The sequence below is a fragment of the Marinicella rhabdoformis genome (assembly GCF_009671245.1).
GTDB lineage: Bacteria > Pseudomonadota > Gammaproteobacteria > Xanthomonadales > Marinicellaceae > Marinicella > Marinicella rhabdoformis.
Window position 1 is genome coordinate 173,015 of sequence record NZ_VTFS01000002.1, and the last position, 115,343, is coordinate 288,357.

108 protein-coding genes and 1 pseudogene (2 of these 109 running past the window's edge) are annotated in these 115,343 nt (G+C 41.4%); 87 read left to right on the forward strand and 22 right to left on the reverse strand.

Going from position 1 to position 115,343, the window contains the following annotated elements; all coding sequences use genetic code 11:
* The 5 genes in view from FET73_RS07105 to tldD are tightly spaced (each overlapping or abutting the next) and all read left to right on the forward strand, a layout consistent with a single transcriptional unit that may run on beyond the window.
* On the forward strand, positions 1–129 hold the 3' end of the coding sequence (locus FET73_RS07105; RefSeq protein ID WP_179952158.1) for a Maf family nucleotide pyrophosphatase. The gene continues 492 nt to the left of window position 1, outside the view; 129 of the gene's 621 nt are visible here — the last part of the coding sequence; its start codon lies off the left edge, out of view; the stop codon is at positions 127–129.
* On the forward strand, positions 122–1,582 hold the full coding sequence (locus tag FET73_RS07110; protein WP_154223255.1) for an Rne/Rng family ribonuclease: 1,461 nt from the start codon (positions 122–124) through the stop codon (positions 1,580–1,582). Before FET73_RS07105 ends, FET73_RS07110 begins: the two co-directional genes overlap by 8 nt.
* Entirely contained in the window at positions 1,583–5,275 is a 3,693-nt protein-coding gene (locus tag FET73_RS07115) for a YhdP family phospholipid transporter (RefSeq protein WP_154223256.1), read from the forward strand. It begins immediately after the preceding gene.
* Positions 5,268–6,104, forward strand: coding sequence for a paraquat-inducible protein A (locus FET73_RS07120; protein ID WP_154223257.1), 837 nt, complete (start codon positions 5,268–5,270; stop codon positions 6,102–6,104). Before FET73_RS07115 ends, FET73_RS07120 begins: the two co-directional genes overlap by 8 nt.
* On the forward strand, positions 6,082–7,521 hold the full coding sequence (tldD, locus tag FET73_RS07125) for a metalloprotease TldD (protein WP_179952159.1): 1,440 nt from the start codon (positions 6,082–6,084) through the stop codon (positions 7,519–7,521). The genes FET73_RS07120 and tldD overlap by 23 nt, the downstream gene beginning before the upstream one ends.
* A 15-nt stretch (positions 7,522–7,536) precedes the next feature.
* Here tldD and FET73_RS07130 read toward each other — a convergent pair whose 3' ends face one another.
* The 4 genes from FET73_RS07130 to FET73_RS07145 form a co-directional block, all read right to left on the reverse strand.
* On the reverse strand, positions 7,537–9,075 hold the full coding sequence (locus FET73_RS07130; RefSeq protein ID WP_154223259.1) for a sensor domain-containing diguanylate cyclase: 1,539 nt from the start codon (positions 9,073–9,075) through the stop codon (positions 7,537–7,539).
* A gap of 113 nt (positions 9,076–9,188) precedes the next feature.
* Positions 9,189–10,697 (reverse strand): sensor domain-containing diguanylate cyclase, encoded by a 1,509-nt coding sequence (locus FET73_RS07135; protein WP_154223260.1) that lies wholly within the window; start codon positions 10,695–10,697, stop codon positions 9,189–9,191.
* 88 nt (positions 10,698–10,785) lie between these two features.
* Positions 10,786–12,609 (reverse strand): excinuclease ABC subunit UvrC, encoded by a 1,824-nt coding sequence (gene uvrC, locus FET73_RS07140; RefSeq protein ID WP_154223261.1) that lies wholly within the window; start codon positions 12,607–12,609, stop codon positions 10,786–10,788.
* A complete protein-coding gene (locus FET73_RS07145; protein ID WP_179952160.1) occupies positions 12,606–13,316 on the reverse strand; it encodes a 3-deoxy-D-manno-octulosonic acid kinase in 711 nt (236 codons plus the stop codon). Before FET73_RS07145 ends, uvrC begins: the two co-directional genes overlap by 4 nt.
* Before the next feature lie 52 nt (positions 13,317–13,368).
* On the opposite strand from FET73_RS07145, the gene FET73_RS07150 reads away from it, so the two are divergent.
* Positions 13,369–14,541 carry a glycosyltransferase family 9 protein gene (locus FET73_RS07150; RefSeq protein WP_154223263.1) on the forward strand — a complete coding sequence of 391 codons (1,173 nt, stop codon included), beginning with the start codon at positions 13,369–13,371 and terminating at the stop codon, positions 14,539–14,541.
* A gap of 17 nt (positions 14,542–14,558) precedes the next feature.
* On the opposite strand, the gene FET73_RS07155 is transcribed toward FET73_RS07150, so the two are convergent.
* Positions 14,559–14,828 carry a hypothetical protein gene (locus FET73_RS07155; RefSeq protein ID WP_154223264.1) on the reverse strand — a complete coding sequence of 90 codons (270 nt, stop codon included), beginning with the start codon at positions 14,826–14,828 and terminating at the stop codon, positions 14,559–14,561.
* Positions 14,829–14,889: 61 nt separating this feature from the next.
* Here FET73_RS07155 and recQ point away from each other — a divergent pair, with 61 nt between their 5' ends.
* The 6 genes from recQ (at position 14,890) to FET73_RS07185 (ending at position 22,706) form a co-directional block, all read left to right on the forward strand.
* Positions 14,890–17,088, forward strand: a complete 2,199-nt coding sequence (recQ, locus tag FET73_RS07160; protein WP_246172693.1) for a DNA helicase RecQ — start codon at positions 14,890–14,892, stop codon at positions 17,086–17,088.
* Positions 17,081–18,028: a DUF1835 domain-containing protein gene (locus tag FET73_RS07165; RefSeq protein WP_154223265.1), complete on the forward strand. Its 948-nt coding sequence runs from the start codon at positions 17,081–17,083 to the stop codon at positions 18,026–18,028. Before recQ ends, FET73_RS07165 begins: the two co-directional genes overlap by 8 nt.
* A gap of 1 nt (position 18,029) precedes the next feature.
* The gene (locus FET73_RS07170) at positions 18,030–18,476 is read left to right on the forward strand and encodes an SRPBCC family protein (protein WP_179952161.1); all 447 of its coding nucleotides are present in this window, start codon (positions 18,030–18,032) and stop codon (positions 18,474–18,476) included.
* Positions 18,469–19,884, forward strand: coding sequence for a Na+/H+ antiporter NhaC family protein (locus FET73_RS07175; protein WP_218944289.1), 1,416 nt, complete (start codon positions 18,469–18,471; stop codon positions 19,882–19,884). Before FET73_RS07170 ends, FET73_RS07175 begins: the two co-directional genes overlap by 8 nt.
* 73 nt (positions 19,885–19,957) lie before the next feature.
* Positions 19,958–21,109, forward strand: coding sequence for a peptidoglycan DD-metalloendopeptidase family protein (locus FET73_RS07180; RefSeq protein WP_154223266.1), 1,152 nt, complete (start codon positions 19,958–19,960; stop codon positions 21,107–21,109).
* Between the two features lie 16 nt (positions 21,110–21,125).
* Entirely contained in the window at positions 21,126–22,706 is a 1,581-nt protein-coding gene (locus FET73_RS07185) for a tetratricopeptide repeat-containing sulfotransferase family protein (protein WP_154223267.1), read from the forward strand.
* Here FET73_RS07185 and FET73_RS07190 read toward each other — a convergent pair.
* From FET73_RS07190 to FET73_RS07200, 3 genes are read right to left on the reverse strand one after another with little or no spacing between them, the layout of a single operon-like run.
* Entirely contained in the window at positions 22,703–23,575 is an 873-nt protein-coding gene (locus FET73_RS07190) for a YitT family protein (RefSeq protein ID WP_154223268.1), read from the reverse strand. The two genes, FET73_RS07185 and FET73_RS07190, sit on opposite strands and share 4 nt — an antisense overlap.
* The gene (locus FET73_RS07195) at positions 23,572–24,438 is read right to left on the reverse strand and encodes an acyl-CoA thioesterase (RefSeq protein WP_154223269.1); all 867 of its coding nucleotides are present in this window, start codon (positions 24,436–24,438) and stop codon (positions 23,572–23,574) included. Before FET73_RS07195 ends, FET73_RS07190 begins: the two co-directional genes overlap by 4 nt.
* The gene (locus FET73_RS07200; protein ID WP_154223270.1) at positions 24,435–25,022 is read right to left on the reverse strand and encodes an N-acetylmuramoyl-L-alanine amidase; all 588 of its coding nucleotides are present in this window, start codon (positions 25,020–25,022) and stop codon (positions 24,435–24,437) included. Before FET73_RS07200 ends, FET73_RS07195 begins: the two co-directional genes overlap by 4 nt.
* 120 nt (positions 25,023–25,142) lie before the next feature.
* On the opposite strand from FET73_RS07200, the gene FET73_RS07205 reads away from it, so the two are divergent.
* From FET73_RS07205 to recO, 26 genes are all read left to right on the forward strand, one after another.
* Complete coding sequence (locus FET73_RS07205; protein WP_154223271.1) at positions 25,143–25,652, forward strand: YceD family protein; 510 nt, start codon at positions 25,143–25,145, stop codon at positions 25,650–25,652.
* A gap of 15 nt (positions 25,653–25,667) precedes the next feature.
* Positions 25,668–25,865 carry a 50S ribosomal protein L32 gene (gene rpmF, locus FET73_RS07210; protein ID WP_154223272.1) on the forward strand — a complete coding sequence of 66 codons (198 nt, stop codon included), beginning with the start codon at positions 25,668–25,670 and terminating at the stop codon, positions 25,863–25,865.
* A 109-nt stretch (positions 25,866–25,974) separates the two neighbouring features.
* Positions 25,975–26,931 carry a phosphate acyltransferase PlsX gene (plsX, locus tag FET73_RS07215; RefSeq protein ID WP_179952162.1) on the forward strand — a complete coding sequence of 319 codons (957 nt, stop codon included), beginning with the start codon at positions 25,975–25,977 and terminating at the stop codon, positions 26,929–26,931.
* Positions 26,932–26,975: 44 nt separating this feature from the next.
* Positions 26,976–27,950: a beta-ketoacyl-ACP synthase III gene (locus tag FET73_RS07220; protein WP_154223274.1), complete on the forward strand. Its 975-nt coding sequence runs from the start codon at positions 26,976–26,978 to the stop codon at positions 27,948–27,950.
* Between the two features lie 19 nt (positions 27,951–27,969).
* Positions 27,970–28,911: an ACP S-malonyltransferase gene (gene fabD, locus FET73_RS07225; protein WP_154223275.1), complete on the forward strand. Its 942-nt coding sequence runs from the start codon at positions 27,970–27,972 to the stop codon at positions 28,909–28,911.
* The gene (fabG, locus tag FET73_RS07230; protein ID WP_154223276.1) at positions 28,908–29,645 is read left to right on the forward strand and encodes a 3-oxoacyl-ACP reductase FabG; all 738 of its coding nucleotides are present in this window, start codon (positions 28,908–28,910) and stop codon (positions 29,643–29,645) included. The genes fabD and fabG overlap by 4 nt, the downstream gene beginning before the upstream one ends.
* A 109-nt stretch (positions 29,646–29,754) precedes the next feature.
* The gene (gene acpP, locus FET73_RS07235; protein ID WP_154223277.1) at positions 29,755–29,991 is read left to right on the forward strand and encodes an acyl carrier protein; all 237 of its coding nucleotides are present in this window, start codon (positions 29,755–29,757) and stop codon (positions 29,989–29,991) included.
* A gap of 86 nt (positions 29,992–30,077) precedes the next feature.
* Entirely contained in the window at positions 30,078–31,325 is a 1,248-nt protein-coding gene (fabF, locus tag FET73_RS07240; RefSeq protein ID WP_154223278.1) for a beta-ketoacyl-ACP synthase II, read from the forward strand.
* 15 nt (positions 31,326–31,340) lie between these two features.
* Entirely contained in the window at positions 31,341–32,642 is a 1,302-nt protein-coding gene (locus tag FET73_RS07245) for a chorismate-binding protein (protein ID WP_154223279.1), read from the forward strand.
* Positions 32,643–33,449, forward strand: a complete 807-nt coding sequence (gene pabC / locus FET73_RS07250; RefSeq protein ID WP_154223280.1) for an aminodeoxychorismate lyase — start codon at positions 32,643–32,645, stop codon at positions 33,447–33,449.
* Positions 33,446–34,459: an endolytic transglycosylase MltG gene (mltG, locus tag FET73_RS07255; RefSeq protein ID WP_154223281.1), complete on the forward strand. Its 1,014-nt coding sequence runs from the start codon at positions 33,446–33,448 to the stop codon at positions 34,457–34,459. The genes pabC and mltG overlap by 4 nt, the downstream gene beginning before the upstream one ends.
* Positions 34,456–35,103 carry a dTMP kinase gene (gene tmk / locus FET73_RS07260; RefSeq protein WP_154223282.1) on the forward strand — a complete coding sequence of 216 codons (648 nt, stop codon included), beginning with the start codon at positions 34,456–34,458 and terminating at the stop codon, positions 35,101–35,103. Before mltG ends, tmk begins: the two co-directional genes overlap by 4 nt.
* 5 nt (positions 35,104–35,108) lie before the next feature.
* Positions 35,109–36,068 (forward strand): hypothetical protein, encoded by a 960-nt coding sequence (locus tag FET73_RS07265; RefSeq protein ID WP_246172706.1) that lies wholly within the window; start codon positions 35,109–35,111, stop codon positions 36,066–36,068.
* Positions 36,069–36,077: 9 nt separating this feature from the next.
* Entirely contained in the window at positions 36,078–36,434 is a 357-nt protein-coding gene (locus tag FET73_RS07270) for a PilZ domain-containing protein (protein WP_154223284.1), read from the forward strand.
* 2 nt (positions 36,435–36,436) lie between these two features.
* Positions 36,437–36,931 carry a hypothetical protein gene (locus FET73_RS07275; protein ID WP_154223285.1) on the forward strand — a complete coding sequence of 165 codons (495 nt, stop codon included), beginning with the start codon at positions 36,437–36,439 and terminating at the stop codon, positions 36,929–36,931.
* Positions 36,918–39,488 carry an EAL domain-containing protein gene (locus FET73_RS07280; protein WP_179952163.1) on the forward strand — a complete coding sequence of 857 codons (2,571 nt, stop codon included), beginning with the start codon at positions 36,918–36,920 and terminating at the stop codon, positions 39,486–39,488. The genes FET73_RS07275 and FET73_RS07280 overlap by 14 nt, the downstream gene beginning before the upstream one ends.
* A gap of 44 nt (positions 39,489–39,532) precedes the next feature.
* Positions 39,533–40,174, forward strand: a complete 642-nt coding sequence (gene rpoE, locus FET73_RS07285) for an RNA polymerase sigma factor RpoE (protein WP_425481528.1) — start codon at positions 39,533–39,535, stop codon at positions 40,172–40,174.
* Positions 40,164–40,766 carry a sigma-E factor negative regulatory protein gene (locus tag FET73_RS07290; protein ID WP_154223288.1) on the forward strand — a complete coding sequence of 201 codons (603 nt, stop codon included), beginning with the start codon at positions 40,164–40,166 and terminating at the stop codon, positions 40,764–40,766. The genes rpoE and FET73_RS07290 overlap by 11 nt, the downstream gene beginning before the upstream one ends.
* On the forward strand, positions 40,763–41,218 hold the full coding sequence (locus FET73_RS07295; RefSeq protein WP_154223289.1) for a SoxR reducing system RseC family protein: 456 nt from the start codon (positions 40,763–40,765) through the stop codon (positions 41,216–41,218). Before FET73_RS07290 ends, FET73_RS07295 begins: the two co-directional genes overlap by 4 nt.
* A 66-nt stretch (positions 41,219–41,284) precedes the next feature.
* On the forward strand, positions 41,285–42,646 hold the full coding sequence (locus FET73_RS07300) for a Do family serine endopeptidase (RefSeq protein WP_154223290.1): 1,362 nt from the start codon (positions 41,285–41,287) through the stop codon (positions 42,644–42,646).
* 83 nt (positions 42,647–42,729) lie between these two features.
* Positions 42,730–44,511, forward strand: a complete 1,782-nt coding sequence (lepA, locus tag FET73_RS07305; RefSeq protein WP_154223291.1) for a translation elongation factor 4 — start codon at positions 42,730–42,732, stop codon at positions 44,509–44,511.
* 10 nt (positions 44,512–44,521) lie between these two features.
* The gene (gene lepB / locus FET73_RS07310; RefSeq protein WP_154223292.1) at positions 44,522–45,322 is read left to right on the forward strand and encodes a signal peptidase I; all 801 of its coding nucleotides are present in this window, start codon (positions 44,522–44,524) and stop codon (positions 45,320–45,322) included.
* A 93-nt stretch (positions 45,323–45,415) separates the two neighbouring features.
* On the forward strand, positions 45,416–45,775 hold the full coding sequence (locus FET73_RS07315) for a DUF4845 domain-containing protein (RefSeq protein ID WP_179952164.1): 360 nt from the start codon (positions 45,416–45,418) through the stop codon (positions 45,773–45,775).
* 6 nt (positions 45,776–45,781) lie between these two features.
* On the forward strand, positions 45,782–46,438 hold the full coding sequence (gene rnc / locus FET73_RS07320; RefSeq protein ID WP_154223294.1) for a ribonuclease III: 657 nt from the start codon (positions 45,782–45,784) through the stop codon (positions 46,436–46,438).
* Positions 46,431–47,336, forward strand: coding sequence for a GTPase Era (gene era / locus FET73_RS07325; protein WP_154223295.1), 906 nt, complete (start codon positions 46,431–46,433; stop codon positions 47,334–47,336). The genes rnc and era overlap by 8 nt, the downstream gene beginning before the upstream one ends.
* Positions 47,336–47,983 carry a DNA repair protein RecO gene (gene recO / locus FET73_RS07330; RefSeq protein WP_154223296.1) on the forward strand — a complete coding sequence of 216 codons (648 nt, stop codon included), beginning with the start codon at positions 47,336–47,338 and terminating at the stop codon, positions 47,981–47,983. The genes era and recO overlap by 1 nt, the downstream gene beginning before the upstream one ends.
* 2 nt (positions 47,984–47,985) lie before the next feature.
* Here the strand turns inward: recO and yjgA are convergent, their stop codons facing one another.
* Complete coding sequence (gene yjgA, locus FET73_RS07335; protein WP_154223297.1) at positions 47,986–48,531, reverse strand: ribosome biogenesis factor YjgA; 546 nt, start codon at positions 48,529–48,531, stop codon at positions 47,986–47,988.
* A 14-nt stretch (positions 48,532–48,545) separates the two neighbouring features.
* Here yjgA and FET73_RS07340 point away from each other — a divergent pair, with 14 nt between their 5' ends.
* The 6 genes from FET73_RS07340 to FET73_RS07365 are packed head-to-tail and all read left to right on the forward strand — an operon-like array spanning position 48,546 to position 54,089.
* Entirely contained in the window at positions 48,546–49,865 is a 1,320-nt protein-coding gene (locus FET73_RS07340; protein WP_154223298.1) for a metallopeptidase TldD-related protein, read from the forward strand.
* Positions 49,866–49,870: 5 nt separating this feature from the next.
* A complete protein-coding gene (locus FET73_RS07345; RefSeq protein WP_154223299.1) occupies positions 49,871–51,235 on the forward strand; it encodes a MurL-like N-terminal domain-containing in 1,365 nt (454 codons plus the stop codon).
* Positions 51,232–52,557 carry a UDP-N-acetylmuramoyl-L-alanine--D-glutamate ligase gene (gene murD, locus FET73_RS07350; RefSeq protein ID WP_154223300.1) on the forward strand — a complete coding sequence of 442 codons (1,326 nt, stop codon included), beginning with the start codon at positions 51,232–51,234 and terminating at the stop codon, positions 52,555–52,557. Before FET73_RS07345 ends, murD begins: the two co-directional genes overlap by 4 nt.
* The gene (locus FET73_RS07355; protein ID WP_154223301.1) at positions 52,530–53,378 is read left to right on the forward strand and encodes a tetratricopeptide repeat protein; all 849 of its coding nucleotides are present in this window, start codon (positions 52,530–52,532) and stop codon (positions 53,376–53,378) included. The genes murD and FET73_RS07355 overlap by 28 nt, the downstream gene beginning before the upstream one ends.
* 4 nt (positions 53,379–53,382) lie before the next feature.
* A complete protein-coding gene (locus FET73_RS07360; protein ID WP_154223302.1) occupies positions 53,383–53,721 on the forward strand; it encodes a DUF2288 family protein in 339 nt (112 codons plus the stop codon).
* The gene (locus FET73_RS07365) at positions 53,718–54,089 is read left to right on the forward strand and encodes a Z-ring associated ZapG family protein (protein ID WP_154223303.1); all 372 of its coding nucleotides are present in this window, start codon (positions 53,718–53,720) and stop codon (positions 54,087–54,089) included. Before FET73_RS07360 ends, FET73_RS07365 begins: the two co-directional genes overlap by 4 nt.
* Positions 54,090–54,135: 46 nt before the next feature.
* On the opposite strand, the gene FET73_RS07370 is transcribed toward FET73_RS07365, so the two are convergent.
* Positions 54,136–54,390: a helix-hairpin-helix domain-containing protein gene (locus tag FET73_RS07370; protein ID WP_154223304.1), complete on the reverse strand. Its 255-nt coding sequence runs from the start codon at positions 54,388–54,390 to the stop codon at positions 54,136–54,138.
* A gap of 214 nt (positions 54,391–54,604) precedes the next feature.
* Between FET73_RS07370 and FET73_RS07375 the strand changes: the two genes are divergently transcribed.
* The 6 genes from FET73_RS07375 (at position 54,605) to FET73_RS07400 (ending at position 65,650) form a co-directional block, all read left to right on the forward strand.
* Complete coding sequence (locus FET73_RS07375) at positions 54,605–56,455, forward strand: hypothetical protein (protein WP_218944291.1); 1,851 nt, start codon at positions 54,605–54,607, stop codon at positions 56,453–56,455.
* Complete coding sequence (locus tag FET73_RS07380) at positions 56,452–57,027, forward strand: hypothetical protein (protein ID WP_154223306.1); 576 nt, start codon at positions 56,452–56,454, stop codon at positions 57,025–57,027. Before FET73_RS07375 ends, FET73_RS07380 begins: the two co-directional genes overlap by 4 nt.
* A 23-nt stretch (positions 57,028–57,050) precedes the next feature.
* A complete protein-coding gene (locus FET73_RS07385; protein ID WP_154223307.1) occupies positions 57,051–58,262 on the forward strand; it encodes a hypothetical protein in 1,212 nt (403 codons plus the stop codon).
* A 140-nt stretch (positions 58,263–58,402) separates the two neighbouring features.
* A complete protein-coding gene (locus FET73_RS07390; protein WP_154223308.1) occupies positions 58,403–61,285 on the forward strand; it encodes a M16 family metallopeptidase in 2,883 nt (960 codons plus the stop codon).
* 184 nt (positions 61,286–61,469) lie between these two features.
* Positions 61,470–64,586 (forward strand): efflux RND transporter permease subunit, encoded by a 3,117-nt coding sequence (locus FET73_RS07395; protein WP_154223309.1) that lies wholly within the window; start codon positions 61,470–61,472, stop codon positions 64,584–64,586.
* Positions 64,583–65,650: an efflux RND transporter periplasmic adaptor subunit gene (locus FET73_RS07400; RefSeq protein ID WP_154223310.1), complete on the forward strand. Its 1,068-nt coding sequence runs from the start codon at positions 64,583–64,585 to the stop codon at positions 65,648–65,650. Before FET73_RS07395 ends, FET73_RS07400 begins: the two co-directional genes overlap by 4 nt.
* Before the next feature lie 73 nt (positions 65,651–65,723).
* On the opposite strand, the gene FET73_RS07405 is transcribed toward FET73_RS07400, so the two are convergent.
* Positions 65,724–66,995 (reverse strand): metal-dependent hydrolase family protein, encoded by a 1,272-nt coding sequence (locus FET73_RS07405; protein WP_154223311.1) that lies wholly within the window; start codon positions 66,993–66,995, stop codon positions 65,724–65,726.
* 500 nt (positions 66,996–67,495) lie between these two features.
* Positions 67,496–68,272: a ferredoxin--NADP reductase gene (locus tag FET73_RS07410; protein ID WP_154223312.1), complete on the reverse strand. Its 777-nt coding sequence runs from the start codon at positions 68,270–68,272 to the stop codon at positions 67,496–67,498.
* A gap of 401 nt (positions 68,273–68,673) precedes the next feature.
* On the opposite strand from FET73_RS07410, the gene FET73_RS07415 reads away from it, so the two are divergent.
* A complete protein-coding gene (locus FET73_RS07415; protein WP_154223313.1) occupies positions 68,674–69,048 on the forward strand; it encodes a hypothetical protein in 375 nt (124 codons plus the stop codon).
* Between the two features lie 410 nt (positions 69,049–69,458).
* Here the strand turns inward: FET73_RS07415 and hemN are convergent, their stop codons facing one another.
* Positions 69,459–70,841 (reverse strand): oxygen-independent coproporphyrinogen III oxidase, encoded by a 1,383-nt coding sequence (gene hemN / locus FET73_RS07420; RefSeq protein ID WP_154223314.1) that lies wholly within the window; start codon positions 70,839–70,841, stop codon positions 69,459–69,461.
* A gap of 216 nt (positions 70,842–71,057) precedes the next feature.
* Here hemN and hisC point away from each other — a divergent pair, with 216 nt between their 5' ends.
* The 5 genes and pseudogenes from hisC to FET73_RS07440 all read left to right on the forward strand — a co-directional run bounded on the left by hisC (position 71,058) and on the right by FET73_RS07440 (position 76,442).
* Complete coding sequence (gene hisC, locus FET73_RS07425; RefSeq protein WP_343032278.1) at positions 71,058–72,173, forward strand: histidinol-phosphate transaminase; 1,116 nt, start codon at positions 71,058–71,060, stop codon at positions 72,171–72,173.
* Positions 72,174–72,255: 82 nt separating this feature from the next.
* A pseudogene (gene aroA / locus FET73_RS15620) lies at positions 72,256–73,557 on the forward strand (3-phosphoshikimate 1-carboxyvinyltransferase); the annotation flags it as partial.
* A complete protein-coding gene (gene cmk, locus FET73_RS15625) occupies positions 73,558–74,265 on the forward strand; it encodes a (d)CMP kinase (RefSeq protein WP_246172707.1) in 708 nt (235 codons plus the stop codon). It begins immediately after the preceding pseudogene.
* A 93-nt stretch (positions 74,266–74,358) separates the two neighbouring features.
* Positions 74,359–76,020 carry a 30S ribosomal protein S1 gene (gene rpsA, locus FET73_RS07435; protein WP_154223316.1) on the forward strand — a complete coding sequence of 554 codons (1,662 nt, stop codon included), beginning with the start codon at positions 74,359–74,361 and terminating at the stop codon, positions 76,018–76,020.
* Positions 76,021–76,133: 113 nt separating this feature from the next.
* Positions 76,134–76,442 (forward strand): integration host factor subunit beta, encoded by a 309-nt coding sequence (locus FET73_RS07440; protein ID WP_154223317.1) that lies wholly within the window; start codon positions 76,134–76,136, stop codon positions 76,440–76,442.
* A gap of 43 nt (positions 76,443–76,485) precedes the next feature.
* On the opposite strand, the gene FET73_RS07445 is transcribed toward FET73_RS07440, so the two are convergent.
* On the reverse strand, positions 76,486–76,842 hold the full coding sequence (locus tag FET73_RS07445; protein ID WP_154223318.1) for an Hpt domain-containing protein: 357 nt from the start codon (positions 76,840–76,842) through the stop codon (positions 76,486–76,488).
* Between the two features lie 64 nt (positions 76,843–76,906).
* Here FET73_RS07445 and FET73_RS07450 point away from each other — a divergent pair, with 64 nt between their 5' ends.
* Both FET73_RS07450 and FET73_RS07455 read left to right on the forward strand, forming a co-directional pair.
* Positions 76,907–78,820, forward strand: coding sequence for a hypothetical protein (locus FET73_RS07450; protein ID WP_218944292.1), 1,914 nt, complete (start codon positions 76,907–76,909; stop codon positions 78,818–78,820).
* 5 nt (positions 78,821–78,825) lie between these two features.
* Positions 78,826–79,026, forward strand: coding sequence for a hypothetical protein (locus FET73_RS07455; protein WP_154223320.1), 201 nt, complete (start codon positions 78,826–78,828; stop codon positions 79,024–79,026).
* 317 nt (positions 79,027–79,343) lie between these two features.
* Here FET73_RS07455 and FET73_RS07460 read toward each other — a convergent pair whose 3' ends face one another.
* Together FET73_RS07460 and FET73_RS07465 are read right to left on the reverse strand one after the other, a co-directional pair.
* Entirely contained in the window at positions 79,344–80,498 is a 1,155-nt protein-coding gene (locus FET73_RS07460; RefSeq protein ID WP_218944293.1) for a DUF819 family protein, read from the reverse strand.
* The gene (locus FET73_RS07465; RefSeq protein WP_154223321.1) at positions 80,495–82,138 is read right to left on the reverse strand and encodes a hypothetical protein; all 1,644 of its coding nucleotides are present in this window, start codon (positions 82,136–82,138) and stop codon (positions 80,495–80,497) included. The genes FET73_RS07460 and FET73_RS07465 overlap by 4 nt, the downstream gene beginning before the upstream one ends.
* A gap of 223 nt (positions 82,139–82,361) precedes the next feature.
* Here FET73_RS07465 and FET73_RS07470 point away from each other — a divergent pair, with 223 nt between their 5' ends.
* The 12 genes from FET73_RS07470 to FET73_RS07525 all read left to right on the forward strand — a co-directional run bounded on the left by FET73_RS07470 (position 82,362) and on the right by FET73_RS07525 (position 95,364).
* Positions 82,362–82,859, forward strand: coding sequence for a tryptophan-rich sensory protein (locus FET73_RS07470; protein WP_179952166.1), 498 nt, complete (start codon positions 82,362–82,364; stop codon positions 82,857–82,859).
* A gap of 147 nt (positions 82,860–83,006) precedes the next feature.
* The gene (locus tag FET73_RS07475) at positions 83,007–83,954 is read left to right on the forward strand and encodes a TraB/GumN family protein (RefSeq protein ID WP_218944294.1); all 948 of its coding nucleotides are present in this window, start codon (positions 83,007–83,009) and stop codon (positions 83,952–83,954) included.
* A 170-nt stretch (positions 83,955–84,124) separates the two neighbouring features.
* Positions 84,125–85,174: a DUF4034 domain-containing protein gene (locus FET73_RS07480; protein WP_154223323.1), complete on the forward strand. Its 1,050-nt coding sequence runs from the start codon at positions 84,125–84,127 to the stop codon at positions 85,172–85,174.
* 103 nt (positions 85,175–85,277) lie between these two features.
* Positions 85,278–85,883, forward strand: coding sequence for a YdbL family probable chaperone protein (locus FET73_RS07485; RefSeq protein ID WP_154223324.1), 606 nt, complete (start codon positions 85,278–85,280; stop codon positions 85,881–85,883).
* A gap of 33 nt (positions 85,884–85,916) precedes the next feature.
* A complete protein-coding gene (rlmD, locus tag FET73_RS07490) occupies positions 85,917–87,248 on the forward strand; it encodes a 23S rRNA (uracil(1939)-C(5))-methyltransferase RlmD (protein WP_154223325.1) in 1,332 nt (443 codons plus the stop codon).
* Between the two features lie 46 nt (positions 87,249–87,294).
* Positions 87,295–88,143 (forward strand): hypothetical protein, encoded by an 849-nt coding sequence (locus tag FET73_RS07495; RefSeq protein ID WP_154223326.1) that lies wholly within the window; start codon positions 87,295–87,297, stop codon positions 88,141–88,143.
* Positions 88,144–88,146: 3 nt separating this feature from the next.
* Complete coding sequence (locus FET73_RS07500; protein ID WP_154223327.1) at positions 88,147–88,791, forward strand: DUF4124 domain-containing protein; 645 nt, start codon at positions 88,147–88,149, stop codon at positions 88,789–88,791.
* Between the two features lie 129 nt (positions 88,792–88,920).
* Positions 88,921–90,087, forward strand: a complete 1,167-nt coding sequence (locus tag FET73_RS07505) for an acyl-CoA dehydrogenase family protein (protein WP_154223328.1) — start codon at positions 88,921–88,923, stop codon at positions 90,085–90,087.
* A 10-nt stretch (positions 90,088–90,097) separates the two neighbouring features.
* A complete protein-coding gene (locus FET73_RS07510) occupies positions 90,098–92,344 on the forward strand; it encodes a thiamine pyrophosphate-dependent enzyme (RefSeq protein ID WP_154223329.1) in 2,247 nt (748 codons plus the stop codon).
* Positions 92,337–93,224, forward strand: a complete 888-nt coding sequence (locus FET73_RS07515) for an adenylate/guanylate cyclase domain-containing protein (RefSeq protein WP_154223330.1) — start codon at positions 92,337–92,339, stop codon at positions 93,222–93,224. The genes FET73_RS07510 and FET73_RS07515 overlap by 8 nt, the downstream gene beginning before the upstream one ends.
* 123 nt (positions 93,225–93,347) lie before the next feature.
* Positions 93,348–94,181 (forward strand): 5-bromo-4-chloroindolyl phosphate hydrolysis family protein, encoded by an 834-nt coding sequence (locus tag FET73_RS07520; RefSeq protein WP_154223331.1) that lies wholly within the window; start codon positions 93,348–93,350, stop codon positions 94,179–94,181.
* Between the two features lie 10 nt (positions 94,182–94,191).
* Entirely contained in the window at positions 94,192–95,364 is a 1,173-nt protein-coding gene (locus FET73_RS07525; RefSeq protein WP_154223332.1) for a toxic anion resistance protein, read from the forward strand.
* Positions 95,365–95,444: 80 nt separating this feature from the next.
* Here the strand turns inward: FET73_RS07525 and murA are convergent, their stop codons facing one another.
* Both murA and FET73_RS07535 read right to left on the reverse strand, forming a co-directional pair.
* Positions 95,445–96,710, reverse strand: a complete 1,266-nt coding sequence (gene murA / locus FET73_RS07530; protein ID WP_154223333.1) for a UDP-N-acetylglucosamine 1-carboxyvinyltransferase — start codon at positions 96,708–96,710, stop codon at positions 95,445–95,447.
* Between the two features lie 18 nt (positions 96,711–96,728).
* Positions 96,729–96,965, reverse strand: a complete 237-nt coding sequence (locus FET73_RS07535) for a BolA family protein (protein WP_154223334.1) — start codon at positions 96,963–96,965, stop codon at positions 96,729–96,731.
* A gap of 101 nt (positions 96,966–97,066) precedes the next feature.
* Between FET73_RS07535 and FET73_RS07540 the strand changes: the two genes are divergently transcribed.
* The 9 genes from FET73_RS07540 to rapZ all read left to right on the forward strand — a co-directional run bounded on the left by FET73_RS07540 (position 97,067) and on the right by rapZ (position 103,343).
* Positions 97,067–98,032: a calcium/sodium antiporter gene (locus FET73_RS07540; RefSeq protein ID WP_154223335.1), complete on the forward strand. Its 966-nt coding sequence runs from the start codon at positions 97,067–97,069 to the stop codon at positions 98,030–98,032.
* A 1-nt stretch (position 98,033) separates the two neighbouring features.
* The gene (locus FET73_RS07545) at positions 98,034–99,008 is read left to right on the forward strand and encodes a KpsF/GutQ family sugar-phosphate isomerase (protein ID WP_154223336.1); all 975 of its coding nucleotides are present in this window, start codon (positions 98,034–98,036) and stop codon (positions 99,006–99,008) included.
* On the forward strand, positions 99,008–99,538 hold the full coding sequence (locus FET73_RS07550; protein ID WP_154223337.1) for a KdsC family phosphatase: 531 nt from the start codon (positions 99,008–99,010) through the stop codon (positions 99,536–99,538). Before FET73_RS07545 ends, FET73_RS07550 begins: the two co-directional genes overlap by 1 nt.
* Complete coding sequence (gene lptC / locus FET73_RS07555) at positions 99,538–100,089, forward strand: LPS export ABC transporter periplasmic protein LptC (RefSeq protein ID WP_154223338.1); 552 nt, start codon at positions 99,538–99,540, stop codon at positions 100,087–100,089. Before FET73_RS07550 ends, lptC begins: the two co-directional genes overlap by 1 nt.
* A complete protein-coding gene (locus FET73_RS07560; protein WP_154223339.1) occupies positions 100,061–100,549 on the forward strand; it encodes an LptA/OstA family protein in 489 nt (162 codons plus the stop codon). The genes lptC and FET73_RS07560 overlap by 29 nt, the downstream gene beginning before the upstream one ends.
* On the forward strand, positions 100,542–101,261 hold the full coding sequence (gene lptB, locus FET73_RS07565; protein WP_154223340.1) for an LPS export ABC transporter ATP-binding protein: 720 nt from the start codon (positions 100,542–100,544) through the stop codon (positions 101,259–101,261). The genes FET73_RS07560 and lptB overlap by 8 nt, the downstream gene beginning before the upstream one ends.
* Positions 101,262–101,560: 299 nt before the next feature.
* Positions 101,561–101,887, forward strand: coding sequence for a ribosome hibernation-promoting factor, HPF/YfiA family (gene hpf, locus FET73_RS07570; protein ID WP_154223341.1), 327 nt, complete (start codon positions 101,561–101,563; stop codon positions 101,885–101,887).
* A 143-nt stretch (positions 101,888–102,030) separates the two neighbouring features.
* A complete protein-coding gene (locus tag FET73_RS07575; RefSeq protein ID WP_154223342.1) occupies positions 102,031–102,504 on the forward strand; it encodes a PTS sugar transporter subunit IIA in 474 nt (157 codons plus the stop codon).
* Positions 102,483–103,343, forward strand: coding sequence for an RNase adapter RapZ (gene rapZ, locus FET73_RS07580; RefSeq protein WP_154223343.1), 861 nt, complete (start codon positions 102,483–102,485; stop codon positions 103,341–103,343). The genes FET73_RS07575 and rapZ overlap by 22 nt, the downstream gene beginning before the upstream one ends.
* On the opposite strand, the gene FET73_RS07585 is transcribed toward rapZ, so the two are convergent.
* The 4 genes from FET73_RS07585 to rpsT all read right to left on the reverse strand — a co-directional run bounded on the left by FET73_RS07585 (position 103,340) and on the right by rpsT (position 106,481).
* Complete coding sequence (locus FET73_RS07585; protein WP_154223344.1) at positions 103,340–103,816, reverse strand: dihydrofolate reductase; 477 nt, start codon at positions 103,814–103,816, stop codon at positions 103,340–103,342. The two genes, rapZ and FET73_RS07585, sit on opposite strands and share 4 nt — an antisense overlap.
* Positions 103,813–104,607, reverse strand: a complete 795-nt coding sequence (locus tag FET73_RS07590; protein WP_154223345.1) for a thymidylate synthase — start codon at positions 104,605–104,607, stop codon at positions 103,813–103,815. The genes FET73_RS07585 and FET73_RS07590 overlap by 4 nt, the downstream gene beginning before the upstream one ends.
* An 89-nt stretch (positions 104,608–104,696) precedes the next feature.
* Positions 104,697–105,998 carry a cyclic di-GMP phosphodiesterase gene (locus FET73_RS07595; RefSeq protein WP_154223346.1) on the reverse strand — a complete coding sequence of 434 codons (1,302 nt, stop codon included), beginning with the start codon at positions 105,996–105,998 and terminating at the stop codon, positions 104,697–104,699.
* Positions 105,999–106,217: 219 nt separating this feature from the next.
* On the reverse strand, positions 106,218–106,481 hold the full coding sequence (gene rpsT, locus FET73_RS07600; protein WP_154223347.1) for a 30S ribosomal protein S20: 264 nt from the start codon (positions 106,479–106,481) through the stop codon (positions 106,218–106,220).
* A 115-nt stretch (positions 106,482–106,596) separates the two neighbouring features.
* Between rpsT and murJ the strand changes: the two genes are divergently transcribed.
* The 8 genes from murJ to FET73_RS07640 all read left to right on the forward strand — a co-directional run.
* The gene (gene murJ, locus FET73_RS07605; RefSeq protein ID WP_154223348.1) at positions 106,597–108,153 is read left to right on the forward strand and encodes a murein biosynthesis integral membrane protein MurJ; all 1,557 of its coding nucleotides are present in this window, start codon (positions 106,597–106,599) and stop codon (positions 108,151–108,153) included.
* Positions 108,141–109,082: a bifunctional riboflavin kinase/FAD synthetase gene (locus tag FET73_RS07610; protein WP_179952168.1), complete on the forward strand. Its 942-nt coding sequence runs from the start codon at positions 108,141–108,143 to the stop codon at positions 109,080–109,082. Before murJ ends, FET73_RS07610 begins: the two co-directional genes overlap by 13 nt.
* Positions 109,079–111,886 (forward strand): isoleucine--tRNA ligase, encoded by a 2,808-nt coding sequence (ileS, locus tag FET73_RS07615; protein WP_484502567.1) that lies wholly within the window; start codon positions 109,079–109,081, stop codon positions 111,884–111,886. Before FET73_RS07610 ends, ileS begins: the two co-directional genes overlap by 4 nt.
* The gene (gene lspA, locus FET73_RS07620) at positions 111,886–112,407 is read left to right on the forward strand and encodes a signal peptidase II (protein WP_154223350.1); all 522 of its coding nucleotides are present in this window, start codon (positions 111,886–111,888) and stop codon (positions 112,405–112,407) included. The genes ileS and lspA overlap by 1 nt, the downstream gene beginning before the upstream one ends.
* 3 nt (positions 112,408–112,410) lie before the next feature.
* Positions 112,411–113,364, forward strand: a complete 954-nt coding sequence (gene ispH / locus FET73_RS07625) for a 4-hydroxy-3-methylbut-2-enyl diphosphate reductase (protein ID WP_154223351.1) — start codon at positions 112,411–112,413, stop codon at positions 113,362–113,364.
* A gap of 131 nt (positions 113,365–113,495) precedes the next feature.
* Positions 113,496–113,993 carry a GspH/FimT family pseudopilin gene (locus tag FET73_RS07630; protein WP_154223352.1) on the forward strand — a complete coding sequence of 166 codons (498 nt, stop codon included), beginning with the start codon at positions 113,496–113,498 and terminating at the stop codon, positions 113,991–113,993.
* Complete coding sequence (gene pilV / locus FET73_RS07635) at positions 113,990–114,514, forward strand: type IV pilus modification protein PilV (protein ID WP_154223353.1); 525 nt, start codon at positions 113,990–113,992, stop codon at positions 114,512–114,514. The genes FET73_RS07630 and pilV overlap by 4 nt, the downstream gene beginning before the upstream one ends.
* Positions 114,515–114,534: 20 nt before the next feature.
* A protein-coding gene (locus FET73_RS07640; protein ID WP_179952169.1) for a prepilin-type N-terminal cleavage/methylation domain-containing protein crosses the window boundary here: on the forward strand, positions 114,535–115,343 show its 5' portion. It continues 517 nt past the right edge of the window; the window shows 809 of its 1,326 coding nt (coding positions 1–809); its start codon is at positions 114,535–114,537; its stop codon lies beyond the right edge, outside the window.

Here is a 115,343-nt window from a genome sequence, read left to right on the forward strand (position 1 = left end):
AAAAAAATCACTGGCAGCTATTCATCGGTCATGGGTTTGCCCTTGTATGAAACGGGTCAAATATTGAGTAAACTCGATATAATCACTGTCTATAACCCACAAACAGATAAGTCGGATCAAAATGTCTAAAGAAATTTTAATCAATAACAATGGATTTGAAACCCGCGTCGCTTTGATTGATGGTGGGCTGACCACAGAGTTTTGGTTGGAACGGAAAAAGCAGTCTTCAATTGTGGGCAACATTTATAAAGGGCGAGTACAAAAAGTACTGCCTGGATTACAGGCAGCATTTATTGATGTGGGTTTAGAAAAATCCGCCTTTATTCATGTTTCTGATTTTGCTGAAATTGAACGGGATGTTGATAAAAGTCAGGATGTGATTTCATCGTTGCTCCATGAGGGTCAAATGCTGGTGGTTCAGGTCTATAAAGACCAAATTGGAACCAAAGGTGCGCGGGTGACGACACAAGTGAGTATTCCCAGTCGTTACTTGGTGATGATGCCCAATGCGCCTGAATTGCTGGCCATTTCGAGTAGAATTGATGATGAAGAAGAGCGGGCTCGATTACAAGAAGATATGAAATCGATCAATGAGTCCAATGATGAGTTTGGCCTGATCGCTCGGACCAATGCCGAATTAATTCCACAAGATTTGTTAGAACATGATTGGAAGTTTTTAAAAAGACTTTGGAAAAAAGTGGCTGAAAGAATAGCAAATCAAAAAACACCGTCACTTATTTACAGTGAATTTTCATTGGCTAAGCGTGTGGTTCGCGATCACATCAATGAAAATTTGACTCAAATTACCGTTGATTCACATGACATACACTTGAAAGTGAAGAAGTTTGTTGATGATTTTGCTTTTGAATGGCAAGGACAGGTGAATTGGTATCAAGGTTCTCGTCCTTTGTTTGATCAATTCAATGCAGAAGATGAAATTGAGCGAATTTTAAGCAAAAAAGTGCCGTTGAAATCTGGTGGAAACTTGGTTTTTGATCAAAATGAAGCGATGACCACAGTGGATGTCAATACGGGACAGTTTGTGGGTTATAAGTCATTGGAAGACACCGCATTTAAAACCAATTTAGAGGCCGCACAAGTGATAGCCAGACAACTGCGCTTGAGAAATATTGGTGGCATCATTGTGATTGATTTTATTGATATGGCTGATGATTTACACAAAGAGCAAGTGCATAAGACCTTAGAAGAGTACCTGTCTCAAGATACGGCACGAACGAATGTTCTGGGGTTTACTGCGCTGAATTTAATGGAGATCACACGCAAAAGAACCACTGAGAATATTCGTGACGTGGTTTGTGAGCCTTGTAATAAATGTCATGGCTCAGGATATATTCAGACCATAGAGTCAAACACATTCAAATTATTCAGAGAAATTTCACGTTCTGTGAAGCAGTTTAAAGCCAGTAAGATCATGGTCATTGCGGCCCCAAATTTAGTTGAATACATCATAGATGAGCATTCAGAAACTTTGGCTGATATGGAGGAAAGCTTGAACAAAAGGATCAGTTTGCAGGCTGAAGACAGTTATGGGCGTGATCAATATGATGTGGTGTTGTTGTAAATGACACGAACCGGCAAATACCATTGGGGTTTTAAACTGTGGGTCAAAGCCCGTGGTTTGATAGCCATTGCCGTTGTGTTTGTGGGTGTCCTGGTCGGATTAGCAACTCTGTTGTTGCCGTTTGAAGGCTTATATAAAAGCCGTCTCGAAAATTTTTTATCTGAACAATGGGATCTTGATGTTTCTGTGTCAGAAATTTATGGGTCTTGGAAAGGCTTTGGCCCCAGTTTTCAGCTCAAAGGGTTGGTGCTAAAGGGTAAGCAAACGGTTGAGGTGGCAGATACCAACCTGTCGTTGAATGTTTATGAGTGGTTATATCCTGGTGGAAAAACAGGCATTAATTTAAGCATCAGTCAAGCTGATTTGGCCATGGTTCAATCAGAGAAGGGTCATAATTTAACCATCAATAATGACAAAGATGAAGCCAAATTCACATCAATGGTCGATAATATTTTAACTACTGGTGTACTCAGTGTGAGCGAGCTTAAGTTGAATATTACTGATGACCAAGGAAATGCTTTACTGACGGGTTTAAAGGCGGCTTTTGTATTAGAACAAGACGATCAAAATCGCGCCATGTCATTGACAGTTGGCCTTGAGGAAAAACCTGAACTTGTGGTTAAGAGTATTGGCCCCAAAAACAAACAATTAAGTAAAGATGCACAGTGGCATGTGCAATTGAGTGACCTCGATTTATCTCAGTTTAACGAATTGCAAGGTGGTGGATTTTTGCCTGCTGTTGTCTTAAATGGTGAAGCATGGTTAAAAACAAGTGGTGGTGTTATTGAGTCTGCTACCGCAGTTATCAACTGGCAGTTGCTGTCCATGTCAGGATCATTAACTTGGGTGCATGAAGGCGGTAATCAACAATGGATCAGTCGTTTTAAATTAACAGAATTGAAAGCGGCCAATCAATCATTCACTGATATTAATGGACAATTGAACAGAGATGGTGCTTACATCACAGCAAAATCTGATAACTTCGACCTGAATTGGTTGAATCAATTGATGTCGGCTCAGTTTTCACAATGGCCTGACTTTGAAGTGAAAGGCACTGTAGTTGAGCCGAAAGTGGTTTATGGTTTGTCAGATGCCAGTTGGCAGCAAGGTGATATGTTGTTTGAAATTGATGCTTTGACTCATGATGATTTTGCATTCTCTCAAATAGGCGGCGAAGCGAAATGGGACAAGCAAACATTAGACATGGTGATTGAAGGCCGTGAAGGTTTTTTTGAAATGCCAGCCTTTATTCGTGATCAGTTGAAGTGGTCCACGCTGTTGTCACAAGTCAGTATTTCGCTCAACAAGCCTCAACAGACGGTGTCAATCAATCAGTTTTGGTGTAATTGCGGTGACTTTCTTGCTGATGCACAAGGACAGTATTGGGCTGAATCACAAACAGGTGCTGATGACGCTAAAATGTTGCAGCTTCAAGCCAAAGTGGAAGCTGTTGAAGTGAGTGCTTTACACAAATATTGGCCACATCAAGTATGGAAGCCAAAAACCATTGAATGGTTAGACCAAGGATTAAAGTCAGGACAAGTAACCACTGGCTATTTGTTTCAATTTGGACAATTGGTGCCGAAAGCTTTTGAAAGTGGATTGGCGCATTTTATTTCCCGTGCATACCTCGATGATGTTGGTGTCAAATTCAACCCCGAATGGCCGGAAGCAACAAACTTAAGTGGTGCGGCTGTTTTTACTGGTTTGGGGTTTGATGTTGATGTCACGGGTGCAAAAAGTCAAGGCATCAACATGACTTCGGCTGATGTCACCATGGCATCGTATAAGCAGGCGTATATTGATTTGAATTTAGCGGCTGAAGCACAAGGTAATGCCTTGTTTGAGTATTTAAATCAGACACCCATCACCCAGAATGTTGGTTTGAATGAAAACATGACACTTTCAGGTAATCAACAGGTGTCATTAAAATTTGATGTCCCGCTACAAAAAGATGTGAAAGTGGTTCCTAAAGGTCGGGCAACGTTTAAAAATGCAGGGTTCAGTACTGAGCATTTGTCATTATCTCAATTAAATGGTGAGGTTAAAATTGATGGCTTTGATTTAATAATCGATGACATGAAGGCTGAGTTGTTAAAAAATGACGTTGAAATTTCAGGTGTTATACAAACACAAACATCAGAAGGAGTGAACATAAATGTGGATTTGGTTGGCGGGTTATCTGCTGCTGAATTGCTGGCTCAACAACAAATTGACTTACCTATTCACGGCTTGTCTGAATGGATCATAAATATCACCAATCCAGAGGCGCAGCTGCACATGGATCTTCAGTCTGATTTGGTGGGTACGGTGGTTGATCTGCCGGCGCCATTGAATAAAAAGGCAGAAAGCAGCAAGTTTTTCAAATTGAGTTGTGACCTGCCATGTAGCCAATCAGTGGTGGCTTTGAATTACGGTAATGAAATTGTCAGTCAATTATCAGCCGATGTTGGCGGATTAAATATTGAACGACTGCTATTTAAAAAGCCACTGGAAACAAGCAGCCAAGAGGAGCTTTTAGGTGGTTACATTCGTTATTTAGACATTGACAGTTGGTTGGCTCAAGTTAAACAGTGGAGCCAACTTAGTGATGAACCAGACGCAAATACAGCTGCGAAAAACCTTTGGCCTTTACCTGATAAATCATTCAGCTTGGTCGTTGAAGACATGTTGTTCATGGCCAGAAGATTTGAAGATGTGAAGCTTGATATTTTGAGGCTGTCAGATGGTTACCAGATAGACATTGACAATCAATCTATGAAAGGTCGATTGGTTGTGGCAGATGACTTAAGCACCAAGGGAGTGGTTGCTGATTTTGAGTACTTGAATTGGAAAGAAGCTCTGGTAGAAGATTTGGCTTTGTCAGCAAAGCGTGCTGAAAAATTCCCAGATTTACATATTTATTCAGAGAATTTTAGTTATCTGGGTATACCTTTTGGTGAGTTGCGTTTAGAAATGAGGAATGTCATTGATGGCATGCGGGTAGAAACCATGTCCATGGTTTCAGATGTCAGTAACATTCAAATATCAGGGGACTGGGTGGCTTCGGGAGCAGGTGGCCTCGGAACATCTGATTTTTCAATTGTCATGACTTCTGAAAAGATTGCTTCTTTTTTACAAAAAATGGAATTTGATGCACCGATCAGTAATGCACAAACATTGATTCAGTTATATGCATCTTGGCCCGGTACGCCATCGATGTTTGATTTGAAAAACATCAATGGTACATTGAACCTGAAAATGGGTGAAGGCGAAGTGTTAGATACCAAACCTGGGTTTGGACGTGTACTCGGATTATTCAGTTTGACCAATTTGCCCAGGCGTTTGTTGTTAGATTTTAAAGATGTGATGGCAGAAGGCTTGCACTTTGATAGCATGGAGGGCCGTTTTGTTTTGAATAATGGTTATGCAGAAACCGATGACTTTTTAATTAAAGCCTCAGCGGCTAATATAAAAGTCAGGGGGTTGACAGGGTTTGCGGACAAAAGCTACCTTCAAACCATCATTGTTGAACCACAAGTTGGAAAGACTTTTCCTACCTTGGGTGCCATTGCAGGAGGTGCCGTAGGTGCTGCTGCCGGCTTTTTTGTTCAAGGTTTATTAAATAAAAAATTAAAATCCAGTAATCGGATCAGTTATCAAGTAACTGGGACTTGGGATGCGCCCATCATTGAGGTCATAGAAGATGAATAAGAAAACTATAGCCAATGGCTTTTATTTTATTTTTACCGTATTATTTTGTGCCTATTTGGCCTATCAGGCTTATGGTTATTCTGTGGCCTATGAAAACCAGATTGATTCGTTGTCACAGCAGCTTGATGCGAGTACGAATGCCAAAAGTAAAGGTAAGAAATTCTTAGAAACCATCACTTTTAATTGGTATTCAGGCTATTCAGAAGAGGTTGAAGCACTCGAAGCGAGCAAGGAAGTCAGTGAACGCATGGATTGGCAAGCTCAAAAACACACCAAGTTATTTGTGGCTGTTTTGGTTTTGATGCTGATATTACATATTTTTATTAAAAGTTTATGGTCATTATGGGCTTTATTACTGGTAACATCCCTGGCTTTGGTGACAGGTTGGTTTGCACCTATTTTGGCCATTGTTGCCTACCAAGATTTGCCTGTGTTAGGACAAACAGTGTTCCAGTTTGAGTCTAAAAGCATCGTTTCGGCTTTACATAAATTGTATGAATCTGGTCAAAATGGTGTGGCTTTGGTCATCTTTTTGTTTACCATGGTTGTACCGGTGTTGAAAACGATACTTAAAGCGGTGTTGCTATTCAGCCAAAACTTACATTTTTCGAAGAAAAGCATAAGCATACTGAAGGCCATAGGAAAATGGTCCATGTTAGATGTGTTTGTGATAGCCATTTTGGTTACATATTTTTCTACCAAGTCTGGAGGGGCGACAGATGCTACTTTACAGATTGGTGTTTACTTTTTTGTGGCTTATGTAATAGCCTCAATGATTTTAACTTCTCTTATTAATGGACATACGAATGACAAATTCTCAAGTCAGTGATTATTTTTTAAACGACAACGGTTTGGCCGTTTCTGATTTAGAAACTTTATTGGCTCAGGCCATGCAAACGGGCGGCGATTTTGCCGACTTGTATTTTCAGTCTTCCAGGTTGGAATCTTGGGTTTTAGAAAATCAACAAGTTAAATCAGGCAGCCACAGCATTGATAGGGGTGTTGGTGTGCGAGTTAATGAAGGCGAAAAGACTGGCTTTGCTTATACCGATGCTTTGAACTTAAAAGACATTTCATCTGCTGTGACCACGGCTCGCAGTATTGCCAGGGCGCAGGCAGATGTTGCAGGTGTTAATTTAAAGTTCAATGACAAGAGCGGTTTATACACCCCAGAAGATGTATTAACGGGTACAGAAAATCAGGCCATTATAACGTTGTTGAATGAGATGGATGTTTTGGCTCGGAAGCAAGATGTGAGGGTCAAAAAAGTGATATGTTCACTGGTGACTTCTCAAGAACAAGTGCTTGTTGCTGCCAGTGATGGCACGTTGGCGACTGATATCAGACCGATGGTTAAGTTGAGCATCCAAGTGATCGTCTCTGATGACAAAGGTCGTATGGAAGTTGGTTTTGCCGGTGGTGGTGGGCGTGTTTTGTTGTCTAAAGTTTTTGAGGCGGGTTTTGCTGAAACATTTGTTGTCCAAGCGGTTAAATCTGCTTTGATAAATTTAGAAGCAGTGGCAGCACCTGCTGGTGAGATGCCTGTGGTGTTGGCTTCTGGTTGGCCTGGTGTTTTATTACATGAGGCTGTTGGTCACGGTTTAGAAGGAGACTTTAACCGCAAAGGTTCATCTGCTTTTTCAGGGCGGGTGGGGGAGCAAGTGACTTCATCTGCTTGTACCATTGTAGACAGCGGCATCTTGCCTGATCGACGCGGGTCCTTGTCTGTTGATGACGAAGGAACGCTTTCACAAGAAAATGTATTGATTGAAAATGGTGTTCTGAAAGGCTATATGCAAGATAAATTGAATGCCCGCTTGATGGGTGTTAAACCAACGGGTAATGGCAGGCGTGAATCATTTGCTCATTTGCCCATGCCTCGAATGACTAACACATATATGCTGGCAGGTGAATATGAACCTGATGAAATCATATCTTCAGTTGAAAAAGGGCTGTACGCGGTTAATTTTTCTGGTGGTCAGGTAGACATCACCAATGGTAAATTTGTTTTTTCTGCATCAGAAGCTTATTTAATAGAAAATGGTAAAGTTACCAGACCAGTCAAAGGCGCTACGCTGATTGGAGATGGTCCTGCAGCCATGCAACAAGTCAGTATGGTCGGTAATGATTTGGCATTTGATCAAGGTCTGGGCGTGTGTGGTAAAGATGGCCAGAGTGTTCCTGTGGGCATTGGTCAACCCAGCTTAAAGATAGATAAATTGACGGTAGGTGGAACTCAAGTTTAAAGGATTTCATCTGTATTATGCAGAGTGCCGCTGTCGTAAGCTTTCATGAACAATGACTTTGTTAGATGATTTAGAATGGTAACAAGCTTGATCTGCATGGTTGATTAATTCATTGATTGATGTGTCATTGTGTGACAAGCCTGAAATACCAATGCTTACACCCACATTAAAAATATTGTCTTGGTGAGTGAATGGTTTACTGCCAACACTGTCCTTGATGTTCTTGGCAATGACAATGGCCCTTTGTAATGTTGTATTTTCTAAAAATACAGCAAACTCATCGCCGCCCATGCGAGCTAAAGGGTCGTCTTTTCTAAGCTGTCTTTTAATTCTTGAGGAAACATTTTCTAAAATTCGGTCACCAATTTGGTGGCCGGCCTGGTCATTGACAGCTTTAAAATTGTTTAAATCCATGTACAGTAAATAGCCGTTGGTCTGATTTTGAAGTGCTATGGTTAAGTGCTTTTCAAATGCAAATTTATTCAGTAATCCAGTTAAGTAATCTTTGTGTGCTAACTTTTTAAGCGCAGAGTTTTGGGCTTTTTCCTTTGAAATGTCGTTGATGGCGGCAACAAAATACAGCGGTGTTCCTGAATAATTATGAATCAAAGTGGTGTGTGCTTTATAAAAACTGTCTTGGTTTTTAGATTCACTGAATTTAAATTCAAAATCTTGGTGTTTTCTGTTGTTTTTTATAGAAATTAAGCGACCATGGTTGCCCTGGTTTCTAAGAATTTCAAAAAAATTTAAACCTTTAATGGCATTGTGGTTACCGTTAATAAGTCGTAAAAACTGTGGGTTGGCATGAATCAGGTCTCCATTCAATTTAAATTGAACATAAGCAAGTTGGCTTTTATTGAAAGTGGCTTGATATAACTCATCATTTTCCGTGATTTTGTTCATTGTTTTTTTAAAAAAAACAAAAATAACAGTTCCTAATAAGCAAAAGATTATAGCAGTGATGGCTGATAAGGCCGTGTCAGTTTGTTTGGCTAAATTGATGAAGGCCTGTTCAAAATCCTTTTCAGCTTTTAGCATATTTTGTTGGGTGCTGTTGATGTTATTGAGTATCGAGGTTTTAATCGCGGGGTTTGATTCTGATGAATAATCATGGACGAGCTGTTCTAGTTTAACGACCAAGATGTTGGCATTGTCCCAAATGGCAAATGCTTTTTGGCTTTGATTTAGCCATGAAAAATAACGGGATAGGTAGACGATTTTGTCTGTGTTGTAACTGTCTGCACCAATGGCAGTTAAGGTGGACTTGGCTTGATCAAAGGCTTTGTTATCTAAATGTTTTTTCGCTGTGATCATGCCTTTATTAAATGACAAATGGCGATTGAATTCTTCTAAATGAATATCGTCTTTTGTGTGCTGAAAGCTGATGAAAGACTGGAATGCACTTCTTTGTGCTTTGGCCCAATTGCCTTCTTCGTCCACGAACGCCCTCATGGCTGACTGAATACTTGAAACCTGAATGTTGACAGCAATGGCGGCCAGTACCAAAAGCAATACAGCAAAAAAAACACCTTTAACTTGCTTCGAATGGTTCATGAATCGTCTCTTTATTGGCTTACAATCCCTTATAAGTCATTTTATAAAGGCAAGGATTTTAATCTAAATGTTGAATTTTGATTGTGATTTAAATCACATTATTGATTGTATTACTAGGCTTTTCTTTGGGATTTAGATTCGTAGGCTGCAGTATCTGCTTGTAACATCAATTGTTTGCTGCTCAGTGTGCTGTTATCCGTAGCTGCCAAGCCAATGCTGATCCCGATATGAAAAGATTGGTCTTGGTAGGTGATTAAATGCTGTTCAATCGATTTGGTGATACCTGTTTTTATTTTCTCTGCAACTTGTAAATTGATGTTGCTTACAAAGGCAGCAAATTCATCGCCACCGATTCTGGCAACCATGTCGTCTTTCTTGAAACTCAAACGCAAAACTTGAGCCACTTCTGTCAATGCCTGATCGCCTGCTGCATGGCCCGCTGTGTCATTAATGACTTTAAATTTATCTAAGTCCATATAAAACAGCACGCCAGTTTGTCCTTCTTTTACTGCATTTGACAAGTGGTTTTCGAATGCAAATTTATTAGATAACCCCGTTAAATAATCATGGTGTGCCATTTGTTTTAACTGTTCATTCATGGCATGGAGTTCACTGATGTCTTCAATCATGGCTATGTGATATAACGCCAAGTTTTGTTGGTTGAATATTTTAGTGATGGTGGCTTTCAACCACAAAAGCATTCCTTTCCTGCTTTTGATTTTAAAATGATAGCTGAATGTTGGTTCATCTGGGCTGAGTGTGTTAAGAATGTCAATATTTTGAGGTTGGTGGTTATCGTGATTCTCAAGTATGTCTTTGACATTTCGGTTTTTCATGTCTTTTGTGGTTACCGAAAACATGTCACAAAATGTTTGATTCATTCTCTGAATTTTTCCGTTTAAACTTAATTGAATGATACCCACATTGGCATGGTGGAACGTGGCATGATAAAGGGCGTCACGTTCATGAAAAGCATTGAGTGCTCTTTTAATGCCTAAATACAACATCAGCCCCAATAGGATGTAAATGATGGCAGTAAGCCTGAATGTCATTTGACCTATCCATGTAGTGACCTGCCTTACTGCATTTTCTAATGAACTTTCTATTGGGCGTGCTTGGTTATAGGACTTTTCAACTTTAGACTTATGAATCTCTATGATATGTTTGGGAGCTTTATTGGTGATGGCCTGTTGCGTTAATTGGGCTACAGAATGAAATTCATAAATCTTTTGATTGGCCAGTTTCCAGTTATAAAGCAGCTGTTTTACTTGGGGTATGTTGTAAAAAAAGCGGTACAAAAACGACATGTCTGACATGTTGTTAGGGTGGATGCTGGTGTGCTGTAAACTTGATATGCCTTTTTTATACTCACCTTGCTCGAATGCGATCAAGCTCTGTCTGATGTCTAAGCAAATTTTGATGTGATCCTCAAATTTTTTGAAATCAGATTTATTATGAGAGTCAAAATAGTCGTCAAGGGCATATTTTGCTTTGGTGTGTGCCAATGTCCAATGGCTATTGGAACTGACAAATGCCTCAACGCCAGCATGGGTTTTTATGATCATAAAAGTGATGAAGCTGATACAAAACACTGCAAACATAATCCACAGCATGATTTGCATTAAACTTTTATATATTGAGGCTCTGGGTTCCAATTTTTATTGTTCTGATTTTTTAATTAGTATAGTGATTTTGCACACAAATTGAAACTTATTGTTTGGCTGGGTGTAGGAACTCATATATTTTTAATGCAACATTTTCACTGATGCCATTGATTTTTGTTATGTCTTCTAAGCTGGATTTTTTTAACCCTTGCATACCGCCAAAATGTTTTAATATCGTGTCCCTTCTTTTTTGTCCAATGCCAGGGATGTTTTCCAAAGCCGATGTTTGACGTGACTTTTTAAACGCTTTTCTGTGGTTGGTTATGGCAAAGCGGTGTGCTTCATCTCTGATGTATTGAATCATGAGTGACAACAGTCCATGTTTCTCAGGTTTGATGAATTGACTGCTTTCAGGTAAATACAGGCGTTCTTCTCCAGCCGTGCGGTTGTCATCTTTAGTGACGCCCAATACTGAAATGGCAGTGATGTTTTGTTCAGCTAATATGGTTAAAGCTTGGTTAACTTGCCCTTTGCCGCCATCGATTAAAAAAATGTCTGGAAAACCTAATTGGTGTTTATCAATTGAAGCGAGTCTTTTTTCAATCACTTGTCTCATGGCTGCATAATCATCACCACCTGTGATGTTCTCAATGATGTATTGGCGATATGCCTTTTTATCTGCACCTTCATCATTAAACACGACACATGACGCTCGGGTGTGTTCACCCATTTGATGGCTGATATCGAAACACTCTACCCTTTTGGGAGCTTGTGATAGTCCCACTTCATTTACCCAGGTTTGCCATTTGTTTTGCCATGTGGCAAATTTATTGGCTTTGATAGCCAATGCATTGCGGCAGTTTTCCTCGGCCAATTGTAACAGTTGGCGCTTGGCGCCTCGTGGTCTGGTGATGATGGAAACCTTTTGGTCCAACAATTCACTTAACGTCTGTTGAAGTTCGCTTTGGTTTTCCGGCTCTAGATTACAAATCAGTTGTGACGCCATGTTTTTGTTTTCCACATACAAACTGATAAAAGCAGCCAGAAAACTGTTCAGTGGTGTCTCCTTGGGTGTGCTGGGTATATGATTTCGATAGCCTAACAGCTGCCCGTTGCGAACAGTAGCTACGGTAACCATGTACACACCCGCTTGTTGTGCTGCGACCATCACGTCTACATTCAGTTGCAGGTCATTTTCTACAAACTGTTTTGATTGAATTAATCGAATGGCTTGAATTTGATCACGAAACTCACCGGCTTGTTCGTAACGCTGTGCCTCTGCCGCCTGTTCCATTCTTGATATCAATTCTTTCACGACTTGATTAGAATGACCTTGGATAAAATCAAAACTGTACTTTAATTGTTTTTTATAGTCTTCTTTGCTGACCAGGCCAACACATGGTGCAGTACAGCGGTTAATTTGGTGTTGTAAACAGGGGCGTGAACGGTTTTCAAAAGTGCTGTTGTTGCATTGCCTGACTTTAAAGGTTTTTTGGAGAAAGTGTAGGGTTTGACGAACGGATTGGGCGCTGGGGTAAGGGCCAAAGTACCTGCCTTTGGCTTTTTTACTGCCACGCCTGAATTCTATTCTGGGAAAACTATCTTCACCTATTGATGCATAGATGTAAGGGTAACTTTTACCGTCTTTAAGTAATACATTGTATTTTGGTGTATGTTTTTTAATCAGTTGATTTTCTAAAATCAGGGCTTCAGATTCAGATCGTGTCAAATGGTGCCGCATGTTGGCAATAGATTGCACCAGTTTCATTGTTTTGTTATCTTTGGCTTTACCATTAAAGTAACTGGCCACTCGACTTTTCAACGACCTAGCTTTACCCACATAAATAATTTCACCGTTAATATCTAACATTTGATAAATGCCAGGTGCTTGGGGTAGGTCCTTGATATATGACTTGGCGTCAAACGTCATTTTAAACGCAGTTCCCAAGCAGCATACAATGCATCCCAAAATGGTTTGAGTTCATTTTGACAAGATTTCTGGGTAATTTTCTCTATCGACCGTTTAAGTCTATTGATGTTGTTGAGCTGCCAACTTCTTTTGGGATTTCTGGTGTCACTTTTATCAAAGTCAATCAGGTAAATTTGCTCATCATTGATTAAAATATTGTTGGCATTGAGGTCAGAGTGAAAAACGCCGTGGTTATGAAACTTGGCTATAATTGAACCTACATGTTGCCACATTTTTAAACTAAAATCTGTCTCGGAGAGTGATTGAGCAAACGTGTTTTGGTGCTGTAGTTGTTCCATGATCAGGTCATTGCGATAAAAACATCCATGCTTTATCACCCGTGCTGCAACCGCTACAGGTGCGGGCAATTTCCATGATTGTAATTGTAGTAATAATTTAAATTCTTTAATGGCGCGACAGTTTTCAATACCCGTCCATAGGTATTTATCTTTGCTAATTTTGGCATACATGCCGCCACGGAAGTAATGTCTCAGAACCCATTTCCCATGTTCAGACTTGACCACCCAAGCAGAACCCCTGCCTGAATTGGCGCCTAATAAACGGCCTTGGTTGAGCCAGTGTTCTTGATCGAACCATTGGGTTTCAATTTCACTTTCCAGTTTAGGTTGGCAAATCAGCCATTGATTATTTTTTTTGAACGGTTTCAAACTCAGCACACTCAGTACAGTGTAAAATGGGCTATTTTAAAGTAAACAAGAGATGACAACAAATCATCTGAGTAAACATTTATCAGACCCACAAAATATTTGTATCTTTAGGCTCAGTGCCATTGGCGATGTAACCCATATGGTGCCTGTAATAAAAACGCTTCAGCACAGGTTTCCCAGTTGTAAAATTACTTGGATAGTAGGTACGCTGGAGCATAAATTACTGGCTGGTTTGAAAGGTGTGGAATTTATTGTGTTCAATAAGTCATCAGGATGGAAAGGGATAAATGGACTCAGAAAGGCGTTAAGTGGACGAAGGTTTGATGTTTTATTGCAAATGCAACTGTCTATGCGTGCCAATTTATTGTCATTGTTGATTTCTGCTAAACGACGCATAGGGTACGACAATCATCGCAGTAAAGAGCTACATTCGTGGGTGATTAACGAATCTATTCCTTATCTAAAAGACATTCATGTGCTGGATGGGTTTATGCAATTTGCCACTTATTTGGGTTGTCAACAAAAGGTACTGGATTGGCATATTCCGGTTGATGAAACAGATGTGCTTTTGGCCAAGCGCATTATGAACCCAGAAAACATGTCTCACCTAGAGCCTTCACACAAAAATGTATCTGTCGATGACGTTTTACAAGGCAAAAGAAATTTTGAATCCATTCATCAAATCAACACGGCTGATGCGCCACACAAGACAAAAGTCATTATCAGTCCATGTTCAAGTCACAAGTTGCGCAATTGGTCAGTAAAAAATTATGCGGCGTTGTGTGATCATTTGGTTCAAAAGCATGACGCTCAAGTGCTGTTGTGTGGCAGTCCTGCTGCAAGCGAAAAAGCATTCATTTCTGAAATTGAGCAAGCTTGTCATGTTCCTGTATTGAATATTGCTGGCCAAGATACGTTGAAGCAACTGTTGTGCTTGATGCAGATGGTTAATTTGGTTGTGTCACCTGATTCAGGGCCTTTGCATATGGCAGGTAGTGTGGGTACGCCGGTTATTGGTTTGTTGGCGGCAAGTAATTACAAACGTTCAGGCTCGTATCAATTTCCAGAGTTTACGGTTGATGCTTATCCCGAAGCATGTAAAAAGTTTCTGAATAAAGACGTTGACGATGTGAAATGGGGCACCAAAACTGAGTTTGAAGGCGCCATGGATTTAATTAAAATCAGCGATGTAACTGATAAGGTGGATCAGCTGTTATCAAAATAAATGTCAGCAATGCCATTTTATGTGCTTGGATAAAGTGTCAACCATTGGGTTAATTTCCATACCCATAATGCGCATAAACCTAAAGTTAAGCCCATAGCTAAAAACTCTTTGATGAACTGTTGTGTGACTTGCCAGTTTATGGCGTTTCTTGCTTGCCACAAAAGCGCACAACATAGGCCAAGGCTCAAAGCACATAATATCCACCATGGTAAAACACTCATGGTCATGATCAGCAACAATGAAAGCGTGGTGGTGAAAGTGATATTTGATTTATTGATGGTCTGCATTTTGGTTTATGTATTTTGAAGTACGGTCTATTAAATGCTTTCAATTTCTCAAATTATGAGAATGCAAAATAATACTTCTGAACATTTATTCAATGTGACAGTAGTTCACTTGAAATCAAACGGTCGTTTGTTTACAATCATTAACATGTCTAAAGCCAAAAAAATATTAAAAGAAGTGTTTGGTTACGATGCATTTCGTAACCAGCAACAAGCCATTGTTGATGCCGTTATTGGCGGTCAAGATGCATTGGTCCTGATGCCGACTGGTGGTGGTAAATCTTTATGTTTCCAAATTCCAGCGATTGCAAGAAAGGGTGTGGGCGTGGTGGTTTCACCTTTGATTGCATTGATGCAAGACCAAGTTGATGCCCTGTGCCAATTGGGTGTGTCAGCTGCTTACATAAACTCCACATTAAGTGCCAGAGAAATCGAGGCAGTTAAAGCGAAAGCCACGTCTGGTGAATTAGAAATGTTGTATTTATCGCCTGAACGTTTGGTGGGTGAAGAAATGCAAGCGTTCTTACACACCATTGATGTCGGGTTATTTGCGATAGATGAAGCGCATTGTGTGTCTCAATGGGGGCATGACTTCCGAAAAGAGTACCAAGAGCTTTCTTTGTTGCATAAGCAGTTTCCTGATATCCCACGTATTGCGCTGACTGCAACAGCTGATCAGCGTGTCAGAACTGAAATCATTAAAGAATTACAGTTAGATAATGCTGAAGTGTTTGTGTCCAGCTTTGATCGGCCGAACATCACTTATGCGATTGAAGAACAAACCAATGGAAAGCAACAGTTGTGGCGATTCATTAAAGACAACCACCCTCAAGATGCAGGTATTGTATATTGTTTGTCTCGTCGAAAAGTGGAGTCGGTGGCTGAATTCTTGGTTAAAAATGGCCGAAAGGCTTTGCCTTATCATGCCGGTTTATCAAATAAAGTCAGGCATGCCAATCAAGCCAAGTTTTTGCGTGAAGAGGGTGTGATTATAGTGGCAACCATTGCTTTTGGAATGGGGATTGATAAGCCTGATGTGCGCTTTGTGGCACACTTTTCTATGCCTAAAAATATTGAGTCATATTATCAAGAAACAGGTCGTGCAGGTCGTGATGGTTTGGTTTCTAATGCTTGGATGGCATATAACTACCAAGATGTGGTGATGCAACGTCAATTTATTCGTGACTCAGATGCCGGCGACGAACACAAAAATGTGTTGCATGAAAAGTTAGATGCTTTGGTTGATTTGTGTGAACAGTTGGATTGTAGGCGTCAAACACTGGTTCGATATTTTGATGAGGACATGCCAGAACCTTGTGGAAATTGCGATAATTGTATCAACCCACCAGAAAAAACAGATGCTTCAAAAGAGGCCCAAATGGCCATGTCTGCGATTCATCATACAGGTCATAAATTCGGCATGATGTATTTGATTGATTTGTTGTTGGGAAATGACGATGATGAGCGTGTTAAAGAGTTTAAACACGATGAGCTTTCTATTTATGGTATTGGAAAGGATCATGTTAAAACTTGGTGGCGTCGTTTATATCGACAGTTGGTCAGTAAAGGCTATATCGATGTGGGTGAAGAATACAATTCATTGCAGTTAAATCAAAAATCTAAGCCCATCTTGCGAGGAGAAGAGTCATTCTATATCCGTGACGTGGTGAAAGCGGTCAATAAAACCAAGAAAAAAGAAGAAGTGGACCTGGGTAGGCATGACCAAATTCTATGGGGGGCTTTGAAAGAGTTAAGGACAAATTTGGCCGCCGACCAAGGTGTGCCACCTTATGTTATTTTTTCAGATGTTTCTCTGTTAGAAATGGTCAAAAAAAGGCCGATAGAAAGTGAAAAATTCATGTATATTCAGGGCGTAGGGGAATACAAACTGGCCAAATACGGTAAACAGTTTATACAAGTTATTAAAGACAACCCATTACCTGAAAAGCTAGATAACCGTTTAGATGAAGCGGTCAATGTGACACTGGACCATTTTTTAGAGCACAAAGATGTAGAAACTGTGGCTGAAATTTTGGGCATCAACTTAAACACAGTTTATATGCAGTTATCACAGGCGATTGCTGTCGGATTGGTGGATAAAAAAGACGTTACTGGCTTGGATGAAAATGAAATTGAATACATCATTCAGACTGCAGAAATGACTGAATATTTAGAAGATAAGAAGCTTAAGCCTGTTTATGATGCTTTAGAAGGCATGTATGATTATGGCACGTTGAGGTGTGTGTTGGCAGAGCTTGAGTGAATTAACATTAAATATCACCAATGGTGACTGTGCTGTTGATGCTTTAAGTCAAGCTGGTGTTATTGGCGATATTTTACCATGGCGTGATGTCTTGCATATTGGGCCGTTGTTACCAGGTGATTTAATGGGACGCTTTGAGCAATCACGCGTCCTTTTTTTATCTCAGTATTTTAAGCTCCCAGCCAGTGTGGTCAGCGAAAAATTCAAATCAAGACACACATTATTAAACGACCTGAATCAATACCAAACCATCAGATTGTGGTTTGAACATGATTTATACGACCAGCTTCAGTTGATTCAAATTGTGGCATTTCTTGCTGAGTGCTGTGATCCAGAGCAACTCAGGTGGGTGGTAACTGATCATTTTATCGGTCCGGCGCAACCAAGTGAGCTTCATGAGTTATTTCGATTTGATCGTCCGGTATCAAAAAAGTGTATAAAAATGGCACCTAAGTTATGGCAGGCATTAACTGATGACAACCCCATGTCATGGTCTGCACTCGATCACGTTGAGTTAAGTGCTTGGCCTTTCATTTCACAAACTTTAGCACGATTAATGGCGGAGTTTCCTGATGTCAATACCGGTCTGAGCTTGACACAATGGTTGCTGATCAGTGCCTTATCAACATCTCCCATGTCGGGTGCCACATTGTTCAAAGCCTACAATAAGCTAGAGTGGGCTCAATTCATGGGAGACAGTGTATTTGAGAAGGAGCTTGCTGCATTGACAACGGCAAAATGTCCGCTGTTGTTCATAAAAAAAGACCATGGCTGCTGGATAAAAAATGTATTTGAATTAACGCCATTGGCCAGAGATGTGATGGTGGGAAAGAAAAACCATGTCAAACTGAATGGTATTGATCGTTGGATTGGTGGTGCACACTTGAAAGAAAACAGCTGTTGGTGGTTTAATAATGAAGTGAATCAATTGGAGCAGTAAGGTGAAATACCAAAATCAGATTACCATTAATGCCAAGCGTGATACCGTCATTGAGTTGTTGGACAACCCTGAAAACATGAAGTTTTGGCAGCGAGGTTTGGTTTCTTATGAACTTTTAGGTGAGGAGCAGATTGGAGTAGGGGCTCAGATGAAATTGAACTACAAAATGGGTAAACGAGATGTGGAGATGCTTGAAACCATCGTTACTTATGATTTACCTGAGCGATTTGACGCGATATATGAAGCCAAAGGCGTCTGGAATTTGGTGGAAAATCATTTTGCAGAACAAAACAATGGACAAACCGTCTGGACTGCCGATTGTGAGTTTAAGTTCTCAGGCTTTATGCGCGTCATGTCATGGGTGATGCCAAAGTCAATGTTTCAAAAGCAGTCTTGTCAATATTTGGAAGATTTCAAAAAGTTTGTAGAGTCTCAACAAGGTGGATAAGGCGCAAGAGGGCGTTGCTGCAAGTGAACCAATGGTGGCTCACGCCATATTGGTGGTTTTGGGCTTGTTTGGTTTGATTGCTGCCGGAATGGTTTATTTGCCACATGCGTTGCAAGTGGTTTTATTCTTTGCTGTTGTTTGGGTTTCTATCCATGCAAGGTTGTTGGGTTTTGATGTCAAAGCAATAAGGCAAATGATGAATCAATCATTGAGCAAGGCTTTACCGGCTTTTTATATATTTTTGTTAATTGGAATGGTGATTGCTTCATTGATGAAAAGTGGCACCATTGCGGCATTAATTTACTACGGGTTGTCTTGGTTGAGCCCAGAATTGTTTTTACCGATTGGTTTTGTTTTGTGTGCACTGATGTCATTAGCAACCGGTACATCTTGGGGAACAGTAGGCACTTTGGGTCTGGTGTTTGTTGGCATGGCAAGCGCTGTAGGTGTGCCACTATACTGGGTGGCTGGCATGGTGATTTCTGGTGCTACCTTTGGAGACAAGATGTCACCAATTTCTGACACCACTAATTTGGCTGCCATGAGTGCTGATGTTAATTTGTACTCGCACATATCATCAATGCTTTATACGACGGTGCCGACTTTTGTTATTGTTTTTGTTATTTACTTAACCGTTGGTTTGGGTTTTGAGTCAAATGCAGTGGTTTCTGAAAATGTATTGAACATGAAAGCGGCCTTGGCTTCATCATTTGAACTGTCACCATGGGTGACCTTATTGCCAGTTTTGGTATTGTTTGTACTCAGTTTTATGCGATTTTCGCCAGAAGTCAGTATGGTCAGTGCCGTTTTTACGGCCATGTTTGTGGCCATGGTATGGCAGCCAGTGACGTTTCAAGAGTTCAGTCAGGCTTTGTGGAAAAATTCGCCAGTTGACATTGGTCATGAAACTTTGAACCAGTTATTAGGCAGGGGTGGTTTGTATGCCATGGCATGGACTTTGATTCTTGCCATATTGGCCATGGCTTTGGGTGGCGTTTTACATGGTGCTGGTTTCCTTAAAGCGGTGCTACAAGGTTTTGTTGCTCAAATTAAACGGGCTGCACATTTAGTGACTGTTACTATTGCAACTGCTTTTATGTCAATATTGGCTTTAAGTGAAGGCTATGTGGCCATTATCCTCAATGGGCAGGTGTTTTCTAAAGCTTTTGATAAATTAAGTATTGACCGCAAGGTGTTGTCTCGTTCTTTGGAAGAGGGGATTACATTGACTGCTGGGTTGATTCCTTGGTCAGTGGCTGGGGCATTTTATACAGGCGCTTTAGGGGTTTCGGTTTTGGATTATGCGCCTTATGCGTTACTCAATTGGTTAAACCCTTTGATAGCAGTCGTGTTTGCTTATTTAGGTATTGGTTTGTTCAGGCACAAAGGTTTAATGCAGGATAGGTGAAGCATTATTTGGATAGCGAATAATTTGGTGCTAATATGTGGCGCCATTAAAATAAGAAATACCTGAGGGAACCATGAAAAACATCCGATCAATAGTGGCCATATTGTGCTGCTCAACTGTTTATGCCAATGATATAGAAGGCACCGTCCAAGGCGGGGCATACTCCCACGGTCATCAAGATGCCTTTACTGATGCTGATCATTTTAAGCACAAAACACAATACACCCAAGACCGTGATAACCTGATCAATTCAGGCAAGTTGTCCATTAACCGTGGTGGCTTTCAGCCACAATTCATCATGCCTTTGCGCACAACGAACAATGACCCTGGCTTTTTTGGTGTCAGCAATTATGTCGATCAAGATCCGGTGTTCAATGGCAATGTTGAAGATTTCTTTTGTGGTGCCAGAACCTATGACTTGAGTAACTACAACCATAAGGGGATAGATTTTTTTACTTGGCCTTATGCTTGGGACAAAATGGACAATGATGAGGTGGAAGTGGTTGCGGCAGCTGATGGTGTGATCACAACCAAATTAGATGGCAATTTTGACCGGAATTGTGATTTTTCTGACCCTAATTGGAATGCCGTTTATGTGACTTACAATGACGGGTCCTATTCATACTATGGCCACTTGAAAAATGGCTCACTCACCAGTAAGCAGGAAGGAGCCTCTGTTGTAGCGGGTGAATATTTAGGTGTGGTGGGAAGTTCTGGGTCATCAACTGGTCCCCATCTACACTTTGAAACTTATGATTTAGATGGAAATTTAATTGAGCCATACAGTGGTCAATGTAACAGGATGAACAATGACTCTTGGTGGCTGGATCAAGAAGCTTATCGCGAATCTAAAGTGAATAAGTTAGCCTCGCATGATGTTGAACCTGATGAATTAAGCAGCTGTCCGACTAATATAGATATGCCTAATTATCAGGATGATTTTGATCCAGGTGATACGGTCTACTTGGCGGCCTATTACAGAGATCAAGAACTGAACCAATTATCATCATATTACTTATTAAAACCTGATGGCAGTGAATTTGGGAGTGCTTGGCACCATAATTCTCCGGATACTTATAATGCTTCATATTGGTATATCACGAGACAGTTACCCAATGATGCGGAGCCGGGTGCTTGGACTTTCAGGGTAAACTACAATTTAAATACATATGAGCATGTATTTTACGTGGGTGATTTGATTTTTGAGTCTGCTTTTGAAAACTGAAGACTGAAGTGTGAATATGGCCAATAAGCCAGCCAGTCATTATATTCAAAGCATCCAGTCACTTATGGCACAAAAAAACTGGGATGCTGCTGCTGAAATGGCAGACCAATTTTCCAGGAAATTGCCAGGCGAAGTGGCCGCTTGGATATTGGCTGCGCAATGCAGTATGCAGTCGGGTCAGTTGGATCGCGCGGCTGACTGTTTGGTCAATGCGCGTCAATTGGCACCAGAAGATGTGATGTTGATTTGGCAACAACTGAAAGTTTGGGAGTCATTGGGCCGTTATGATTTAGCCATACCGCAGGCAAAAAAAATGTTAAACTTGATTCACAAAGAATCAGTTCAAGTCAGGGCTGATGTGCTTCAAGGTTTGGCTGTGTTTTTAATGGCACAGCATCAATTCGAGCAGGCAGAATTGATTTTTCTGAAAATCAATCAACAACAACCCAATCACAGTGACGTTTTGCTCAACTTGGCAACAATCAAGCAATACAGAGGCGAAATTAAGGAAGCAGAAATGATGGGTTTGTCTGTGCTCAATCAATTTCCAATGTTTCCTGATGCCTTGTATTTTCTGGCTCATTTGAACCGAAAAAATGACAAGAACTTGGTAGAAAAGATAAAGTCTGCTTTGAAACAAAAGCAATTACATCCACAATCAGAATCAAAATTACATTTTTCGCTGGCTAAAAAACTCGAGGATGCTGGAGATTTTGCGACTTCATTTGAACACAGAAAAAAAGGTACCAAGCTGTTTCGTTCAACTTATGCTTATGATGTGGATGGCGATATTGACTTTATTAAACACATCAAGGAAGCCTATTCACAAAAAGTGATGAAGCATTCAAACGACAGCTGTGTCAATGATGCTCCAATTTTCATAGTCGGACTGCCTCGCTCTGGTACCACTTTGTTAGAGCGAATTATCGGTAATCATGATGAAGTGATTTCGGCGGGTGAGCTGATATATTTCAATCGTTTGATGTCTTTTGCACTGCAAAAGAAAGCAAAAAATGAAGCGCTTTCTAGCCAACAAATGGTCAGTGCTTCGATAGACCTTGATTTCAATGAGTTAGGAAAATCTTATGTGAATTGTGCAGAAGCCAGTCTGGATTCTAAAGCGCGGTTTATAGACAAGCACCCGATTAATGGTTTGTATTTGGGGTTAATCCACAAAGCTTTACCAAATGCCAAATTTATTATTTTGGATCGGCAGCCAATGGATATGTGTTATGCCGTCTATAAACAGCTTTTTGCGCCTGGCATCTATCAATATTCTTACGATTTGAAAGAGGTGGCGGCTTATTATCAAGCCCATTCAGAGTTGATGGATCATTGGCAAAATGTGATGCCTGATGCGGTTTGTCGGATCAATTATGAAGATTTAGTGGCTGATACTGAGTTGACCGCTAGGTGCGTTCTGGATTTTTGTAATTTGTCATGGCAAGGTGCGTGCTTGGACTTGGGTAGTAATAAACAAGCTTCAGCTACAGCGAGTGCCAGCCAAGTTAGGGGCAAAGTATACAGCTCTTCAGTGGGCTTGTGGAAAAATTACAAGGAAGAGCTGTCTGATTTAAAGCGATATTTAACTTCTTAGGCTTCTTTTTTTGCTATTTGTTGTTGTTTGCGTATTCGGCTGGTGCCAGACAATTCTGCCGCCTCAACCACAACCATTAAGGCATTTGGATCTATGCTCAAAACCAAATCTCGCAGTTGAGGAATTCTTCTGATACCGACGACAACAAACAAAATACTTTTGTCATTCTCCATCGTCAAATTATGTCCTTCTAAAATGGTACCATCTCGTCCCAATTCTTCTTTGATGGTTTGACCAATGGTGTGGTTGTGTTTGGAAACGATGTGAATGAATTTTTCTGAAACCGCGCCAGTGAGCATGCGATCTATTAAGCGGGCCGTTATATAAATGCTGATCATACTCCACAGCACTTTTTCAAGGTCCTGAAATATCAATCCCACAGCCAATAAAATCATGCTGTCCATCACCAATACAATTTGGGCTGGCTTAAAGTGACTGTATTGAGATAATATGCGAGCCACAATGGTGGTGCCACCTGCTGATGCTCGGCCTTGCAAAACCAATCCGACACCGACGCCAGCTATGATGCCACCATATAAAGTAGAGAGCAGCAGGCTGTTAATTTCTGGAAAGCTGATGAAGTAGGGCAGATAATCAACTGCAACTGCAGTCAGTATCATGGAAAAAATACTCCGCAATGCAAACCCCAAGTCAATGAATGCCCAGCCTGCTAATAATAAAGGAATATTGATTGCCAGCATGGCCTGTCCCACTGTTAATGGAGTGAGTATGTGCAGTAAGATGCCCATGCCAGGCGTGCCACCTGTGACAATTTCAGCTGGCAGTAAGAAGAAGGCAATGGCCACTGCCATCAGCATCGAGCCAATAAAAATTCTCAGTCCATGCTTTAATTCAGCTTTGGTACTCATGATTTTTCTTTATCCCACATGCGCATCAAGCCTTGTTGTGCCGTTGAAGCAACCAGTTCTCCTTTGATATTAAAGACATGGCCCGTGGCAAAGCCTCGGGCTTCAGATGCACTGGGGCTGTCACAATCGTACAGTAACCAGTCATCAATTTGAAATGGCCTATGAAACCACATCGCATGGTCTAAACTGGCAAATTGCAACTTGGGGTCTAAATATGAAATACCGTGCGGCAATGTGGCTGTTGATACCAGATGAAAATCTGACACAAAGGTCAACAAGGTGCGGTGCAGAGAATGGTCTTTGGCCAACGGCGCTCGTGCTCGAAACCAAATGCGTTTGAAAGGTTCTTTGGGCTGGTCGTCAAAGGGGTCAACATCGTCCACAAAGCGAAACTCAAAAGGCCCTTGTGTGGTTAAGGTGCGGCGCATTCTTGGTGACAGTTGCTTGATTTTGTCACCAGGAATTAAGGTTTTTTCTGTTAATTCATCTGGCATCGGCACATCAGGCATCGGCTTTTGGTGTTCAAAGCCAGCCTCTAAACGCTGGAAAGAGCATGATAAAATTAAAATAGGACGGCCATTTTGAATTGCTGAAACTCGTCGATTGCTGAATGTTCTGCCATCGCGGGCCCGTTCTACTTCATACACCACTGGTTTGTTACAATCCCCTTCACGTAAAAAATAGGCGTGGAGAGAGTGTACTTCTTGCCCATCTGTGGTGAGGTAGGCCGCCTGTAAAGACTGTGCCAATGCCTGTCCGCCAAAGATTCTCCCTGTACCAATGTCTAAGGACTGTCCGCGGAATAGGTTGTGCTCTAATTGTTCTAGGTCAAAATAGCTGAGTAATTTGTCGAGTTCATTCATGATTGTTTTTCATTGATTGGCGGGTGCTGTGCATTGCTGCCAATGTTGATTAAAGTGGTTTGAGGCATGACTTGGTTCCAGGGAAATAAGGGGCCTGGGTCAATTTTTCTGTGTACTTGTTTGTTTGGATCGTCACTTGCTGTTATCAACCGTTGATCTAAATCTTGGTGACCAACAATGTGCTTGAGCTCGGTGAATCGATTGGTGAGCCAGTTAATGAGTTGGTTCAAAGCAGTGATTTGAGCTTGTGTGTATTGTTCTGTCGGTGTTTGGCTTTTACTGTCAAACCAATTAGGATAGCGTCCGACGTTGACCAGTTCAATTCCAATGCTGTTTTTATTGTGGTTGGCCACATGATGGGCCACATACTCAGGGAATACCCAGCAGCTGACACTGCCATCCCTGTCGATGTAATAATGTCCGGAATTTCCTGTGCCACTTGGGTATAATACGCGTTCACCATAAGTTCTGGCTAAGGCAAGGTCGGGCAACTCTGTGCAATGTATCACCAGCAGTTCAATTTCTTGCGCTTGTCTTTTATCCAGAAATGATTGATAAGGCAGTGGATTCAGTTTGATTTTCATGGAAATCTGAAAGCTCGAAACAGTTGCTTAAATAAAAGCCCATTCTAACAAAGCCAGATGCTGATAAAAAGCACTAAAACCATTGCATTGGCCAAGCAAAATCAGTAGAATTCGCCGGCTATGGCTAAATCACTACCCGATTCGATTGAAATTGTAACTGCCATAAGGAAATCGTGGCTGCTTTCGGGCACCATTTTGTTATCAGATTTTGACCGCTTGCCTTCGCATTTGGTTAAGGTTGACGATCAAGAAGTCAAGTTTGAAATGGCTTTTGAACCTTCGTCTGACATCATGGGCTTGGCGCACATTGCAATCGAATCTAAAATTGAATTGATTTGTCAAAGAAGCTTGGAGCATTTTGACTTTGACGTAAAAGTAAATAAAACCATTGGTTTTATTAATCGTGTTGAAGATGAAGACAAGTTATTTGGTGGTGTGGCACCTTCCTGGGTGGATGGTGACACAGTTAATCCAAAGGCTTTGTTGGAAGACGAGTTGCTTTTGGTGGTTCCAGAGTTTCCGGTGAAACCTGGTGCAACCATAAAGTCAGAATATTTGGCAGATGAAGCAGAACATGACACAGCAGAAGAAACACATAATCCTTTTGCTGTATTGAAAGATTTAAAATAATTTTGGAGAATCAAAATGGCAGTACAAAAAAGCCGCAAAACACCTTCTAAAAGAGGTATGAGACGTGGACACGACAGCTTGAAAACACGCACATTGTCTATCGAGCCTGAAACAGGTGAAACGCATTTGCGTCACCACGTAAGCCCAGAAGGCTTTTACCGTGGCCGTGAAGTCATCCAGTTCGAAGAAACTGTTGAAGAAGGCGAAGAATAATTGAATGGAGTATTGCTTACTCTAAACAATATTTGAAAAAAGGGCGAAGTGTTAAACTTGGCCCTTTTTTTATCATTCACATGAACGGTTAAGGATGTCAAAAAGCACCATGCATCAAAAAACCATCGCCATCGATCTGATGGGCGGTGATAAAGACCCATTGCAACGTCTGGATGCAGTGACTTCTTACGTTAGGAATAACAAGAAGGTGCTGTTTCAACTGTTTGTTGAAGAAGCTTTTTATTCTACTCATGCAGAATTTTTTAAAAACCTATCAAATCACATCCATATCATAAAAACGCCACAACAAGTGGTGATGTCAGATACGCCTTTCCAAGTACTAAAACACAAGCGAAACAGCACTTTGTCACTGGCGATTAAGTCGGTTGCTGATGGAGTCAGCGATGCGATTTTGACGGCTGGAAACACCGGTGCATTGGTCGCATTTGCCAAAACATGGTTGAAACCTTGTGGTGAGATTGAGCGACCGGCATTGGCGACTATTTTACCTGGCCAACCTAAGCCTACCTTGCTTTTGGATGTGGGTGCTACTTTGGATTACCGAGCAGATGATTTATTTGACTTGGCACATTTGGGTGCACAAGCTGCCAGTAAATTGCTGGACTGTGGTGACAAACCAGAAGTGGCCTTATTGAATGTCGGTACTGAGCACATGAAAGGCAATGACGCGGTGCAACAAGCTGATCGTTTATTACAGCATGCCGAGCTGAATTATGTTGGTTTTTGCGAAGGTACTCACCTGTTTGAAGGGTTTGCAGATGTGGTCTGTTGTGATGGTTTTGTTGGTAACATCACGCTCAAAGCTTGTGAAGGTATGATGACACTGATGTCACAAAACAGTGAAAACATGAGGAATTCACGTGTGACGAAGCTGTTTAAAGGATTTATGGCATCAATCAGCGGTTTAAACTACAATCCATCTCAATATAATGGTGCATTACTATTGGGATTGGATGCTTGTGTGGTTAAATCACATGGTAATTGCGACAGCAAAGGTTTTTACGCTGCCATTGAACGGGCGGTATCGTATTTAGAAAACACTTAATGTTTTCGGATGCTGGTTGATTCAGCCAGCGGGGACAAAATAACATGACAATTTACTCAAAAATCATTGGCACGGGTAGCCACCTGCCAGATAAAATTCTCACCAATGCCGACTTAGAAAAAATGGTTGATACTGATGACCAATGGATTCAAGACCGCACAGGTATCAAGCAAAGGCATGTGGCAGGAGATGGTGAAACGACGTCGACATTGGCTATTGAGGCAGCTAAAAAAGCATTTGAAGTGGCTGGAATTACTGCAAAAGACATAGACTTAATTGTTGTGGGTACAACCACACCTGATTTGATATTTCCCAGTACAGCATGTTTGATTCAAAATGCCCTTGATTGTCCGGGAATTGCTGCATTTGACGTCAATGCGGCATGTTCAGGTTCGATTTATGCCTTGGCTGTGGCTGATAAATTCATCAAATCTGGTACACACAAAAGGGCTTTGGTAATTGGTGCTGAAACATTGACTCGTATGGTCGATTGGAATGATCGAACCACCTGTGTGTTGTTTGGTGATGGCGCGAGTGCCATAGTGCTTGAAGCCACAGAAGAAAAGGAAGGCGTTTTATCAACGCACATTCATGCAAATGGTGCACACGGTGACTTATTGAATGCGACAGTGGGTGTTTCATCAGGTTTGAAGAATGAGCCTAATGGTGGGCTTAAAATACGCATGAAGGGTAATGAGGTGTTTAAAACCGCAGTAATGACCCTTGGTCGTATTGTCAAAGAAACATTGAAAGCCAATGACATGAAAAAGACGGACATTGATTGGTTGATTCCGCACCAAGCCAACTTACGCATCATCACAGCCACAGCCAAAAAGCTCAGCATGAGCATGGATCAAGTGATTGTGACGGTTGATAAACATGGTAATACATCGGCGGCATCTGTAGGCTTGGCCCTTGATGAAGCCATCAAAAGTGGAAAGGTCAAACGCGGGGATGTTTTACTGCTTGAAGCATTTGGCGGTGGATTTACTTGGGGTTCTGCCCTGATTCAATATTAATAAAATAATTTAAATTCGTATGACTAAAACAGCATTTGTATTCCCTGGGCAGGGGTCGCAATCGGTGGGGATGTTAGATGCATTAACCGAGTATTCAGAAATCACCACATTATTTGAACAGGCCAATGACGTATTGGGTCATGATATATTGACCATGGTCAATACAGGTCCAGCCGATGATTTGAATCAAACGCAATGGACACAACCTGCTTTATTGGCAGCATCTGTGGGTATTTATCAAGCCATATCAAAAAGAAGTGAGATACAAGTCGATGTCATGGCAGGCCATTCGCTGGGTGAATATTCGGCTTTGGTTTGTGCAGGTGTCATGTCATTTGAGCAAGCCATTAATTTGGTTCACTTACGTGGACGATACATGCAACAAGCGGTACCAGCGGGCACAGGTTCTATGGCTGCTGTATTGGGTTTAGAGCCAGTAGATGTTGAAACTGCTTGTGCTGAGGCTCAAAAGTCAGTGTCAGGTGTTGTCAGTGCGGCGAATTATAATTCTCCGGGTCAAATTGTCATAGCGGGAGAAAAGGCGGCGGTAGAGGCAGCGAGCGCTTTGTGTGCTGACAAAGGTGCTAAAAAAGTCATGCCTTTGGCGGTCAGTGTGCCATCTCATTGCGCTTTGATGAAACCTGCGGCAGAACAGCTGAGTGAAGACTTGCAAAACATTGATTGGCAAGAAGCGAAGGTTGATGTGATTCACAACTTTGATGTCAGCGTACACAATGATGTCGCGGCGATTAAAAAAGCGTTAATGTCACAATTGTATTCTCCAGTACGCTGGACAGAAACGATGCAAAAATTACAACAAATGTCAGTAGAGACGGTAGCAGAGTGTGGTCCGGGTAAAGTGTTGTCAGGCTTGTTTAAGCGTTTTGACCGCAGTTTGACGGTGTTTCCATTGATGAATGCCAAAGGTATAGAGAAATTATTAGAGGGACTAGGAATATGAAGATAGATTTAAATCAGCAAGTGGCTTTGGTTACAGGTGCCAGTAGAGGCATTGGTAAGGCGATTGCAGAAACTTTATTAAAAGCAGGGGCTGTTGTAATCGGTACAGCCACATCAGAATCAGGTGCAGAAAAAATCAGTGCATACTTGGGTGAAGGCCGGGGCATGGTGCTTGATGTGGGTAGCCAAGAAAGTGTTGATGCTTTGATGAAAACATTAAAAGCAGGTGTTGGTTTGCCACAAATTTTGGTTAACAACGCCGGTATTACCAATGATAAGCTGTTGATGCGCATGAATGAGTCAGACTGGGATGGCGTGATCAATACGGATTTGTCATCTGTTTATCGCATGAGTAAGGCTTGTGTTCGAGGCATGATGAAAGCCAGAACAGGTCGCATCATCAATATTGGTTCTGTTATTGGTACCATGGGAAACCCTGGTCAAAGTAATTATGCGGCAGCTAAAGCGGGTATGATAGGCTTTTCTAAATCATTGGCTCAAGAAATCGGTTCGCGTGGTATCACCGTTAATGTGGTAGCGCCTGGTTTTATTCAAACAGACATGACCGATGAGTTGGATGAAGGTCAACAATCATCATTAATGGAACAGATTCCCTTGGCAAGGCTAGGTGAGACTCAAAACATTGCTGATGCGGTTTTATTTTTGGCCTCAGATATGGGTGCTTATATCACCGGAGAAACTTTACACGTCAATGGTGGCATGAACATGAGTTAAGGGTATAAAATACCCCAGACTTGAAAAATTGAAACAAAGCCACCATTTTTCGGTGGCATATTTAATAAACCTTGCATATACTATGCTTTTTTTACACAGGTAAAATTTAATGAGTACAGAAACTAAAGTAAAAGAAATCGTCATTGAACAATTGGATTTAGACATTGAATTGTCTGAGTTGAACAACGCTGCATCTTTCGTGGATGATTTGGGTGCTGATTCTTTGGATACAGTTGAGTTAGTGATGGCTTTGGAAGAAGAGTTTGAATGCGAAATTCCAGAAGAAGAAGCTGAAAAAATCACTACGGTTCAACAAGCCATTGATTACGTGACTGCCAACGCTTAAGTTTTAAAGCATTACAGTTTCAAATAAAGCTGGGTTAACGGGTTGTGAGTTAACCCGGCTTTTATATTTTTTGTGGGGACAAAAACATGACGAAACGAAGAGTTGTGGTAACTGGTATGGGCATTGTCTCACCAGTTGGAAACACCTTACAGGCGGCTTGGCAAAATATTGTCAATGGCGTCAGTGGCATTGCGCCGATTACACATTTTGATACCGAAGGTTTTGCTGCCACCATTGCAGGTGAAATCAAGGATTTCGATGCCAAAGAATACGTGTCAGGTAAAGACGCAAAAAAAATGGATCCATTCATACACTATGCCATGGCTGCCGGAACACAAGCGATGGAAGATTCAGGCTTAGAAGTTACTGAGGCCAATGCTGAACGCATTGGTGTATATGTTGGTGCTGGCATTGGTGGCATATTAGGTATTCAAAAAACCACTGAAACATGGCTGGACAAAGGGCCAAGAAGGATCTCTCCATTTTTTATTCCCAGTACCATAATCAATATGGCCTCTGGACATTTGAGCATTAAATACGGCTTAAAAGGCCCTAATTTGGCCATGGTGTCGGCTTGTAGTTCAGCAACCCACAGTATTGGTATGGCTTTCCGCTCCATTGTTTATGGTGATGCTGATGTGATGGTTTGTGGTGGTGCAGAATATGCATCCACGCCTATTGCCATTGGTGGATTTTCTAGTTCTAAGGCTTTGTCGACGCGCAACGATGATCCAACAGCTGCTTCTCGCCCATGGGATAAAGAGCGCGATGGCTTTGTTTTGGGTGATGGCGCGGGTGTTTTGGTTATTGAGGAATATGAACATGCTGTAAAACGCGGTGCCAAAATTTATGCAGAATTGTCAGGTTTTGGTATGAGTTCTGACGCCCATCACATGACGGCGCCATCTCCTGGCGGTGAAGGCGCGGCACGATGCATGGCCAATGCGATTAAAGATTCAGGCTTTAATGCCGATCAATTTAATTTTGTTAATGCGCACGGCACCTCTACACCACAAGGTGATAAAGGTGAAAGTGATGCAGTTAAATTGACCTTTGGTGATCATGCCAAAAACATGGGTGTGACATCGACTAAATCTATGACGGGCCATTTATTGGGTGCAGCGGGTGGAATTGAGGCCATTTTCACAGCCATGAGTTTACATAATCAAGTGATGACGCCTACCATAAACTTGACCAACCCTGATCCAGAATGCGACCTTGACTATGTGCCCAATCAAGCCAGAGATGCCAAAATTGATGTGGCCATTTCAAATTCATTTGGGTTTGGTGGCACCAATGGTTCTTTGGTGTTCAATCGATTGTCAGTTAAATAAAGTCAGACCAATCGAATGGTTGTCAAAGCAATCAATAAAAAGCCCGATTTTCAGTCACTTGCGACTGATTCGGGCTTTTTTCCTGTCTTGTTAGAAAGCCAGTCAAATAACCCACAAACCGGCCGTTACAGCATCTTAATGGCTGCGCCCGCATCTGAACAATTTGCTTACGACTTGTCGGGATTGAACAAACTGCTCAACTGTATCGACCAAACGCCTAAGGCCCAATCATCGGTATTGCCTTTTGAATTTGGGTGGATGGTTTATTTGGCTTATGAGTGCGCAGCAGTATTTGAAGAAAAGTTAGCAGGTCAACTGCCAAAGCTGACAGATGAGCCCTTAGCTGTAGCCATTTATTGCCAAGGTGCTGTGTTATATGATCACATAGATAAAAAAACTTACATCACAGCCGAAGATGAGGTGACAGCAGCTGCCATTGCATCTAAGGTCGATAATTTGGATGGAAAGGCCGCTTCGCTAAAAGGGTGTTTTTCTTGTCAAGAAGAGGCGCCAACACCATTTAAAGAACAAGTGAAGCGTGCCAAAGAATACATTGTTTCGGGTGACATTTATCAAGCCAACCTTTCGCGGCAATGGAATTTAAGTGCAGAGGAAAGTATCTGTCCTTTGGCTGTTTTTGCTGCCATGAAAGCAAAAAATCCTGCACCATTTGCAGCCTTGCTACAAACCCCACTTTGGTCGATGGTCAGTTCATCTCCCGAGCGACTGGTTCAAGTCAAGTCAGGTCAAGTTTCTACGCGGCCGATTGCTGGAACGCGACCCAGAAGTGAAGATGCTGATAAAGATCGTGCGCTGATTGAAGAATTGCTCAATACACCCAAAGAACAGGCTGAACATGTGATGTTAATTGATTTAGAACGCAATGACATAGGGCGGGTGAGCAAAAAAGGGACGGTTCATGTGGATGAATTGATGGTCATTGAGTCTTATCCAACCGTGCATCACATAGTATCTAATGTGGTAGGGCAATTAATTCCTGGTGCGACTGTGGTCGATGTGCTTCGATCTTTGTTTCCAGGGGGGACTATCACAGGCTGTCCCAAAGTGCGTTGTATGGAAGTGATTGCTGAATTAGAGCAACGTCCACGCGGTTTTTATACCGGTTCAATTGGTTACATCAACCACGATGGACAAATGGATTTTAATATATTGATCAGAAGCTTGGCCATTTCAGATGGTAACGTTCGCTTATTCGCCGGTGCAGGTATCGTACATGACTCTGATCCGGATGCTGAATTGATAGAAACACGCCACAAAGCCAGAGGTTTATTGCGGGTTTTGGGAGCTGAAAAGTAAGTGTCGGAACTCATGGCAAGTTCAATCAAAGTGCTCGACTGGAAAGCGTTAATCAATCGAGGCTTGCAGTATGGCGATGGGATTTTTGAAACCATGCGATTGGTTAATGGAAAAGTGCCATTGTGGCAGTTTCATTGGCATAGGTTTCAACAATCAGCTCAATATTTAAACCTTAATTGTCCAAATGAAGCTGAAATTTTAAAACAAATTGACAGTTGGTTTGTGGCGGAAGAAGCATCACATGCTGTGATAAAACTCACTTTGTTCAGACAAGCTAAGGGCAGGGGGTATGCAGCACAGCACAAAGACAGTGACTGGATACTGCAGTCCTCGCCTTTACCACATGAAAATAAAAAGCCTTTTCATTTAGGTTTGGCGCAGCTGCAACTGGCAGAACAGCCTTGTTTGGCGGGTATCAAGCACTTAAACCGATTGGAGCAAGTGTTTTTGGCTCGAGAGCTTCAGCAATCAAGGTTCGATGAAATGCTGGTTTGTGCTCAATCAGGAGAGTTGATTGAATCCGTAAGCCAGAATGTGGTTTTGTTGAAGGATGACGAGCTATATACACCAAAAACAACGCGCTGTGGTGTGTCAGGAGTGGGTTTGGCATGGCTGAAAAGTCATGTCACTGTGAAGAGTGTCAATATTCAAGTGAGTGAATTGTCGTCATTTGATGGTTTGTTTTTAATCAACAGTGTGCGTGGTATCTCGTCAGTCGAATCTGTTGATGGTGTGAAAAAGTTCAGCACAGCATCTTCACTTCACGATAGAATTGAGCATTCGTGGAATGAGTTAATGAGTTTGTGAAAAAAATACTGATTCAATCTGTATTGGTTGTCGTTGTGCTGGCTTTGGCTGCACTGTACTTGTTTTATAATAGGTACAATAATTTTCTATTGAGCCCTGTTTTTCATCAGGTGCCGGTCACACTAGACATCAAAAAAGGAAGTAATTATACAGATTTCATCTCTTTGCTTAAGTCAAAGGGAGGTAAAGGTGAATTGTGGCAGTGGAAGTTGTTGGCCAGATTGAACCCTGATCAATCGCAAATAAAAGCCGGAGAATTTGAAATTGTTAAGCGTTCCACTCCTCGAGAATTGCTGGCCTATATTGATGGCAATAATGTCAAAAGTTACCAATATACTTTGATTGAAGGCCTGACTTGGAAAACCATCAAATCAGAACTGTTTGAAGCGCCTATGAAGCATGTGCTGATTGACATGAGTGATGAACAATTGATGTCAAAGTTAAGTATTGATGCGCCTTCATTAGAGGGTCAGTTTTTACCTGAAACTTATCAGTTTGTTAAGGGAGACAGTGACCTGTCAGTGATGAAACGTTCACATCAAGCGTTAAAAGAAGTGTTAGCAGATGCATGGTCATCACGCTCAGAAAAAGTAAAACTCAAAACACCTTATGAACTGTTAATCTTGGCATCCATCATTGAAAAAGAGACGGCTGTGGCTTCAGAAAGAACCACCATTTCTGGTGTTTTTCACCGACGATTACTCAAAGGAATGAAATTACAAACAGATCCAACCGTTATTTATGGTGTGGGTGAAGATTATGCAGGCGACATTACAAGGGCGCATTTAAAGACTGATACACCTTACAATACCTATACTCGAAAGGGATTGCCGCCAACGCCAATTGCCATGGCAAGTGAAGCATCCATCAGGGCAGCGGCTCAACCCAAAGATGGAAAAGCGCTTTATTTTGTTGCCAATGGCTTGGGGGGGCATACTTTTTCAAATACCTACGATGAGCACCTGAAAGCCGTCAAAAAATATTTAAGAGCGCAAAGAAACAAACCATGAGTCACAAGTCGTTTTTTAACCAAATTCCTGCACAATTTATTTCATTGGAAGGCTCAGAAGGTGCAGGGAAGTCCAGTGCCTTATCAGTCATCACTTCAATTTTAGATTCTTGGTCGATTCCTTACATCACCACCAGAGAGCCTGGAGGAGAAGAAAGTGCTGAAAAAATTCGGGATATTTTATTGTATGCCAATCATTTGGATGCTCAAACAGAGTTGCTATTGATGTTTGCTGCACGAAATGAGCATGTGGTTAAAACGATTAGGCCTGCTTTGGCTGCTGGAACATGGGTGGTGTCCGATCGATTTGTCGATGCCAGCTTTGCCTATCAAGGTGGTGGGAGATCAATTGATAATCATGTGATTGGTTTTTTGGAGCAGTTGACTGTGGGGGATACGGTGCCTGATTTGACACTGTATTTGGATGTCACACCTGAAGTGGGGCTGTCTCGAGCCGCCGCACGCTCTGAAAAAGACCGCATTGAAAAAGAAGACATGACTTTTTTTCAAACCATAAGAACAGCCTATTTGGCCCGGTTAAAAGCCTATCCAAAACGAATCAAGCATGTCGATGCGGATGTGAATATTGATCAAGTGGCTGAGCAGATCAAACGAGTTATGAATAATTTCAAGGAGCAGCTGTGAGCAATATGTTTTGGTTGAGTGATGCCCAAAATGCTTGGCAAGGGATGATTGGCAAGGGTATTAAGCCCCAAGCAGTGATTGTCAATGGAGCAGAAGGTGTAGGAAAGCGTGCATTGTTGGCGCAAATCATTCCTGTCATGTTATGTTCGAAAAGTGATGAACAAGCCTGTGGTGAATGTCAGAGTTGTCGTTTAAATCATGCTGGGCATCACCCAGATGTGTTGACTGTGACACCTGAAAATAATTTGGTAAAGGTGGGTATGATCAGAGATTTAACTGATTTCTTTGTTTCTACCCCCCATTGCTCCCAGCATAAAATTGCGGTGATTCACCAGGCACATCTGATGAATAATTCTGCGGCTAATGCCTTGTTAAAAGTGTTAGAGGAGCCACCATCTTCTGGGACTTTGTTTTTGCTTTCTGAAGCAAAGCACCACTTACTTCCTACAATCAGAAGTCGTTGTATCAGTCTAGATATTGCAATTCCAGAATCGATAGCACCTGAAGTGTATCAATGGCTTGTATCTCAATACGATAATGAAAAAGAAGTATTGGCCATACATCCCCTAATGTCTGGTGAACCATTGTCGGCATTGGCCTGTTTGAAGGCAGGAGTTTTGACGGAGTTTATTGCATTTTTAGATGACGTCTGTGGCTTTATAGTAGGTCAAGACTCTTTGGTTGCCGTAGTAAAAAAATGGCATGAAACTATTGGCCTTAAGCATTTGGAAATGTGGCAACAATTAAATATGTTGTTACTAAAGGAATGTTCCAAACAGCCATTGAATAAAAAATGGTCTGGTCATCAGTTCAGTAAATTGCTCAAAAAAGAGCCGCAAAGTGCTGATTTAATAATCAAAATGAATGATTTGATACAGGGTGTTGTGCTAAAATTTAATACACAACTTAAAAAACAATTGATGTTAGAATCATTGTTATTTCAAATCAAACAACGGATTTCTTAGGGGTAAGTTATGGCTTTCATGGGAGGCATGGGTAAAAAAGGTATTTTGTCTTTGAATATTCAAGGAGCTGCAGAGCTGCATAAACATTATATGCCTTTTATTCAAAATGGCGGGCTGTTTGTTAAAACCAGTAATGAGTATAAACTGGGCGAAGAGGTTTTTGTTTTGGTTACTTTGGATGAAGAAGAACGCATGCCTGTGACTGGAAAGGTTATTTGGGTTACACCTAAAGGGGCACAAGGGTCTAAATCTGCTGGGATTGGCATACAGCTCGCCCAAAATGCAGATATGAATGTGGTTAGAAAACAAATTGACACCATTCTTGCTCCTTATGGCGGAGAGGAAATACCAACGGAAACCATGTAAATATGTCAACTTTTTTTAGCAACCAAGAATTGATTGTTCTTGAAGAAGAGTTTAGAAATACTTCTCAACTGCTATACATGTCAAAAAATGACACAGAAGGATTGGCTAACAGTTTAAAGTCCCTGTCATTGAGAACAGGTTGGGCTATATACCTATGGGATAGTACCAATGGTCTTTCAAACTTAAAGAATAATGAGCCACCTTCGCCCAAAACTAAAGACATCAGCCATGCCATAGAATACGCTTCAAATCGCAAACATTTTTCAGTGTTTGTTTTTCCGGTGATGAATAAAAGTGTATGGTTAGATACAAAATTATATTTATCAAAAATCAAAGCTTTGCCCTCAGAAGTGGTTAAATATTTATTTATTTTACCCAAAGGAGACAGCAGTCAATTTTTTGAAAAACAAGGGAAAAAAGTTGAGTTAAGCTTTGGTCTAGACGGAGAGTATGTCTTAAGGGATGGTCGTTGGGTTAATTCAAATGCCATATCTTGATCACAATATTTTAATCGCGTGTGACAGTAAGAAAGACAGGCTGTCTTTCTTTAATTATTTTGATAACCAACAAGCAAGCCAGATTTTTACTGCTTCAGACATGCAGCAAGTTTTGGAAATACTAGAATCTGAGGAACAAGTACAAGTTTTGGTTATTGAAATTTCTCCTCGATGGCTAAAAGGCAAAGCGCAAATTGAAGCCATTCACGCCAAGCAGTTAGGCATAAAGATTGTTGGCGTTTTTGCAGAAACAATTCAAGTTGACAGTGAAGCTTACCAAACAATTGATGCTTGGATTGACGACAGTTATTTTTCTCCCATTTCTCAGAATGAACTGACTGCAAGGATGGGGTTGGACATAAAAAAAATCAGTCAACATGATGTGGCTCAAGCCAAAATTGTTCAGCTTGATACATTGGTTAATTTACTCTTTCCTGTCAGTGCTTATCCTATGTTCTTATATGATGTTTCTGATGAAACAGTATGTTATGTTAATGAACAAATTTTAACAATGACAGGACTGACGGAAGACAAACTGTTGAACAAAGGATATGAACAGCTGGCTGCATACCCCAATAACATCAGTGCCAATCAAATCAATCGAATTGTTAATGAACGTGGGAGTGCAACCTTAGATTTTGAAGTAAAAACAAGACTTAAAAAACGCAGCAGGTTGTTTGCCAGTTTGAATATGCAATCATTGTATTTAGATGGAAGGCCGTATTATTTGGGTCAATTACAAAATATTTCACAATCAGTTTTTTACAGTCAATTCGTTAAAAAATTAAAGGAATTCCAGTTATTAGACTTCTCTAGTGTACACATCGCTGAAGACATGGCAGATTTGGTTAAGTGGACTGGAGTAAACTTTTTCTTTGCTGTTAAAAAAAGTGCCAACAATTACGATGAGGTTGTTTGGGATTATTCTCAGGACAATATGTGTGAACTTTTTGTCAAAGCAAAACATGAGTTTCTGATCAGAAAACTTCAGGATGCCAACAGCTTAGAAATAGAACATGGTGCACACCGTCAGATTCCAGGTGATGAGTTTGTTAAGTTTTATTCTATAAATAGCCTGATGGTTTATCGTTGTGTGGTTGACAAGGATTCTGACATCATGGTCGTTGCGGGCGGGAATGATTTATTGCTAGACTGGGAGCCAACCACTTTACTGTTCAGTGAATTGTCTGACCACTACGCCAAACATATGGCGTTTACCGCTTTAAAGGCTTCTCATGAGTCAGAAAGTCAATATGACGTTTTGACGGGGTTAATTAACAGGCGATATATAGTAAAAACCATAGAGCAGGTTATGCTTGATCCTAAGTCACAAGAAGATTTTAAGGCGTTGGTATTCTTGGATTTAGACAGGTTTAAAATAATAAATGATTCTTTGGGGCATGATGTTGGTGACAGTGTGCTCATATCAGTCGCTAATGTACTGAAGCGTTTTATCGGCAAGCATGGGGTGGCTGCACGCTATGCGGGTGACGAGTTTCTCATTTGGTTAGATGATGTTGAAGATAAAGAGTCTGTGCAAAAAATTGCCACTCAAGTACTTCAGGCTGTTGCGCATCCAATTGGATTGGATAACGGCAGCGAGTTAAAAATAACTGTTAGCATGGGTATAGCATATTATCCCGAGCATGCTAAATCGGTCGGTCATTTAATTAAGAATGCGGACACAGCACTCTATGATGCCAAACTTAAAGGTAAAAATAGGTTTTCTGAATATACCCCTTCCCAAGAAGGAGAATCTGCCAAGCAACTGGAGGAAATGGAAAAAAACCTTTCGTATGCGATTGATAACAACCAGTTGGATGTCTATTTCCAACCTAAAATTGATGCTGCAACTGAGGATATCATGGGGTTTGAGGCACTGGTTCGATGGGAGCACCCAGAATTAGGGATTATCAGTCCTGGCTTATTCATTCCACTTGCTGAACAGACTGGATTGATCCATAAAATCGGTTATTTGGTTTTGCATAAGTCATGTAAAAGACTGAAGCAATGGCAAGATGAGTTTGGTTTGATGCTGAATATGTCTGTTAATTTATCACCTTTACAGTTGAGTGATAACAAATTAATAGACCGTATAAAACAAGTGATTAAACAATCTGCTATTCACCCAAAATATTTGGATTTTGAAATTACAGAAAGCGAGAAGTTTGAAGATGTGGGTGATGCCTTGAAGATGATGAGAAAAATCGTTGATCTAGGCTGTACTTTATCAATTGACGATTTTGGAACTGGGCATTCAACTTTAGAATACATCAGAAAAATCCCTGCTAAAACTTTAAAGATAGATCAAACTTTTGTCAAAAACATTGGTCTGAGTCCTGATGATGAGGCCATATTAGATGCAACCATTGATATTGCAAAAAGGGTGGGGCATAAAATTGTGGCAGAAGGTGTTGAAACTGAGGAGCAAAGACATTACTTGGCAGCCAAGGGCTGTGAGTATTTTCAAGGGTTTTTGTTTTGTCGCCCATTACCTTCAGCGGACATCAATGAAATATTAAAGCAACGTGCTGTTTTACTTAGTAATGCAGGATAATTTTTGAACCTAAACAAGTTTACCCTGTCAAATACGCAAATTTAATGAATAAACAGCAAACTAACATGACAGAAACCAACTTAGATGTTGCTCTGGTAGCAGAAGCCAAGAAAGGTGAAATGAAAGCATTTGAAATGCTTGTCAATCGATACCAGCAAAGGGTAGCCAATGTGATTGCAAAATTTGTTCGTGATCACCATGAAATTCAAGATGTGGCGCAGGAAGTTTTTATCAAGGTCTTTAGGGCGCTTCCAAATTTTAGGGGTGACAGCTCATTTTACACTTGGATCTACCGCATTGCGGTCAATACAGCAAAAAATCATTTGGTTGCAAAAGGTAGGCGCATTCAAAATGCACCAGTTGAATTTGAAGAGGCTGAAAATTTTTCAAGTAATGAAGATTTCAGGAACTTAGATACACCAGATGCGGTCTATGCACGTGACGAATTGGAAGCAACCATGTCTAAAGCAATTGCAGCTTTACCTGATGACTTAAGAATGGCAATCATCATGCGAGAAGTTGATGGTTTAAGTTATGAACAAATCGCAGAAAAAATGGATTGTCCAATTGGGACAGTTAGGTCGCGCATATTCAGGGCGAGAGATGCTGTTGACCAAGTCCTTAAGCCATTAAAGCTAACAGAAAGTACGAGAACAGTAAGTAAGAGAAAAGCACATGACAAATAAAGCAAGCCAAAACATTTCAGAATTGATGGATGGCGAATTAGAAAAAGATTGCAGCAGGTTTTTATTAAAACGAATGCAATCAGATGAGCAACTCAGTGAGACATGGGATTCTTATCATTTGATGCGCTCTTATTTACATAAAACTGAGCAAGCACCTCTGATGAATGATTTGGGCTCGCAAGTTGTGGCGCAGTTGAATCAAGGGCGTGTTTCAATGGAGTCTAAACCGGAGAGCAGAATAGGTTCATGGCTCAAGCCAATGTTAGGTTCTGCAATAGCTGCATCTGTTGCATGGGTGGCTATTTTAAGTTTCAATACCAATGACACATTGACTGGTGTACAGACTCTTAATGATGTTGCGGTGATTAAAACTGCTGAACAATTAATTATTCCTCCTGCGGCACATACTGCGCGTGTAGAACAAATGCCACGGTACAGTAAATTCCCGTCATTAACACCCAAAGTTCAGCAATACTTAATAGAGCGAAATGGCCAGCAAGTAGAGGTGTTACCTTCATACTATAACACTGAATATATGAAGCAATTGCAGCAACAAATCAAGAACAAGGAAAACGCTAAAACTGCCGAATGATTCGTTTGGCAACCATAACAGCAAAAACCGAAGAAGCCGTCCAACTAAAGGTGGATAAACCCAATAGTTGTGACGGCTGTCAACTTCACTGCGACAAACCACTGTTTGATGTTTTTAAGCTTCACAAAGATCAGTTTTGGCTTAAAAAAGATAATAATGGGGTGTGCATCACCAACCCGGAATTAATTTTTTCAAATGAACGCGCTGTCGGTCAGAAAGTGGGTTTGGAATTGTCAGAGGGTAACCTCTTGAAATCTGCTTTTGTGGTCTATATTTTACCCATGCTGTTGGCTTTAATAACTATGGTGCTGGGACAAGCATTGTTTACTCATAATATGCTGTCAGGTGATTTAGGCGCATTGTTGGGTTTTGTTATTGGCTTGGTTTTGTTTTATTGGTTGATGCATTTTAAAAAACCTCACAAAGACATGCCAAAAGTAACGTTTATATAATCAAACAGCACTTTTATACAATCTAGTAGTCTGACAAGAAAATACTTTAATAATGGAGTTTTAGTGATGAAAAAACATTTGATGATTTGGGTTTTATTGATGCCCATGGTTTTGCACAATGTGCATGCAAAAGAAGGTGGTTTGCCAGATTTTACGTCATTGGTGAAAGACACCAGTTCGGCAGTAGTAAATATTGTTGCACGAGAAAATGCCGATGAGCAAAATAAACCTTTGAGTCAACAAGAAGAACAGTTATATCGTTTCTTTGGTATGCCAGGTCAGCCACAAAATCGAGACCGTGTTTCAGGTGGTTCAGGGTTTATCATTTCAACAGATGGTTATATTTTAACTAACCGACATGTCATACAAGGTGCTGATAAGGTCACCGTTACACTAAAAGACAGGCGTGAATTGGATGCTGAAATTGTTGGAGAAGATGAGGCCAGTGATGTAGCAGTTCTAAAAGTTGATGCCAAGAATTTGCCTATATTAGAGGTGGGTACTGCTGACAAATTACAAATTGGAGAGTGGGTGATGGCGATTGGTTCTCCTTTAAGTTTTGAACACTCGGTTACCAAAGGGATCATTTCCGCTAAAGGGCGTCGAATGGGTAATCAGCAATATGTGCCTTATTTACAGTCTGATGTACCTATTAACAGAGGTAATTCTGGTGGGCCGTTGATAAACATGAGTGGCAAAGTAGTAGGCATCAATACATTAATTGTCTCTAACACTGGCGGGTATATGGGCATATCTTTTTCCATTCCGATTGAAGTGGCGATGAATGTGGCTGATCAATTGAGGTCTCATGGCACAGTCAAGCGGGGTTTATTAGGGGTTGGTATAGAAGATGTGAATCAAGAAATGGCTGATTATTTGGGTATGGCTAAACCCAGTGGTGCTTTAGTCAATAATGTTTCAAAAGACTCTGCTGCTGAAAAGGCGGGTATAGAAGTCGGTGACGTGATTGTTGAGTTCAATAATAAAACCATCATTATGGCCGAATCATTACCACCTGTTGTGGGCATGACCATGCCAGAAACAGGTGTAGAAGTAAAAGTGTTTCGAGATGGTAAGGTCAAAACGTTAAAAGCATCTTTGGACGCATTAGAGCCCGGATTGGTTGCCTCAAATGGTGGCGACGATAAAGCTTATGGTAAGGGGTTAGGGTTCACAGTGGGTTCATTAACAGAACAGTTGCAAGAACGGTCAGGTGAAACTGAGGGTGTTGTGGTCAAATCAGTAGATGAAGCCGTTGTGAGAAGGGCAGGCTTGAGGGTTGGTGACATCATTAAAAAAGTTGGAAAGGTGTCAGTAAGTAACCTCAAAGGTTTCAAAGCAGCAGTGGCTGACTTGGAAGAAGACGAGCCTTTGGTCTTATTAGTGAGACAAGGTGCTGCAAATCGTTTCATTGTGATTGAACGATAAGCCCGCAAGGTATAAAATAAGCGCAAATCCCGTGTTTTACCACGGGATTTGCCGTTTATTGCCACCTGAAAAATTATAAAAACATGAAAAATATCCGAAACTTTTCCATCATTGCCCACATCGACCATGGCAAATCAACATTGGCAGACCGTTTTATACAGGTTTGTGGCGGTTTGTCCGAACGTGAAATGGATGCCCAAGTTTTGGACAGCATGGATATTGAACGTGAACGTGGTATTACCATCAAATCACAAGCAGTGAGTTTAAAGTTTGTCTCTCAATCAGGTGAAGCATACCAATACAATTTAATTGATACACCGGGCCATGTAGATTTTTCTTATGAAGTGTCTCGTTCATTGGCAGCTTGCGAAGGTGCATTGCTGGTTGTGGATGCGGCACAAGGTGTTGAAGCGCAATCAGTGGCTAACTGTTATACAGCGATAGAAATGGGGCTGGAAGTGATTCCTGTTATCAATAAAATTGATTTACCCTCAGCTGATGTAGACCGTGTCAAAAAAGAAATTGAAGATGTGATTGGCATTGATGCCAGTGATGCTTTATTAGTGTCGGCAAAAACCGGGCTGGGAATTGGTGGGGTATTAGAGGCGATAGCTGATTTAATCCCCGCGCCAAAAGGAGATCCAACAGCGCCGTTACAAGCATCAATCATTGACTCTTGGTTTGATAATTATTTGGGTGTTGTGTCCTTGGTTCGCGTATTTAATGGCGAGCTGAATGTCAAAGAAAAAATACAAATCATGTCACTCAAATCTGAGCAAGTGGTTGAAGGTCTGGGGCATTTTACACCCAAAAGAACACCTGGAAAAATATTGAAATGTGGTGAAGTGGGCTATGTGACTGCATCGATAAAGAATGTTCATGGCGCGCCGGTTGGCGATACCATAACGTTGACTAAACGACCAGCTGAGGCACCGCTGCCAGGGTTTATGGAATCTCAGCCAAGAGTGTTTGCAGGTTTGTTCCCAACCTCTGCTGAAGATTATCAAGATTTGAGAGAGGCGTTAGAAAAGTTGCGTTTAAATGATGCTTCCTTAGCGTTTGAGCCGGAGTCATCAACTGCGTTGGGTTTTGGCTACCGTTGTGGCTTCTTAGGCATGTTACACATGGAAGTCATCCAAGAGCGTATTGAGCGTGAATTTGATATTGATTTGGTAACCACTGCACCCACAGTTGTCTATGAACTTTTAGACAAGAACGGCGATGTGGTGATGTTGGATAATCCAGCAGATTTGCCTGTCATGTTTCAAGAAATTCGTGAGCCCATCATTACAGCCAATATTTTGTTGCCGCAAGATCATGTGGGTTCTGTGATCAGTTTGTGTATTGAAAAGCGAGGTATTCAGAAGAACATGCAGTATTTGGGTAATCAAGTGCAGCTCACTTTTGATATGCCATTGAGTGAAGTGGTTTTAGACTTTTTTGACCGATTGAAGTCGGTCAGTAGAGGTTATGCTTCATTTGAGTATGAATTCAGTCATTATGAACCCGGTCCATTCATCAGATTGGATGTGTTAATCAATGGTGATCGAGTGGATGCTTTATCTATATTAACCCACAAAGAAAATGCTCAAAGAAGAGGCCGTGATTTAACTGAGCGATTAAAAGAGTTGATACCAAGACAAATGTTTGATGTGGCCATTCAAGCTGCTATTGGGTCTCAAATTATTGCACGTACTACGGTTAAAGCGTTGCGTAAAAATGTGACGGCAAAGTGTTACGGTGGTGATGCAACACGTAAGAAAAAATTATTAGAAAAACAAAAGAAAGGCAAGAAAAGAATGAAACAAATTGGCCGAGTTGAAGTGCCTCAAGAAGCCTTTTTGGCTGTTCTGAAAGTAGATTAAGGGAATAAAAATGAACGAAATACATTTTGATATTGAAGCTTTTTTAGCTATTGCCAGTGCGATTACATTCGTTGGATGGATTATTGCAAAACTAAAATTTAAAGGTGATGCAGAAGCGCCTGAAGGATTTGTTGGTGCATTAATTGGTTTTGGATATTCTTTTTTTCCAGTTTTTATTTTCGTGCTGGTTATCAGAACTTTTGTTTTTGAGCCCTTTAGAATACCTTCTTCTTCTATGATGCCAACCTTATTAACAGGCGATTTTATTTACGTTAATAAGTTTTCATATGGGCTGAAAATGCCAGTAACTCATGGTACCTTGATTGAAACAGGTCACCCAGAAAGGGGGGATGTAGTCGTGTTTAGATACCCGTTAGATCAAAGTAAAGACTATATCAAACGAGTTATTGCTATCCCTGGTGATACAGTATTTTATGATCGCCGGACTAAAAATGTATTTTTAAACGGTGAAATAGTGCCTCAGGAAGCAATGGGATCCTATGACGGTTTTCATGACGATATTTCACCACAAGGCTTGAACTTGAAAAAGGAAGCTTTGGGCGAAGGCAGAGAGCCTCATTTGATGTTAACCCACAACGGTTATGATAACTTATTTAAAAACACTAAGATGACTGTACCTGAGGGTCATTATTTTGTTATGGGTGATAATCGAGACCATTCAGCTGATTCTCGGGTGTGGGGCTTGGTACCAGAAAGGAACCTGGTGGGCGAAGCCAAATTTATTTGGATGCACTGGAGAATTCCACACTTTTTTGAAGGATTGAAGCGAATAGGCAGTAAAATCAAATAATGCTTTCAATAATTGGCTCGAAGATTAATTGACAAATGATTGAAATCTCATGATAATTATTCACTGATTAAATAGAATTAAAACATTAAAATGATGAAATCTTTAAAAAAAATACAAGGCTTAACTTTATTTGGCTTTATTTTTGTACTGGGTGTTCTTGGCTTCTTTGCATTTGCTGGTATGCAAATTGGGCCAGTGTATATGGACCACATGTCTGTAGTACAAGCAATGGAAACTGCAGCGGCAGAATCCTCACCCAATGATTCTCCTGGTAAAATCAAAGATCGAATTAGTAAATTGCTGTATATCAGTTATGTAGACCAGGTTTCGGCTAAAGACTTTAAAGTGGTTCGAGGTAATGGTCGAGAGTTACAAGTTAAATACACTGTTGAAAAAGACTTTTTGTTTAACTTGGGTTTTATCATGAAATTTGAAGAGCGCGTTTCGCTCTAAATTATTTTGAATATACTGGGACAACCCATCACATGGAATGATGAAGGCCTGTTGTCCCAGGCACTGACTCACCGCAGTGTAGGGAAAAATAACAATGAGCGCCTGGAATTCTTAGGTGACTCTGTTCTTTCTTTAGTTATATCGACACACCTGTACAATGAATACCCTCAACTTTCTGAAGGTGAACTTTCTCGATTACGATCTCAACTGGTCAAAGGCAAAACTTTAGCCGAAGTCGCACGCCATTATGAACTCGGTTCTAAGATTAAATTAGGCCAAGGTGAGATAAAGTCGGGTGGTGTCAACAAAAGTTCTGTATTGGCTGATGCTGTTGAAGCTGTGTTTGGTGCTGTTTTGTTAGACAAGGGTTATTCAAAAGCACAGGCTTTTGTTGCAGAAGTCATGCAGCCATGGCTGGTTAAAATTGATCCCTCTGTGATTAAAAAAGATCCCAAGTCACACTTACAGGAAGTCCTGCAAAAGCAAGGTTTGGCATTGCCTGTTTATAAAACGATTAAGGAAGAAGAAGTGAAGGATAATATCGAGTTCACAGTGAGTTGTCAGGTGGAAGAAAAAAAGTTGTTGGTTCAATCAAAGGCCAGTTCCAGGAAAAAAGCCGAGCAAGCCTGTGCGGAAAAATTAGTGGTGTTGTTAGATGAATAAAAATTATAAAGCAGGTTATGTTGCCGTGATTGGCCGTCCTAATGTAGGAAAATCTACTTTAATCAATCAAGTCTTACAACAAAAGCTGTCGATTGTTTCTCATAAACCACAAACCACAAGACATCAAATCTTGGCTATTCACAGCACCAAAGACAGCCAAATGGTCTTTATTGACACGCCAGGTATTCATAACCAAAAAGGCACGGCATTAAACAAGCACCTTAATCAAACGGCGCAATCTTCATCGTTTGGTGTGGATGTGGTTCTTTTTCTGGTTGAAGCCATGAAATGGAATGATGAAGACAAAAGGGCAGCCAAAGTGGTTCAGCAGTCTTCTGCTAAGAAAATCCTGGTTATCAATAAAGTTGATAAGGTCAAGAATAAGGAACAAATGATTCCTTTTGTTGAACAAATAGTTAATGAATTTCAATTTGATTCCATTCATTACATCAGTGCATTAAAAAATAAACAGGTCAATCCTTTGTTAGATGTGGTAAACAGTCACTTGCCTGTCAGTGAACCCTTATTTGATGATGAGCAGATTTCTGATCGTTCTACTCGATTCTTTATTTCAGAATTAATTCGAGAGCAAATGATGGAGCGATTTCATCAAGAATTGCCCTACAGTGTGACTGTTGGGGTAGAGCAGTATGAAATTAAAGGACCAGTGCATCATATACACGCTGTGATATGGGTGGAAAGAAACAACCAAAAGCGCATCATCATCGGTAAGCAAGGTGATGCCATCAAGCAAATAGGTATCAATGCGAGGCATGAAATTGAAGCCTTTATTGAAGCCAAAGTGAATTTGAAACTGTGGGTCAAAGTAAAATCTTCATGGACTGATGACATTCGCGCCATTGAAGCCCTGGGTTATACTGACGATTTTGCTGGCTGATGCATGCTGATTCGGCATACCTTTTACACCGCAAAGCATTCAGTGACAGCAGTGAGATTCTTTATTATTTAACAGATTCTGATGGCCTGCTACATGTTTTGGCCAAAGGCAGTAAAAAAAATAAATCTCAGTTCAAAGGCCAGCTTCAACCATTCTTACCTACTTGTATTTCTTGGCAGGGTCGTTCAAGTCTGAAGACATTAACACAAGCTGAGCAAACGGGCGTTTTTACATCGGTATCTTACCCCTATCACGTGTCAATGTTGTACCTCAACGAATTGGTGATGCTTTTACGTATTGATGAATCCTTGTTTCAAGATGTATATCTACATTACCGGGATGCACTCAATGCACTGCTTAATGAATCTGATATCAGTCACACTTTACGTCAATTTGAATGGCGATTGTGTTGTTTGATTGGTTATGAACTGGATTTACCACAAAATGTATCAGAAGAGACGTTCATTACATTTGAGTCACAAAATGGCCTGATTGAAGACCATCAATGGCGAAGGTGTAAAGCCAGTGAATTTGCACAGTTTATTGAAAATAAAACCTATAATCAAAAGGCCGTCAATTGGCTGATGCGGCAATTAATCCACCACATCACCCAGGGAAAGCCAATAAAAAGCAGGGAGCTTTGGTAAGTTTATTGTGATTTAAGCATCAGTGGATTAACCAACTCGGTTTTTAAGTCCAGTTGGCGTAAAGCTTGAAACAACTTTTTCTTGGTGGCTGCGTTGTCAGGTTTCTTAGCAAAATTACGTACCAACTGCCTGATTGCCCCCACCTCATCATGATCAAATTGTTGATAAAGGGCGTCAAACAAAGGTGTGGCATTTTCTAAAAAATGTTCAATCCATAGGTTGATTACTTGGTCACGGACCTGATAGTTGGCGTTTTGATTTTCTATCGCTTCAATGTCTGCTTGAATCTTTTCATAATCATGTTTCAGTAACACCTTGCCCATATACTGAAAATGGCGCTTTCTGGCTATGTGGCTTGTGATGCGTTTGCTTTCTTCAATTGCAGCAAGTAACACTTCAGGCAAATTTAATTTGGCACGACGGGTTTTTGGCATTTCTGACAATTCTTTGGCCAAATCTTGTAAACTATGAGCCAGTTTTTTAAGTTGGGTTTTGCTGAGGTATTCGATGTCCTCGTCCTCTTCAAATCCTTTGTTTTTATCTACCATGGGTTGATCTCAATATGTCTCAAACCGATATTGTCACAAAAGTTCTCGAAACAGTAAAGCGCAAAGGTGCATCAGATGCCGAATTGGTGTATTCAGAAGGTGAAGGTGTTTCTGTCAGTTGCCGTGGAAATGAAGTTGACACGATAGAAAACAACCAAGATAAGTCCTTAATTGTTACAGTTTATAAAGGTCAGGCCAAAGGGTCGGCGTCTACTGCCGTGGTAGATGATGAAAGTATTGCTTTGACCATAGAAAAAGCTTTGGCCATAGCTGATTTGACTGAAGCGGATGAGGCGGCAGGCCTAGCGGATAAAGAATTGTTGGCCACTGACTTTAAAGATTTACAGCTGCATTTTGAACAAAATGAATCAGTAGATGAGTTGATTGAGCGGGCTTTGACTGCCAGCCAAGGTGCGATGGATTATGCTCAATCTCAAAACAAAGATTTGGTCGTTGATGAATCCAATGTGGAATTGGGTTCAGGTTACTCCATTTATGCCAACTCCAAAGGCTTCTTTGGAGAAAAGCGAGGCAGTAATGCCGCGGCCAGTGTGGTAGCCATAGCCGAGGCCGATGGTGTGATGGAGCGAGAGTATTGGTGGGATGCCACTCGCGACATCAAAAAAATGCAATCAGCGGCATCCATTGGTCAGATGGCTGCAGAACGCACTTTATCACGGGCCGGAGGCCGTAAAGTTAAGTCGGGTAAAGTGCCTGTATTATTTGATCCTTCATCAGCAAAATCCTTATTAGGACATATGTTGGAGGCCATCAGTGGCAGTTCTTTGTACCAAGAAGCCAGTTTTTTGAAAAATGACCTGGGTGAACAAATTTTCCCAGAGTGGTTTCAATTAGCAGAAGACCCATTCAAGTTGTCTGGTTTTGCTAGCCGAAACTTTGATGCCAATGGCGTCAAGACTCGGGCACGGAACATCATTGATAACGGGGTGTTGAGCGGCTTTTTATTGTCGGTTTATTCTGCTCGCCGATTGGGCTTGGAAACCACGGGTAATGCCGGTGGTGCGCACAACCTCAACGTATCTGCCAGTCCCAATGTGGATGCAGATTTAATTAAAACAATGGGCAAAGGCTTGTACGTCACTTCATTAATGGGGCAGGGTGTGAACACCGTAACAGGTGATTATTCCCGTGGCGCCTCTGGATTTTGGGTCGAAAATGGTGAAGTCCAATTCCCAGTGAATGAATTGACCATTGCTGGTCATTTGAAAGACATGTACAAAGGCCTGGTAGCTGTCGGCAAAGATGTCGATGCACGCAGCAAAACCTCAACCGGTTCATGGTTGATTGAAGAAATGACTTTGGCGGGTGATTGATTGTTGTGGGATCTGTTTTTGAATTCAAATCGTGGCAATTTGACCCAGTAAATGGTCAGCTTGACCTGTTTTACATAGACTCAAAATACGGTGACTTTTGTGAGCGCTTTCTCTTTCCAGTGTTTGAAGGTGAAGTGTTAGTTGAACAGTATGCAAAGCGCAAAGTTGTTATCGATCAAGCCATTGAGCAATTGTTCTGGATGGTTGGCGTCAGTTACTACAAAACACAGCTGGCTGAAAGTCTGGTCTTTCAAGGCAATAAACCCGCTCCAGACCAAGCCCAGTGGTTAACCCAAACTTGGCAGTCAGGCTTGGCGGAGTTGGCACATCAAAATGATTTACCTTGGTTGTCGCACATTGTATTTCCTAGTGACAGTTCAGCGGCTGAATTAATTGCACCTCAAACACTTCAGTCATTGTCACTCAGGCCACGTTCTTTGGTCGCCATTGGTGGTGGTAAAGACTCATTGGTCAGTATAGAGTTTTTAAAGCGTCAAAAAGAAGACCTGTGTTTGTTTATGGTGGGTAATTCTGAATTTATTCAAGAGGTCGCAGCACAAACAGGTTGTGAGCTGTTACAAGTCAAAAGACAAGTCGATACAGCCTTAAAAATTTCGAATGATGCCGGCGCTTATAACGGCCACATTCCAATAACAGCCATCAATTCATGTGTCGCTGCAGTGGCTGCCTTACTCTACGATTTTGATGCCATTGTTTTTTCTAATGAACGTTCGGCTGATGTGGGTAATGTGCAAATTGAATCAGGCCAGTGGGTTAACCACCAGTATTCCAAGTCCTTTGAATTTGAGCAAGCTTTTCAAGAGCTGATTAAAAATCATTTAACTAAAAATTTGTCTTACTTTTCATTACTCAGACCATTTTCTGAACTGGCCATAGTGAAACAATTTGCCAAATTGACACAATACTTCCCCCATTTTTCCAGTTGTAACCGCAATTTTCATCTGGCGGGCAGTCAAAACCAATTGGGCCATTGGTGTGGTCAATGTCCAAAATGTGCTTTTGTTTTTTTGGTATTGGCACCCTTTATTCCACGAGCAACGCTTGAAGGTATTTTTGGAAAGAATTTATTGTCAGACAAGGGCTTATTGCCTTTGTATCAGGAGTTGTTAGGCTTGGAGGGCATCAAACCATTTGAATGTGTTGGCGAGGTGGAAGAGTCGCAATGGGCTTTTAATCAATTGATCGCAGACCCAGAATGGTCAGGTTTAGAAGTGCTTGAAATATTAGCAAAACACATTGTGCACTCCGAAATAGACGATATCAAGTTATTGTTTGAGCACTCAAACAAGCACCAAATTCCTGAAAAAAGGTGTTTCCAAAACATATTTGATGAATTCGTTGCGTCATGAAGTTGGTTGATTTGGAAAACAAAAAAGTGGCACTTTGGGGCTTTGGTATGGAAGGTAAGGCCAGTTTGGCTTATTTGCAAAAGCGGCTGCCAGATTTGTCTTTGACCATTTTGTGCCCTCAAAGTGAAGCGGGTCTATCTGGAGTGAAGTTCAATCATGACGAAATCACGGCTGATTTATTGTCACGATTTGATGTTGTGGTCAAATCTCCTGGTATTTCACCCTACCAAGATTGTGTTGAAAACAGTACGGCTCAATTCACCAGTGCCACCGCTTTGTGGTTTGCCAATGAACGAAGAGCCACAGGTGCCCAAATCATTGCTGTCACTGGCACAAAAGGCAAAAGCACCACCGCTGCGATGTTGACACATGTGTTGACTGGTATGGGGTTCAATGCGGTATTGGCAGGCAATTTTGGTGTACCATTATTGGAACAAACCACACTGTGCGATTATGTGGTTTTAGAAACCTCCAGTTATCAAGCATACGATGGTGAGATAACAGCTGATGTGGGGTTGTTACTGAACTTATACAGTGAACATTTGGATTGGCATGGTTCAGAGTCACAATACCACAAAGATAAGTGCCGAGTCATAGCCAGTGCCCAGCAAGTCGTGCTGAATGCCAAAGATGAAAAAACCCTAAAAAGTCAAATAGCAACGCATCACAATCAGGTCAGTTATTTCGCTTCAGAACAAAGTTTTTATGTGCTGAATAACAGTTTAATGTATCAAGATAAGGCATTGTTTAGTTTACATGCTTGGTCGCTCAAAGGGCGTCACAATTTGCTCAATGCCGCTGCGGTTTGCCAAGTGGTCAGTGTTTTGGGTTTGAACATAATGGCCTGTATCAACCATATCAAAACATTCAAGTCATTACCACATAGGCTGCAGCTAGTGGGTTTATTCAATGGTGTAATCGCAGTTAACGACAGCATTTCATCAACACCCCAGTCAACTATGGCTGCATTGGATACAGTGAAATGGGATAAAACCATATTGTTGGTGGGTGGTTTTGATCGTGGGTTAGACTGGCAGTGTTTTGTCGATTTCTTGGTGCAACAAACTGAATCGTTAAAACAAGTGGTTTGTAGTGGGCAAAACGGTGAAAAAATTTATAAGTTGGTTCAACAAGCAATCCCACAACAACAAGTCGCTCTTGAACTGTCACTTGATAAGGCGGTTGAAGTGGCTTGTAAACGGGCGGAAGTGGGCGATACCATATTGCTGTCACCTGGCGCGCCAAGCTTTGATGCATTTGCTAATTACCAGCAAAGAGGAGTACAATTTGAGGCATGGATAAAACAGTATTTTATGTGTTGATTTTATGGTTTGCTAGCAGCCAACTCATGGCTCAAACAGCAGCGCCAGACATGTCTGATTCTCAGCCAACCATCCCTCAAGTCTTGTTGGATAAAGTGGCTGAAGGTGACGGGGAATCGGCGTATTTTATAGCCACTGCCTTTGCTAAAGGAGAAGGTGCTTTTGAAGTTGACTTGGAAAAAGCAAAAGAGTGGTTCAAGAAAGCCGCAGAGTTAAATAATGTTCATGGCATGTTTGAATTGGCCATGTTGTTGTTTTTTGATAAGGATTATCAATCTGCACAGCTTTGGTTTGAGAAGGCTGCTGAAATGGGTCATGGTGAATCGTTTTATCGATTGGGAATTTATCACATTTATGGGCTGAGTGACTTGAATCAATCTTGTGAAGCGGCTTATCAACAATTTGAATCAGCCCAAAGCAGAAAAATTCAGGTGGCATTCAATGACCATGCCTGGATGCTGGCTACCATGCCAGAAAAGCAATGCAGAAATGGAGAAAAAGCTTGGCGAATTTATTCTGAATTAGAGCGATCTTATGGACCAGGTGGCATGATGCCACTGTCTTTTTTAGATACAAAAGCGGCTGTGTTGGCGGAAATATCAGAGTTTAATGAAGCCATTAAATTACAAACATATGTGGTTGAAGAGTTTTGTGGTGTGTATTTGAAAGACAGTAAAAATATTCAAGAGTGGATGCAGTTGGCATCTAATCAAACACCAGAGTTTTGTGCTGAAGGTGTTTTGCGATTACAAGCATATATCAATAGAAAGCCTTGGCGAGAAGCGCCTCAAGGTGATTATGAAGCGGTGAGCGAGGAGTAAAGTCATGAGTCATGAGTTGACGCCAAAGCAGCATTTTGAGCAAGAACTGGGTGTGATCAGTTTTATTGACCTTCAAAAATTTTTTGCTAAGGGCATTGTGTTGATCGCTGCAGAATCAATGGATGTGATAGAAACAGCACTTGCCATTAATGAAGACGATGCTGAAAAAGTACAAGCATGGGTGAATTGTGGTCACTTAATCAGGGCCAATGATGATCACGCACGGGCTTGGTTGGCTGAAGAGTCTGTTTTTAAAGCTGTGACAGTGGCACCTTGGGTGTTGGTACAAGAAGTCACAGTTTCTGAAGCAGATTTATTAAATTACAAAAAGGAGACGAAATGATGGACATGTTGTTGGCCGGTATAGTTGGCTTTGCTATTGGGGGTGTTGTGATGTTTTTTATTATGCACAACAACCAATCGTCAAAAAAAGACAGTGAAGTAGAGCAAAAGCTCAATGATTATCAGAACAATGTTGAGCAACACTTTGCCAAAACGGCAGATTTAATTGATCATTTAACAGACAGTTATAAAGAGGTGTTTGAACACCTGTCAGACTCTGCTAAAGAGTTGTTGACTGAAGAGCAAATACAAAGGCAGTTGATGAACCGCAAAGACCGTGAAGTCACTTTAAGCTATTTGACTCAAAATGATGTTGACGAGGAAACAGATAAAACCCAGCCGACTAATCCAAATCCTTGGGCCGGCTGAGTCACAGAAAATAACCAAAAGCCCAACTGGGCTTTTGGTGTCTCTATTATTTTAACAGAATGTCTTTGCGGTTTTTTTCAACCGTTTTTAAACCAATGCCTTTGACTTCAGTTAATGATTCTACTGTTTTGAAGTTGCCATTGGCTTTTCTGAACTCTACTATTGCTTGGGCTTTTTTTAAGCCAATGCCTTTAAGTTCTTCTGCTATCTTTTCGGCAGGTGCGGTGTTGACATTGACTGCAGCTAAAGCGGTTTGTGCGATTAAAGTGCCAGCGATGATTAAGCTTTTTAAAATGTTCATGTTTTTCTCCATTTATTAAATAATTGATAATGTGTTAATCGAATGTTGTTTCGATGGAGCCCATTTTAGAAAAGGCTTGTTTTACCTGCCATAGTGAAAAATCAATCAAAAAGGTAATAAAGTAGTAATTTTAAAGTCTAAATTACAGACTTTTGTAAGAATTTATTGACAAATTAGCTATAATTATTCCGTTTTGAATCACCCACCCCTTTAAATGATACGAACTATAATGTATGCACTGCTCATAATGGCGGTGTTTTTTGGAAACCAATCTTTTAGTCAAACCACAGATTTTACCCCTCATGGAACACAGCCTGGATTGAGTTATGGTTTAGAGGGTGGGTCTAAATGCCACAGCTGTCATGCAGGCTATCCCAATACCCCTTCATACCCATCTGATGAACAAAACATGCCTTATAATACTTGGGCAGGCTCAATGAAAGCACACGCCACGCGTGACCCTTTATTCTGGGCAGCTGTTGATGTGGCCAATAATGACATTCCTGGTGTCGGTGATTTTTGTATCCGATGTCATACCCCTCAAGGTTGGATGAAAGGTCATGTAGTTAAGCCAGCTATAGATGGTGCGCCTTTATTGGATGGTGCCAATGGTTGTGAGTTAACGGGTGACCACACTGCGAGAGGAACAGAAACCAATGACTACACAGGAGTAACTTGTCACTTTTGTCATCGTGTAGATGAAAATGGACCCATGGGAGAAGCCCAATTGATAGGTAATGCCAATGCTTGGGTTGATGATGAGGCTTGTCCGGGTGGTTTTGGACCATGTAGAAAGGGGCCGTATAAATACCCAGATAATGGTACTCACAATCAACCACCTCATGACTGGGCTTATTCTTCATTCATACAAAAAGGGGAATTCTGTGGTTCTTGTCATGATGTGTCATCACCTGAAATTGAACAAAATGGGATGTTGACTATAGCGAGGAAACTTTATCATAACGGTGAAGAAACCAATACAGCCATGCCGATTGAAAGAACCTATTCAGAGTGGAAGCAATCGCTGTTCTCAGATTTGATTTACCGTGACAGTATGGAGTTTGTCATTTCTGATGAGGTGCCTTATTTAACCAAAGGCGAATCATGTCAGGATTGCCACATGCCCAATTCAGATGACCCAGGTGCGAGAGCCTGTAGTTTTGATGCGCCTGGTGGTAGAACAGGTGAATTGAGTCAGCATCGATTTGCCGGTGGTAACTCATGGATGCCACAAGTGCTTAAAAGTGCTTATGGTGATGATCTCGAGATGGTAGAAGAGGGTATCAAAGGGATGTTGGACTTGTCATCCAGTTATGCACTTGAAATGCTTCAAACCCAAAGTGCAGCTATGGAAATTGGGGCTTATTCTACTGTGGGAAACACCATGGCGGTAGATGTCAAAGTGATCAACCTGACTGGACATAAACTACCAACTGGTTACCCTGAGGGTCGTCGAATGTGGTTGCATGTTATAGCCAAAGATGGTGATAAAAATGTTTTGTTTGAATCGGGTGCATATGACCTGAACACAGCGATATTGACTGAAGATTCACAAATCAAAATATACGAGTCTCAGCAAGGTATCTGGAATGAACAGACCAACCAATGCGAAATCAAAGACGACGACAATAACAAACTGTTTCACTTTGCTTTGAATAACTGTATTTTGAAAGACAATAGAATCCCACCCTTGGGCTTCAGAGGTGGTACAGATATTGAGTTGATGCCAAGGGCTGCCAACTATCCGATTAACCCCCAAACCGGCATCATGGCTAATTATGACACCACTCGTTATACATTTGATGTTGAGAATGCCAGTTTGCCTATCAGTTTTACCGCCACATTAAAATACCAAACAGCGAGTAAAGAATACATTGAGTTTTTGGATAAAGAAGCCGTTGACAATAACTTTCAATCAGAAAACCTAACTTGTGATCGATCTTGGACTGTAGGGCCTGCTGATCAAAGTCGCGGTGCGTTTATGAAAACCCTTTGGGAAAACAATGGCAAATCGGCTCCTGTGGATATGAACATTAAAAATAAAATACTTTGGAAAACAGAATGAAAATAATTTTAACAGCCATAGTAATAATGGCATCAATCACAGTAAATGCCATTGAATACGTGCCAATTCGTGATGCTGATGTGTCAGAACCTGCTATGAGCATTACTAAAGATAAAGAAGGTGCTTGGTTAGAGGTCACTGCCCGAGAGTGGCAAGATGTGGTTTTCACAGATGATGGTGAAAAATCTTATATTTATCAACAAGGATACAATTACCAAAAACAAAAGGGTTTTTTAAAGACTTATACCACTGATCGCAAATTGGTCAATGAAGTTTACACCCCAGAATCTGGAGGTATGGTCTCAAGAGAAGAGTTGATGAAAGCATTTGAAATATTTAAGAATCATGATGCGATTCATGAAACCTTGGCCAAAGAAATCACACCAATTTATATTTTTGGTGGTTTTGGCTATGCAGACAAAACACCCAATGCGGCCTGTTATCTAGGTCAAAGGTGTGTTCATGTATTTGCCCATACAGATAGTAAAGATATGATTGCCCATGCAATAGTAAAATTAAATGATCAAACCATTCCTTACCCTGATTTTGACGGTTTGAACGCTAAAAAATAATAAAATAATAAAGAGGAAAAACAATGAAAACAATCATAACTACATGCCTGCTATTGGCATCTTTGACTGTGAATTCCGCATCGCCGGTATGTGATCAACTGGGTGAAAACTATGTTGGATGGCCAACGACAAATCCAGTTTGGGAAATGTGTTATTTAGCCCCGTCAGCCAGTTCTGCTACCCAAGGTTCTAGCCTAGAAATCAGAAAAATTCATTTTAATGGATTTTTGGCTATGGAACGTGTTCATGTGCCGATGCTGTTTGCGTCATATGAAACCAGTACGTGCTATCGAGATTGGAAGAACACAAACTCTTCATTTCTGAAAGCAGACAGGGAAGAAGACCCTACACGATCTGCTATTACCACTTGTGACGCTTCAACTGTCAATGACAAAGTGGTTGGAGACTGTCCATTTAGGGACCCTAATGATCCCAATGGTAATACTTATATTGGTGACCAAAGTGATTGTTTTACTGGTGTACAAGTAGAAAAATTTGATGACAGGCTGGTGCTAACAACAAACCATTCCGCTGCGTGGTATAAATATACGGCTCGGTATACTTTTTACGCTGATGGACGCATTCAACCTCGTTTTGGATTTGGTAACAGTACTGGGAACTCAAATGGAATCAATCATTGGCATACCGGATATTGGCGCATGAATTTTGATATTGATGGACCTGATGATGACCAAATATTCATTGTTAATGGAAAAAACGAAGTACTTCAGTTAGCAGAGTTTTCTGACTTAAGGCATAAAAATGGCCAGCCTCTAGATGTGTCGTGGATGATTAAAGACAGTATGTCTGGAAGGGGTTATAGGGTGGTGCCTGAAACTGAAGGTGATGCTCAACTTGGGTTTGTTGATGAATTTGCTTTGACAGCCAACCCCAGTGGGAGGAACTTTCACATGACAGATGTGATGGCGACACGTTACAAATTGATTAATGGCACACTAACAGAGTATTCTGATACGCCGGGTGAAAACAGTTTACCAAACTGCATCATGATCGAGTCTAACTTGGTTGGAGATGTGAACAACCCTAATAATTTACCTGAGACATTGGTTGATGAAAACTTGGTTTTTTGGTACCGCACCGCAGTTTGGGATCAATCTGGCCAAGGCATGCTATGTAAAACAGGTGGCCCAACATTATACCCTGTGGGTGACTGGGGACTGCCTATGGATGATTTGATTTTTGAAACAGGTTTTGAATTAATGCCCCCTTTATAAGACAGTATAGAGGTTTAAAATGAATAAGACCCAGCATACTATTGTGTTGGGTTTTTTTATGTAAAAACCATACTTTAGGCACGTCCAATTTAGCATGGATTGTGCTTTAATCACCCCCATTTATATTGAAGGAGAATTGAATGAAATTTAACTGGAAACCCTGTGTGCTGGCACTGGCTGTTGCAAGTGTGACTGCTTGTGCGCCTATGTCACATCAAAACAAGCCAGCGACAAAAGAAGCCGTTGTAAAACAAAGTGGCAACAAAGTGTTTACGCAAGACTATGACATGCGCACTTTAGACAATGGCTTAAAAGTCATTGTGGTCAAAACAGATTACCCAGGTGTTGTTTCATTACAAATGCCGATTCAAACGGGTTCTCGTAACGAAGTTGAGCCTGGTAAGTCGGGGTTTGCACATTTCTTCGAACACATGATGTTCAGAGGTACAGAGAATTACACTCAAGAAGAATACGGTGAAATGTTGAAGAAAATGGGGGCGGATCAAAACGCCTATACCACAGACGATTATACCAATTACCATGTCACTTTCATGAATGATGATTTGGAAAAAATGTTGATGTTAGAGGCAGACCGCTTCAAATACTTGAAATTTTCTGAAGCACAATTCAAAACTGAGGCATTGGCAGTGAAAGGTGAGTACCTGAAAAACAGTGCCAGTCCGTTCAGCCAGTTATTTGAAAAAGTCAGAGCAAGTGCCTATAAAGAGCATACCTACAGCCACACTACCATGGGCTTTTTGAAAGACATCGAAGACATGCCTAATCAAATGGATTATGCGCTGACTTTCTTTGATCGTTGGTACCGTCCTGAAAAAGCGGCTGTGATTGTTGTTGGTGATGTAGAAGTTGAACAAACGCACGAATTGGTCGAAAAATATTTCGGTGACTGGGAGCGTGGCAACTATAACGTCGATATACCTGTAGAGCCGCCAGCTTCTGGTCATGAATACATTCATATCAAGTGGGGCTCTGAAACTTTACCGATGTTTGGTTTGGTCTTTCGTGGTGCTTCAGGCGATCCAATGGTAAAAGACAAAGCTGCCATTGACATGATGGGTCAAATCTATTTTGGCGGCAATTCTGATGTCTATCAAGACATCGTGGTCAAAAGACAATTGGCAGATTCTTTATTCTTTTATTCGCCTGACAGTAAAGACCCAGGCTTAATTTACTTGCTGGCACGCATGACTTCTAAAGACAATTATGCGGAAGTTAAAAAAGCATTGGTAGATACTGTTGTTAAAGCACGTACAGCCGAGGCTGATGTCGATCAATTGAATGACATAAAATCTGCTGCCAGGTATGGATTTGCTAACGCTTTAGATAATTCAGAAGCGATTGGTGACATGCTGGCTTCAGTGGTTCAATACGAACGTGATCCTGAATTTATTAATCATCAATATGACCGTTTGGCAGAAATCACTGTAGAAGATGTTAAATGGGCAGCCAACAAATATTTGGTAGATGATGGTCGCATCATGGTGTCTTTGGCACAAGAAGAATCCATTGAGGCTTTGTCTGATGATTTTGAATTGAGTGAATTAGTGGCTGAAGCCAATGAAGCACCTAAAGTACACTTTAAAGTGGCAGACTTATCAAACAGCAGTGACATTGTTGACGTGAATTTTTTATTCAGCACAGGTGCTGCACAAGATCCAGAAGGTAAAAAAGGCTTGGCCAACTTAACCGCTGCCATGATCACAGATGCGGGTTCAAAAACCAAAACATATCAAGAAATTCAAAAAGCCATGTTGCCAATGGCCGCATACTTTGGTTCACAGGTTGATAAAGAAATGATTTCTTTGTCTGGCCGTGTTCACCGTGAGAAAGCTGCTGATTGGATGGATTTGGTTTTAGATAATTTGTTAAACCCTGGATTCAAAGAAGAAGACTTTAACCGTTTAAAAACACAAGCCATCAATGGCATTCAAACCGATTTGAAAGGTAACAACGACGAAGAGTTGGGTAAAGAAGTGTTGTATGAACAACTGTATCCAAACCATCCCTATGGCGCATTGAATTTGGGTCATGTGAGTGATTTAGAAAGCATCACTTTGGATGATGTGAAAGCTTTTTATCAAGCACAGTTGACGCAAAAGAATTTGACTTTGGGTATCACTGGTAATTTAGGTGATAGATTGAAATCGGAGCTTAAAAGCCGCCTAGCCAAAGGCTTGAATGTAGGTAAAGACTCGCAAATGAAGATTGACGCTGCACCTGAATTCTCTGGCAGACACGTCACGATAGTTGAAAAAGAAACCATGCCAACGGCCGTTTCGTTCGGTTTTCCAATCGAAGTTAACCGTTCACATGAAGACTGGGTGGCTTTGTGGTTGGTCCGTTCATTTTTGGGTGAGCACAGGAATTCGAACAGTTTCTTATACCAACGCATCCGCGAAGCACGTGGCATGAACTACGGTGACTATGCTTATATTGAGTATTTTCCACGTGGTATGTACCGCACCCAACCCAATGCCAATTTGGGCCGTTCGGAACAAATATTCCAAGTGTGGTTACGCCCATTACGCTCAAACACTGATGCACATTTTGCAACACGTACAGCCATGTATGAGTTAGAGAAACTGATTGCCAATGGATTAACTGAAGATCAGTTCGAAAACACACGATTGTTCTTATCAAAATACGCAGGCTTGTTATTGAAAGGTCAGGACCGCGTTTTGGGTTATCACATGGACAGCCAGTTTTATAACTCAGGTGATTTTGTTGAGCAAGTGGTCAATGGTTTGAATGAATTGACTGTAGAGCAAGTCAATGCAGTCATTAAAAAGCACTTGCAAACTGAAAACTTACAATTTGTATTCATCACAAAAGACGGCCAAGACATGAAAGACCGCTTGGTTAAAGGTACTGAGTCTGCGATGAAATATAACTCGGAGAAACCTGCTGACTTGATGGCAGAAGACCAGGTCATTAAAGATTACGATTTGAAGTTAAAAGCCGATAACGTTTTGGTGGTACCGATTGATAAAGTATTTAAATAATATTTTTTCAACTGATAAAAAAGCAGTTGCTGGAAACGGTAACTGCTTTTTTTATACCTTAATTGGCAACACATGACTAATGGCCTACGTCATTCGTCGTAAATGGGTCTATTGGCCTATTACTAAGAAAGATGGGCGTTGGTACACTGGTCTGGATTTATAAATAAACCACCACAGTTGAATCATGAAGTTGACCGAAATCAGTTTAAAAAATCCCGCCAGCGTGGCAGTTGTCTTGGCTTTGATTACGTTGTTTGGATACATGGCTATCAATGATCGGCCGATTCAATTGTTACCCAATTTATCTCAACCACAAATTTCTATTTTCAATAATTGGCGTGCCGCCGCTCCGGCAGAGATGGAATCTAATATCATTGAACCGCAGGAAACTGTGCTCAGGCGAACGCCTGGTTTGAATGAGATTACCTCGAATGTCAATCGCGGCTTTACCAACACAACATTAACTTTTGATCATGACACAGACATGCAACAGGCGTTCATCAATGTCATCAACAACCTCAATCAAGCGCCGCCACTGCCAGTAGATGCTGGTGAGCCTTTTGTCGCAGTCGGTGGTCAAGGCCAACCCAATGTGGCATCGATTCAAGTCTATACACAAAAAGACAATAAAGACGCAGATTTTACTTCTGAGAAATATGAATTTGTCTTTGATGAAGTGATTGAGCCCAGATTGGCGCGGATTCCGGGTGTCAGTCGAGTCAACATGAACTCTCGTCGCGCACTTGAGGTTAGGATAAATTTTGATCCTTATCAAGCGGCCGCTTTGGGTGTTTCAATTGGCAATATTTCACAGAATATCGCCTCAGCCAACGATGTTTCGGCAGGTTTTGCCAATGTGGGCCGCAGACAATATACCGTGCGATTCTTAGGGCAGCATGATTTGAAACAATTGGAAACCATGATTGTGGCGTGGGTGGATGGTCGGCCAATACACTTGAATGAATTGGCGACGGTGGAAAAAGTGCCTGTTGATGGTTTTGGTGTCAATAAGCGCAATGGTTACCCTTCGTATTACATCACACTGCAAGGTGGCAGCGATTCGAACACTGTTGAAATTTTGGATGAAGTGAATTTGGCGATAGCTGAATTGAACGCGGGTCAATTAGATGAAGCTGGTTTGATCATTGAACTGAGTTATGACGCTTCTGTATATATCAGGCGTGCCATTGACTTGGTGAAGAATAATTTGGGCTTGGGTGTGTTGTTGGCGATTGGTACTTTGTGGTTTTTCTTAAGAGACAAACGTGCCACTTTGATCATTGCAACTTCGATTCCTGTGTCTTTGTTGGTTTCATTTATGGCTTTGAAATACTTTGATTTGTCATTGAATGTCATTTCTTTAGCTGGGCTGGCGTTTGCCGTGGGGTTGATTCTTGATGCGGCAATTATTGTCCAAGAAAATATTGTCCGTTACCGACAGCAAGGCATGGCGATGAAAGAAGCCATCCTCACTGGCGCATCACAAGTGCAGGGTGCGTTATTCGCATCGACCGTAACCACCATTGCCATTTTCTTGCCAGTATTATTCCTTGAAGGCATGGAAGGGCAGATGTTTTCAGATTTGGCCATCACTTTATCGGTCAGTGTGGTGGCGTCTTTTATTGCTGCCATAACTGTTATTCCAGTGGCCAGTCACCTGTGGCTAAGAAAAATGAACAACACAGATCCTTGCACCCATTGGTGGGATGGCATCACTGCTTGGGTTGATAAATTAACCAACAGTGTGAAAAAACAAACCTTTTGGGTGTTTGGTTTACTTTCTTTTTCTGTTGTTTTAATTGTGGTCTTGATGCCCAAAGCTGACTTTTTACCGCCAGCCAAGGCAGATGCGGTTCAGGTGTTTTTTAATGCACCACCGGGTGTCACCACTGAAGTCTACGAAAAGGAAATCGGTAAAACCATCGTTGACAGACTCCGGCCTTATATGGACCATGAAAAAGAGCCATACATCAAAGGTTATAACATGTCTTTGTTTGGTACCAACAGCTTGGTTTACCTTTACCCACTGAACCCAGAAGACACAGAACCATTTGTTGAATTATTGAATGGCGAGTTGTTGAAAGGCATTCCCGACACCCAGGTTTTTCCCATCAGGGCATCGCTTCTGGGCGTGGGTAATACCGGAGGCCGTTCCATTACAGTGAATTTACAAGGTTCAGATTTATCCGGTTTGATGGCGTCAGCCAGAGAGTCCATGCCATTGATTCAAGCGGCCGTTCCCGGAGCCATGGTGAGACCAATGTCGGGTTTGTCGATGTCAGAACCTGAACTGCAAATCATTCCAAATGAGCACCGCATCAATGAAGTGGGCTTGTCATCAAGGGCCTTGGCCAGTGCCATCAGGGCCTATACCGGCGGTATGTTTGTGGGCGAATATTTTGATGGTAATAACCGTTACAACATGATTCTGCGATCACAACAATGGTCGAATCCCGATGAATTGGCCGCCATGCCGATAGCCACGCCTTTGGCTGGAGCACAAACGATTGGTTCATTGGCGAGGATTGAACGCACGGTTGGGCCAAGCAGAATTCAGCGGGTAGATGGTCAGAAAACCATCAGCTTACAAGTAATTCCTGCCAATGAAATGACGGTTGAAGAAGCTTTGCATTTGTTGCGTGAAGAAGCGGGTCCACAGATTCGTGATGTGCTTCCAGAAGGCGCGCAGGTGCAATACAAAGGCAGTGCGGATCGCTTGGAGTCGGCTTTAAATGACATGCTGAATAATTTCTTGTTGGCCATTCTGATTCTGTTTTTGGTCATGGCAGCGATTTTCAAGTCGGTGAAAGATGCCGGATTGGTGTTGGCTGTGATGCCTTTGGCCTTGGCTGGCGGTTTGTTGGCGCTGAAAGTGTTGAATCTTGTGACTTATCAATCATTGGACATGTTGACCATGATTGGCTTTATTATTTTGCTGGGCTTGGTGGTGAACAATGCGATCTTGCTGGTGAGTCAAACCCGAGAGTTTGAGCAAGCAGGGCAGAGCAGAAGACAGGCGGTTATTCAAGCCGTGCGTGTGCGGACTCGTCCTGTTTACATGAGTACCTTGACCAGCATTTTGGGCATGTTGCCTTTGTTGTTGATACCTGGTGTGGGATCGGATATTTACCGAGGCTTGGCAACGGTGATTATTGGCGGCATGATATTCAGCTTGATGTTTACCTTGATATTGATGCCCAGTTTGTTGCTGTTGACTTCACACCTTAAATCTAAATCTAAAACGCCAGATAATATTCAATTAAATAATGATTCAGCAGTTGAGTCAGGAGCTTCATCATGAAAAAAATCACCTCATTTATGTTACTCAGTATCATGCTTCTGACTTGGGTGTCAGAATCTTGGGCACAAGAAGAAGCAGGATCGCAACCAGCTGCGCCAACAGTTCCTGTGGTTTTGGATTCAGTCAAAAATACCGAAGTGGTCGCTACCATGCCAATCACGGGCAATGTATACAGCCGAAATGACGTGCAAATCACAGCAGCGGTGAGTGGCATGTTATTAACAGTAGCCGCACCAGGCACGGTAGTAAAACAAGGTGATGAAATTGCCAAGATGGACACCAAAGCATTGGAGTTACAACATGCTGAGCAACAGGCTTTAATCGTCAGGGCCAAGGCGCAATTGAAATATTTGGAAACCAACTTAAAAAGGCAACAGGATTTAGTCAAAGCCAAAAGCATATCCGCTAACAGTGTGGAGCAAACGGAATCGCAAAGGGATGTGGCGGCCAGTGACTTGGCTGTGGCTAAGATTCGATTAGAACAAACTGAAGAGCAGTTGGCACGTTCAGTAATTAATGCGCCATTTGATGGCATGGTGTCATCTAGATTGCGCCGAGTGGGTGAAACAGTAGGCGCAGGTACTGTATTGGCTTCATTGACTGATATGTCGCGTTTAGAGATCAGAGTGCAAGTGCCGTTGCAGTTTGTTAACCATGTGAAAGTGGGGCAGGAGCTGAATGTCTTTGCTTTTGGTGTGCAACAACAGGCAACAGTAGATTCTATGGTGCCGAACAGTCAGAACATCAGCCATGCATATGAAATGCGTTTGGCTTTTGAAAATGTCAATGGATTGGCGATTGGTCAATTGGTCAGTGTGGGCATACCCATGAAAGCCATGAAAACATCATTGGTGGTTAATCAAGATGCCTTAGTTTTGCGTGAAAATGGTACCTTTGTATTCAGAGTGAAGGCGGACAATACGGTAGAGCAAATCGCAGTCGTTGCGAATGAAAATGTCGGAGAATTGATTGCCATTGACGCACCATTGGAAGTGGGTGATCAGGTTGTGATTCGTGGTGCCGACGGGCTGAGTAATGGAGCAACGGTAGAATCAAAATCTTAAAGAAGCATTTAAGGTGCTTGTTTTTTACAAGCACCTTTCTGCAAGTTATCTTTGCTGAATAATTACTTCTTGGTTATTGTTTATAGACTTTACCGCCTTTCATGACGAAATCCACGTCGAGTAGGGCTTTGATGTTTTCAACAGGTGATGCTGGCATGGCGATGATGTCGGCTTGCTTGCCTTTTTCTAAAGTACCCAACTGATCGCTCATGCCAATCAAGTTAGCACCATGAACGGTGGCTGATTTCAGTACCGCCATATTCGGCATACCGGCTTCTGACATCAGGACAGCTTCTTGCATGTTTTCGCCGTGTAAGGAAACACCTGAGTCTGTACCGAAGGCAATTTTAACACCCGCATTATACGACTTGATGAAGTTGCCTTTCATGTCATGACCGACGCGTAAGGCTTTTTCTTTAACTGAAGGGGCCAAAATATCAGTTTCTTTGGCCATCTTAACCACAGTGTGGCCTGCCAAAAGTGTAGGGACTAAATAAGCACCTGTTTTTTTGAACAGTTTATGTGCTTTTGGCCCAGCATAAGAGCCGTGTTCAATGCTGTGAACACCTGCTTCAAGTGCAGCCACAATGCCGTCTTCAGCATGTGCGTGTGATGCCACTTTACGCCCCATGCGTTTGGCGGCCAAGACCACTTCTTTTAACTCGTCCATCTCCATCTGTTGGCCCGTACCTGTGGCGCGAACGGTCATCACGCCGCCTGTGGAAGTGATTTTAATCAAATCTGCACCGTATTTAATTGCATCGCGTGTGGCACGGCGACAATCATAAGGCCCATCACATATACTGCGGTCTGTGTAAAATTCCATCAAGTCAGGTTTGATGCCACTGACATCGGCGTGACCGCCTGTGATACCGACGCCACCGGCAGCAATCACTCTGGGTCCATCAATCCAACCACGGTTCACCGCATCACGATAAGCATACATGCTTTGTGATCTTGAACCCACATCACGCACGGTGGTGAAACCTGTTTTTAAGGTCTTCATGCCATAATGGGCAATCCGAAAAGCCTGTAATTCATCAGACATAGTCATGCCTTCTTTGAAGCTGTTTTTACTGCGCTCGCCACTGATGTGAACGTGCATGTCCATCATGCCGGGCATCACGAAAGCATGTTTTAAATCAATGTGATTCACATCGGCTTCTTCGCTGACAACAAAGCCCGCTTGAACGTCATCAATCACACCGTCTTTGATGATCAGGGTTTGGTTTGATTTTGGGGATTCGCCGGGTACGTCAAGTAAGGTGCCGGCATGAATGTAGGTGGTTTCGGCGTTTACGCCGGTGACTAACAATATAGAATACAACAGTGATTTGATTTTCATGATCCTTCTTTTTCTCTTTGTGAAGAATCAGTATATACAAGCTGATTAAGGGCTTCAAATCATATGTGCTAAACCGTTACTTTAGAACCCGTTGTGCATTTGTAGCGAAAAATGCGGTAAGCTTGTCTCCACAACCCAAATGACATGACGTCATGCCGACGTAGGTCGGCATCCAGACTGATACAGTGATCTGTCAGTTTTTGTTATACCCCCCCCCAAAGAATAACAAAGTTCATTTAAAGCAACTAGACACCGGCCTTCGCCGGTATGACGGATTGGGGGGGTTACCTTCGCTGATGTGACGGATTGTGGCTTACCTTGCCAGTGTGACAATCTATATGCTGAGCCATTCCGACTAAGCGAAGCGCATGGAGGATTTTTTCAATTTGGCAGAATTTTTCCATCGATAGAAGATTTCTCCAGTCGCTTTGATCGGTCAATTTGATGACGATATTTGATTGAATTTCTTCTAAATGCACCATCATGGGCTTTTAAACTTATTACTTGTCAACAAAGGCACGTTCAATCACGTAATCACCTTTGTAACCAATTCGCGGAGAAATAGACAAGTCATGTTGGTCCAATAATTCAGCAATTTCAGACAGCATATCAGGACCGCCACAAACCATGGCTCGGTCAGTTTCTGGGTTCATTTGCGGCAAGTCTAAATCTTTGGCCAGTTGACCGTTGCTGATTAACTGCGTTATGCGGCCTTCATTTTTGAATGGTTCGCGTGTCACGGTTGGGTAATAGACCAATTGATTGGCAATCATCTCACCCAAGTATTCATGCTCATGCAAGGTTTCTTCAATGAACGTCTTATACGCCAAATCAGAAACATAACGTACACCATGTATCAAAATCACTTTTTCAAAACGCTCATAGACATCAGGGTCACGGATCAAGGACATGAAAGGCGCTAAGCCAGTGCCCGTTGATAACAAATACAGGTTTTTACCTGCTGTCATGTCATCCAATAACAAGGTACCAGTAGGCTTCTTGCTGACCAACACTTCATCGCCCACTTTGATGTTCTGTAATTCAGAAGTCAAAGCACCATCGGCCACTTTAATAGAAAAGAATTCCAAGTGGTCTTCATAGTTGGGGCTGGCAATAGAATAAGCACGCATCAAAGGTTTGCCGTTGATTTCCAAGCCCATCATAACGAACTGACCATTCTCAAAGCGAAAGCCGGTGTCACGTGTGGTTTTGAAAGAAAACAAAGTGTCGTTCCAGTGATTGACTTCAGTCACAGTTTCGATGTTGATGTTTTTCATGGCGAATTCATGCGGTAAAAACACGGCATTATAGTGAAACACCCAAAGACTGCAATCCCAGCCCCACATTTTCTTGTTATATGTCAAAGAAATGGGGTGTTTTTTTGTGACGGGGTAGAGGCTGAGGTACGATCAAAAGTAGGGTCATTAAGATAGTACAACAAAAATATGGTGAATTAACTGTTGGGCTTCGCAGGTTTAGCTCAACCTACTATACTTCTTTCCATGTATTGTAAATTCGAATTAATAGCACATACTTTATTAACTCGCATAAATGTTGCGGCTTATATTCTCGACATACATAATAGGAAAATGTTTACATTCTATTGATGTTTTTGGTTTAATCTTAAGCAATCTATGCATTTCCAATCAGGAGATTGGGAACGAGAAAACGAAAAAACATGAATAAAACCAAAAGATTTCCATTTGATTTTCCAGTTGCAGACATTGAAGATGGGCCAATAATTAAATGGGATAAATATAAGTTATCTTTAGAATTTACTTCATATCAATGCGAACTATGTGTGGTTGAATTTGAAGATGTGCCTCATTTTAAGTTAGTTTGTGAGGAGGAGATGGATCCGGATTTATACCCATATGATGGAGTGGTCGAAGTTTTTAACTCTTCATTAATTAAGAAACTATATGCTTCTGGCGAATTTGATGAAAGTGATCAGTTTAAGCATATAGTAATAGGTTTGAATGAAATTAGCTCATATCTGATAATTGTATTCAAAACTATAAATTTCAAAAATGCAGAGGGTAAATTTAATTGATAAAACAAAAATAGCCCAAGCCATAACAGAAACGTAGGATGAGCTCCGCCCATCACATATCCGATAGCAATGGGCTTCTGGTAAGGAGTTGATGGGCGGAGCCCATTCAATAATAGTAATGAAACACTAAAAATGGTTTTGGTTGGTGAGCAGAGCGAATCAGAGAAAACCTTATTCAATCAGTTGAGTGCAGCCGGTTTTTCTTTATAGTTAAAGCTACGGAGCTCTGCATCGGTTAATTAGAAAGAAAAGAAGGCAAGCGAAACTCCCTAAATGGTTTTGGTTGGTGAGCAAAGCGAATCAGAGAAAACCTCATTCAATCAGTTGAGTGCAGCCGGTTTTTCTTTATAGTTAAAGCTACCAGGCTCTGCATTGTTTAATTAGAAAGAAAAGAAGGCAAGCGAAACTCCCTAAATCACCTTAGAAAACTGCTGTTCAGTCTGTTTCCTGAGATAAATATCAAACACCATGCAGATGTTGCGGATCAGCAGGCGGCCTTGGCTGGTGACTTTGATGTTTTGATCTGTCCAGCTAATCAATCCATCTTCGGCCAGTTGTTTCAATGAGGGCAGTTCATAGTCAAAATACGCATCAAAATCTAGGTCAAATTGTTCTGATAAGTCTCTGATATTTAATTCAAAGTGACAGCTCAGTTCTTGAATAACTTGACGGCGAACCAAATCATCTTGGCTGAGTGTGTAGCCTTTGATGATGGGGATGTGACCGAGGTCAATTTGGTGGTAATAGGCTTCTAGGGATTTGTTGTTCTGGCTGAAGGTGTTGTTGTAATAACTGATGGCACTGACACCAAGCGCCAACATGTCACAATCGGCGTGGGTGGTGTAGCCTTGGAAATTTCTGTGTAATTTTTTACTTTCTTGTGCCAAGGCCAGTTCGTCTGTAGGCTTGGCAAAATGATCCATGCCGATATAAACATAGCCGGCTTGGTTTAATGTTTTGATGGTCATGTCCAGTATGGCCAATTTTTCATCAGCAGACGGCAGGTCTTCGAACAGGATGCGTTTTTGCGGTTTGAATAAATGCGGTAAATGGGCATAGTTGAAAACAGACAGGCGATCGGGTGACAACGCGATGACCTGCTTCAGTGTGTCTTTGAATGACTCCAGCGTTTGAAAGGGCAGGCCGTAGATTAAATCGACATTGATGGACTTTGCATCGGCCTGTCTGCAAGCCTCAATCGCTGCCAGGGTCATTTCAATCGGTTGGATGCGGTTGACGGCTTTTTGCACCTTTTCTTGTACATCTTGCACACCCATGGAAAAACGGTTGAAGCCTAATTCGGCCAGTAGCTTGATGGTTTCAGGTGGCGCTTCTCTTGGATCGATTTCAATTGAATAATCACGTTCGTCTGTGTCAATCAGTGTGAAGTATTTGGCAATCATCGCCATCATGCGACGCATTTGTTTCTCGGTTAGGAATGTCGGTGTGCCACCACCCAAATGCAATTGTTCAACCGGTCGATCAGGGTGTAGCCACTGGCTTTGCATCTGCATTTCTTTTTCTAAGTAATCGAGGTACAAGTCCGCTTTTTCGCGGCGTTTGGTGGCGATTTTATTACAGGCGCAGAAGAAGCATAAAGTGTCACAAAAAGGGATGTGGAAATAGAGTGACAATGGTTCGGTATTTTCAGCTTGGCTTTTCAAGTTGGTCACATGTGATTCAGGCGTGTGGCTGTCATCAAACACAACGGCGGTCGGGTAGGAGGTGTACCTCGGTCCAGTGAGGTTGTATTTTTGAATCAATGCTTTGTCAAAAGTTATGTGGTTACTCATGTCGGCTCAGCCTGTTTGTTACGTGATGAGCGCATTCTACGAGGCCGCGTCGATAAAATAATTGAGTTAAATCAATTTTATGTGATTAGTAGTTAAAAAATGAGTTTGTGCTCACAATGCTGTGACCTATAACTCCTGTGCATAAAAGCGGGCTTTGCTTGCTTTAGCAGGCGCAAAACGGCACAATACCGAGGTTCAAAAAACCGAGAAAAAACCGTGTCAGATTTTAAACATATGGCCGCCCCGGGCGTGCAACAATTAAAGCCTTATATTCCTGGTAAACCAATCTCAGAATTGGAGCGTGAGTTGGGCATTGAAAATATCATCAAATTGGCATCCAATGAAAATCCATTGGGGCCAAGTCCTAAAGCCATGGAGGCGATTAAAGCTGAGATGGACGAGTTGGCATTGTATCCTGACGGCAATGGTTTTGAATTGAAAAAAGTGTTGGCTGAAAAACATGGCGTTTCAATGGACCAAATCACTTTGGGCAATGGCTCAAACGATGTGTTGGTGTTATTGGCCGAGGCTTTTTTAACGCCTGAGCACAGCGCGATTTATTCTCAGTATTCATTTGCGGTTTATCCGATAGCTATTCAAGCAATCGGTGCCACTCACCAAATGATTGATGCCACGCCTTGGGAATCTGACAGGCCTTTAGGTTGTGATTTACCAGCGATGAAAGCGGCGATTAATGATCAAACGCGCATCATCTTTATCGCTAACCCAAATAATCCTACAGGTTCGTTTTTACAAGCTGATGAACTGAAGTCGTTCATTGCTTCTGTGCCTGAAGATGTGATTGTGGTTCTGGATGAAGCTTATCTAGAATATTCGCCTGTTGAGGAACAGGTTGATGGTTCTTTGTGGTTGGGCGAATTTGAAAACTTGGTCATCACACGCACCTTTTCAAAAGCCTACGGTTTGGCAGGGTTTCGTGTGGGTTATGCCTTAAGCAATCCTGATGTGGCTAATGTTATCAACAGAATACGCCAACCTTTTAATGTGAATTCTCTTGCTTTGGCAGCGGCTTCTGCTGCGGTGAATGACACTGAATTCTTAGAAAAGTCGATGCACGTTAATGCCGATGGTATGAAAGCATTGGAAGCCAGTTGTGACCGTTTGGGTTTGCGCTATGTGCCTTCAAAAGGTAATTTTTTGTTGGTTGATTTTGGTCGCGATGCGATGCCGATTTATCAACAAATGCTGGAGCTGGGTGTGATCACTCGACCGGTAGCCAATTACGGTTTGCCTAACTGTTTGCGCATCACCATTGGCAGCGAAGATGAAATGGCGCGCATGGTTGAAGTGATGGAACAGGTGTGTGACTGATCAAAAGTTATTTGAGTTTTGATTTTGAACATAACCATTCTAAAAATTAATAAAAACAATTTACAACAAGCCGAAATATACGATGACCATTGACGTAAAAAAAATAGCCAGAAATGACCTGTTCCAATTGAGTCACCAACCCACTTTGCGCGGTCGTTTCACGGTGCCAGGTGACAAATCAATTTCACACCGTTCAATGATTTTTGGTGCCTTGGCAGAAGGCGTGACTACAGTCAAAGGCTTTTTGCGCTCTGAAGATTGTTTGGCCACCATGAACATCATGCGCCAATTGGGCGTGGTCATAGAGGACGATGGAACAGAAATAAAAGTTCATGGCGTGGGTTTGCATGGCTTAAAAGCCGCGGCCAATGATTTAGATTGTGGTAATGCCGGTACAGCGATGCGATTGTTGTCGGGTTTGTTGGCAGCACAAGATTTTGAATCCACTTTGGTGGGTGACGAGTCATTGAGCGTTCGACCGATGAACCGCGTTATCAAGCCACTGTGCAGCATGGGTGCTGTGATTGAATCTGAAGATGGCACGGCACCATTGGTGTTCAAAGCCGCTTCAAATATCACCGCCTTGGATTACGTCAGCCCAATTGCCAGTGCCCAAGTTAAATCGGCGGTTCTATTGGCGGGCTTGTTTGCCGAAGGTGTGACTTCAGTCGTTGAACCAAAGAAATCTCGTGACCACACAGAAACCATGCTCAAAGGCTTTGGTGCTGAGGTGGAAGTTGATGGTTTGAAGGTTTCGGTCAAAGGATTGCCGACATTAAAGGCGCAAGACATTCAGGTGCCGGCTGACATTTCATCGGCGGCGTTTTTTATGGTGTTGGGATTGATACATCCTGATGCGGACTTTGTGATTGAGAATGTCTGTATCAACAAAACCCGCGACGGTGTGATTCATATCTTACAAGCCATGGGTGGCGACATTGAATTAAGCAATGTGCGTGACCAAGCCGGTGAATCAGTTGCTGATTTACGTGTAAAAAGTTCAAAATTAAAAGGTATTGATGTGCCGCATGATTTGATTCCGAGTGCGATTGATGAATTTCCTGTGGTGTTTGTTGCTGCGGCGCATTCGGAAGGTGAATTTAAACTGACCGGTGCCGAAGAGTTAAAGCACAAAGAAAGTGACCGCATTGAGGTGATGGTTGCGGGTTTGAAAAAGTTGGGTGTTGATTGTGAGTCATTGGCCGATGGTGCTGTGATTCGTGGTCAGCATGACATCACATTAAACAATGCTTGTGTTGATGGTCATGGGGATCATCGCTGTGCCATGAGTTTCCTGGTGGCTTCAAGTTTGAATGCTGGGTATGACATTTCTGTCAAAGGCTGTCATAACATTGCGACCTCTTTTCCTGACTTCTTTGACCTGATGAAGGGCTTGTCTGTGGACACCCAACTGGTTGTGCCTGTCATCACCATTGATGGTCCTTCAGGTGTAGGTAAGGGCACGACCTGCGCTTTGGTGGCTGAGGCCTTGGGTTGGCACTTATTAGATTCAGGTGCGATTTACCGTGCCATGGCATTAAAGGCCATTGGTGAGGGTATCAAGCCTGAAGATGAAGTGGCTTTACAGTCTGCAGCAGAGCAAATTGACCTGCGTTTTGAAGTCACGGAAAATTTAGACATTGCTATTTATTTAGATGGCAAACAAGTCAATGACGAATTGCGAACCGAAGCTTGTGGTGAAATGGCATCAAAAATTGCACCGAACCCAGCCATGAGAACGGCTTTATTCGATCGCCAAAAAGATTTTCAGCAAGCCCCAGGATTGGTCGCAGATGGCCGTGACATGGGCACTGTGGTGTTTCAAGCTGCACCATTGAAAGTGTTTTTAACCGCCAGTGCCGAAGAAAGGGCCAAAAGAAGGCATAAACAATTGCAACAAAAGGGCGTTGATGTTAGAATCCGCGACCTCTTAAAAGACATAGAAGCCCGAGATTTAAGGGATTCGAGTCGAAAAGTGGCACCATTGGTGCCGGCTGAAGATGCACATGTCATTGATACCAGTGATTTGAGCATCGAAGAAGTGCTGGAGTTGGTATTAACTTTGGCCAAAAAATATGGATTACAGTCTTGAACAGGTCAAGCTGGTCCAACAACGAGTATCAGGCAAACTGATACAGAAAAACAAGGCAAATCGTCTCCTGATGATTTGACCGGATTGAATATAATGAGTGAAAATTTTGAATCAATGCTCGAGATAGAGCTGTCCACCAAGACCATCGTCCCAGGTACCATCGTAAAAGGTACTGTTGTTGACATCGAAAACGGCTTTGCTGTTGTTGACGCGGGTTTGAAATCTGAAGGTGTTATTCCTTTGGAAGAGTTTGGTGCAGACGTAGACAATGCTGTTGAAATCGGCGACGTTGTTGAAGTGGCTCTGGAAAAATACGAGAATGGTTTCGGTGAAACTGTTTTGTCTCGCGAAAAAGCCAAACGCATGTTGGTGTGGGATGAGTTGAAAATTGCTATGGAAACTGACCAAATCGTTATTGGTCAAATCACCAGCAAAGTTCGCGGCGGTTTTACTGTTGAATTGAAAGACATCCGTGCTTTCTTACCAGGTTCTTTGGTAGACGTGCGTCCAGTACGTGACCCAGGTTACTTGGAAGGTAAAGACTTAGAGTTCAAAGTCATCAAGTTAGACCAAAAACGCAACAATGTTGTTGTTTCTCGTCGTGCTGTTGTTGAATCTGAGTACTCTGAAGAAAGAGAGAAATTGCTGGATTCATTGGAAGACGGTGCCATCGTTAAAGGTATCGTTAAGAACTTGACCGATTACGGTGCTTTCTTGGACTTGGGCGGTATCGATGGCTTGTTGCACATCACCGACATGTCTTGGAAACGTGTTAACCACCCATCTGAAGTGGTTGAAATCGGCCAAGAATTAGACGTTCGCGTATTGAAATTCGACAAAGAAAACCAACGTGTTTCTTTGGGCTTGAAACAATTGGGCGAAGATCCATGGAAAGATTTGTCACGTCGTCATCCTGTTGGTTCACGTCACTTCGGTAACGTTACTAACATCACTGACTACGGTTGTTTTGTTGAAATCGAAGACGGTATCGAAGGTTTGGTTCACGTTTCTGAAATCGATTGGACTAACAAAAACATCAACCCTGCTAAAGTGGTTCAGCCTGGTGATGAAGTTGAAGTTTGTATCTTGGAAATTGAAGAAGGCAAACGTCGCATCTCTTTGGGTATGAAACAATGTAAGCCTAATCCTTGGGTTATCTTCTCTGAAACTGCTCAGAAAGGTGATTTGATTGAAGGTAAGATTAAGTCTATCACTGACTTTGGTATCTTCATCGGCTTGGAAGGTGGTATCGATGGTTTGGTTCACTTGTCTGACATCTCTTGGATGGAGCCAGGCGAAACGGCTATCCGTAACTTCAAGAAAGGTGACTTGGTTAAAGCCACTGTCTTGGTTGTTGATGCTGAACGTGAGCGTGTGTCTTTGGGTATCAAGCAATTGGCTCAAGATCCATTTGGTTCATTTGTAGCAAGCCATCCTAAAGGTTCTTTGGTTACTGGTGAAGTAATTGAAGTTGATGAGAAACAAGCCTTGTTGGACTTGGGCGAAGGCGTTCAAGGTGTCATCAAAGCGTTTGACGTTGCTAAAGAGCGTACTGATGACGTAAGTGCTGTTTTCTCAGTTGGTGATAAAGTTGAAGCTAAATTTGTTTCGATGGATCGTCGCAAGAAAGTTTTGGTTCTTTCTGTTAAAGCAAAAGAAACTGACGAATTGAACGATGTTTTGAATGAATACAAAAAAGGCGCTTCAGGAACTACCAGCTTAGGTGACTTACTGAAAGAACAATTAGACGACTGATATCCGATAATTGCGCTTAATAATCAGGGAATCATGTGTAAATGCATGATTCCCTGACTTTTTTTAACAATTTCCCCTTTTTATTTTTTCTCGATTCGTTATAATCAAAGTCAATGAAAGAATCTATTACACGTTCAGAACTTGTTCAATTGCTTACCAAAGCCTTTGAAGAATCCGAGTTAACCAAATCAGACATCAACATGTCTGTGCGGGAAATCATCAATCACATGAGCACCACCATAGCCAATGGTGATCGCATAGAGATCCGTGGTTTTGGTAGTTTCACATTGCGTCAAAGAAAACCACGCATGGGTCGTAACCCGAAAACAGGTGATCCTGTGCCTTTGGGTGCTAAATATGCGCCACATTTCAAACCAGGTAAAGACCTGAAAGAAAGAATCAAAGACAAGGTAGGTATTTAATATTTAAATCTACGCCAATAAATCAGCTTAAACAAACTTAAAATTAATCTGGGTCATTTAGGCTTGCTTGCATTTCTGCATTCATGGTTTCAATTTTTTGCCAAATGAATGCTATCTTTTTCAAATTAATATCATTTGACTTGAGTTCTGTTTTAATTTTGTTGATGTTGTCTATTAATGCATCAGCAGCACAAACTTGAGCACCGCCCAGAAGGTGATGTAAATGACTTTGAAGGGTTTGGTAATCCTGTGATTGCAACAATGCTTTGGCTCTGTCTAACTGTGTCGGTAAATCGTTGATGAACATCTGGCGCAATTTAAGTGCAATGCTTTGATCGCCGTGGCTGGTTTTCAATGCTTTTGCGTCATTGAATAAATCGCAGGTGTTTATTTTATCCATAAAAACAATTCCATATCTGTTCTATTAGAATACGTGTAAAATGATTCTTATGCAACAAAGATGGATGTTAATTTACTGCTTGATAATCGGTTCTTTTTTGAACTTGGGTGTTGCTGTGGCTCAACCATGGCAGTTAAAAAATTTAAAAATCATCCAAGAAAATGGCCAAACATCATTGACCGTAAAGAGGCTGTCATACGACAAAGAAAGCTTCCTGAATCTGATGTACCTGTGCCCAGGTGTTGTGCCCATTTATCCAATACACCAGTGCCAAGGTGCTGCACTTTCATTTGATTGGCAAACATACCATTGGCAGGCTGATTTGAACAGTCAGTTTGACTTTAATAATGGGCAAGGCGAATTGCAAGCCAGTCTCTTTAATGATCAAGTGGCTTTGAATTTACCGTTAGTCAGTGATTCAGTAACCATAGATTTGAATCAGATGAAATTAAACGCGCTGTCAGAATGGTTGCCTGACATTGTGACCGAAGCCGTCACTGGGCAGTTTGATGGGCCAGCAAAATTAAACTTGAGTGACATGAATTTATCTGCCAGTGGGATTGAGTTCACTGCCATTGAGGGTGCTTATGGCGAAGACTTCTTTATTTCACAATTGTCTGGGGCATTCAATTTTGAGGCCAGTTTGTCTGAGATCAAGTTGATCCTTGATATGGAAATTACAAAAGGGGAGGCTTTAATAGGTTCTGTTTATGTCAACTTCTCAGAGTTTCCAGTTCAAATACAAGCGGAAATCGGCCTGAATGGTGTTGATGGTTGGGTAGCGACAATCCAAGCAAAACAGTCTGAAACTTTGCTTACAGATTTAGATTTGATGTTAAGTGAGGGCGGTGATGTTCAAAGTGCAGCTTTGGACTTTCAAGTGCTGAATGCGAAATTGTTCAATCGGCATATTTTAGCTGCTGTGCTTGAATTGTATGGATTCAAACAATCTGAAATGGAAGGCCAATTCAGTGTGAACCTCGCTTACGATGGTCATCAAATAACCCAAGGTGCTGTTGAATTTAATGCGTTTTATTTTGAAAATGAGATTAGGAAACTGTTAACAAACGACCTGAATGGGCAAATCAACTGGTTACCGAATGAAATGAAACCATCTCAAATTAGCTGGGATTCCTTGTTGGTGGCAGGTATGCCTGTTGATCAATCTCAGGTTTCATTTGAATTTTGGGGTGATGAATTCAGTATCACAGGCCAACCAGAGTGGCCAGTGTTTGATGGCTCCATTCGGATTCAAGATTGGCACATCGGCCAGTTGTTTTCCGATTCAGTTAACATGGAAATTTCGGCTGAAATCATGCCAATTTCTTTGGCATTAGTGACTGAAAAGATGGGTTGGCCACTGATGAAGGGTTCTTTGAGTGGAAAAATTCCTGCTGTAATAAAAAAAGGCCCGGTCATCGAACTCAAGGGTGGACTTGATCTTAATGTATTTGAAGGCAAGATGCGAGTGAATCAATTATCAACTGAACGCCTTTTTGGTGTTGCACCTGTAATTGCGGGTGATGTGGCGTTTGAAACTTTAAATTTAGGTCAATTGACTGAAACATTTGATTTTGGCCGCATCACCGGTTTATTGTCTGGAAAAGTCGATGACCTGCGTATCACCAATTGGAAAGCTGACCGCCTCAAAGCTGAAATTTATACGGTTGAACAAAAAGGCATCAAACAAACCATCAGTCAACAAGCCATCGATCATATATCTTCTCTGGGCGGTATTCAAGGCGCTTTGTCACGCACATTCCTACGCTTCTTTGATGACTTCAAGTACAAGCAAATCAAACTCAGCTGCGTGCTGCAAAATTCAGTCTGCCAAATCGGGGGTATTAACAACACCGCCAAACAATTCACCATAGTTGAAGGTGGTGGTATCCCTAAAATCAACATTGTTGGATTCGTCAGAGAAGTTGATTGGGACACTTTTATCAGTAGGTTATTGAATGCGAATTATGAGGGTTGATTTTAATGGAAAATAAAGAAAAATTGGAGATCAAAGAAAAAACTGAGGTTGTGAATGGGATAAAAATGTTCACATGTATCACTTGGTTTGTAATCCCTTTTATGCTTTTTATGCCATGGTCATACCCTTCTGGTAATAATGGTGGAGCTGTTGTGTGGGTTTCGATGCTTGGTTTCTTGGTTTTTGTGATTTTTCAATTATTTTAGTTATAGAAATACAAAGATACAAACATTCACTTCCATTGGGTGTTAAATGTTTTGGGTATTCTCCGGCAATTTTTAGTGCGATAGTTATTCTTACCCTGATCTTGTCATTCATATGATAATTTTGTTGTGGCTAAAATACGAACAAGTATTAGTACATATGTACATCAGAAGAAAGAATAAGGCTGATTTTTTCATTCTTAGCCTTGCTAAGAAAAAGTGGGATTAACTGCATTAACTCACTTGAAGCACCTTTGAGTTCATCTAAATAAAAAACTTTCACAGTGCGGTTTTTCACTGTGAATTGCATTGTGATGCATTTATAGCAAATAAATTACCAAAAAACCGATGTAGGTGCCCAGTGCACTGCCTAATGATCCAACCAGAATGGCGGGTAATGCCAGTTCTTTTCGGTCAAACGATTCGGCCAAAGTGATTGCAGTTGTGCCACCGCCAATGTTTGCTTGACTGACGATGGCCACCATTTCCCAGTCTCGGTAAAGCAGACCGCCCAATAAGGTTATGATTATCCCATGTAAGAGCACCGCAGTTCCTGTGAATAATATCAAGGTGATGCCTAAGTCTTTGAGCTCGATAACGGCAGCCAGTTCGCAACAGGCGCCAATCACAGCGAGGAATATATAGACCAAATACAAGCCCAGGTTGTGGCTGCCTTTTAAGTTGGCCACAAATTTTGTTTGGGCAAGTAAGATACCCAATGTGGAAATGGTTAAGATTGAAGGGATTTGTGGTATCCATTGTTTGATGATTTCTGAAATGAAATAGGCGCCAACACCTAAGAATAACAACCACATCAATCCATGCAAGTCGATGTACTCATTATCAGGGTCCTTTTGGCCGTCTTTTGAAACTTGAACATACGATGTCAGTTGGCTGCTGGTTCTGCCTTTCCACAATCGATTCAAAAATACAGGCATGGCCAATGTGACCATGATCCATAAGGTGGTCACCACATTATCTACCGCAATCACGCCTGCATATAAGGCGCCTTTTTCTTGAAAACCATATTCCAAAGCTATGGCATTGAAGTTCACACTGCCGCCTGTATAGGTTCCAGTGAGCATACCAGCGATGACGCGTGCGTCTTCTCCAAATACATCAGCGGGTGAAAACGCTGTCCAGGCGATAAGGATTCCCAATGAGGTGGCCAAAGAACCGATCAAAAATAAGCCGATCATTGGTAGGCCGGCTTGTTTTATTGTGCTGATATTGACTTTGAGTAGCAGGTAAAAAATGGCGATGGGTGCCAGGTATTTAAAAATACCACTATATAGCGGAATGCTGTTCGAAGCCGAGGGAATCAAATTCAGGTTGGCAATTATAGCAGTGAATAAAATCACCAAAAGTGCGGCGCCTAATTTTTTGCCAACAGTGGTTTTACTGACATACACTGCCAGAATCACCATCAGACACAATATTGTCAGAACATATATCGGGTCTGTGATAAAACTCATGGTTGTTTTTGTTGCGCTGACTTTCTGGCTTCCGCTTCAACTTCAGTTAAAAACTCAGGTTTAATTCCATTCATTTCCCAGGTGCCCAAAGCAATGGGTATACCACCAATGTCATTCAACTGGTCAAAAAAGGCTTTGAGTTCAAATTCACGGCCCTCGGCTTCATCCAATATGGCTTTTTGTGCCATGGCTTTTTCAAGCAGGTATTTGCCTGTGACGTAACTGGTACCGTATCCCGGTTGACGTAGATACAGATGTTGTTCAAATATCAGTAAATCGGGCTCGGTTTTCATCCAACCTCTGGGGGTGTTGTTCATGTGAATTTCACCGGCCTTTTCCATTGTCATTTCATTGGCATGTGCATACAAAGAGCCCAACCCACGAGCGGCCCTTTGTGCCAACATGATATAGACGATTTCTCTTGATCTTGGGTTGTGGTCGTATAAGCCGGCGTGCATGAATATTTCTTCCACAGCTGTCGCGGTACCCTCGTTGCGGCTGTCAAATATGTTATAGAGCAGGGCGCCTTTGCGAAGGGTTCTGGGGTTTGGATTGTGTTCTATGATGGCCAATTCAAACCAATGGTAAAAATGTGAGTACAGCGGTGTGGGGTCTAAGTGTGAACCGATATAGAAAAAATTTCGTGTCGCTTCAGGTATAAAACTCCCCAGCCTTTTGTCTAGTGCGGGTTTAAAATAGTCTGAGACGGTTACAATGTCTTTATCTTTGAGGAATTTCATGAAATAGGCGGCTGATTTTTTTGCCAGTTCATCATATTCAGCGGCATTTTGAGCAGGCACCAACTGAGGCAGGTTTCTGTTGCGGTGTTCTTCCAGTTTTAAAGACGACCAAGCGCGGTCTAATTCTCTTTGTAATAAGCGCACCTCGTCTTTCCATGTCAATGGCAAAAGGTGAACATGTTGTTGATACCAAGTGTATTGTTCAACTCCCAGTCCTGAAGGGCCTGTTTTTGAGCCACTTTGTTCGGTTAACCATTGGGCAAATGCTGCTGTGGATTGTGTCGCCTCGTTTAATGTGTCCATCAAATCTTGGTTCTTTGTAGCTGAAATTTTATCTTTCAGTTCGGTCAATTCTTTGTGTTGATCTTTGATGTCTCGGATACCGGCCACCCACAGTTCTTTGGCGTTTCCTGTGAGGTTGAGTCGGGCTTGTTTTTGTAATGGGGCGATGCGTGACAAATCAATGTTTAATCGCTGTTGTTCAGCCTCTTTTAAAGGGAAGTCATAGGTCCACAGCTCTGTAACATAATGCGGGGTAGGCCCTTCATGTGCGGGCACGTCACTTTGGTAAGTCCACACCTGCTTGTAAAAAGCGGGGTCTCTGGCCCATGGTTTGAGTACGTTCTCATTGAATTCATAACCGTTGATCTCTGCCAGCATCACGAACCAGTCGATTTGTTGTGGCGTTGTCCAATTTGTTTTGTCTAATGCCAACAGTTGGCTTTTAAACTGTTGCCATTGCGGCCTGCGTTTTTCAAAGGTTTGTTGGCGGTAGTCAGGTGCGGATTCATGTAATGGGGCAGTTTCAAATGCGCGCCATTGTGTAAATAATGTTTCTAACTCGTTGAATTCAGAAGCAGATTGCGCACCAAATGTCACCATCATCAGGATCAGTGTCATTAATTTTGTCTTCACATTTAACCTCGGTGGATGTTCATTCAGTCAACAATATAACAGTGATATCAATAGTTCGTCTAATCATTTATTCTCAGTGAATGAGCAGATTACAGCAGAAGACCACAAAGCGTGGATATGTCTTTGCCGGTGGTGGCATGGGACATTGATGTGATTTTCACGCACTATGTGTAAAATTTAGCGCAATAATAATTAAGGAAATGTCACGGTGGGTAGGTTTTCTATAAAAAAACAGTTGTTGGGTTTGTTGACATGGTTTGTTTTGTGTTTTGCAGCCTCTTTCGTTGGCGCGATGGCGACATTCAATGCAGCTGACACGTATAGTCAATTAACGCAGCCTAGCTGGGCGCCACCTGGATGGCTTTTTGGGCCTGTCTGGACGGCGCTTTATGCCTTAATGGCTGTTTCAGTTTGGTTGGTCTGGCGGCAAACAGCATCAAAACCTCAGCGCCTGGCATTGGTATCTTTCTTGATTCAGCTGGTGCTTAATGGATTATGGAGCTGGTTGTTCTTTGCGTGGTCATTGGGTTTGGGTCCGGTCATTAATATTGTTTTGTTATGGATCGCCATAGCGGTCAATATCGTCTTATTTTGGCGGGTTAATCGAGTCGCGGCTGTGTTGATGCTGCCTTATATATTGTGGGTTACTTTCGCAACCGTGCTCAACTTCGCCATGTGGCAGCTGAATACAGAGTTGTTTTATTAATTTGGTAAAGCCAGATATTGTTGAGAATATGAAAGCTTTATCCCTTACCGATAATTTAATCTTTTCACAGTTAAACTGTGCTTTTTAAGGTTTAGAAAAAACATGCACATGAAATACGTTCTCCTTTGTGTCTTTCACATATTTATTATGGTGTCCAGCGCAACAGCTCAAAACAACATACCTGAACTAAACAAAATAGTGGTCAGCGGCAAAGTGCCAGGGCCCGATTTGTGGAAAGTCACTCATGGGGATAATACTCTGTGGATTTTGGGTACATTATCGCCTTTGCCTAAAAGAATAGACTGGAATTCAATACCGGTTGAACAAGTGATTAAAAAATCTCAAGCTTTTATGAACATGCCGTCATTTTATTTTGACCTTGATGAAGTGGGGTTTTTCGGCAAAATATCATTGGCGACTTCTGCAATTGGCATCAAGAAAAACCCAGAAAAACAAAAGCTCAAAGACATCTTGCCTGCTGAGGTTTATGCGCGTTGGTTGAGTTTAAAGCATCAATACATTGGCAAAAGCCGAAGCATTGAAAAAACCAGACCCATTTTTGCTGTATATAAGTTGCTAGAAAAAGCGCTGAAAGAAAATGGATTAACGTCAAGAACCAAAGTCGTCAAAAAACTCAGAAAAGTGGCCAAGAAGCATCGGCTTGAGGTCATTGAACCCAAAATTAAAGTTGATTTCAAGGAGCCAAAATCCATGGTTAAAAAATTCAAAAAAACAGCCATTAATGACCTTGAATGTTTTATAAAAACGTTAGATCGTGTTGAACACGACTTGGACAACATGTCTGTCAGGGCAAACGCCTGGTCATTGGGTGAAGTTGATGTCATAAAATCTTTGCCTTATGTGGATGAAGGGCAAGCTTGTTCATCCACATTTTTAAACAGTGACTTGGCTCAAGAGGTTGGGTTATTTGATATAAGGTCTCGACTGAGGAAAGTTTGGATAGAGGCTATTGATGACGCATTGAGTTCAAACCGTTCAACCTTTGCAGTTTGGCCGATTACTCAGTTACTTAGCGATGAAAGTATCTTGAATGACTTGGCAGCAAAAGGATACCTTATTAAATCACCGCACTAACCCGTGTTTGATAAATCAAGAATTTGGTACTTTAATTTTATTCTCAGCAGTATTCAGGCAGCAGGGTAATGGTTGATTGGTGTGAGTTGATGGTGAGTTGTGGTTTTTAATCATTGATTGTCATATTTAGAGGCATTAGAATCAATTTCACTTACACATGCTTGATTGTTATGAAACCTGTTCCCGTGATCATTGTTTTGGTCCTCATTATTTTTATCTATAAGCATTCATATGAGGATGAATCATACGAACCAAAAGCACTTTCTTCAGAAATACAAGTGGTGGATAATTCCGGTCGTTGGTTTGAATGGAAGACCATTCGAGGTGTGGTTTATGACCTGGTTCAAAACAGGGCATTTAAAGAATTAGAAAGGTTGGTTAATGAAGTAAGGACCCATCATTATAAGTTTTATAATACCGATGCAGTTTTATTCGAACTGTACAATGTGATTGTAATTGACTTTCCGGATTATCCAGCCATACATGCGTTTATTGGTGAATGGCGCGAATTTGATCCTCAATCTAATATACCAGATATTTTAGAGGCCAGAGCCTACCGTGCCAAAGCTGGAGATTTGCGTGGTAATGGATATGCATCATTGACATCTGAAGAGCAGTTTAAGGGATTTGCAAAGTATTTAAAATTGGCACAGACTTCAGCTAATAAAGCTGAGCAAAAAGGGCCAATGGATGCCGAGTTGTGTAGGGAGCAGATTGGCTTGGCATTTGCTTCCTTAAAAGACAAGCCATTGGCGTTATCGTACTTCAACAAATGTATGGAAATAGATCCAGGTTATGTCCATACTTTTTATACCATGCGTAAATTCATGCAGCGAATCTGGTATGGATCAGACAGCGAGTTGCAAAAATTTATCGAACAAGCAGCAACAGATACGCAAGCTATTTATGGAGAGGGTATGTATGCCATTTTGGTGGCAGCACATACCTTTAATACGCGAAAGATATTCGTTAATAATGGAGGTCCTTATTCATGGAAAAGGGCCAAATCTGGTTTTCAACACCTGTTACAAAAATTTGGACCGTCAACATTCGTTTGGCATAAATACGGTTATTGTGCGATGTTGGCAGAAGACTACGATGCTTTTGGTGTTGTGTTAGAGGCTATTGGTACATCTTGGGATAATGACAAGCAAACTTACTTTAAAAAGCAGCCGTGGTTTAATTATCACCTCAGGCGTTGGCGAGAATATAACCAATAAAATGGCAAAAGCTTTCTGGACACAGTAATAATAGCTCAAATCATTCAGCACAAGTTCACGACCTTCATTTATAATTTGATTCTTTGAACTGATAGGGGTCAACATGAAAAAATGGTACCGTAGCTTATTTATATTTTCATTCGTCTTCGTCGCAGCATGTGTGACAATCAATGTATATTTCCCTGCTGCTGAAGTAGAGTCTGCTGCTGAAAAAGTGGTGAAGGACATTTTGGGTGATGAGAATGAAGCACCTGCCAGTGATGAGCAAGGCAGTTTGATGCCTGATATGTTGATGATTGTGACCGCTGTCAATCCCATCAATTGGTTTATTGGAACGGCACATGCACAGGCAGAAGCAGATATTGATGTATCATCACCAGCGATCAATGCGCTGACTGCTCGGATTAAAGGTCGATACGAATCATCATTGAAATCATTTTTAGATAACCAAACCATTGGATTCACCAACCAAGGTTTTGTAGAGGTTGTGGATGATGCTTCTTTGGGTTTGAAAGACCGTCAAGTGGCAAAAAAATTAGTCGCAGATGAAAATCGTGACCGACAAGCATTGTATCGTGAGGTGGCTGTGGCTAATGACCATCCAGAATGGGAAGATAAAATTCAAAAAGCCTTTGTAAAACAATGGACCGCCCAAGCCAAAAAAGGCTGGAAATACCAGAATCAAGATGGCCAGTGGGTCGTTAAATAAGCCAGTAAAAAGCCGTAAATTAAGAGTAAAAACATGAGTCGATCAAGGAAAGCGAAGAAACTGCCTCAAGAACCCATTGAATTAGTGATTGAAGATTTAAGTCATGATGGGCGAGGTATAGCTAAATGGAATGAAAAAGTGGTGTTTGTTCAAAATGCACTACCAGGTGAAACGGTGACGGCTAAATTGAGCAAAATGAACCGCAAGTACAACGAAGCCATGATGCAAGAAGTACTTGTTGCATCGGATGACCGTGTTGACCCTAAGTGTGAATATTACGAGATGTGTAATGGTTGCACCATGATGCATTTGGCAGAAGAAAAACAAATTGATTTCAAGTTCAATGCGTTGAAAAGTAACTTTTATAAAATGGCCAAAGCAGAGCCTAAAGAGTGGATTGAGCCGTTAACAGATGACCATTGGGCTTACAGGCGCCGCGCGCGATTAAGTGTTAAGTGGGTGAAAGCCAGAGAAGCTGTTTTGGTTGGTTTTCGTGAGAAAAATGGTCGATTCGTTGCTAAGATGGACTTTTGCGAGGTGTTAGAGAAACCTTTGGCGGATTTGATTCAGCCATTGGCCGAACTTTTTGCTCAAATGGACATCAAAGCCTTTATTCCACAAATTGAATGTTCTTTGGGCGATGATGAGTTGTCAATCATCATCAGGCACATGAGGCCATTAACTGACCCTGATTTTGAGTTATTGAAAGCTTTTGGTGAAGAAAAAGGATTGATGTTTTTCTTACAATCTAAAGGACCGGACACAGTCAAACCATTGGTGCCTTATGGTGACAGGCAGTTGGCCTTTTCATTGCCCCATTATGGTTTAAATTACCATTTTCTGCCGAATGATTTTATTCAAGTCAATCGCAAGATGAATGAAAAAATGATCAAGCAGGCTCTGGCTGCAATGGATCTAGAAGCGAACGATGTGGTATTGGATTTGTTTTGTGGTTTGGGTAATTTTACTTTGCCGATGGCGCAAACGGCGGCTCAAGTGGTTGGTGTTGAGGGTGATGAACGATTGGTGGAGCGTGCCAGGCACAATGCCGAATTGAATGGATTGTCGGTGGATTTTCATTGTGCTGACTTGACCAAAGACCACAGTAACAGTGCATGGTTTAATTCACCTTATAACAAAGTTTTGATTGATCCACCCAGAAGCGGTGCATGGGAAATATTGCCTTTGATTGCTGCTACAAAAGCAAAAACCTTGGTTTATGTCTCTTGTCATCCAGCCAGTTTGGCGCGTGATACGGACCGATTGGTAAATGAATTGGGTTTTACACTTGAAAAAGCGGGTGTGATGGACATGTTTCCTCATACTTCTCATGTAGAATCTATGGCCATATTTTCGCGACCATAAGGAATCATGTTATCATGTTAAGGTTGATTTTAATTGGAAATATATCATGACATTATTGGCTGTCATCATAGCTTTTGCACTCTTTCATTGGGTGAATAAACCTGAGTGGATGACCTCGTTTGTTGTGGTGACTGATTTTAATGGGTTGTTAAAAGAAAAATTGGGTATAGAAGCAGGCCAAGCACGCTTTGTTGCTGTTTTATTGGTGCCTTTGATTCTTTTAGGTTTGTTGATAGATGTTTTTAATGTTTCAGCTTTCCATAATGGACACCATGTCGGTCATTTGGTAATTCATGTGCTGATTTTATTTTATTGTTTGGGTCCAAAGCCCATGGAAACCGCGATTGAAAACGGTGAGCTGTTAAAACAAATGTCTTTGACTGAGGCGTCAAACCATAAATCAATCATCAATGGCATGACTGATGCGGCATTACACCGATGGTTTGGTGTTTTTATATGGTACTTGATCATTGGTCTATGGGGTGCAGTTTTGTATCGTGTCGCACAGCAACTGAATGAAGCTGATTTAAGTGATGAAGTGATGAAATCATGGGCATCTAAACTGATGGATATATTGGACTTTCCTGCGGCTTTATTGATGACTGTGGCGCTGGCTGTAGCTTCTGATTTTGAAAAAGTTTGGTCAAAATGTAAACCATTGATAAATACTGAAACCATAACTGAATTAAACTGTCAGTTTTTATATGATGCCATGTACCATACTGTGGAACACGGTGAAATTGAAGTGTCAACTGATGAAAGTGACGCTGTTAAAAATGATGAAAATCAAAGTAATGCCCATCAAGTAATCACAACCACGATGGCTGTATTGAAGCGCATGTTGGTGGCTTGTTTGGTGTTTGTCGCATTGTTGGTAATTTTTTCTGCGAGGTAATTTATGAGAAAGGGTATAGTGTTAAGTTTGCTGATGTCGAGTTTGATGATCAGTACAGGAATGGCTGGGAAGTTGTATAAGTGGGTTGATGAGGATGGCAATGTAACTTACAGTGACAAAGTGCCGCCTGAGCAAAATAAGTTGGCTCGTGAAGAGTTGAATGACCAAGGTGTTGTCAAAGAAAAAACCAATCGTGATTTAACACCTGAAGAAAAAAAGGCGAAAGCTGCCGAATTGAAAAAAGCACGTGAATTGGCGGAACAACAGCGTTTAGAAGCGATTCGTTTAGAAAAAGAACGGAATGCCATTTTGAAGTCTTATACCAGTGAAGATCAAATCATCAGACTTAAAGGAGAGCGCTTGGATTCGTTATATCGAAACATCGAAATGGCTGAAGATAATTTGGTTATTCAACAAAGGAACCATGAAGATTTATTAAAAAGAGCAGCTGATCGAGAACGTAATGGTCAAACAGTGTCAAAAGTTTTCTTGGATCAAATTGAAAAAATCAAAGGTCAAATTGAATACCAAAAACAATTCATTATTGATAAAAAAGCTGAAGTAGAAACGACGACCATCAAATATGATAATGAGCTGGCAAAATTTAAGAAATATACTGGTGTCGAAGAGAATGAATCTTCAGAGTAACTTCTGAGTATGACATCTGTCAAGCCGCCTACAAAGGCGGCTTTTTTGTGTCAAAATCATGCCAAATGTCTGCTTATATGGGGTTACAATAGCTGCATTATTTTTTAAAGTTATTTGGGACACCACACCATGAGTAAGAAACTAAACCCTTTAGATTTATTTGACATCAATGCATTGCTTGGAGAAGAAGAGCAAATGGTTCAGCAGTCAGTTGGGCGCTGGGTTGATGAACGTGTTTTACCAGTCATAGGCGAAGCCTTTGATAACCATGAATTCCCTATGGACTTGATTCCAGAGATGGCCGACTTGGGGCTGTTTGGTAGCAGCATTCAGGGTTATGACTGTGCTGGCTTGAGTTACACCTCTTATGGTTTGATTTGTCAGGAGCTGGAGCGAGGGGATTCTGGTTTAAGGAGTTTTGCTTCGGTACAGAGCTCTTTGTGTATGTTTCCAATTTATGCTTTCGGTAGTGAAGAGCAGAAACAAAAGTGGTTGCCTCCCATGTCACGTGGTGAAGTGATTGGTTGTTTTGGGTTGACAGAACCACATGCGGGTTCAGACCCAGCATCAATGAAAACACACGCCAAAAAAGATGGTGATGACTGGATCATTAACGGTTCTAAAATGTGGATTACCAATGGTTCGATTGCCGATTTGGCCATTGTTTGGGCGCAAACTGATGAAGGTATTCAAGGCTTTTTAATTGAAAAAGGCATGAAAGGGTTTGATACAGAATTAATCAAACGCAAAATGTCGTTGCGAGCTTCTGTCACATCGGCCTTGTTTTTTGATAATGTACGAGTACCTGATGCTAACAGGTTGCCGAATGTTAAAGGTTTGAAAGGTCCTTTGAGTTGTTTGTCTAATGCCCGTTATGGTATTTCTTGGGGTCCAATAGGTTCAGCTCAAGCGTGTTTGCAAGAGGTGATTGATTATACAGAAGAGCGCGTGTTGTTTGGCCGTTCATTGAATGAAAATCAAATCATTCAACAAAAGTTGGCAGACATGTCTCGCCGCATCACCACAGCACAATTATTGGCCTTGCGATTGTCACAATTAAAAGAGTCTGACGATTTGCATCCCACACAAATTTCTATGGCCAAATGGAACAACGTACGCATGGCCATAGACATTGCCCGTGAGTGTCGCGATATGTTAGGTGGTGCAGGTATTACAACTGAACATGTGGCCATTAGGCATATGTTGAATTTAGAAAGTGTGATCACATACGAAGGTACTGAAACCATCCATCAGTTGGTGGTGGGCAGAGAGTTGACTGGCAAAAACGCTTTTTAAGGGACTTGTCATGTCACAACAAAAATCTAAGGTCATCAACCGTGCTGAGGTTGTTGACCAAAACTTTATTGAATTTGTTAAAAGCCACCAAGCAGAAGAAACCAAGCAGTCACTAGAACAGCAGGGATTAAATGAAGGTGTGGTCTTAGATATATTTGAGTCTCAAGTGCGTTCGCGACAATTGGACTTGATGGCCCGTATCTTGAAATTACAAAACAAAGTTTTTTATACCATTGGCTCCTCAGGTCATGAGGGTAATGCCATGTTAGGGAAATTGCTGCGCCATACGGACCCAGCATTTTTACATTACCGTTCTGGCGGTTTGATGATGGAACGGTCTAGGCACATTGAGGGCATAGATCCAATTTGGGATACCTGTTTATCCTTTGCGGCGGCAGAGAGCGATCCGGCATCTGGAGGGCGCCATAAAGTTTGGGGCTCTAAACCTTTATGGGTCTTACCACAAACTTCTACCATCGCTTCACATTTGCCCAAAGCGTTGGGTTGTGCACTAGGTATTGAATTAGCCCAACGTTCTGAAGCGGACATACCTGTTCCTGAAGACAGCATCGTTTTGTGTAATTTTGGTGATGCCAGCTCAAATCATTCGACAGCACAGGGTGCTTTTAATGCGGCATCTTGGGCATCGTTTCAAGGGTTGAAAGTGCCGGTCTTATTTGTTTGTGAAGACAATGGGATTGGCATCTCAGTTAAAACGCCAAGCAACTGGGTTAAATCCAATTTCAAACACCGCCCAGGCATGCAGTATTTTGAAGCCGATGGTTTGGATATGGAAACCGGTTATCAACAAATCAAACGTGCGGTGGATTTTTGTCGCCAAGAACGCAAGCCCGTGTTTTTGCACCTGAAAACAACCAGATTAATGGGGCATGCGGGAACGGATTTTGAAGTTGATTACCGTAAACTGAAAGATTTAGAGGCAGCTGAAGCTGAGGATCCATTGTTGCGGTCTGCTGCCACTGTAATCAATCACGGTTTGATGACAGCTGAGCAAGTACTGGATATGTATCACAAGATACACAAAGAATGTTTGGATAAAGCGGAATTGGCGCACAAGAAAACAAAAATCAGTGACCTAAAACAGGTGATGGAACCACTGGCACCCTATGATGAAGAAGCAGTCAATAAAGAGGCTGCAAGAACAGTTGAGTCAGATAAGCGGTTACAGCTGTTTGGCAATGAAAAAATATTGCCAGAGAATCAGGCTCCGAAACACATGGCGATTCAAATCAATAAAGGCTTACATGATTTGATGTTGAAGTACCCAGAACTGATTATGTTTGGGGAAGATGTGGCACAGAAAGGCGGTGTTTATACGATCACTAAGAAGTTGTTTCAGCACTTTTCGGCTAAACGTGTGTTCAATACACTATTGGATGAACAAACCATCCTTGGCTTGGCACAAGGCTACAGTTATATGGGGATGCTGCCTGTGCCTGAAATTCAGTATTTGGCTTACTTTCATAACGCTTGTGATCAAATACGCGGTGAAGCGGCCAGTTTACAGTTTTTCTCCAATGGCCAATATGCCAATCCTATGGTAGTGAGGATTGCGGGTTTGGGTTATCAAAAAGGTTTTGGTGGTCACTTCCATAATGATAATTCAATCGCCGCCATCAGAGACATTCCTGGTGTGATTGTGGCCTGCCCATCTCGAGGTGATGATGCGGTGATGATGATGCGAACATTAACGGCGTTATCTAAAGTGAATGGGAGGGTGTCATTATTTATTGAACCCATTGCTTTATATATGCACAAAGACTTACATGCTGAAGGTGATGGTGAATGGAATTTTAAATACCCCGCACCGGGTGAATATGTGGCCATTGGCGAGCCTCGAATCTACCATGAAAGTGCTGAAGATATTTTATTGATTACATATGGCAATGGGGTTCCGATGAGTTTGGCTGCTGTGAAGCAATTTGAAGCCACACATGAGGCCAAAGTTAAGGTGGTTGACTTGCGTTGGTTACAACCACTCAATGAATCTGCAATTGTAGATCTGGTGTCAGGTTTTGATAAATTATTAGTGGTGGATGAAGGGCGTTATTCAGCCTGTGTCGGTGAAGCTGTTATTAGCTTGGTGAGCCGATTGAACAAATCAGATAAAAAGGTTAAACTGAGTGTAGAGTTAATTACCGGCGCAGACAGTTTTACTCCCTTAGCTGATGCTGCCAAAATGGTATTACCGGATCAACAACGTATAACAGAAGGATTGAAAAATTTGAATGGCTGAACTTTGCATTCTATTCGCCGATATAGCAGACAGCACCGCTTTGTTTGAAAAACATGGCGACGAAGCGGCGCGTACTGCCATTTCATCGGTGTTAGATGTGTTGTTACAAAAAGCCGAGGTTCATGAAGGTGAATTGGTCAAAACCATTGGTGATGAAATCATGTGTATTTTTCCCAAGGCCAATCATGCCATGTTAGCTGCTGTAGACATGCAAAACGCAGTCAGTGGTAACTTTGTTCTGGGCAATCACCCCATCAGTATTCGCGTTGGATTTCATTACGGTAAAGTGATTGAAGAGCAGGGTGACGTTTTTGGTGATGCGGTGAATGTAGCTGCCCGCATGACAGGTTATGCCAAAAGAGGCCAGATCATCACCAACTCAGCAACTTTTAAAGATTGCCACTTGCCACCGGTACTTGATCAGCGTTCATTGGGTAAAACCAAGGTCAAAGGAAAACTTTTGGCTGTAGAAATCATAGAAATCCTTTGGCAACAAGATGTCAGTCAAATCACACGAGTCACATCAGCACTGGACATCAAAGCACCAATCGCACAACGTGAAATGTTGTTAGAAATCAGTGGTCAAACCCATACCATGACCGAACAGTCACCGACTAAATCAATTGGTAGGGGGATTGATAACGATTTGCAAACTCAAGTGTTAATGGCCTCACGCTTACATGCGGAAATTCAGTTTTCAGGTGGTAATTTCAAATACACTGACATGAGTACCAATGGTTCGTGGGTGAAACAAGGTGATGCTGATCCAATTCGCATACACAGGGACGCCATGGTTCTACAAGGTGAGGGCTTGATTGCATTTGGAGAGCCTGATTTTGAGGATGCGGGTCAGTTGTTGCGATATCAAATTAAGAAGTGATCAGTAAATGACACTGATAAAGACTGGAGAATGAAAAATAGTGAACGATTTTTTTAAAAAATTTATTGGCTTTTCTTTGTTGTTTTTCGCTGTAGTGGTTGTGGCCATTAGGATGGTTTGGTGATGCCAGTTAAGTACAGAAAACAAGCCCAAAAAGCCGTTGACCAATACCAAGGTACGGCATGGTTGCTTTATGCTTTTGCAGTATTGTTTTTTATTCCAGTTTTGGTGAAGTTGATATCTGGAGACTTTTTTAATATGTTGTTATCGGCAGCTGCATTTGTGGGTATGTTGATTGTGGCATTTTGGATGAGTTTAGGCCTTAAGAACAAACGCCAGGCAATTAAAGACAAACGAATATTTAAACAGCAGGTGCCCATGATGTTTTTGAGTGCCTGTACTTTAGGTGTGGTCAATGGATTGGCGGCTTGGTTTTTAACCGGCTATGGCTTGTTCGCCTCTATAGGATTAGGTGCTGCAGCCAGTTTAGGTGCTATGTTGTGGTACGGTTTAGATCATGTGGTGCCGAAATCTTTCTCTGAGATAGATGACGATGAACAAAAGCAAGTGTTAATCAATGCAGAACAAGCGGTGATTAACATTAGAAGCAGTATCAGTCAATTTTCAAATGCAGAGCTGACAGGGCATTTGCAACGGATTGCTTCAACGACACAAGACATTTTGGGGCATTTAACTGCACACCCTAAAAAAATTAACAAAGCCCAACGATTTTTACACCATTACTTAACAGCAACAGAAAGCGTTATTTCTCGGTATGGGCAGACGCATGACAAAGTTGAAAATAAGAAACTTGAACAAAATTTTAAACAAGTGTTACAGAATATTGAATCGGTGTTCAAAAAACAACACCATAAACTGATAGAACAGGATGTGTTTGACTTGGATGTGGACATCGAAGTGTTAAATACTTTATTAGAGAAACAGGGTATCAAATAGGATAACAATAATGAGCGAACAAAAAACTGGCGTAGATACAGACGTGACCAACGAAACCATAAATGGCACCATAGAAGGAGAGATTGTACCTGGTGTCATGAATGAAATGGTGGCATACAAAGATGTGGATTCTGAAGAAAAGCAACGCATTGACGCTTTGATTAAAGAGATCAATATCGAAGATGCCAATTCTGTGATATTTTTTGGCAGTAAGGCGCAAGAGCAGGTTACTGAAATATCTGACAAAATGCTAGAAGGTGTGAAAAACAAAGATTTAGGTAAGTCCGGTGATGCATTGAATGAAATGGTAGCGACCATCCGTGGCTTTGATATAGATGAATTAGACCCCAATAAAAAGCCAGGCTTTTTTGCGCGTTTGTTTGGTAAGGCCAAGCCTTTGGTTAAGTTTTTACAAAAATATGAAGACGTCAAAAAGCAAATTGACAAAATCATCAATAAATTAGAAGGGCACAAAACCACACTGTTGAAAGACATCACCAGTTTAGACCGACTTTACGTGGCAAATTTAGAATATTTTCATACGCTGGAAGATTACATCAAGGCGGGTGAAGAAAAGTTACGTGAACTTCATGATGAAGTGATTCCAGCGATGGAAAAGCAGTCGAACGCTTCGGATGACATGTTAGAAGCTCAAAAGTTAAGGGATGTGCGCTCAGCTACTGCAGATTTAGAGCGGCGGGTTCATGACTTGCGTTTGACACGCCAAGTGACATTGCAAAGCTTGCCAAGCATCAGATTAGTGCAAGAAAATGATAAAGGGTTGATCAATAAAATCAATTCAACCATCGCTAATACGGTGCCGTTATGGCGTCAGCAATTGGCACAAACGGTAACCATTTGGCGCTCAGAGCAAGCGGCAGACACGATTAAGGATGCCACTGATTTAACCAATGACTTGTTGGCATCTAATGCAGAAAACCTACAAGTTGCTAACCGCAAAGTGCGTCAACAAATGGAACGCGGCATTTTTGATATTGAAGTGGTGAAAGAGGCCAACAATAAATTGATTGCGACGATAGATGACAGTTTAAGAATAGCAGAAGAAGGACGAAACAAACGTGAAGCTGCTGTTGGTGAGTTGGCTCAAGCAGAAAGTAAACTGCGTGATGCTTTGTTGCGCGCTAAAGCCGAATCAAAAGCTGTTTCTGAGTCTGCGGACTAACAGCATTGGTATTATTTCTAACTAAAAAAGGCGGTCTCAATTGAAACCGCCTTTTTATTGAGTGTTGATGCATTCTGAATTTAACTTCTGATGATTTTTGCGCCCAGTTGGTTGAGTTTTTCTTCAATGGCTTCATAACCACGGTCTATATAATGGATGTCGTGAACATCAGTATCACCTTGGGCTGCCAAACCAGCAATAACCAATGATGCAGATGCACGCAGATCGGTGGCTGTTACTGGAGCACCAGATAAGTGGTCTACACCTTTGATAATTGCACGATTACCTTCAACGTTGATATCCGCACCCATGCGTTTCAGTTCTTCTACATGCATGAAGCGATTTTCAAACAGGTTTTCCGTGATGATGCTGGTACCATCAGCTACAGCATTCAATGCACAAAACTGTGCTTGCATGTCAGTAGGAAAGGCAGGGTGTGGCGCGGTATATATATCAACAGGGTTTGGCCTTTGGTTCATTTTTAATGAAATTTGGTTTTCACCTAATTCAATCTGTGCGCCAGCTTCTGTTAATTTATCAAGCACGGCATCCAGGTCTTCATTGCTGGTGTTGGTGATGGTGATGTCACCTTGGGTCATGGCTGCGGCGACCAGAAATGTACCGATTTCAATCCTGTCTGGCATCACAGCATGGTGCGTTCCATTTAAACTGTCTTTACCTTGTACATAAATTTTTGAGGTGCCTATACCTTCAATGTTGGCCCCCATGGCAGACAGGTATTTGGCTAAATCAACAACTTCAGGCTCAATGGCCGCATTTTCTATCAAAGTTTCACCTTGAGCCAAGCAAGCGGCAATCAAAATATTCTCTGTTCCTGTGACGGTTACTTTATCCATCACAATTCGGTTGCCTTGTAAACGGTTGCCAAGGGCATTTTTGGTGCGGGCATGAATGTAACCATCAATCACTTCGATTTCAGCACCCATGGCTTTCAAGCCCTTGATGTGAAGGTCAACCGGGCGAGAGCCAATTTGACAGCCACCAGGTAAAGACACTTTGGCTTGGCCAAATCGTGCCACCAGTGGGCCAAGTGCTAATATGGATGCGCGCATGGTTTTAACAGTTTCATAGGGTGCAACTGGGTCAGTGATACTGTCTGGATTAATGTATATATCTGAATGATGGTCCACGGTCAATTGTGCGCCCATTTGAGCCAGTAATTGGTTCATTGTGGTCACATCATGCAAATGTGGAACATGAGAAATGTGTGATTCTCCTTGGCCCACCAATGTCGCTGCTAAAATAGGCAAAACGGCATTTTTTGCGCCAGAGGCTTTAATGGTTCCTGCTAAGCGGGTGCCGCCGTGAATGGTGATTTTGTTCATGTGTGACTGTGACCTATGTTAAAGTTTGTTGTATTCTTCAGGTGTATATGCTTTGATACCTAATGCATGGATGTCAGCAATCATGTGGTCACCCAATGCAGCATATATTAAACGGTGGCGTTTGATTTTCATCAAGCCTTCAAATGCTGATGATACCACGGTGGCTTCATAATGCCTGCGGTCAGCACCGTCTACTTTAGCAACTTGACAAGGAAAATGGTCTTTTATCAATTGTTCAATATCTTTTGGGTCCATGTAATGACTATTGGCTGTTTAAGGATAGCGGATTATCTTTTATAATGTCGCGTTTATAAAGTATTTGTGACACTTTTTTTGAAGGCTATACACTTTAATATATGCTAATTTATTCTTTCTTATACTTGATTGCTGGTTTAATCCTGCTCATTATAGCGGCTGATCGGTTTGTTCTGGGCGCTGCAGCCACCGCTAAACACCTAGGTGTTTCTACCATGTTAGTGGGTTTGATTGTTGTGGGTTTCGGAACATCAGCACCAGAGATGGTGGTTTCTGCTATCGCGTCCTTCAAGGGTGATTCTGGTATTGCACTTGGTAATGCAGTGGGGTCCAATATTACTAACATTGCTTTGGTTTTGGGTGTGGGCTTGGTTATGGTACCGATGAGCATTCATTCCAGAATAATCAAACGAGAAATGCCAATCCTGCTTGTCGTGACTTTACTCGTTTTGTTCTTGCTTTTAGATTTTGAATTAACCCGGCTGGATGGGATTGTCTTGCTTACTGGCATGTTTGTTGTGACAGGTTTGCTTGGTTTTCTTGGGTTAAAAGAAGGTAAAGATGAGTTTACGGATGAATTAGAAGCTGAGTTTGATTTTACCATCAGCATGAATAAATCATTGTTGCTTTTGGGTTTTGGCATCATTGCTTTACCAGTGGCCTCACATGTTATGGTTATTGGTGCGACAGACATTGCACGTTATTTTGGCGTGTCAAACTTAGTCATTGGTTTAACTGTTGTTGCCTTAGGTACTTCATTGCCAGAATTGGCTGCAACCATTGCCAGTGTGATGAAGAACGAACATGATTTAGCCATTGGTAATGTGGTTGGCTCAAACATATTCAACTTACTCGGCGTTATCGGTATTTCTGGTGTCATTAGGGGGTTTGAGTTTTCTCCTGACTTCATTAAATACGATTACTTTTACATGCTGTTATTAACCGTATTTTTGTTTTTTGTTTCCGTTTATTTTGTTTTAAAAGATAAATTGTTGTCGCGCATCATTGGGGTGGTATTATTACTGATGTATATCACTTATATGGTTTGGCAATATGTTAAAACTTAACATGAAAAACACAGCGTCAGAAATAACAACCCAAGCACACAAAGTGTTTGAGACAGAATTAAAGGGCTTGCGTGACTTAGATGCCCGGATTGGTGATGAATTCGTGAGCGCGATTCAAACCATGTTGGCATGTAAAGGCCATGTAGTTGTTATCGGTATGGGTAAGTCAGGTCACATAGGCAATAAAATTTCAGCCACACTGGCATCTACGGGGACACCTGCATTTTCTATTCATCCAGGTGAGGCCAGTCATGGTGATCTTGGGATGATTACTCAAGGTGACTTGGTCCTGGCTATTTCAAACTCAGGTGAAACAGATGAAGTGTTGGCGATTTTGCCGGTGTTAAAACGCTTAGGTATTCCTTTGATTTCAATGACTGGAAAACCGCATTCAACCTTGGCCAAAAACTCGAATGTACACTTAGATGTTTCAGTAAAAGAAGAGGCGTGTCCATTGGGGTTGGCACCCACGGCCAGCACCACAGCGACTTTGGTTATGGGTGATGCTTTGGCAGTGACGCTTCTCGAATTACGCGGATTTACCAAAGAAGATTTTGCGCGCTCTCACCCGGCAGGTGCATTGGGTAAACGCTTGTTGTTGGGCATTGCTGATGTGATGCGAACTGGCGATGCCATCCCTCAGGTGTCGGTAACAGCGAGTTTTAATGAAGCATTGATTGAAATGAACCGCAAAGGTTTGGGTATGACAGCCCTGGTAGAGGATGGCCATGTGGCAGGTGTTTTTACAGACGGCGATTTACGACGTACATTAAATGAGTCGATTGACTTTGCCAATACCAAGATAAAAGACGTGGCCACAATGAATCCAGTGATGATTCATGTCGATAAAATGGCTGTTGAGGCAGCTCAAATTATGGAAGAAAAACAAATCCATGCTTTATTGGTCTGTGGTGATGATAAGCAATTATTGGGTGCCTTGAATATTCATGATTTATTGACAACAGGGGTGGTCTGATGGTTTGGACAGATGAAATAAAAGCTTTGGCCAAGCAAATAAAATTGGTTATTTTTGATGTCGATGGTGTTTTGACAGACGGTAGTTTGTATTTCACAGATGACGGTCGTGAAATGAAAAAATTCAATGTCAAAGACGGATTAGGTGTTTCGCTGCTGGTACAGCATGGGATTGAAGTTGCCGTGATAACGGGTAGGAGTTCAGTGATTGTTGCTGAAAGAATGAAGTCCTTGGGTGTTAACCATGTGTACCAAGGTAGGATGAACAAATTAGAGACTTACGATAACCTCAAGTTGGCCTTGCAAATTGATGACTCTCAAGTGGCCTATGTTGGAGATGACATCATTGACTTGCCAATCATGACCCGTTGTGCTTTGGCTGTTGCTGTTGCTGATGCTCACCGAAAGGTTTTGGATGCTGCTACCGTTGTGGTTGATAAAAAAGGTGGTGATGGTGCGGCACGGCTGGTTTGTGACTTGATTATGGATGTTCAAGGTATAACCCATGATTTTACTGCTGGTCACCAGTAATGAAAGAGAGTAACTATTTCAGATCATTGATTATATTTGCGGTACTTGCTGCGATCAGTTATGGCTTATATGAATACCAGTTTGCTGATGATTCTGAGTGGCAATTTAAACCTTTCACAAAAGGTTATGCTTTGTTTGACAGTGAAATTCAAATGACTGATGAAGCCGGTCAAATTCATACCAGTATTGTGGCGCCTGAAATGGTTTTTTATGCTAACTCTGAAGAAACAAAAATTAAACAACCAATAATCACTTACCAGGCAGGCAAAGTACGGTGGAAACTGGAATCTGAATTGGCATTGATCAATGCCAATCAAAGTGAAATTACTTTTCCAGAAAGGGTGTCTATAAACACGTTGGCTACTGAGAATAATACAACCATCATTACACAAGCATTGACTTTGTTCCCTGAAACAAAACTGGCCAAATCTTCGGCTGAATTAAGCATGGTAAGTGACACCATGTCAATGACAGGGAAGGGCAGTGTGATTGATTTAACATTACAACAAATTGAGGTACTCGATGAAACGCATGCAGAATTTAGCCGCTAGTATATTACTGACTCTGACAGCCACCTCTTGGGCTTTGGACAGTGATCGCAAACAAAAGATTACCTTAGATGGTGGTGGTTGTGTGACCAACCAGAAAACCTATAAAACGGAGTGTCCCAATGGCTTGGTTATCAAGCAAGGCACGATGAAAATCAAGGCACAATATGGTTTAATCAGTCACAAGGATAAAGGCATTCAAATGATTAAAATGACAGGTGTTCCTGCGCATTTTGAACAAAAAATGGAGTCAGGTGAAGTGATGGTCATTTTGGCAAAGCAAATGGACTATGCCAAAGAAGAAGAAAAGATTTATCTGAAAGGTGACGTCAAAATCACAAGTGATATGGGAACAACAACAGGTCAAGAAATGGAAATCAATTTATTAACACAGGAGATTTCTTCAGTGAGTGATGACCCTGAGCAACAATTTCATATGGAAATCGTACCAGACAATGATTGAAGCCAGTCACATAGCTAAAAGCTATAAAAAACGTCAGATCATTAAGTCCGTATCATTGCAATTAAAACCTGGAGAAGTGGTGGGGCTTTTGGGGCCTAATGGTGCAGGTAAAACCACATGTTTTTATATGATTGTTGGGTTAATACCATGTGATGCCGGCAGTATCAAAGTCAATGGTGTAGACGCCACAAAGTTTGCCATTCATGAGCGTGCTCGATTGGGCTTGGGTTATTTGCCGCAAGAAGCTTCCGTCTTTAGAAAACTGACTGTGAAGCAAAATATACAAGCGGTATTGGAATTGAGAAAAGAATTGAATGCCACTGAACGAGACAACAAGTGTCTTGAGTTGATGGAAGAGTTGAGTATAGAACATGTTAAAAATCAACTGGGTATCAGTTTATCAGGTGGAGAACGTCGACGTGTTGAGATCGCACGAGCTTTGGCAATGGAGCCTGACTATATACTACTTGACGAGCCGTTTGCAGGCGTCGATCCAGTGTCAGTTATAGACATTCAAAAAATTGTTTTTCATTTAAAAAACAAGGGGATAGGTGTACTAATTACTGACCACAATGTCAGAGAAACCTTAGGCATATGTGATCGTGCTTATATTTTAAATGATGGTGGTATGTTAACTGAAGGCAAGCCAGAACAGATCATTGCCAACGCGGATGTTAGGCGTGTATATTTGGGTAATGACTTTGCAATGTAAGACAAAGTATTAATTTTTGATTTAAATCAAAAGGGCAGATTAATAAACCGAATTCTCTTGAAATCAATGGCAATTGCAGCTATATTTAATACAGAGGATTATGAAAATAACAAACAAAAAACTCCTACAAAATTCAAGTTTATCTTATCTATTCTGTCGTGTGTCTCACGGGTTGAATTCTCAATGTTTTTCTTTGTGTTCCACGACATTTCTAATGCCCCAACAATCAAATAGACCCTTTCGTTTGTATGTGCTGGGATTTACCAAAGCCCAAAGGGCTTCTTTATGAGGTAGTTATTATGCAATTAACCATTACAGGTCATCAACTCGAAGTAACAGAACCTATCAGAGATTATATTGAAACTAAATTTGAAAAAATTAAGCGTCATTTTGACCAAGTCTTGAATGCACACGTCATCATTCGTGTTGAAAAGTTGCAGCATCAGTCTGAAGCGACGATGCATATAGGTGGAAAAGATTTTTTTGCCGATTCTCGAGAAGATAATTTGTATAAATCGATAGATTTATTGGTCGACAAGCTAGATAAACAAATCAGGCGACATAAAGACAAGGCAACCAATCATCACCGTGAAGAAGCTGTTAGGCTCAATCAATCGGCTTATTAAATAATAGACTTAAACTTAGCAATAAAAAACCTGACTTTGGTCGGGTTTTTTTGTATACAATGATTGGCAATTCGATGGTTTAATGTCATCAATTAACCTTTGTTAAAGCAAAAGGTTTTCATGAAAGGGTAATTAAATAACACATGAAGTTTATAGATTTTATAGAAGAAGAGTGCATCTTATTAGATGTGCCTTTCATCAGTAAAAAAAGGTTGTTTGAGTTTTTGGCACAGCAGCTTAGTCAAGATGAAAAAGAAAAGTTTGCCATCTATCAGTCCTTTGTGGACAGAGAAAAAATGGGCAATACCGCTTTAAATAATGGTGTGGCGATACCGCATGGTAAATGTTTAGAAGACGGTGATGACATTCGTGTTGTGATTGCTCGTCTGGCACAAAAAGCTGATTATGAAGCATTAGATGATGTGCCAGTGCAAGTCGTTATGGCAATGGCTTTCCCTAAAGTAATTAAGCCTATACACAAACAAATCATGAATGAGGCGGCTCAATTGTTTAAGCAGTATCGTATGTTTAAAGGCATTTTGGCAGCGGAAAACAGAAAAGAAATCTCACGCGTACTTTTGGATACATATCAACAATGCAACAGCTTGTCATCTTAACAGGAATGTCAGGGGCGGGAAAAACCGTCGCACTCAGAACTTTTGAAGACATGGAATATTATTGTGTCGATAATTTGCCGCTGACTATGCTGGCTGAATTTGTGACTCATATAGAATCTGACGTTACTTTTTACCCTAAAGTCGCTGTGGGAATTGATATTCGAAGTCAAAACGATAATTTGTCGGGGTTTGGTGAGCAATTGGCACAATTAAAGATGCGTCAACTGAATGTCAAAGTGATGTTCCTTAATGCGGAAGAGCAAGTGTTAATTCAACGTTTCAGTGAGACACGTCGCCGTCACCCTTTATCAACTGAACAGTTCAAATTCAGCTTAACAGAAGCCGTCAGGAAAGAAGCTGATATCATGCAACAGATTAAACAGTCAGCTGATTTAGTGATTGATACCAGTCAACAGGCCGCCATGCAATTAAAGCAACACATCTGGCAATTAATGAGTGTTCCAAGTGATAAGGTGTCAGTTATTATCAAGTCTTTTGCGTTTAAAAGAGGCATACCTTTTGATGCAGATTTTGTATTTGATGCACGTTGTTTGCCTAACCCATATTGGGAGGTTGAATTGCGGCATTTAAATGGTAAGGATGAAGAAATTGCAGCTTTTTTTAATGAAAAGGATTTGGTTAAAGAATATATGAAAGACCTGTCACATTTTTCAAAAAAGTGGATCAACCATTTTGAAGCCAACGACCGAAGTTATATCACCATTGCAGTAGGCTGCACGGGCGGTCAACACCGTTCAGTATTTCTGGTTGAACAGTTGTTTGCTTATTTGGGAACTAAAGGGATTCAAGCATTGATATTACATCGTGAATTGGATTAATTTCTTATGTATGTTTTAACGACAAAGTCGTACTTGGGGTTGCTTTTATTGATGGGGTAATTGGTTGTCATGACTGTGCTCCACTCAGTGTTGTCTATTTCAGGGAAGTAGGCATCTCCTTCAAACTCACCTGTCACATAAGTTAAAATCATTTTATTACTATTGGGCAGCAGCCATTGATAAATGTGGGCACCTCCTATGACCATAATTTCTTCGTCAGGTAAGTTTTCAATGCCAGTAATGGTCTCGAATCCTTTGCGATAAAAATCGGGGTTTCGACTGAGTACCAAATTTTTCCTTTTGGGTAGCGCAAACGGCAGCGATTCACATGTTTTTCTGCCCATTAATACGGTTTTACCTAATGTAGCAGCTTTGAAGTTTTTCAAATCTGCAGGCAAGTGCCAAGGCAGGTCGTTGTTGTTGCCTATGACCCGGTTTTCACCCATGGCTGCAATTAATGTAAGTTGAGTCATACTGCCACTTTGCCTTTAATGTGAGGGTGTGCTTTGTAGTCACATAACTCAAAGTCATCAAAAGTGAAAGAAAACAAGTCTTTTACATCAGGATTAATTTTCATGGTTGGCAATTCATAGGGTTGACGTGTAATTTGCAATTCCATTTGTTCGATATGATTGTTGTAAATGTGTGCATCTCCAAATGTGTGTACAAAGTCACCTGGCCCTAAATCTAAAACTTGTGCCATCATCATGGTCAGTAAGGCGTACGATGCGATATTAAAAGGGACACCTAAAAAGACGTCGGCACTGCGTTGATAAAGTTGACATGACAGCTTGTTGTCGACGATGTAAAACTGGAACAGGCAATGACAAGGGGGTAATGCCATGTGGTCAACATCAGCTACATTCCATGCACTGACTATGTGTCGTCTTGAATTCGGGTTATTTTTTAATTGTTCGAGTAACAAAGAAATTTGATCGACATGTTCGCCGCTTGGTGTGGGCCAAGAGCGCCATTGATGCCCGTAAACTGGTCCTAAATCACCGGATTCATCAGCCCACTCATTCCATATGTTAACGCCATTGTCTTTTAAATACTTGATGTTGGTGTCACCCGCTATAAACCACAGAAGTTCATGAATGATTGACTTTAAATGCAGTTTTTTGGTTGTTAACATAGGAAAGCCTTGAGATAAGTCAAAGCGCATTTGGTGGCCAAAGACACTGCGTGTTCCTGTGCCTGTGCGATCACCTTTGATGCTGCCATTGTCAAGGATGTGTTGTGCGAATGATAAGTATTGCTGCATAAAAAAACCTTCCTGTTAATCTTTTCAGATTATATAACAGGAAGGTTTTTGAGTTAAGTCTGATTGTCTCAGATTTGCCGTTTATTCAATCAAGCAAATAGCATTTTTTTCAAACTGGGTTTGTTGTTAAATCCAGCTATCATTTGATCAGGGTCAAAGTTAATTTCATTATTCCCCAATGCACTGGTGACGCAAGGTCTTTCTTTCTTACTGAACATGGCTTTTTTAGATAAATCTATAAACTTTGGTTTTTCTAAAGTTTCACCGTGTTCATCTTTAACTAACAGTATTTCAGGTTTTAACCTTTTTTGTTTGTTATGAGATAATACCAGGCCTATAGAGCCATCAGACAATTGAACCGCTGAGCCAGAAGGGTAAAGCCCAATGGCTTGAATGAATTCATCAACCAACTTAGCACTGAAGAGTTTGTTGCGTTGTTTGTATAGGGTTTCCATTGCCTGTGAAGGTGTATGCAGTTTGCCAAATGGGCGTTTGCTTGTCATGGCATCATAAGTGTCAACAATCCCAGCAATTTGTCCATAGGCAGGGATTTCATTGCCAACTAAGCCATAAGGATAACCCGAGCCATCGAAGCGTTCATGGTGTGTTTCAACAATGGTAAGGATGTCATGATCCATGTGTTTGTCTTTAGCCAATAATTCAACACCTAACTCCACATGTCCTCTGACAGTCTTCACTTCTTCGTCTGTATATGGTTCTGATTTGTTCAGTAACTTTCGGCATATTTTTGTTTTACCAATGTCAGACAGCAATACGCCAGAAACCAAGATTTCTAACTTATCTTCTGGTAAGCCTAAGTGACGGCCGAATACTGCGGCAAAAATAGCGGACTTTAAAGAGTGGCCGTAAATATATCGCCCTTGATTTTTTAATTGAGTCAACCAAATCAATGTGTTCGGATTTCTAAGAACTGAGTTGACAACTTGAGAAGCTATCTTTTTGGTTTTTTTAATATCTAAGCCTTTACCCACGCGCAAGTTAAAACTGGTTTCTTCAACTGCGGCGGTCATGTCTAACATTAAATTATGAGCCCCATTAAACTCGCTTTTAATGGGTTTGTGTTCTGAAGGGTAAAAATCGTGTTTGACAACCAGTGGTGTTGATCGACCAATGTATTTTCTGGCCTTGGTGTTTTTTCTCAGTAATGGTGAAGGTTTGGAGATTTTAGACTCTGAACTCAGGGTCTTTCCCTTGACTACGTCAATATAGACATACTTACAAAAGGTTTGTAGGTCTTTAATCTCAGTATGACTTCGGATGTAAAATCCTTGGAATGGAAAAGGAGTATCTAACCAAGAGCGGTCAAGCTTACAGACGTACATGCCGATTTTTAAAAATTTAACTGAAACTTTTTCTTTTTCTATGTTCATATGAGTCCAAACAAAATTATACCTGTTCTCGATTCTATCATGAAACAAAGAGAATAAAAGTGAGTTAGCTCACAAAAAGTGAGAAAAGTGACAAATTGCGTCAGGTTTTTTTAATTGATGAGATGGAATTTGAAAAAACCACAAATTTTTGTCAAGAAAAAACCGCTTTCTTTAAAAAAAGGAAGCGGTTTTTAAGTTTTTCTTGAAATGCTTTTTTAATTAAGCCATGGCTTTGATTTTGGCATTCAAGCGACTTTTGTGTCTTGCGATTTTGTTTTTGTGGTACAAACCTTTGCGAGCAACAGCGTCAACAACAGGAACCATTTCTTGGAATAGTTCTTGTGCTACTTTTTTGTCACCAGCTTCGATGGCTGTGATCACTTTTTTCATTGATGTGCGTGCTTTTGAACGCAGGCTCATGTTATGCTGCCTGCTTTTAGCAGCTTGTCTTACACGTTTTCTAGCAGATGCTGAATTTGCCAAAATTGTTCTCCTTAAATGATTCGGTACGGGTAGTTGAGAAAAACTCTGAACTACAAAAAACGCGGCATTTTCCCATCTATATCATGATTAGTCAATAAACAGATACAATTTTAAGATGAAATTATTGAAATCGACCGCTGTGGTCAGCTTTTTTACGTTGTTATCACGAATTTCAGGGTTTGTAAGGGATTGGTTTATGTTGCGCATGTTTGGTGCGACCATGTGGACTGATGCTTTTTTGGTGGCTTTTCGAATCCCTAATTTTATGCGCCGCTTATTTGCTGAAGGTTCTTTCTCTTTGGCATTTGTTCCTGTATTGAACGAAATAAAATCTCAGGACAGGGAAGCATATTTAAAGCAATTCATTAATCATGTCTCAGGCTGTCTGTTGGCCGTATTACTTTTGGTTCTGGCGTTGATGGAATTGTTTGCGCCGGGTGTTGTCCATATTTTTGCTCCAGGGATTTCAGATGACCCGCCTGAAGTGTTTGAAGCAACGGTTGATATGTTGCGTTTGACGCTGCCTTACTTGCTGTTGATTTCTTTGGTGGCATTCAGTGGCGGTATTTTAAACAGTTTCAATCGTTTTGCAGTTCCCGCAATGACCCCAATATTGCTTAATGTATGCCTGATTTTAGCAATGTATTTTGGTGCCTCTCATTTTGATGTGCCTGAAATGTCTATGGCTTGGGGTGTTTTGATCGCCGGTGTTGTGCAATTGTTATTTCAAGTGCCTGCATTGATGCGCTTGGGTTTGTTGCCTAAGCCGGTGGTTAGGTTTCATGACCCAGAAGTTAAAAAAGTGATGACTTTGATGGTGCCAACTTTATTTGGTTCGTCGGTGGCACAGGTGAATCTATTGATTGACACCTTGATTGCTACCATGCTGCCATTGGTAGGCAGTGTGACCATTTTATATACGGCAGATCGATTGGTGGAGTTTCCTTTGGGAATGTTTGGCATCGCCATTTCTACTGTGATATTGCCGAAATTATCTTTTGCTTTTGCTCAGAAACAAGATGAAGACTATCAAAATTGTTTGACTTGGGCCATGCAGTTGGCATTGTTGATTGTGCTGCCTTGTGCCGTGGGACTGTCAATTTTGGCGCTACCTGTCATTATCACTTTGTTCACTTATGGAGATTTTGGGTTTCAACAGGCGCAATGGACGTCTTATGCTTTGATGGTATATATGTTGGGTTTACCTGCTTTTGTCATAAATAAAGTGTTGTTACCGGCTTTTTATTCTCGTAAAGACACCAAAACACCAGTGAAAATTGCGGTCAAAGCGATGCTTCTTAATGTGGTATTAAATTTTGCCTTTGTGGCTTTGCTTTGGTATTTAGACGTGGTCTCATTGCATGTGGGCTTGGCCATGGCCGGTGTGGGTTCGGCTTGGATGCAATGTGTGGTTTTATATCGCGCCCTGAAGCGTGATGGGGTGATACAAAAAACTTTAGTGAGCTGGGCATTTCTTTGTAAGTTGTTTGTAGGTTTAGCTTTTATGGCTTTGACGCTTTTATATATCAAAACATGGGTGTCATCATGGGTGGATCTATTTTGGTATCAGCGTTTTGGATATTTGTCAGGCATGATATCATTGGCCGCTTTGGTTTATTTTATTGTTATTTATTTAGCCGGCCTGCGTATCAAAACAACATGGAAATTATAAGATACCCACATCATACTTCACTTAACTCATTAAATAATTCTGTAACAATAGGGAATTTTGATGGCGTTCACTTGGGTCATCAAAAGCTTATTGAGAAGGTGGTGAATCAAGCAAAGATAACAGATGGTTTAGCTGTCGTGGTTACCATGCAACCTTTACCGGTGCAATATTTCCAGGGCAAACATGCAGTTCCATTGGTGACCTCATTTAAACAAAAAGTAAAATTGATGGTTGAGCAAGGGGTTGATGTGCTGTGTGTACTGAACTTCAACAAGCAACTGTCTACAATGACGGCACTTGATTTTTTTAATGAAATCTTGGTTGAGGGTTTGAAAGCCAGGTATTTGTTGGTGGGTGATGACTTTCAGTTCGGTGCTAACCGTGCAGGAGATGCGGCTTTTTTGGCCTTGCAATGCCACCAAGCACAAATTAAATTTGAACAGCAAAATTCTGTTTTATTGAATGGTCGCAGGGTCAGCTCGTCATTGATTAGGTCTGCGTTGGCTGTTGGTGACTTTAAGCAGGTCAAATGCTATTTGGGTCGAGACTATGTGGTGGCAGGACGTGTTGCACATGGAAAAAAGTTGGGTAGGACATTGGGTTTCCCTACTTTAAACATACATTTTAAAAATGGGGAAACTGCTTTGCACGGAATTTTTGTTGTTAAGGTCAAAATTAAAAGTCAATGGCATGAGGCGGTTGCTTCTGTCGGCTATAACCCAACAGTGAAAGACAGCACCAAGAGGCTAGAGGTTCATGTTTTGGATTGGTCTGGAGAGATATATGGTCAATGGATTGAAGTTTTGTTTTATAAAAAGCTGAGAAATGAAGTAGAATTCGACGGCTTAAGTGCTTTGAAAGCTGGTATCTTGTCAGATGTCAAAGCAGCACGAAAATATTTTGAGGAAAATACAGGAGATTTGGTGTGAGCCAAGAGTATAAAGACACGCTTAATTTGCCAAAAACCAATTTTAAAATGAAGGCATCTTTGGCGACCAAAGAGCCCATGTGGTTGAAGCAATGGGAAAAACAAGGTTTGTATCAGGCTTTGCAGGAGCACTGCAAAGACCGCAAGCCATTCATGCTACATGATGGGCCTCCTTATGCCAATGGATCAATTCACATTGGTCATGCGGTCAATAAAATCCTCAAAGACACCATTATTAAGTCAAAGGTTATGGCTGGTTTCCGTGCGCCTTACGTGCCAGGCTGGGATTGCCATGGTTTACCTATTGAAGTTCAAGTTGAGAAAAAAGTCGGCAAAGTGGGTAAGAAGGTGGATGCCAAAACTTTCCGACAAAAATGTCGCAGTTACGCTGAAAATCAAGTCAATATCCAGAAAAAGGACTTCAAACGTTTGGGCGTTTTGGGTGACTGGGAAAAACCTTATTTAACCAAAGACTTTAAGTACGAAGCCGATATGATTCGGGCTTTGGCTGAAATCGCTGACAATGGCCATGTGGAGAAGGGCGTTAAACCCGTCAACTGGTGTTTTGACTGTGGCTCTGCATTGGCGGAAGCTGAAATTGAATACCAAGATAAAACTTCGCCGGCCATTGATGTGGCTTTTGTTGTTGAAAATAATGAGAGGTTGGCCGCAATTTTTGATTTGGATGCCATCGATTCAAAAGTGGCTTTGCCGATTTGGACCACAACGCCATGGACAATACCTGCTAACCAAGCAGTTTCTTTACACCCAGAGTTAAATTATGCCTTGGTTAAAGGGCATGCTCAGTTTTTGTTGATTGTTGCTGAGGACATGGTTGCAGATGTAATGTCTCGTTATGGTGTTGAATCGTCGCAAGTCATGGCAGTGGTTTCTGGCCAAGCGTTGGAAAAGGTGGCTTTGAAGCACCCGCTGTATGACAAGTCAGTACCTGTGGTATTAGGTGAGCATGTAAACACGGAAGCGGGTACCGGCGCGGTTCATACGGCGCCTGGTCATGGTGTTGACGATTTCAATGTCGGCAGACAATATGATTTAGAAGTTTACAATCCAGTTGACTCAGATGGCGTTTACTTACCGGACACGCCCATGTTTGCGGGTCAGCATGTTTGGAAAGCCAATAAAACCATCACAGAAGCTTTGAATGAAGCCGGCACATTGTTAAACCATGAGCCCATCAATCACTCATACCCACATTGTTGGCGTCATAAGTCTCCCACTGCATTCAGAACCACGCCGCAATGGTTTATCAGCATGGACAAACAGGGGCTGCGTAAAAAGGCTTTGTCTGAAATCAAACAGGTCCAATGGATTCCAGGCTGGGGTGAAGATAGAATTTATAAAATGATTGAGAATCGCCCAGAGTGGTGTATCTCTCGTCAAAGAACTTGGGGCGTGCCAATTGCTTTATATGTCAACAAGTTGACTGGAGAATTGCACCCCAATTCAGCTCAAATGATGGCCAAAGTAGCAGACATGGTCGAGCAAAAAGGCATCGATATTTGGTATGACTTGGATGACGCTGAATTGTTAGGTGATGATGTCAACGATTATGACAAAGTCACAGACGTATTAGATGTGTGGTTTGACTCAGGTGTCACACATTATTGTGTGCTGAAACAAAATGATGCACTTCATGAGCCAGCTGATTTGTATTTAGAAGGCTCAGATCAACACCGTGGGTGGTTCCATTCATCGTTGTTGACTGGCGTGGCGATTAATAATCATGCGCCATACAAACAAGTCTTAACCCATGGTTTTGTTGTGGATAAAGACGGCAAGAAGATGTCAAAATCAATCGGAAATGTGGTTTCACCAACTGATGTCGTGAACACACTGGGCGCTGACATTTTGCGCTTGTGGGTGGCTTCTGCTGATTACCGTGGCGAAATGACGATTTCAGATGAAATTTTGAATCGAGCTGCAGATGGATACCGTCGAATCAGAAACACCATGCGGTTCATGTTGGGGAATTTGAATGAATTTTCTGAGTCTGATGCTTTAGATATGGCAGAATGTGCTCAGCTTGACCAATGGGCTGTAAGAAAGGCCAAAGCGTTGCAGGATGAAGTCTTGGCATTGTATGACAGTTATCAGCTTCATTTGGTATATCAAAAAGTGTTGCACTTTTGCTCACAAGAAATGGGTGCCTTTTATCTGGACGTCATCAAAGACCGCTTATATACAGCCAATGTAAACAGTGATGCGAGAAAGTCTGCACAAACAGCGATGTATCACATTACACAATCATTGGTTCGTCTAATTGCCCCCATACTGACGTTTACTGCTGATGAGATTTGGAAATCACTTGGCAATGAAGGGCACATTCTCTTTGAACAATATTTAGATTTCCCTGAATGGCAAGCAGATGGCCAATTAACTGATGAGGATTGGGCTCAAATCAGTGAGATAAGACAGGCCGTTTCTAAACAATTAGAGCAGTTAAGAAGCCAGGGTGAAATTGGTTCTTCTTTAGAGGCTGATGTGTCGTTATTTTTGCCGCCGGCACTGTTATCAAAAGTGTCTTCATTTGGTGATGAGTTGCGTTTTGTCTTGATTACATCAGAGGCCAAGGCTTATCCGATTGAAGACAAGCCAGAAGGTGCAGAGCAATTGGCCATGAGTTTTGGTGACATTGCAGTGGCTTCATCGGTTGCACAAGGGGAAAAGTGCGTACGTTGTTGGCATATCAGAGAAGACGTAGGCTCTGTTTCAGGTCATGAGGACATATGTGGTCGGTGTGTTGAAAACATTGAAACCGACGGTGAGTCGAGGCGTTTTGCTTGATGGAGAATAGAAGCAGTTCAAAGTCAGTCACCCAAAAAGGCGTTGTTTGGTTGTGGTTAAGTGTTTTGGTTTTTGTGTTAGATCAATGGACCAAATCCATAGCCAGTGAAACGCTGAAGATGTATGTTGCAGTTCCTGTCAATGAATTTTTGAACTGGACACTAATGCACAATAAAGGCGTGGCCTTCAGTTTTCTGGCAGACCAGTCCGGTTGGCAACGTTGGTTTTTGAGTGTGTTGGCCATTGTGATTGTTGTCTGGTTGTTGGTTTGGATGTACCAGAACAGTAAGGCCATGAAGTTACAAAATGCGGCCTTGGCTTTGGTGGTTGGTGGTGCATTGGGTAATGTCTATGATCGATTGATGCTGGGTTATGTGGTTGATTTCGTAGAGCTGCACTATAATGAAAATTACTGGCCTGCATTTAATGTGGCCGACAGTGCCATTTGTATGGGTGCTGTGTTGTTGATCATTGACGCGTTTGTCAATAAACATGAAAACGTAAACGATAATAAGGCGTAGAAAATGAACATACTGTTGGCTAATCCGCGCGGTTTTTGCGCAGGCGTTGATCGTGCGATTGATATTGTAAACCGTGCTTTAGATAATTTTGGCGCACCCATCTATGTCAGGCATGAAGTTGTTCACAATCAATTTGTTGTTGATACTTTGCGCGGAAGAGGCGCGGTGTTTGTTGATGAATTGCATGAAATTCCAGATGAAAATATAGTGATATTCTCTGCGCACGGCGTTTCACAAGCAGTACGTAAAGAAGCAGAGGCTCGGCAGTTGAAAATATTTGATGCCACTTGCCCTCTGGTGACAAAAGTTCATATGGAAGTTGTTAGGTATTGTAAAAATGCCTTTGATTTGGTGCTTATCGGCCACCATGGTCATCCAGAAGTCGAAGGTACCTTAGGGCAGTGGGATAAGTTGAATGCGCAAGGTGAGATTTATTTGGTAGATTCTGTAGCAGAGGCGGCTAATTTAAATATAAAACAACCTGAACATGTGGCCTATGCCACACAAACCACATTGTCATTAGATGACACCAAGGACATTATTGTTGAATTAAGACGCCGCTTCCCCAAAATTCAAGGGCCAAAACACGACGATATATGTTATGCCACTCAAAACCGCCAAATGGCAGTAAGGGATTTGGCACAACAATGCGATTTGGTTTTGGTTGTGGGTTCTGTCAACAGTTCAAATTCAAACCGATTAAGAGAATTGGCAGAAAGACAGGGTGTGGCTTCTTATTTGATTGATGGGGCTGAAGACATACACAATGAATGGTTTGAAGGCGTGACGTCTATAGGTCTGACAGCGGGTGCATCTGCCCCTGAAAAGTTGGTGAAAGAAGTCATTGCGTTAATAAAAGAAAAACACCCGGGAACCCAAGTTTCTGATTTGCAGGGAGAGCCAGAGAATATGGTTTTTGCTTTGCCTAAAGAGCTAAGGTTGGTACAAAAAGTATAATCAAATACCGCTTATCAAGTGGTTAACACCACTGGTCATTTCTCCATTAATCATATTTGCATCTTGACGTAACGTGTCGCATTATTCACGCTGATTAATAAAAGTTAGCATTTACAGTGAATACAAATCTATTGAAATCAAAAGTACACACTCGTGAAAGCCAAGCAAAGGGCTTTACGTTATTAGAGATGGTTGTTGTCTTAATACTGATAACCATTCTAGTGGCATGGGGCGTTCCAAATTTTCAACAATTAAAAGCCCGTCGAATGGTCACTGATTTTTCGAATGAGGTTCTTTATAGCTTTACTCAAGCGAGGGCTGAAGCTATACGCTATGGAACTGATGTTGAGGTCAGACCTAATGGTGGCAGCTGGCAAAATGGATGGACAACAATTGCAATTGGTGTAGATGGGGCGGCAAATACAACGATTGCTGTACAGCAAGCAGTTGATAATCGCTTGATATTCGTGGCCAATGGGTTGGTAACTGGAACGATGGTTTTCAATAGTATAGGCGCATTAGAAGATGGAATTGACCGCCCTTTTCGATTAACTCATGATTTCAATGCCTCTATCAGTAACATAATAAATGTTTCTCCATCTGGGAGTGCTAGGGTGACAAAATTATGAAAAACAATATTAAAGAATCTGGCTTTACATTAATCGAAGTTTTGGTGGCCATCGTTATTTTTTCTTTTGGCTTGTTAGGAATTGCGGGCATGATGACCATTTCTGTAAGAAATAATCACAATGGTTACCTAAGGTCTCAAGCCAATTTTTTGGCAGAAAATATGGTTGATAGGATGAGGGCAAATCAAGTAGCACTTTGGCAAGATGCTTTTAATGGAGACGCCGCCATTGGGTCATCAGTGTGTGATTTAGGCTCACCATGTACGTATGCTGAATTGGCTGTTTTTGATTTGGAACAATGGGCTCAATCATTATCGATTTTATTGCCAGAAGGTGAAGGCAATATTGATTGTGTAACCAGAGGTGTAGTACCTGTTTTAGTTAGTTTTATAAGCCCGCCTTCGATTTGGTCACCTGTTCCTCCTTATGATGGGATTTGTACAGTTACCATTACATGGAATGAATCGAATGAAACTGGTGCAAGTGATGAACAATCCTTAGTCTTGGTTATGCAACCATGATTGAATTTAGGAGACAAACAATGAATAAATTTTATAACAAAAAATCCGGCTTTTCTCTTATAGAGTTATTGGTAGCCATGTTAATTACATCTATTTTGTTGTTAGGTGTGATTTCATTGTTCTCAAATTCAAGCGCTTTAAACCGTGCACAAGCAGGATTGGCTATTTTACAAGAAAATGGTCGCTATGCAATTTCGAGAATTAAAAGTGATGTAGAAAATGCAGGAAGAAAGCATTGTGCGTCAATTGCATTACCAAGAGAGTCGATTACTGATTGGAAACAAGGTGCCGATATGACTGAATGGCAAGTCGCTACCAATGTATTGTTTACTAATGGTTTACCTAATGTTGGAGATGTTAAGATTGACTTGGCCACAGATGCAGATCAATTGGCTGATACATTTTCTTTTGCAGGTCAAACATCATATCCATTGGATCCATCATATTTTATCAGAGGACATGAATGTACCGGCAGTACATGCCTTCCAGATTTTGTTGATGCTGGTTCTGATGGCAGCATAACCTTGCCAACACCAGGTTCAGGAAATGGTCAACGGGGAATAAATTCAGACGTATTGACAGTCAGGTATTTAGAAGGTGGTGTTGAGGTGGTTGCAAACGATGGATTGGGTGGTTTTACCCTTGAGGACCCAGTATCAACAACTTATACTGGTAATACTTTGATTGCGGATTGTGATAATTCATATGTGGCTCCGGCGACATGGTCGGGTGTAGATGTTAATTTGCAACAGCCCTCAGGTGCTACTATACCTCAATATGATGGATTGGCGGATACTAAAGCATACCGCTTAACACAAGACGTAAAAAC

Coding starts and splice junctions, on each gene's coding strand:
- FET73_RS07110 (WP_154223255.1), top strand. CDS start 122: ATGTCTAAAGAAATTTTAATCAATAACAATGGATTTGAAACCCGCGTC.
- FET73_RS07115 (WP_154223256.1), top strand. CDS start 1,583: ATGACACGAACCGGCAAATACCATTGGGGTTTTAAACTGTGGGTCAAA.
- FET73_RS07120 (WP_154223257.1), top strand. CDS start 5,268: ATGAATAAGAAAACTATAGCCAATGGCTTTTATTTTATTTTTACCGTA.
- tldD (WP_179952159.1), top strand. CDS start 6,082: ATGACAAATTCTCAAGTCAGTGATTATTTTTTAAACGACAACGGTTTG.
- FET73_RS07130 (WP_154223259.1), bottom strand. CDS start 9,075: ATGAACCATTCGAAGCAAGTTAAAGGTGTTTTTTTTGCTGTATTGCTT.
- FET73_RS07135 (WP_154223260.1), bottom strand. CDS start 10,697: ATGCAAATCATGCTGTGGATTATGTTTGCAGTGTTTTGTATCAGCTTC.
- uvrC (WP_154223261.1), bottom strand. CDS start 12,609: ATGACGTTTGACGCCAAGTCATATATCAAGGACCTACCCCAAGCACCT.
- FET73_RS07150 (WP_154223263.1), top strand. CDS start 13,369: ATGACAACAAATCATCTGAGTAAACATTTATCAGACCCACAAAATATT.
- FET73_RS07155 (WP_154223264.1), bottom strand. CDS start 14,828: ATGCAGACCATCAATAAATCAAATATCACTTTCACCACCACGCTTTCA.
- recQ (WP_246172693.1), top strand. CDS start 14,890: ATGCAAAATAATACTTCTGAACATTTATTCAATGTGACAGTAGTTCAC.
- FET73_RS07180 (WP_154223266.1), top strand. CDS start 19,958: ATGAAAAACATCCGATCAATAGTGGCCATATTGTGCTGCTCAACTGTT.
- FET73_RS07185 (WP_154223267.1), top strand. CDS start 21,126: ATGGCCAATAAGCCAGCCAGTCATTATATTCAAAGCATCCAGTCACTT.
- FET73_RS07190 (WP_154223268.1), bottom strand. CDS start 23,575: ATGAGTACCAAAGCTGAATTAAAGCATGGACTGAGAATTTTTATTGGC.
- FET73_RS07195 (WP_154223269.1), bottom strand. CDS start 24,438: ATGAATGAACTCGACAAATTACTCAGCTATTTTGACCTAGAACAATTA.
- FET73_RS07200 (WP_154223270.1), bottom strand. CDS start 25,022: ATGAAAATCAAACTGAATCCACTGCCTTATCAATCATTTCTGGATAAA.
- FET73_RS07205 (WP_154223271.1), top strand. CDS start 25,143: ATGGCTAAATCACTACCCGATTCGATTGAAATTGTAACTGCCATAAGG.
- rpmF (WP_154223272.1), top strand. CDS start 25,668: ATGGCAGTACAAAAAAGCCGCAAAACACCTTCTAAAAGAGGTATGAGA.
- plsX (WP_179952162.1), top strand. CDS start 25,975: ATGCATCAAAAAACCATCGCCATCGATCTGATGGGCGGTGATAAAGAC.
- FET73_RS07220 (WP_154223274.1), top strand. CDS start 26,976: ATGACAATTTACTCAAAAATCATTGGCACGGGTAGCCACCTGCCAGAT.
- fabD (WP_154223275.1), top strand. CDS start 27,970: ATGACTAAAACAGCATTTGTATTCCCTGGGCAGGGGTCGCAATCGGTG.
- fabG (WP_154223276.1), top strand. CDS start 28,908: ATGAAGATAGATTTAAATCAGCAAGTGGCTTTGGTTACAGGTGCCAGT.
- acpP (WP_154223277.1), top strand. CDS start 29,755: ATGAGTACAGAAACTAAAGTAAAAGAAATCGTCATTGAACAATTGGAT.
- fabF (WP_154223278.1), top strand. CDS start 30,078: ATGACGAAACGAAGAGTTGTGGTAACTGGTATGGGCATTGTCTCACCA.
- FET73_RS07245 (WP_154223279.1), top strand. CDS start 31,341: ATGGTTGTCAAAGCAATCAATAAAAAGCCCGATTTTCAGTCACTTGCG.
- tmk (WP_154223282.1), top strand. CDS start 34,456: ATGAGTCACAAGTCGTTTTTTAACCAAATTCCTGCACAATTTATTTCA.
- FET73_RS07265 (WP_246172706.1), top strand. CDS start 35,109: ATGTTTTGGTTGAGTGATGCCCAAAATGCTTGGCAAGGGATGATTGGC.
- FET73_RS07270 (WP_154223284.1), top strand. CDS start 36,078: ATGGCTTTCATGGGAGGCATGGGTAAAAAAGGTATTTTGTCTTTGAAT.
- FET73_RS07275 (WP_154223285.1), top strand. CDS start 36,437: ATGTCAACTTTTTTTAGCAACCAAGAATTGATTGTTCTTGAAGAAGAG.
- FET73_RS07280 (WP_179952163.1), top strand. CDS start 36,918: ATGCCATATCTTGATCACAATATTTTAATCGCGTGTGACAGTAAGAAA.
- rpoE (WP_425481528.1), top strand. CDS start 39,533: ATGAATAAACAGCAAACTAACATGACAGAAACCAACTTAGATGTTGCT.
- FET73_RS07290 (WP_154223288.1), top strand. CDS start 40,164: ATGACAAATAAAGCAAGCCAAAACATTTCAGAATTGATGGATGGCGAA.
- FET73_RS07295 (WP_154223289.1), top strand. CDS start 40,763: ATGATTCGTTTGGCAACCATAACAGCAAAAACCGAAGAAGCCGTCCAA.
- FET73_RS07300 (WP_154223290.1), top strand. CDS start 41,285: ATGAAAAAACATTTGATGATTTGGGTTTTATTGATGCCCATGGTTTTG.
- lepA (WP_154223291.1), top strand. CDS start 42,730: ATGAAAAATATCCGAAACTTTTCCATCATTGCCCACATCGACCATGGC.
- lepB (WP_154223292.1), top strand. CDS start 44,522: ATGAACGAAATACATTTTGATATTGAAGCTTTTTTAGCTATTGCCAGT.
- FET73_RS07315 (WP_179952164.1), top strand. CDS start 45,416: ATGAAATCTTTAAAAAAAATACAAGGCTTAACTTTATTTGGCTTTATT.
- era (WP_154223295.1), top strand. CDS start 46,431: ATGAATAAAAATTATAAAGCAGGTTATGTTGCCGTGATTGGCCGTCCT.
- recO (WP_154223296.1), top strand. CDS start 47,336: ATGCATGCTGATTCGGCATACCTTTTACACCGCAAAGCATTCAGTGAC.
- yjgA (WP_154223297.1), bottom strand. CDS start 48,531: ATGGTAGATAAAAACAAAGGATTTGAAGAGGACGAGGACATCGAATAC.
- FET73_RS07340 (WP_154223298.1), top strand. CDS start 48,546: ATGTCTCAAACCGATATTGTCACAAAAGTTCTCGAAACAGTAAAGCGC.
- murD (WP_154223300.1), top strand. CDS start 51,232: ATGAAGTTGGTTGATTTGGAAAACAAAAAAGTGGCACTTTGGGGCTTT.
- FET73_RS07355 (WP_154223301.1), top strand. CDS start 52,530: ATGGATAAAACAGTATTTTATGTGTTGATTTTATGGTTTGCTAGCAGC.
- FET73_RS07360 (WP_154223302.1), top strand. CDS start 53,383: ATGAGTCATGAGTTGACGCCAAAGCAGCATTTTGAGCAAGAACTGGGT.
- FET73_RS07365 (WP_154223303.1), top strand. CDS start 53,718: ATGATGGACATGTTGTTGGCCGGTATAGTTGGCTTTGCTATTGGGGGT.
- FET73_RS07370 (WP_154223304.1), bottom strand. CDS start 54,390: ATGAACATTTTAAAAAGCTTAATCATCGCTGGCACTTTAATCGCACAA.
- FET73_RS07375 (WP_218944291.1), top strand. CDS start 54,605: ATGATACGAACTATAATGTATGCACTGCTCATAATGGCGGTGTTTTTT.
- FET73_RS07380 (WP_154223306.1), top strand. CDS start 56,452: ATGAAAATAATTTTAACAGCCATAGTAATAATGGCATCAATCACAGTA.
- FET73_RS07385 (WP_154223307.1), top strand. CDS start 57,051: ATGAAAACAATCATAACTACATGCCTGCTATTGGCATCTTTGACTGTG.
- FET73_RS07390 (WP_154223308.1), top strand. CDS start 58,403: ATGAAATTTAACTGGAAACCCTGTGTGCTGGCACTGGCTGTTGCAAGT.
- FET73_RS07395 (WP_154223309.1), top strand. CDS start 61,470: ATGAAGTTGACCGAAATCAGTTTAAAAAATCCCGCCAGCGTGGCAGTT.
- FET73_RS07400 (WP_154223310.1), top strand. CDS start 64,583: ATGAAAAAAATCACCTCATTTATGTTACTCAGTATCATGCTTCTGACT.
- FET73_RS07405 (WP_154223311.1), bottom strand. CDS start 66,995: ATGAAAATCAAATCACTGTTGTATTCTATATTGTTAGTCACCGGCGTA.
- FET73_RS07410 (WP_154223312.1), bottom strand. CDS start 68,272: ATGAAAAACATCAACATCGAAACTGTGACTGAAGTCAATCACTGGAAC.
- FET73_RS07415 (WP_154223313.1), top strand. CDS start 68,674: ATGAATAAAACCAAAAGATTTCCATTTGATTTTCCAGTTGCAGACATT.
- hemN (WP_154223314.1), bottom strand. CDS start 70,841: ATGAGTAACCACATAACTTTTGACAAAGCATTGATTCAAAAATACAAC.
- cmk (WP_246172707.1), top strand. CDS start 73,558: ATGAAGGGCTTGTCTGTGGACACCCAACTGGTTGTGCCTGTCATCACC.
- rpsA (WP_154223316.1), top strand. CDS start 74,359: ATGAGTGAAAATTTTGAATCAATGCTCGAGATAGAGCTGTCCACCAAG.
- FET73_RS07440 (WP_154223317.1), top strand. CDS start 76,134: ATGAAAGAATCTATTACACGTTCAGAACTTGTTCAATTGCTTACCAAA.
- FET73_RS07445 (WP_154223318.1), bottom strand. CDS start 76,842: ATGGATAAAATAAACACCTGCGATTTATTCAATGACGCAAAAGCATTG.
- FET73_RS07450 (WP_218944292.1), top strand. CDS start 76,907: ATGTTAATTTACTGCTTGATAATCGGTTCTTTTTTGAACTTGGGTGTT.
- FET73_RS07455 (WP_154223320.1), top strand. CDS start 78,826: ATGGAAAATAAAGAAAAATTGGAGATCAAAGAAAAAACTGAGGTTGTG.
- FET73_RS07460 (WP_218944293.1), bottom strand. CDS start 80,498: ATGAGTTTTATCACAGACCCGATATATGTTCTGACAATATTGTGTCTG.
- FET73_RS07465 (WP_154223321.1), bottom strand. CDS start 82,138: ATGACACTGATCCTGATGATGGTGACATTTGGTGCGCAATCTGCTTCT.
- FET73_RS07475 (WP_218944294.1), top strand. CDS start 83,007: ATGGTGTCCAGCGCAACAGCTCAAAACAACATACCTGAACTAAACAAA.
- FET73_RS07480 (WP_154223323.1), top strand. CDS start 84,125: ATGAAACCTGTTCCCGTGATCATTGTTTTGGTCCTCATTATTTTTATC.
- FET73_RS07485 (WP_154223324.1), top strand. CDS start 85,278: ATGAAAAAATGGTACCGTAGCTTATTTATATTTTCATTCGTCTTCGTC.
- rlmD (WP_154223325.1), top strand. CDS start 85,917: ATGAGTCGATCAAGGAAAGCGAAGAAACTGCCTCAAGAACCCATTGAA.
- FET73_RS07495 (WP_154223326.1), top strand. CDS start 87,295: ATGACATTATTGGCTGTCATCATAGCTTTTGCACTCTTTCATTGGGTG.
- FET73_RS07500 (WP_154223327.1), top strand. CDS start 88,147: ATGAGAAAGGGTATAGTGTTAAGTTTGCTGATGTCGAGTTTGATGATC.
- FET73_RS07505 (WP_154223328.1), top strand. CDS start 88,921: ATGAGTAAGAAACTAAACCCTTTAGATTTATTTGACATCAATGCATTG.
- FET73_RS07510 (WP_154223329.1), top strand. CDS start 90,098: ATGTCACAACAAAAATCTAAGGTCATCAACCGTGCTGAGGTTGTTGAC.
- FET73_RS07515 (WP_154223330.1), top strand. CDS start 92,337: ATGGCTGAACTTTGCATTCTATTCGCCGATATAGCAGACAGCACCGCT.
- FET73_RS07520 (WP_154223331.1), top strand. CDS start 93,348: ATGCCAGTTAAGTACAGAAAACAAGCCCAAAAAGCCGTTGACCAATAC.
- FET73_RS07525 (WP_154223332.1), top strand. CDS start 94,192: ATGAGCGAACAAAAAACTGGCGTAGATACAGACGTGACCAACGAAACC.
- murA (WP_154223333.1), bottom strand. CDS start 96,710: ATGAACAAAATCACCATTCACGGCGGCACCCGCTTAGCAGGAACCATT.
- FET73_RS07535 (WP_154223334.1), bottom strand. CDS start 96,965: ATGGACCCAAAAGATATTGAACAATTGATAAAAGACCATTTTCCTTGT.
- FET73_RS07540 (WP_154223335.1), top strand. CDS start 97,067: ATGCTAATTTATTCTTTCTTATACTTGATTGCTGGTTTAATCCTGCTC.
- FET73_RS07545 (WP_154223336.1), top strand. CDS start 98,034: ATGAAAAACACAGCGTCAGAAATAACAACCCAAGCACACAAAGTGTTT.
- FET73_RS07550 (WP_154223337.1), top strand. CDS start 99,008: ATGGTTTGGACAGATGAAATAAAAGCTTTGGCCAAGCAAATAAAATTG.
- lptC (WP_154223338.1), top strand. CDS start 99,538: ATGAAAGAGAGTAACTATTTCAGATCATTGATTATATTTGCGGTACTT.
- FET73_RS07560 (WP_154223339.1), top strand. CDS start 100,061: ATGAAACGCATGCAGAATTTAGCCGCTAGTATATTACTGACTCTGACA.
- lptB (WP_154223340.1), top strand. CDS start 100,542: ATGATTGAAGCCAGTCACATAGCTAAAAGCTATAAAAAACGTCAGATC.
- hpf (WP_154223341.1), top strand. CDS start 101,561: ATGCAATTAACCATTACAGGTCATCAACTCGAAGTAACAGAACCTATC.
- FET73_RS07575 (WP_154223342.1), top strand. CDS start 102,031: ATGAAGTTTATAGATTTTATAGAAGAAGAGTGCATCTTATTAGATGTG.
- rapZ (WP_154223343.1), top strand. CDS start 102,483: ATGCAACAGCTTGTCATCTTAACAGGAATGTCAGGGGCGGGAAAAACC.
- FET73_RS07585 (WP_154223344.1), bottom strand. CDS start 103,816: ATGACTCAACTTACATTAATTGCAGCCATGGGTGAAAACCGGGTCATA.
- FET73_RS07590 (WP_154223345.1), bottom strand. CDS start 104,607: ATGCAGCAATACTTATCATTCGCACAACACATCCTTGACAATGGCAGC.
- FET73_RS07595 (WP_154223346.1), bottom strand. CDS start 105,998: ATGAACATAGAAAAAGAAAAAGTTTCAGTTAAATTTTTAAAAATCGGC.
- murJ (WP_154223348.1), top strand. CDS start 106,597: ATGAAATTATTGAAATCGACCGCTGTGGTCAGCTTTTTTACGTTGTTA.
- FET73_RS07610 (WP_179952168.1), top strand. CDS start 108,141: ATGGAAATTATAAGATACCCACATCATACTTCACTTAACTCATTAAAT.
- lspA (WP_154223350.1), top strand. CDS start 111,886: ATGGAGAATAGAAGCAGTTCAAAGTCAGTCACCCAAAAAGGCGTTGTT.
- ispH (WP_154223351.1), top strand. CDS start 112,411: ATGAACATACTGTTGGCTAATCCGCGCGGTTTTTGCGCAGGCGTTGAT.
- pilV (WP_154223353.1), top strand. CDS start 113,990: ATGAAAAACAATATTAAAGAATCTGGCTTTACATTAATCGAAGTTTTG.